Raw genomic sequence first — 115,343 nt, 5'->3', positions numbered from 1 at the left:
TGGCGGTGACCACCCCTTACTACGGCTTCGAACATGTGGAGCTGGCTACGTTCCACGGCGACCAGGTCGACGGTGACTATGCCCGCTGGCTGGCCCAACGCCACCCCGCAGCCGACAGTCTGCGCGGCCGTGCCAACGCCCTGCCTTCACCAGGCTACAGCGCGCCGCAGGCATGGCGCACGGCCATGCCCGAGGCACTGTACCCCTCGGCCTGGGTGGGGGAGCGCGGCTGCAACTGGCTCAGAAAACATGTGCAAGGCTCGTCCGGCAAGCCGTTCTTTCTCAACCTGTCCTTTCCCGATCCGCACCATCCGTTCACCCCTCCGGGACGGTTCTGGGATATGTACCAGCCTGAGGACATGCCATTGCCGCCCAGCTTCGGCAAGCCCGGCAACTCTCAACTGCTGGTCGACGTGCACCGCTACACCAGAGAGGGAGGCTCCCGCGAGGGTTACGGCGCCTACGCCGTAACCAGCCGTGAATGCCAGGAAACGCTGGCCCTGACCTACGGCATGGTCAGCATGATCGACGAGCAGGTCGGGCAGTTACTCCAGACTCTTCAGGAGTTGGGCATAGAGGACGACACGGTCATCATCTTCACCAGCGACCACGGCGACATGATGGGCGACCATGGCATCGTGCTCAAGGGCGCCATGCATTTCAGTGGGCTCACGCGCGTACCCTTCATCTGGAAGGACCCATGCAGCCGGGCCGCTCCTCCAGTCCTGGATCTGCCATCCGGAACCATCGACATTGCCAAGACCGTGCTGGCGCGCTGCGGGCTCGCCCCCTACAACGGGATCCAGGGACTCAATCTGCTGCCCTGGCTGGACGGGCAATCGCAAACAGTCCCATCGCGCCCTGGTGTCATTGTCGAAAGCGAGCCCGTGGTGCTGCCGCACGGAAGAACGCGCCGCTACCGCCTTCGCAGCCTCGTCAGCGAAGAATGGCGCCTGACCTTGAGCAACTTGCCCGAGCTGTGCGAGCTCTACGACCTGCACGCCGATCCGCTCGAGCAACACAACCTGTGGCATGAGCGCGCTGCCGAGCGCGGACAGTTGTGTATGCAGTTGCTGATGGAGCTCAGCGAACAGGCTGATTGCTCGCCACTGCCGACGGCTATCGCCTGAGGTACGTGCGGAAGTTGGACCGCAATGCTGGAGGAGACCCCGATGAACAAGCAATTTTTCTGTGCCGCTGCATTCCTGTGGTTGGGAGGCGCCTGTCATGCCCAACCAAGCATCACGATCTATGGGTTGCTCGACACCGCTGTCGAGCACATCAACCATGTGGGCGCCACTGGTTCTGGGCTCACGCGCATCCCCAGCAATGCGGGCAACATTCCATCCCGGCTGGGATTTCGTGGCCGTGAAGATTTGGGTGGCGGAATAAGTGCCCAGTTCGTTCTCGAAATGGGCATCGCACCTGATTCGGGCGTCTTGAACCAAGGTGGGCGCGGGTTTGGGCGACAGTCGTTTGTTGGCCTGAACGGCCCCTGGGGTCAGGTTGGCCTGGGCCGGCAGTACACGATGCTGTTTTGGTCGATGCATGACGCCGATGTCATCGGGCCGGGTATGCACAGCATTGCGAACTTCGACAGCTATTTTCCGAATGCACGCGCCGACAACGCCATCTCCTACAAGGGCACATTCTCAGGACTGACCGTGGGCATGACTTACAGCTTTGGGCGCGATACGGTCAATGCTGGCCCTAGCCCCGCCGGCACAAATTGTGCCGGCGAGAGTGGCACCGACAGGAACGCTTGCCGCGAATGGTCGATGTTGCTCAAGTACGACTCCGCCAGTTGGGGAACTGCGCTGGCTCATGACGTGCTCAAAGGAGGCTCAGGTGCATTTGGTGGTCTCAGCCAAAGCGGCATGAGTGACAAGCGCACCATGCTCAACGGCTATGTGAAATTCAACGGAGTCAAGATTGGAGCGGGATTTCTGCGCCGCGACAACGATGGCTACAAGGTCTCCCCCCGCAGCGACCTGTGGTTCGTCGGCCTTTCGTATCCCGCAGGAGCATGGACTTTCGACACCCAGTACTACCGGCTCCAGTACAAGTCCAATAGCGACAAAGGCCAGTTCATGGTGCTGCGTGGCACCTACCACTTCTCCAAACGAACCGCCGCCTACGCGTCACTGGGACACATGAAGAACAGCGGCAATGCCACATTCAGCGCTAGCAGCGGCCAGGCTGGCAGCCTGCCGGTCGCCGGAATCAACCAGACAGGCTTCGGCGTCGGTATACGTCATATGTTTTAGCCAATGGCACTCGCCCAAATACGAGCCTGACGGAGATGCCGAACCTGCCTTGTTGCTGTGACATGGCTCAACCACCTCGCTGATACAAGCCGTCAAGGCCCTGGAGCGTGTGCGTAGCCTGATCGCACTCTGGCTGTAACACCGGCACATGCACGTGATGCCACATGTGCGACGGCTCAAAGGCATGTTCATCACTCATAGGCTTGCGACTGCAACTTGGCCACCTTATTCCAAAACGCGCTCGCTCAGCGGGAACTATGTGGCTGATACGATAGAAGGAGCTGAAAGCACGACCATCTTTTGAACACCTTTTTTGGGTAGCTAGCTGGGTAGCTAGAGCTAGAAACCTAAAAATCAGATACGCAACCCATTGAATTCAAGTGGGCTTATATGACAATGAAAATTGCCACCTGGAATGTGAACTCCTTGTCCGTACGACTGCCGCAGGTGCTGGACTGGCTTGCCGCCAACCCCGTCGATGCGCTGGGACTGCAGGAGCTCAAGCTCACCGACGACAAGTTCCCGCACATGGCGTTCGAGGAAGCCGGCTACAAGGCAGTCAGCCACGGCCAGAAGACCTATAACGGCGTGGCCTGGATCACGCGCGACACGGGGCGCGATGTGGTGCGCAACATCCCTGGGCTTGACGACGAACAGGCCCGCATCATTGCCACGACCATAGACTCGCCGAACGGCGAAATTCGTCTGATCAACGGCTACTTCGTCAACGGCCAGGAACCTGGCTCGGAAAAATTTGCCTACAAGATGCGCTGGCTGCAGGCGTTGCACGATTGGATCCAGAACCAGATGACCCTGCATCCGCGCCTGGTGCTGGTGGGGGACTTCAACGTGGCTCCCGAAGATCGCGACTCCTACGACCCCGTCGGCCTCAAGGACACGATCCACCACACGGTGGAAGAGCGCGACCATTTCCAGCGCCTGCTGCAACTGGGCTTGAGCGATGCCTTCCGCATGTTCGAGCAACCGGAGAAAAGCTACTCCTGGTGGGATTACCGCATGCTGGGCTTTCAGAAGAATCGCGGCCTGCGCATCGACCATATTCTGGTCAGCGAGGCTCTCAAGAGCAAGGTCAGCGCCTGCAGCGTGGACCGTGCTCCGCGCAAGAACAAACAGCCCAGCGACCACGCCCCCGTGGTCGTTACACTGGACTGAGGCGGTACGGATCAGACGGCGCCATGGCTCAGCCACTGCAAGGCCTGCAGCTGGCCACGCAACAGCATCACATGGCGTTTGAGCAGCTTGGCGACTTTGACCGGCAAATCCAGCTGAACAGTGTGCTCGGTGCGCTCCAGCCAGGTCTGCAAGCGCCGCAGCACATCCAGCCAGGTTTCGGCCACCGTTTCTCCCAGATAGTCAAGCCAGGTCTTGCGCACCCGCTCCAGCAGACCGCCCTCATCCAAGGCCATGGATAGCGGGGCCGCCGGAACACCATCAAGCAGCTCCTCCAGCTCGGAAACCAGCTTGTGTGAATCCTGCGAGAAGCGGCGCAGGGCATCAACAGCCATGCTGGCGTCCGCAGTCGTCAAAAACAGTCTGGAGCTTTGCGCGAAACGCAGTCCTGCCTGCAACGCCAGAGCAAGACTGTTCTTCGCCATCTGGCCCAGTACGGCCTCCGCGCAAGGCTTGGACGCGGGTGGAACAATCGCACGGCGCCAGGCTGCCTTGACGGCTGCTCTGACCTGAGACCAGTCCAACAGGCTGCCCCCGCAATGCAGCGACCAATGCCGGCGCAGCTCGGCCTCCAGGGATTCGAAACTCCTGCTCCCCCCCGAAGCCGTCTGCCGAGCCCGATATCTGCCGGCCTGCCAGCCCAGCAGATAGGCGGGGTAATACTGATCAAAGCTACGCCCTGGGACAAAGTAAGGCTCGCACATATAGCGCTCGTGCCAGAAGGCCTCCTCGGCCTCCGGCATCTGCAGCAATGGCGACAAGGCGTTCGCATCCCGCGGAAAAGACTCCGGTGCAGGTGGGAAAGAGATGGATAAAGGCAAGGCAGACAACGCAAACAGTCCAATCAACAAAAGGCCTGTTGATTTTTACCCCTGCGCCATCTGCCTCATGTCGTCAACCGTGATTGCACCATGTAGGACGGATAAAACCCACCGCGAGAGCGAGTGGCCACTGCACTGCTTCAGTCGAAATTCTCGTTTTCCAATCCCAGCTCCTGCAGCTTCCGGGTTATGGTGTTGCGGCCAATCCCCAGCCGGCTGGCAGCTTCCACTCTGCGACCATGCGTGGCTGCCAGAGCCGTTCGCAGCAACTGTGCCTCGAACTGATGGGACAGCTGATCCCATACATCGTGGTGGCCTTGCGACAACAGTTCCTCGGCCTGCTTGCCCAACCCTTCCAGCCAGCCCTCGGTCAATGTCGGAGCTTCGGTCAAAGGAGCTGCCGCAGTGCCAGGCACGGACATGGACGCCGCCTCCGGCAGGTTTACCTTGGACTGGTCAAGGCCCACACCACTGCTCAATGCGCCGGCAAAGACTGCTGTGCTCACCGATGCAGAGCTGCCTAGCACTTCGGGCGGCAAGTCCTTGAGTGCAATCTGCTGGGCCGGAGCCATGACGGTCAACCAGTGGCAGATGTTTTCCAGCTGGCGCACATTGCCCGGGAAGTTGAAGGCCTGCAGGCGGCTCATGGCGGCCGTGCTCATGCGTTTGGGCTCAACCCCCAGCTGACGCGCGCTTTGCTGCAGGAAATGCTGAGTCAGCATGGGGACGTCTTCCTTGCGCTCGCGCAGCGCGGGCAGGCGCAGGCGGATCACATTCAGACGATGGAACAAGTCCTCGCGGAAAGCACCGTCCTTGACGCGCAGCTCCAGATCCTGGTGCGTCGCCGCAATCACACGCACATGGGCCTTGACGGCCTGATGTCCGCCAACCCGGTAGAAATGGCCGTCGGAGAGCACCCGCAGCAGACGCGTCTGCAGCTCGAACGGCATGTCGCCGATTTCATCGAGAAACAGCGTACCGCCTTCGGCCTGCTCGAAACGCCCCCTGCGCTGGGTCTGCGCGCCGGTAAAGGCGCCGCGCTCGTGGCCGAACAGCTCGGACTCCAGCAGATCTTTCGGAATGGCTGCGGTATTGATGGCCACAAACGGTCCGCCGGCAACCGGAGAATGCTTGTGCAGCGCCCGTGCCACCAGCTCCTTGCCGGCACCGGACTCCCCGGTGATCAGCACCGTGACATGACTCTGGCTCAATCTGCCGATGGCACGAAACACGTCCTGCATGGCGGGTGCCTGACCCAGCATTTCCGCCTGCACCGGAGCCTGCACATCGGCCACCTCCTCGCGCTGGCTTTCCTCGACGGCGCGCCGGATCAACTCCACGGCCTTGGGTACGTCAAATGGCTTGGGCAGATACTCGAAGGCCCCGCGCTGGAATGCCGAGACTGCACTGTCCAGATCGGAATAGGCCGTCATGATGATCATGGGCAGCCCAGGCTGCTGCGCCCTGACCTGCTCCAGCAGCTCAAGGCCCGAGCCGCCAGGCATGCGTATATCGCTGACCAGCACCTGTGGAGCCTGACGCTCGGGATCGCTGTTGTCCACATCAGCCAGGGCCTTGAGCACATCGCGCGGCTGGGTAAAGCTGCGAATGGGCCAGCCTTCACGCCCCAATGCCTTTTCAAGCACAAAGCGGATGGAAGGGTCGTCGTCCACAATCCAGATTGGCTTCATTCGTGCAACATCCTTCCCTTCTTCTGCATATTGATAATGTCAGGCTTTATGGCAGCGGTATCAGGATTCGGAAATCCGTCCTCCCCGGCTGGCTCTCGCATTCGATCAGGCCATGGTGACGCTGCACAAAGGTCTGAGCCAGTGTCAGCCCCAGGCCGGATCCGCCGTCTCTGCCTGAGACCAAAGGATAGAAAATCCGCTCCTTGATGGCATCTGGCACGCCTGACCCGTTGTCGATTACATGCAATTCCAGTGCCAATCTGTAGCGCTCACGCCCCAGAGTGACCTGTCTGGCCACACGCGTCCTCAGAATGATCTCGGCATCGCCCTCTGCAATGCGCCGCCCCAGCGCCTGGGCCGCGTTCTGAACGATATTGAGCAAGGCCTGTATCAGCTGTGCGCTGTCGCCTCTGAACTCGGGGATGGAGATGTCATAGTCGCGCGTGATCCTGAGCCCCTGGGGGTGCTCGACCAGCACCAGCGAACGCACGCGCTCGCAGACCTCGTGGATGTTGACGTCGCCCACCTCATGCGGGTGGCGATGCGGGGCCAGCAATCTGTCCACCAGCGCCTGCAGGCGATCGGCCTCGTGAATGATGACCGTGGTGTATTCCAGCAGCTCGGGCGTGACCAGATCCATCTGCAGCAACTGGGCCGCGCCGCGAATGCCGCCCAGCGGATTCTTGATCTCGTGCGCCAGATTGCGGATCAGTTCCTTGTTCGCCAGCGCCTGCTCTCGGATGCGCTCCTCGCGATCCTGACGGGCCTGCTGTTCCAGCGGCCACATCTCCACCATGACATGGCCGGCCTTCTCGGCCAGCGAAACCGCCGCATGAATCGGCAAGGGCTCCTGCCCCAGGCGCAGCAGGCTGGCCTCGAAGCGCAGCGCAGCAAAGTCGTTGGAACGGGCGCCGCTGAGCGCCTTGTCCAGCAAGGCAGGCTCGGCAAAGCAGGTAGCAAAGTCACTGCCCACCATGATGCGGCGCGACTGGCCCAGGGCGTTTTCCAGCGCCGCGTTGACGAAGCGCACCATGCCGTACTCGTCAAGCACGGCAATCAGGGTGCAAAGCCAGTCCAGCGACTGGTAGCCGTGAGCATTGGCCTGATCCGGATCAGGCCTGGGGATATCGGGGAGCGGGGCTGCAGTGGAACTCATTCGATAGACCAAAAATGACCAGCCCCAGGGGCCGGATTAATTGACCGCAGGCAGCCGGTCCAGCTCTCGCCTGATGCCTGCGATATCACTTTCCTGGCGTGTGATATCGGCTTTCAGCTTGGCCACCCGCTCCGGGTAGCCCTGAGGATTGCGCAGCTCCAGCGCCGTGCGCACGGGGTTGCCATCGTTGTACTCCGCCTTCAGCTCGGACAGTCTGGCCTGGGCCTTGTTCAGCTCGCCTTGCAAGATGGCTCGTGCATCGGAGTCACGCGCTTTCTGCGCGGCACTGTCGCTACGGGCCGTGGCCGGCGCGCTCGATGCAGAGCTACTTGCCGGCTTGGGCTTGGCCGAAGCCGCAGCGGCATTGCCACCCGAGGGCCTGGTGCCGTGAATCACCGTCACGCCACTTCCATCGACCGGCTTGCATCCCTTGGCCTTGGCCTGCGAAACATTGTTGGTGTACTCATTGCCGCAGCGGTAGATCACATCCTGGGCAGAAACCAGCCCGGATGCAAGACACAGCAACGACAACACATAAAACTTCTTCATTCGGTCCTCTCAGGCAGACGGCGGCCGCAAGTCCGCAATACCCTGAGTATCGCTCCAAGCCTGCGGCTTTTATTGACTACTTGACCGCCACCAACCCGTTTGGTTCCTTTGCTGCCACGCCCGCCGCAGCGGGCGCTCAATAAAAAAGGCGGCTTGCGCCGCCTTTTTTGACCTCTGCTTTACAGCGAGAAGTACATATCGTATTCGACAGGGTGCACCGACTGGCGATAGCGAGTCACTTCGCCCATCTTCAGCTCGATGTAGGCATCCAGCATGCTGTCGGAGAACACACCGCCCTTGGTCAGGAACGCACGGTCTGCGTCCAGGGCGTCCAGAGCCTGATCCAGGCTGTGGCAGACGGTAGGCACCAGCTTGTCTTCCTCGGGGGGCAGGTGGTAGAGATCCTTGGTCGCGGCTTCGCCGGGATGGATCTTGTTTTCCACGCCGTCCAGGCCGGCCATCAGCAGAGCTGCGAAACCCAGGTAGGGGTTCATCAGAGGATCGGGGAAGCGTGCTTCCACGCGACGAGCCTTGGGGTTGCTGACGTAAGGAATACGGATGGAGGCCGAGCGATTCTTGGCCGAGTAAGCCAGCTTCACGGGCGCTTCAAAGCCGGGAACCAGACGCTTGTAGCTGTTGGTGCCAGGGTTGGTGATGGCGTTCAGCGCACGAGCGTGCTTGATGATGCCGCCGATGTAGTACAGGGCGAAGTCGGACAGGCCGGCATAGCCGTCGCCGGCAAACAGGTTCTTGCCATCCTTCCACACGGACTGGTGCACGTGCATGCCGGAGCCGTTATCGCCAGCGTAGGGCTTGGGCATGAAGGTTGCCGTCTTGCCGTAGGTGTTGGCCACGTTCCAGATGATGTACTTCTGCAGCTGTGTCCAGTCGGCACGCTCGACCAGGGTCGAGAAGCGTGTGCCGATTTCGTTCTGACCGGCGCCGGCCACTTCATGGTGGAACACTTCGACAGGAATGCCGACCGCTTCCAGCAGCAGCGACATCTCTGCACGCATGTCCTGGGTGCTGTCGACAGGAGGAACGGGGAAGTAGCCACCCTTGACGCGAGGACGGTGACCACGGTTACCGGTCTCGAACTTGGTGCCGGTGTTCCAGGGAGCCTCATATTCTTCGATTTCGAAGAAGGGGTTGTGAGGCTCGGTACCCCAGCGCACGCCGTCGAAGATGAAGAATTCGGGTTCGGGACCAAAGTAAGCGGTATCGCCCAGGCCGGAAGCCTTCAGGTAGGCTTCAGCACGCTTGGCAATGGAACGGGGATCGCGGTCGTAGGCCTTGCCATCACCGGGTTCGATCACATCGCACTGCAGAATCAGTGTGGTCTCTTCGAAGAAGGGATCGATATTGGCAGTGTTGGGATCGGGAACCAGCTGCATGTCCGAGGCTTCGATACCCTTCCAGCCGGCAACGGAAGAACCGTCGAAAGCATGGCCCGAGGCGAACTTGTCCTCGTCGAAGTGCGACACGGGCACGGTCACGTGCTGTTCCTTGCCGCGGGTATCGGTAAAGCGCAGGTCCACGAACTTGACCTCGTTATCCTGCACCATCTGCATCACGTCTGCAACGGTCTTCGCCATTAGATCTCTCCTGCCAACTTTGGCTGATCAAATAAAGAATGAATAGTATCTAGCAGTTTGCGTGCCAACTCGACCTCGGCGCCTCACAACAACATCTGCGCACCGAAACCGAGCCTTGGTGTAAAGATATTCGGCACAAGACATAAGCACTTACCAGAGCTGCATCTGCAAACTGCACCAAACAGACGCGCATTGTCTCACTGCCAGAGCACGCCAAACAATTGCACCATCTTGGTGAATTAATTAGCACCAATTTGGTGCATTTCTGAAACAAGATTGTTTTTGGTGCATGGCACCTGATTCAACCTGCTGCAGACGCTTTTCAGCGAGCCACCGAAGCTGCACCATCCGAATCATCTGCACCAGGTGCAAACGGGACCTGCGGGTCGGCAGCACTCGGCATGGTCTGCGCCCTCATCTGCTCCAGCGCCGCCAGACAGAAGTGGGCAAACCACAGTGCAGAGAAGGCAAATACCAGCGCATAGATCCAGATGGCAATGGGCACAAGAATCCAGAAGGCGGCCAGGAACAGCAGCCCGGAAATCCAGACCACACCGGGCGCTGCGCCCAGATAGCCGCAGATCACGCCCATCAGAATGAGCGACATGCGATGACGGGCAAACAGGGCCCGGCGCTCGTCCTTGCTGGCATGCTCGGACAATGCGTCAAATGCCATGACCCTGTAGGTGAGCCATCCCCAGATCAAAGGCGCCACCACCAGCATCAGCGGCGGGAACACCCATAACGGCAGAGTGACAAACAAGGCCAGCAGCGCAATCAGCGTGGAGCCGCCCGACCAGACCAGGCTGGCCATGGTGGAGCCGCCATGCTTTTTCTCGAGACCGACAAAGCGTTTCTCGGCCACCAGCTGGGTGAGCACTGGTGCCATGAACAGGCCCACCAGCAGCAAAACCAGCACCACGAGTACAGGCATTGCTCCCAACACAACAAAAATGGAAGCCACCACCTCCGAGGCATACCCAAGGCCCAGCCCTTGCAGCCATAGCCACAAGGAATGCAGCCAGCCCACCCCGTCCAGCAGGCTTTGCACCTTGAGGACCGCATCGGCCCAGAAGAAGTAGCCCAGAAGCCAGGCCATCAAGGCCATGGCCAGCAGCGGCAAGAGTGACCAGACAATGACCCGCTTATGCAGGCAATACGCCATGGCACGCCAAAAAGAGTCAAGTAGCAAGCTCATGCTGGCAAGCATACTCAAGGATTGACTTATGCGCGACCCATCAATCGCAGGACAGCCAGCCACTGCTGCGCCCAGAAGCCACGGCCATAGTCGCGCAATTGACCTTTTGCATTCGCTTGCACCTGATCGCGAATACCCGTGGGGTCATAGCGCAGATCAAAGTTGGCCGTGCCAAACAATATGTCCCACCAGGGCAACAATACGCCGAAATTGTTGCCATGCACCTTCTTGTTGCGCACGGGCGCCATGGGTTCGTGACCAATACCGATGGCGTGGTGGCGACGGTGAAAGCGTGGACTGATCCACAAGCGCTCGCCCAATTGGCCAAACCAGATGCGCACGTTGGCATGCTGAAAGCTCTCGCTGAGCTGGGTCAGGGCCACGATGGCCACGAACTGCCCCGGAGCCACGCCAATCAGCTGTGCCACCAGCACGATGATGGCGTCATGGATCACGTCGTCGAGCAGGTGATTGCGATTGTCGCTCCACACCGTCATCTGGCGCTGCGAGTGGTGCACGGCATGCAGCTTCCACCACCAGGTAAAACCGTGCTGACCTCGATGAATCCAGTACTCGACCAGATCGAAGACGACCAGATACATCAACAGACTGACCCAGGCGTTGTCCGTCACGCCCGGCCAGATATCGTCAAGATGAAAGCCAGGCATGCCCAAGACATGAAGCCTGCCCATGAGGGCATCCCACAAGGGATCGATCGTGAAGAACAATGCCAGCCGGAAAAATCCCAGCCGGTGAATCAGCGTGTAGAGGATGTCCACGCGAATCGCCTGGCGGTCCACCACGGGCTCGACCGGCCTCCAGCGCTGCAGCGGCACGATCACCGCGACCATGACCGCTATCTGCAGCAGCCCCACCAGCAGCCAGCCCGTGGCTGTGTAGCCATCTTCGAGCAGGTTCGCCATGCCGAAATGGAACAGAAACGGCTGAACCACGCCTTCAAACAAGCGTTGCTGCGCCTCTCCAAACATCTGAACCAACCAATCCACAACTCACTCCTCTTGCCGCACTCAGCGGTGCTGCGCAATCCAGCCCTGGTACGCCGGATGCTCGGCCAGCGTACGAAAGCAAAAACCCTTATCCAGCAGACCGACGATCAGCGGCTCCAGCACCGCCGGGGCCCAGGGGTCCTGGCGCGACCAGATGCCGAGGTGGGCCAGCAAGATATCGCCGCCGCCTATGCTTTTGAGTGCCTGGGCCAGCAAGCGTTCATTGGGATACCTGTCGCTGGGCAACTCGTCGCCCAGAAAGCCTGCCGGCGCCCAGCCCACATGCTGAAAGCCGCCCTGCTGCGCTGCGGCAATCAGCGCTGGCGATGTCTTGCCGCCCGGCGCACGATACAGCGGCAAGGTCTTGCGACCCGTGATCTGCGCCAGCCTCTGAGCGGAGCGGGCAATCTCCTGGCGGTACTCATCGGCAGACACCACATAGCTCTGACCGGCTCTGGGCCCGGCCGATGGCTTGACCTTGAAGTGCGTGACCTGGCCCGTGGCCTTGTCGCGGATATCGGCCAGCCAGTACATATGGTCGAAGGTATGGGATGCGAACTGGTGACCTTCGTCGGCACGCGCCTTCCACCAGGGCGCCCAGAAGTCGCTCAGACTGCTGCCCCCCTCCTTCGTGGCCTCATTGGCCGCAAAAAATGTGACGGGCACCTTGTGCTTTTGCAGAACCTGGGCGACAAGCTGGGCTATGCCCATATGCCCGGTGTCGAAGGTCAGGTAGACCGCCTTGGAGCAAGCGCCTGAAGCCATCTTCCTTGCAGCTTCGGCAGCAAAGGCTGGGACGGCAGGCAGGCCGCCGACCAGCGAGCCGAGCATGAAACAACGTCTTTGCATCCACCCTCCTTGAGGTGGTCAACACGGAGACCAAGCCATCCCTGCCGTTTCGATACAGCAGGGACAAGCACCTTAGCGCGCAGCGTGGGACAGCGTCCAGACACCGTGAGGCGACTTGCCCACATTGACCTGATTGACCACCTTCTTCTCCACCGTGTCGATCACCGACAGCTTGCGGGCCCAGCGCGAGGCCACGAAGATGTAGCGGCCGTCGGCCGAGACATCCATGCAGTCGGGGCCGCCAGGCGCCGGGTAATTGGCAACGACCTGGCTGCTGAGCATATCGATCTTGCTGATGGTATTGGCCACGCGATTGCTCACGTACAGATGGCGGTCATCGCCGGCGGCGCGGAAGGCATGGGCGCCGGCTGCCGTCTTGATCTGACCCAGGCTGCGTGGTTCGGGACCGGTGATGTCGAACACTTCGACACCATCGCCGCCCGTCAGGCCGACAAACAGCTTTTTGCCATCAGGGCTGCCATAGACGTCCGCAGGCATGGGGCCGGTGGGCACTCGGGCCTTGATGGTCTGGGTGGCGATATCGATGGCCACCAGGGCGTCGCTGTCCTGCATAGTGGAGTACAGCGTCTTGCTCTGCGCGTCGATGAACAAATGGCTGGGCGTCTTGCCGGTGGAGACGCGCTTGACCAGCGTCGGCGTCTGCGTGGCCGCATCCCAGCGGTAGAAATCGATGTGGTTGAGGCGGTTGGCAGCCGTGACAAACCACTTCATGTCCGGCGAAAAGCGCAGGTGGTATGGGTCCACGATATCGCGGATCACGCGCTGCACGGCACCCGTGCGCGGATCCACCAGAGTCAGCGAATCGCCCAGCGCATTGGCCACCACCAGTGATTTCTCGTCTGGCGTCAGATACAGGTGGTGAGGCTCCTTGCCCGTGGGAATGCGCGACTGCTCCTTCCAGGTCTGCGGATCGATCACGCTGATGGATGCATCCAGGGAATTGAGCACAAAGATGGGCGTCGGGCCTTGCACGGCACGCGCTGCCTGTGCCGGCTTGACAGCAGCTGGCGGCAAAGGTGCACCGGTTGCAACCGCCGCCGCGGGCGCGACCACAGGAGCGGCAGGGACCGCCGGTGCGGCTGCCTTGGCAGACTTGAAACCGGGCAAGGCCGAAGCCCCCAACCATGCCGCAGCGCCCACGCCCACGACCAATGCCACAGCAGCGCCAGTGCGCCCAATAGAAAGACGTCCCACAACCACCACCTTCTCAGAATCCATGCAGTGTAGCTGCGTCAATGCAGCCGCTGCCAACACAAGCCTTCTGGTTTACAAAGCTTGTTGAAATGCCGCGCCAAGCTTGCCTGATCGGCGCAGGCCGCATCATGACAACAATTCAAAAACAGGAGCAGCTAGCTCCTGCTTTTATTACGGTACAGCCTTAAAAAAGCTTGAAACCGTTGGAATAAAGGCACATGACGCTCATCCATTGATGAACATCATTGCTCTATAAAAAAAGGAGCCCCAAAAGGGCTCCTTTGCCAACGTCGGTGACGGGTCCTCAGACCTTCCACTTCTCCGCCAGCTTTTCGGGATTCAGCGTGTCATAGCCTTCGAAAGGCTGGTGAATCCAGGGGTTGGTGGCCAGGAAGTCCACCGAATAGTCAGGCTCGAAGGTCGACACGCCCTTGGTCCAGATCACGGCGCTGCGCAGCTCCGTAATAGGTGCGTAGTTGGTCTTGAGCATGGCGATCACGGCCTTGAGCGTGGCGCCCGAGTCCGCCAGATCGTCCACCAGCAGCACGCGGCCGGAAATGTCGCCCTTGGGCGTGGCGATGAAACGGCCGATGTCCAGATGGCCCTGCACCGTGCCGGCTTCGGCGCGGTAGGAGCTGGTGGACATGATGGCCAGGGGCTTGTCGAAAATGCGGCTCAGGATGTCGCCGGGACGCAGACCACCGCGTGCCAGGCACAGGATGGTGTCGAATTCCCAGCCGGACTGGTGGATCTTGATGGCGAGCTTTTCGATGAGACCGTGGTACTCGTCGTAGCTCACATACAGGTGCTTACCGTCTTCTGTCAGCATGGGCACAGTTCCTTTGAAAGTTCAGTAAAACCCGGACCGATCAGGCGGCGCTGTACGGGTTGTGCATCAGGATGGTGTGGTCGCGGTCGGGACTGGTGGACACCATGGCAATGGGCACACCAGTCACTTCGGCGATACGGTCCAGATAGCGGCGAGCGTTCACGGGCAGCTTGTCGTACTCGGTCACGCCCACGGTGGAGTCTGTCCAGCCAGGGATAGATTCGTAGATGGGCTTGCAGCGCTCGATATCATCCGCGCCCAGAGGCAGCAGGTCGATCTTCTCGCCGTCGAGCTCGTAGCCCACGCACAGTTGCAGCTCTTCAATGCCGTCGAGCACGTCCAGCTTGGTGATGCACAGACCGGACAGACCGTTGATCTGGGCCGAACGCTTGAGCAGCGCAGCGTCGAACCAGCCGCAGCGGCGCGAGCGGCCGGTGGTCACACCCTTCTCAGCGCCCACGGTGGACATGACCCAGCCGGGAGTGCCTTCCTTTTCCCATTCCAGCTCGGTGGGGAAGGGACCGCCGCCCACGCGAGTGCAGTAAGCCTTGGTGATGCCCAGGATGTAGTGCAGCAGACCCGGGCCCACGCCAGCGCCTGCGGCGGCATTGCCAGCCACGCAGTTGGACGATGTGACATAGGGGTAGGTGCCGTGATCCACGTCCAGCAGCGTGCCTTGCGCGCCTTCGAACAGCAGGTTGCCACCCTCGGCGTGCACAGCATTGAGCTCGCGCGAAACATCGGCAATCATGGGCTTGATCAGCTCGGCATGACGCATGGCTTCTTCGTACACGGCGTCGAATTGCACTTCGCCGTCCTTCATGTAGGGAGCCAGGCCAGCGCCGAAGTCGAAGTTCTTGGAGCCCAGCACATTCACCAGAATGTGGTTGTGCAGGCTCAGCAGCTCGCGCAGCTTGGTGGCGAAGCGCTCGGGGTGCTTCAGGTCCTGCACGCGCAGGGCACGGCGGGCGATCTTGTCTTCGTAGGAGGGGCCGATGCCCTTGCCGGTGGTACCGATCTTCTGCACGCCACCCTTTTCACGGGCCGCTTCACGGGCCACGTCCAGAGCCTGGTGGAAAGGCAGGATCAGCGGGCAGGCTTCGGACACGCGCAGACGCTCACGCACCTGCACGCCGGCCTTTTCCAGGCCTTCGATTTCTTCAAACAGCTTGCCCACGGAGAGCACCACACCGTTGCCGATGTAGCACTTCACGCCGGGACGCATGATGCCGCTGGGAATCAGGTGCAGAGCCGTCTTCACGCCGTTGATGACCAATGTGTGACCGGCGTTGTGACCGCCCTGGAAACGCACGACGCCGTTGGCGCTTTCGGTCAGCCAGTCAACCAGCTTGCCCTTGCCCTCATCACCCCACTGGGTGCCGACGACGACCACATTGCGACCTTTGGATGTATTCATATTCCAATCCGATAAATCGAAGAATTAGTCAAATGCCTTAAATGGCTTGCACGACCCATTGCCCGCCGACATTGGCAAGCTCACGGTCGCAGTGGAACTCATCCACTTCGCTTTCATGCCCTGGCAGCACGCAGACCACCGTCTCGCCCTGCTGGCGCAATGCGGCAATGGCGGCAGCCACTTGCGCGTCATCACCCCAGGGGGCGCGAATGGCAGCCTTGAGCGGACGCTCGGGCACGACAGCCACCAGTTGTTTGATATCGAGACTGAAGCCGGCAGCGGGACGATTGCGCCCGAACACTGCACCGACTTCGTCGTAACGGCCACCGCGCACCAGGGCATCGCTGCCACCGGGCACATAGATCGCAAAGCGCGTGCCGCTGTAGTAGGAGTAGCCACGCAGGTCGGCCAGGTCGAAGCTGACCTTGACGCCATCCAGATGCTGCACCAGCCAGCGCAAATGTGACAGCACATTGCGCACGCCGGCAGTGCGCTCCAGCAGCTTTTCAGCTTGATCGAGCACTTCCATGCCGCCGTACAACTGCAGCAGCGCCATCAGGCCTTCACGCGAGGCTTCGGGGAAATCGCGGGTCAGCTGAGCCAGCTCGGTTGCATCCTTGGAGGCCAGGGCCGCATGCACGCCACGCAGCACCTGCTCGTCCACCATCACGCCAGCCAGCAGGCTGCGCACAATGCGCACATCGGCCAGATCCACGATGACGTCCTTGACGCCCGCTCCCTTGAGGCAGTCGAGAGCCAGATGCAGGGCTTCGAGGTCGGCTTCCAGGCCTTCATGGCCGTAGATTTCAGCACCGAACTGGAACGGCTCACGCGTGGCACGCGGACGATCGGGGCGCGCATGAACGACAGGACCGCAGTAGCACAGACGGGTTACGCCCTTGCGATTGAGCAAATGTGCATCAATGCGTGCCACCTGCTGCGTCATGTCTGCACGCAGGCCCATGGTGCGACCGGAGAGCTGGTCAATCAGTTTGGAGGTTTGAAGGGCAAGAGCTTCGCCTGTACCCGTCAGCAAGGACTCCAGATACTCCAGCATGGGTGGCATGACAAGCTCATAGCCATAGCTGCGCGCAGTATCGAGCAATCCTCGACGCAATTCTTCGATGTGCCGTGCCTCGGAGGGCAAAACATCGGCAATGTGATCCGGCAGGACCCAAGCAGACATGGAGAAATGGGGAGGCTGTTAAAAATGCGATTCTACCGGCTTTGCCAGCCCTGCCCAATTTGACCGCTAAGGCCTAGCCAGTATCGGCAGTATTTAAAGCAGCACCAGCATGATGGCGCCTGCTGCGATACAGAGCAATCCGCAAAAGCGCAGCTGCCCATCCCTGAGTTGCAGCAACTGGGAAAACAGCTGGCGCCACAGCCCGGGCGCGAACAGGGGCAGCAGCCCCTCCAGCACCAGCAACATGGCGATCGCCAGTCCCAGGATCTCCCACCAGTCCATTGCCATCTCCCAATAGAAAATGGCCCTCAAGGGGCCATTGCTTGTATCGTTGTCAGAGCTTTCCGAACTTGCGCAAACAAGGATGCACAACAGGCATTTCTATCGGCAAAACACCATGCCTGATCCGAATTTGCGCAAGCCAAGGCCTATTTGCCAGCGGAGCCGCCACTGCGATAAGCCTTGAAGAAGTCGCTTTGCGAAGGATCTAACACCAGCACATCGCTCTTCTTGGAGAAGCTCTCCTTGTAAGCATCCAGACTGCGATAGAACTGCGCAAACTGCGGATCCTTGCCAAAGGCTTCTGCGTAGACCCGTGCCGCTTCAGCATCGCCCTCACCCTTGATCTTCTGTGCATCGCGGTAGGCATTGGCAATGGTGATGTCACGTTGACGGTCGGCCTCGGCGCGAATCTTTTCCCCCTCCGCCGCGCCTGTGGAGCGCAGCTCGTTGGCCACGCGCTTGCGTTCGGCCTCCATACGGCGATAGACGGACTCGGTGATGGTCTCGGCATAGTCCACGCGAGTGATGCGCACATCGACGATGTCGACACCCCAGGGCTTGGAGCCGCGCACGGTTTCCAGCACTTCACGCTTGACGTCGGCCATCAGCGTTTCACGCTTGGAAGACAGCAGCTCACGCACGGTACGGCGGTTGATCTCTTCCTGAAAGGCATTGCGCACCACGCGGTTGAGCTGCATGGCACCGGCAGATTCATCCAGACCCACGTTACGGATGTATTCCGAAGGCTCGGAGATGCGCCAGCGCACATACCAGTCGATGACCACGCGCTGCTTTTCAGCCGTGAGCATGGGCTCGGTATCGGTGCTGTCGAGCGTCAGCAGACGCTTGTCGATGTAACGCACGTTCTGCAGCGGTGGCGGCAGCTTGAAGTTAAGCCCGGGCTCGGTGATCACTTCCTTGATCTGACCCAGCGCATAGACCACACCGAACTGACGCTGATCCACGACAAACAGGGTCGAGCTCAGCAAGGCCAGCACCACGAGAATGCTGGTGACAAAAAATCCGATTCGATTCACTGCATTCTCTCCTAGCGTGCGTCACGGTCACGGCTGCGCGCATCGCGGCTGCGGGCATCACCGGCGGGATTGGGTACTACACGTACGTTGGCTGGAGCCGAAGCTGCACCGCCGGCAGCTGCATCACCCGACGCAGCGGGAGCAGTGGCGCTGCCACCCACGTTCTGCATGATCTTGTCCAGAGGCAGATACAGCAGATTGGAGCCCTGGCGCGACTCCAGCAGAACCTTGGTCACGTTGGTGTAGACCTGCTGCATCGCATCGATGTAAAGACGGTCACGTGTGACCTGAGGAGCCTTCTGGTACTCGGAATACAGCGAACTGAAGCGTCCGGCATCACCCTGAGCCTGGGCCACGATCTTGGACTTGTAGGCAGCAGCCTCCTCACCCAGACGCGCCGCTGCACCCGCAGCACGGGGCACCACATCGTTGGCATAAGCCTGGGCCTCATTCTTGGCACGCTCACGCTCCTGACCAGCCTTGAGCACATCGTCAAACGAGGCCTGCACCTGCTCGGGCGGCCGCACGCCGCCTTGCTGCATATTGATGCCCACCACCTCAACGCCCACCTTGTAGCGATCCAGAATGGACTGCATCAGATCGCGCACTCGCGGCGCGATCTGGTCACGCTCCTCAGCCAGAGCCGCGTCCATCTTCATCTTGCCGACGACTTCGCGCACAGCGGACTCTGCCACCTGGATCACGGCCTCGGAAGGACTGCGGCTTTCGAACAGCCAGGCTCGCGCATCGCTCAGGCGGTACTGCACGGCAAACTTGATCTCGACGATGTTCTCGTCCTCGGTCAGCATTGCCGATTCACGCAACCCCGTGCTGCGCACGATGTTGTCGCTCCCCACCTCCGCAGAGCGAATCTGCGAAACATAGACCAGCTCATGCTTTTGAACGGGATAAGGCAGGCGCCAGTTGAAGCCCGCTCCCACGGTGCTCTTGTACTTGCCGAACTGCGTGATGACGGCCTGCTGGCCTTCCTGCACGATGAAAAAGCCCGTACCCAGCCAGATCAGCACAGCCACGCCGGCAATCAGGAAAATTCCTTTGCCGGGGTTGAAAGGCTCGCCAGGCTGACCGCCGCTGCGGCTGGGCGGCACACCACGGCCGTTGCCGGAGCCACCACCAAACAGGCCGGAAAGCTTGCGATTGAGATCACGCCACACCTCTTCCAGATCAGGCGGCTGGCCTTGCTGAGGAGAGGAAGGACGGGGTCGCTGCTCGGGTGCGGGCGGCATCGGAGGACGCTCCCCTTCGGGTGCCGAGCCGTCCGGCTTGGAGCCATCTTCGTTGTTGTTGTCGCCACGACCCCAGCGCGGATCGTTCAAATTGAACATCCCGCGAATGCGTTGCGGCAGCACCGCCAGGCGATGGACGCGTTGTGAAAAATTCATGCGAGACGTCTCTGTGTTTTCAAAAAGACATGGACCATGGCAAGCATTGTGCCCAATAGGAACGCAAGCCCCTAGTATTGCGCGTCGTCATCAGGGGACATCCAGTACGTATCGTCCTGCCCCTCGACTTCTTCGCGTGCCGCCTCTTCACGTACCTGCAAAACCCGGTCAGCCAACATCTGCCGCAGCTGCGCCAGCCCCTGCCCCGAGCGAGCACTGACAAACACACGCGGCACCGGCGTGCCATCGAGCTCATACATATCCTGCAGCAGGGCAGGCTGACGCTCGGGCTCAATGGCATCCAGCTTGTTGAAAACCAGAATCTGGGGCACATCATCGGCCCCGATTTCACCCAGAACTTTTTGGACTTGTTGTATTTGTTCGGGGAATCCGGGGTTCGATGCATCCACGACATGCAGCAGCAGATCGGCGTCAATCGCCTCCTGCAAGGTGGCCTGGAAAGCATCCACCAGACCGTGCGGCAAGTCACGAATAAAACCGACGGTATCCGACAGGGAAACCGACTCCTCGGCCTCCGCCAGATACATCTGCCGGGTGGTGGTATCCAGCGTGGCAAACAGCTGATCTGCGGCATAGGCGCGAGCCTTCACCATGGCATTGAACAGCGTGGATTTGCCGGCATTGGTATAGCCAACCAGGGAAATATTGAAAACTTCACGACGCGAGCGCTGACGCCTCTGCGTAGAACGCTGCTTCTTGACCTTTTTAAGGCGCTCCTTGGTGCGCTTGATGGCATCGTCAATCATGCGGCGGTCAAGCTCGATCTGCTTTTCACCGGGGCCGCCACGGCCACCGATACCGCCAGCCTGGCGCTCCAGGTGACTCCAGCGGCGCACCAGGCGCGTGCTGATGTATTGCAGGCGAGCCAGCTCCACCTGCAGTTTGCCTTCATGGCTGCGTGCACGCTGGGCGAAGATTTCCAGGATCAGCATGGTCCGGTCGTTGACCGGCATCTGGATATGGCGCTCCAGATTGCGCTGCTGCGCCGGGCTCAGAGCCTGGTCGAACCAGACTTCCTTGGCGCCGTGCATCTGGGCCAGCATGCGGATCTCATCCGCCTTGCCACTGCCCACGAACAACGCGGGATCGGGAGCTTTGCGCTTGCAGGTCAAGCGCGCCACGGGTTGCAAGCCAGCAGTCTGTGCCAGCAGGCCCAGCTCTTCCAGCTCGTCATCGAAATGGGGAACACCAAAATCCACGCCTACCAGCAGCACTGGCGCAGACGCGGAACGTTCAAAGGATTCAGAACTCAAATACCTGTCCCGTAGGGTAAGAGCCGCGCCGGACTAGCCGGCGGGCGTTGACGCAAGAAAGCTTAGGCAGCAGCGGCGTCGTTGTCAGCCGGAGTAGCGGCCGAGAAGTTCACGGCGCGACCGGGAACGATGGTGGAGATGGCGTGCTTGTATACCATCTGGGTCACAGTGTTGCGCAAAAGCACCACATATTGGTCGAACGACTCGATTTGGCCCTGCAGCTTGATGCCGTTGACCAGATAGATGGAGACCGGCACATGTTCACGACGCAGTGCGTTCAGGAACGGATCTTGGAGGAGTTGACCTTTATTGCTCACGATATTCTCCGTGTTCGAAGAGTGTTGTTGTAAACCGACACATTACCACAGGGCCCGGGAAAAACAGCGAAAAGGGTTTTCCCGTAGGCACCAGCAGACAGCTATTAATCCTTGTCGGCGTAAGGATTATGGGAGGTTTTCAAGTCGATGCGCAACGGGGTGCCGACAAGATTGAACTCCTTGCGGAAACGGCCTTCCAGAAAGCGCTTGTACGCATCGGTGACCAGTTCCAGCGAGTTGCCATGGATCACGATGATGGGCGGGTTCATGCCACCCTGGTGGGCATAGCGCATCTTGGGACGATAGGCCCCCACCTTCTTGGGCGTCTGGAACTGGATCGACTCCATAAGAATGCGCGTCAGCACAGGAGTAGGCATCTTGCAGGTGGCTGCACGATGAGCCTGGATGATGGATTTCCACAGCGGCTCGAGACCCTGGCGCTTTTGTGCCGAGATGAAGTGCAGCGGCGCAAACTTCAGGAAGGACAGGCGCGTCTCGATGGAGCGCTCCAGCATCTGACGCTGGTAGTCATCCACGGCATCCCATTTGTTGATGCCCAGCACGACCGAGCGGCCGCTTTCCAGGATATAGCCCGCAATATGGGCGTCCTGGTCGGTCACGCCTTGCGTGGCATCGATCAGCAGCAGCACGACGTTGGCGCCTTCGATGGCCTGCAGCGTCTTGACCACCGAGAATTTCTCGATGGCTTCGAACACCTTGCCCTTGCGGCGCAGACCTGCGGTGTCGATCAGCTCGAACTTCTGGCCATTGCGCTCGAAAGGCACCGTGATCGCATCGCGCGTGGTGCCTGGCATGTCAAAAGCCACCAGGCGCTCTTCACCCAGCCAGGTATTGATCAGCGTGGACTTGCCAGCATTGGGACGACCTGCCACCGCCAGACGCACGGGCTTCTGATCTTCCTCGCCAAAGACCTCGTCTTCAGGCTCAGGCAGATTCAGCAGACCCAGGGCCGCATCGACCAGGCTGCGCACACCCTGACCGTGGGCGGCAGACACGGGCACGACCTCACCGAGGCCCAGTTCATAGAACTCGGACAGCTGCACGCCATCCTTCATGCCTTCGGCCTTGTTGGCCACCAGAATGGTGGGCTTGCCCAGACGGCGCAGGTAGTTGCCGATCTCGTGATCCTGACCGGACAGACCGGCACGCGCATCCAGCACGAAGATCACGACATCGGCTTCCGCCACGGCTTGCTGCGTCTGCTTGGCCATCTCCTTGAAGATGCCGCGCGATGCGTCCGGCTCGAAGCCGCCCGTATCGATGACGATGTACTCATGCTTGCCCTGACGGCCCTGGCCGTAATGGCGGTCACGCGTCAGCCCTGCAAAGTCGGCGACGATGGCATCCCTCGACTTCGTGAGTCGATTGAACAGCGTCGACTTGCCCACATTGGGGCGCCCTACCAGGGCAATAACTGGCTTCATTCCAAAAACAACCTATCAATCCGGCTTGAAGCCATACACAGTTCCGCTTCGGCTGACGATCACCAGAGTATTGGCGGCGACAACCGGGGAAGTGGCAACTCCTGCCTTGTCAGTTTCCAAACGGGCCAGTGCAGAGCCGTCTTCACGCGAGAGCATATGCACTGTCCCCAAATCATCGGCCAGCACCACGGAGCGGCCCAGCACCAGAGGTGCCGTCAGCTTGCGGTACTGCAGCTTGTCGATGGACCACAGACGCTGACCGTCTGCACGATTCCAAGCCTGTACCGTGCCGTTGCTTTCGGCGCCAAACACGGCCTGCTCGTCGCCCGCCACGCCATCGCTACCCTTGGAGGTCTGCGCCCAGCGCACATTGGCAGTGCTCACATCCACGCACCCCACCGAGGCCTGGAACGCACGTGCGCAGACACTGCTGCCCACACGGCTGACGGGACCGACCAGATCCACCAGTCGCTCCACATCGTTGGTCCCGCGCGGTGCGGCCAGAGGAGCCATCCAGCGCACCGAGCCATTGTCAGGATCAACACCTGCCAGACGTCCGGACACGCCTACCACCAGATTATTACCAACGGCCTGCAAAACGCCTGGCTGGCGCAGAATAAGCGGTTCATTGCTGGGGCCTTCAACCGACCACAGCTCACGACCCGTATTGGCATCGAAGGCCGCCAGAGAACGGTCCGCCGCCATCACGAACACGCGGCCGCCAGCCACCAGAGGCGGCGTATAGACTGCGGCAGTCAGATTGTTCTTCCACAGCTGCTTGCCTTCGGCAAACACCATGAGCTGGTTGCTGCGTGTAACCACCGCCGTGCGCTGTCCGTCGCTGCCCACACCGGTGGTCAGCGGCTCGCCCGCACTGAACTTGCCCAGCTGGCTGCCGGTATTGCCATCAAGCGTCGTAACGCTGCCATCCTTGGTGACCACGGTGACGGTATTGCCCTGCACCAGCGCAGGCATGGCCAGAGGCACTTCGTTGCCGAGCTTGGCCGACCAAGCCTGATGCACCGCGATCTTGCCTGGATTGGCCCCCAGGTCCAGAGGCTTGGGCTTGTCCTTGCCGCCGAACATGGAGCAGGCAGCCAGCGACGCGGCCACAGCAGTCAGCACCAGCACACGGGCTGCGGATTGCGCTGCGGGGGCAGCGAACTTCACTTGATGGGCAAAAGTCTTCAAGATTATTTCTCCGACGGCGTTGTCTTGACCAGGGTTGCGGCTTCCGGAGCCACGCCCAGCGCGTTCAGCTTGAATTCCACCAGATGGCGGTAGTCCAGATCCTTGTCCAGTGCCTTGTAGGCAGCCTGGTACTGGGCAACCGCCTCAGCCTGCTTGCCCAGCGCCACATACAGATCGCCACGGCGATCAGCCTGCAGACCGGCATAGGACTCGGGCATGGCCGCCTCAAGTACCTTCAGGCCTTCGTCATAGCTTTTTTGCTGCTCCAGCACGGAAGACAGACGAATGCGAGCCAGGGCCTTGAAGCTTTCATCGCCCTTGTCGGCCACCCAGCTCAGCTGAGCCTTGGCGTCATCGAGCTTGCCGGCATCCACCGAGGCCTTGGCCATCAGCAAAGCCGTCTGGGCGGCCTGTGCCGTGCCCGCGTACTTGTCCCGCAACTCGCTGAAAGCCTGGTCTGCGCGCGCCGCATCCTTGGCCGTCAGCGCTTCGTCCACGGCGAACTCCAGGGCCGAGGCCTGGGTGGCCTGACGCTTTTGCCAGTACTGCCAGCCATTCCAGCCGGCCAGTCCGAGAAAGACCACAACCAGCACGCTGGTGATCAGAGTTCCCCAGGAATTCCAGAAATGCTTGAGCTGCTCAATTTGCTCTTGTTCTTCAAGATCGAGATGATTTGCCATGGCTACTTAGATTGAGTGGAACGCTGGTCGGAAAACGAGGTGCGGAAAATCAAACCGCCGATTTTAGGCTGCCGGCCCACAAGGCCACATCCGCCAGAGCTTGCTGCACCTGCTGGCCTTCGCCGTCGCGCAGCGACTTCACGGTCACCTTGCCCTGGGCCAGCTCGTCGGAGCCGAAGATCAGGGCAAAGCGTGCTCCCGAGCCATCGGCCTTCTTGAACTGGGACTTCATCGAGCCCATGCCCTCGGCCGAGCCGCCGGCCGCTGCATGCATCTGAACCGCCACACCGGCTGCACGCAGCTGCTGCACGGTCTTGAAGACCTGAGGCAGCACCGAGGCGTCGGGAATGATGGCGTAGACATCGGCTGCGGGCTGGGGAATCTCTACCCCCACCTCCTTGAGCACTTCGAGCACGCGCTCCACACCCATGCCCCAGCCCACGGCCGGAGCGGGTTTGCCGCCGATTTCCTCGATCAGATAGTCGTAACGACCGCCGCCGCAGATCGTGCTCTGCGAACCCAGCTTGTCGGTAATGAACTCGAACACCGTGAGGTTGTAGTAGTCCATGCCGCGCACCAGACGCGGGTTCAGGCTCCAGGCCACGTCGTTGGCATCCAGAATGTCCTGCACGGCCTTCAGATGCGCCTTGGATGCATCGCCCAAATAGTCCATCAGCCTGGGAGCTGCGTTGACCATTTCCTGCATGGCAGGATTCTTGGTGTCCAGCACGCGCAACGGATTGCTGTACATGCGGCGCTTGGCTTCCTCGTCCATCACCTCGGTGTGCTGCTCGAAGTAGGCAATCAACGCCTCGCGGTGGGTCTTGCGCTCCTCGGGCTGACCCAGGCTGTTGAGTTCCAGACGCACGCCTTCAATGCCCAGCTCTTTCCAAAGTTGAGCGGCCAGCAGAATCACTTCGGCATCCAGCTCGGGACCGGCAAAACCCAGGGCTTCCACACCGACCTGGTGGAACTGGCGATAGCGACCGCGCTGGGGTTTTTCGCGCCGAAACATCTGACCGATGTAGAACAGACGCTTGCCGCCTTCATACAGCAGATTGTTTTCCACTACCGAACGCACCACGCCGGCCGTACCTTCAGGACGCAGGGTCAGATGCTCGGCCTGGCCATGCTTATCCGCCCGGTCCTCAAAGGAGTACATCTCCTTTTCGACGATATCGGTCACCTCGCCCAGGCCACGCACGAACAGGGCCGTGGGCTCGACGATGGGGGTGCGCATATTGCGATAGGCAAAGCGGCCCATCAGATCGCGCACCTTGGCTTCAAACCACTCCCAACGCGCCGAATCGGGTGGGAGAATGTCGTTCATGCCTTTGACGGCGGTCAGTTTTTCGTTCTTGGCCACGTGAAGTCTCACACTTGGATTACTAGCAAAACAAGAGCATATTGCGCATGGCAATCATGCCCTTCAACTAGAAACCTAATTCAAATCCATACAGATAGTGCGCAAGCAGCTATCAATTCCAAAGTCTTGGCTCGCTGGCATTGTGCCAGCAAGCGTAATCACCACCCGCATGCCGGGCCGCTGCAAGCGTTCGAGTCGCTCAGGCCTTCAGGCCGTAGCGGCGCTGCACATATTCCAGCACCAGGGTCTGGAACTCCTCGGCGATATGCTCGCCGCGCAGCGTCAAGGCCTTCTCGCCGTCAATGAAAACGGGCGCCGCTGGCGCTTCGCCGTTGCCCGGCAGGCTGATGCCGATATCGGCATGCTTGCTCTCGCCGGGGCCGTTGACGATGCAACCCATCACGGCCACCTTCATGGCTTCCACGCCAGGAAACTGGGTGCGCCAGACCGGCATTTCGCCACGCAGGAAATCGTCGATCTTCTTGGCCAGTTCCTGGAAGGTGGTGCTGGTGGTGCGGCCGCAGCCCGGGCAGGCGGTGACGCTGGGCACGAACACGCGCAGGCCCAGAGCCTGCAGAATCTCGGAGGCTACCACGACCTCCTGCGTGCGCGCTTCACCGGGCTGGGGCGTGAGCGAGACGCGAATCGTGTCACCAATGCCCTCCTGCAGCAGCACCGACAGCGCAGCCGTCGATGCCACCGTGCCCTTAGTGCCCATGCCGGCCTCGGTCAGACCCAGATGCAGCGCATAGTCGCAGCGGCGCGCCAGCTCGCGATAAACCGAGATCAGATCCTGCACACCGCTGACCTTGCAGGACAGGATGATGTTGTCGGGGTTCAGGCCGATGTTCCTCGCCAGCTCGGCCGAGCTGATGGCCGAGGTGATCAGCGCCTCGTACATGACCTGGCGTGTCTCCCAGGGCCTCTCGCGACGGCTGTTCTGATCCATCAGATCGGCCATGATTTCCTGGTCCAGCGAGCCCCAGTTCACGCCGATGCGCACAGCCTTGTCGTACTTTGCAGCGATCTCGATCATCTGGCCGAACTGCTTGTCCTTTTTGTCGCCCTTGCCCACGTTGCCGGGGTTGATGCGGTACTTGGACAGCGCTTGGGCGCAGTCGGGGTAGTCGGTCAGCAGACGGTGGCCGTTGTAGTGAAAGTCCCCCACCAGCGGCACATATTCGCCCATGCGGTCGAGCTGCTCGCGGATATAGGGCACGGCCGCCGCCGCCTCGGGCGTGTTCACCGTGATGCGCACCATCTCCGAGCCGGCCTGGGCCAGCTGGCGCACCTGGATGGCGGTTTCCACCGCATCCACGGTGTCGGTATTGGTCATGGACTGCACGCGCACGGGTGCATCGCCCCCGACAGTGACCACGTTGTTGCGCCACACCACACGGGCCTGGCGTGATTTGCGCGGCAGCGGGCTGGCAATGGCTATCGCCTGGCTGAGCTGCTGCGAGCTTTGAGAATCTTGCACTCTTGTTTACCTCGAACGGTTACTTCACCTCGAAGCGAGCCACATTGTCGCGTGTGCTCGAGATATCGAAGGGTTCGCCACGTACCGTCACCTGCGTGCCCTTGGCATTGCCCACAATCACCGACAGGGGCAACTGGCCTTCGGCAGTCGCAGATTCGTCCTTGGACAGGGTCTTTTCCAGCACCACCTTACCGGTTGCGTCCTTGACCTTGACCCAGGACTGGCCGGTATTCACCTTCAGCACCAGCAGGCCGCCAGCGCCGGTCGCCGGCGTGGCCACCTCGGCTGCCGGGGCTGCGGTTTGGGCAGCGGTCGCAGATGCGGGAGCGCTTGCTGCAGCGCCGTCGCCCGGCATGCCGGCAGCAGCAGCAACCGGCACAGATTCTGTCACTGGCGCAGCAGGGGTAGCAGAGCTAGCCTGTGCACCACCCTCAACCTGGGCAAGCGGCTGTGCAGCCGGCGCGCTCACCGCTGCCGCCTGGCCGGACTGGGCCTGAGTCGGCACTGGCGCGCCTGCCCCATCGGGGCCGTCCACCATCTGCTGGAATGGCACAAAGTACACGGCAGCGGCAGCTGCCAGCAGAATCAGCACGCCTGCCGCAATCTTGCGAGAGCTGCTGTTGCCGGAGTCCAGCGGCGTACCCGTGACCTTGAAGCTGCTGCGCACCTTGACGGTCTCGTTGATGCCTGGACCCGCATTGGCAAGGCTTTTGATCTCGCTGCGTGGCAGCTTGGCCAGCACCGATTCGGCATCGATATGCAAGGTCCGGCACATTCCCATGGCCAGGGCACGCATGAACACATGATCGGGAAAGGCCGCATAGTCATCGGCCTCCAGCGCCTCCAGCTTGTGCTGTGGCACCTTCAATGTCGCAGCCATCACGGGCAACTGCATCCGGGCTGCTTCCCGTGCCTGACGCAACAAGACTCCGGCCGTGGCCTGACCCTGAGTTGGCACCTGCTCTTCGCTTTGCATAGTTTCCTCTTCCACCGCAGCCTCATTCATTGAAAGCTCCACGTTCATAGGCCAGCCACTGACGCGATTGAGGAAAACGCTCGCGCAATTGATCGGCCTGTTGACGCACTCCAATATCGTCGTGCAGTGCCCTGTCTATTTTGATCCCCAGCCAGAGGCTTTCCGCACTGGCCTGATTGCTATTGTTATTCAAGCGCCGGATGTAGAACTGCGCCTTCTTCAGATCACCTTTGAGCCAAAGCACATTTGCCAGGTTGTAGCCTGCAGCGGGGTTGCCCACATCCATCTCGTAGGCACGAAACATGTTCTGGTAGGCCTGCTCCAACTGTCCTGCCTGCTGGTAGCACATGCCCTTGGCCAGCAGGGTCCTGGGCTGTTCACGGTAGCCCGGAGCCTGCAAGGCTCTATCAAACCACTGCTGGGCTACGTCGAAATGCTTTTGCTGGCATTGCATCCAGCCGTAATTGTGAATCTGGTTGCCGTCGCGCGGATTGAGATCCACGGCCTTGCGCATGGCGATCTCGGCCTGCGTCCAGTCCTGGTTCTGCATGAGGATCAGGCCCAGCAGGCCGTATGCATCGGCGTAATCGGGCTTGGCAGCCAAGGCCTGCCCTACCTCGTCCATGGCCACATCCAGGCGCCCGGCCTGAAAGTAATTGGCAGCCAATTCCAGGCGAATCTGGGCACGGCGATTGGCATCGGCGATCTGGGCCCCGCCCGTGCCAACCACGGAAGCCTGGGGTACGGACGTAGAGGAAGTGGTGGTGGTCGTTGTCGAAGTACAACCCACAAGTGCCGCGACCGCAACCGGTACCCCCCACCGGGCCAACAAGCCCCAATGTTGCCAAACCGGTCGCTGTACCACTGCCCTCATTGATTGTCCTTTATTCAAAACTCCGTCAAGACACCTGCTTGAGCGGGATAGTACGCTGCTTGGCCATGCGCTCGGCAGCGCGAGTTCTGTCCTTCACGTCGCCCGCGAGCTGACCACAGGCCGCATCGATATCGTCACCGCGGGTCTTGCGCACCGTGGTCACGATGCCGGCATTGCTCAGCAACGTAGCGAACTCGGTCACACGGGCCGAAGGCGAGCGCAGCAGACCCGAAGCGGGGAAGGGATTGAACGGGATCAGATTGAACTTGCACCAGCTCTTGCCATCGCCGCGCGCGCGCACCAACTCTATCAGCTGGCGCGCATGCTCAGGCTGATCGTTAACGCCGTCGAGCATGCAATATTCAAAGGTGATGAAGTCACGCGGCGCGAACTCCAGATAGCGCTCGCAGGCGTCCAGCAGCTCGGCAATCGGGTACTTCCTGTTCAGCGGCACCAGGTTGTCACGCAGCGGATCATTGGGCGCGTGCAGCGACACAGCAAGCGCCACGGCGCAGTCCTGCGACAGTCGGTCCATCATGGGCACCACGCCCGAGGTGGACACCGTCACGCGACGACGCGACAGGCCGTAGCCATGGTCGTCCAACATCACGCGCAAGGCAGGCACCAGCGCACTGTAGTTCTGCAAAGGCTCGCCCATGCCCATCATCACCACGTTGGAGATGATGCGATCTTCGGTGCCGAAGCGCTTGCGCAGCGAATGCTCGGCATACCAGAGCTGGGCAAGGATTTCGCCAGTATTGAGGTTGCGACTGAAGCCCTGATGCCCCGTCGAGCAAAAGCGGCAGCCCACGGCGCAACCTGCCTGGGACGATACACACAGCGTGCCTCGGTCGTCCTCAGGAATGAAAACGGATTCAACGGCATTGCCGTCACCCACATCGAACAGCCACTTCACGGTGCCATCGGCAGAGACATGCTCGGTCACCACAGGCAAAGCGGTAATGTGGGCCCGGCTTTTGAGCTTTTCGCGCAAAGACTTGGCCAGATCTGTCATCTGGTCGAAATCGGATGCGCCACGCTGGTGAATCCAGCGGAACAGCTGCGTCGCACGGAAACGCTTCTCCCCGAGCTGCTCGCAATAAGCGGTCAGTCCTTCGAGGTCAAAATCAAGCAAATTAGTAGTCATATCGGCATGTGGCGAGGCGTCTTGCGAACGGTGTTTGCCACGCCGTGGCCAGCATCTTCAAGTGCTGACACCCGCCTTGCACGAATGCAAAGCGCTGGCGTCAGCGAGAGCATGCTGTAAAGCTAGCGTGGATTAACGCGAGTACACGTTCATGCCGGGGAAGAAGAAGGCAACTTCCACAGCAGCAGTTTCAGCAGCGTCGGAGCCGTGCACGGCGTTGGCATCGATGCTGTCGGCGAAGTCGGCGCGGATGGTGCCCTTTTCGGCCTTCTTGGGGTCGGTGGCGCCCATCAGTTCACGGTTCTTCAGGATGGCGTTCTCGCCTTCCAGAGCTTGAATCATCACGGGGCCGGAGACCATGAAGTCCACCAGATCCTTGAAGAAAGGACGGGCAGCGTGCACAGCGTAGAACTGCTCGGCTTCGCCGCGCGACAGGTGCACCAGCTTGGCAGCCACGATCTTCAGGCCAGCAGCTTCGAAGCGGGCGTAGATTTGGCCGATCACGTTCTTGGCAACTGCGTCGGGCTTGATGATGGAGAGGGTACGTTCGATAGCCATGATGATTATTTCCTAATCAGGGTTACTATGGGTTTTTGCCGAAAAAGCAAAACAGTTGATTTTAGCGGTGCCGCCATAGACCTTGAAGTCCGGGCAGCACTCAAATCCTTACGGACGCCTTTTTAGCGGCCGCCGCGGCGGCCACCACCACCGCCGCCACCAGGGCGACGCTTGGCGTTCTGACGGGCACGCGAGAGGCTGTCGCCGCCGATATAGCCCACCGAGGTGCGCATGGGATCGGGCTGACCGCCTCCCTGCGAGCGCCCCGAGCCACCGGAGCGACCGCCGGACTTGTTGCGCGGGTTGTCGCCCAGCATGCCGCTGGGTGCCGGACGATTGCCGTCCCACTCGCCACGGCGCTGGCCGCCGCCCTCGCGTCGCCCCTGAGGCGCGCGATCGGCATTCATGCCATTGCCGCTGCGGCTGTTGCGGCCGCCACGGTTGTTGGCGCCACGGGCGCCGCCGTTGTTGCGCTCGACGGGAGCGCGCTCCTTGACACCCGCTGCCGACATCAGCGCCTGGATATCGGCCTGATCAAGCTCCACCCAGGCGCCGCGCTTGAGGCCGCGCGGCAGCATCATGGCGCCGTAGCGGATACGGATCAGACGGCTGACGGCATGGCCCACGGCCTCGAACATGCGACGCACTTCACGGTTGCGGCCTTCGGAGATGGTCACGCGGTACCAGCAGTTGGCACCTTCGCCGCCGCCATCTTCCACGGCACCAAAGCTGGCTTCGCCGTCTTCGAGCTGCACGCCATCCAGCAGACGCTGCTTTTCTTCCTTGCTCAGCGCGCCCAGCACACGGGCCGCGTACTCACGCTCCAGGCCGAAGCGGGGGTGCATCAGCGAGTTCGCCAGCTCGCCCGAGCTGGTGAACAGCAGCAGACCCTCGGTATTCAGGTCCAGGCGACCCACCGACTGCCACTTGCCATGCTGCAACTTGGGCAGCTTGCGGAACACCGTGGGGCGGTTTTGCGGATCGTCATGCGTCACCACTTCGCCCACGGGCTTGTGATAGGCAATCACGCGTGCGGGCGGCGGGTCGATACGGAAGCGGATGGGCTGGCCGTTGACCTTGACGATATCGCCGAATTGAATGCGCTGGCCGACGTGGGCAGGCTCGTTGTTGACCGAGATGCGCCCTTCCAGGATCAGTTGCTCCATCTCCAGGCGCGAACCCATGCCGGCCTGGGCCAGCACCTTGTGCAGCTTGGGAGAATCGACCTGGGGCGCAAGCACGCGCTTGGCGGGCATGGCGCTGCCGTTCTCTTCCTCGTCATCGAAGTCGCCCGAGATCACATCGGCAAAGTCGATGTTCTGACCCTTGCGCCCCTTGGGCTCACGAGGAGCGGCAACGCTCTCCACGGCCACATCCGCGACGACGGCATCTGCTGCGTCATGGTCCTGATCCTGGTCCTGGGACTGCGCCTCCTGCTCGGCCACGGGCTGAGCAGGCTCCTCGACGGCCGCGGGTTCCTCGGCCCGGGGCTTGGTCACTCGCTTGCGCGCAGGCTTGGCCTCGCCAGCAGCGTCCTTCTTGACGCCGGCGCGCTTACGCGGTGCGGCAGGCTTCTTGGCCTCGGCGGCATCCTTGGCCCCATCGGCCTTGGCTGCGCGGGGCTTGCGAGTCTTCTTGACCGGCTCGGCTTCGAGCGAAGCGGCTGCAGACTCGGGCATCGGGTTCGATGTCTCGTTGTTCATTCCAGTTTTCCTTCGGGGATGACGCCATCGTCATCCTCCACAATTCGTTGTTCTGCCGACTCGACGGCATCGTCGGCCCGCGCTTTCGTCTTTGCGTCCTCGGCCTCGTCGTCGTCGCTGCCGTAGTCATCCTCGAGAAACGCTTTCAGGCCCACCCACTCGGTACGTCCAGCTTTCTTGGCCGCCGGTTTGGGCTCGGGCTCTGCCGCCTTGGCAGTCCTGGCGGGCCTGGCCGCTTTGGGCTTGCTCACGGATGGCGGCTCCTCAGTCGGCCCTGGCTCCGAATCCGGTAGCTCAATCACTATCTCTTCAGTAGCATCTTGCTCAATATCACTCTGCGCCTGATCCGGATATGACTCCAACTCTGGCGCATCCACCTCGGGCTGAAGCTCCGACACAAGCTCTGCAGGCTTTTGCGCTGCTGGGTCCGCATCGGTATCCGGCAGCACCTCGGCGCCATCTTCCTCGTCCGGGGCACCCAGGATTTCACTCTCAGCAGCATCGGACTCTGTAGCGACATCCGCACCCTCTGCGACCTCGACCGGCTCTGAGGCTTCCACACCCTCCTGGGGCTGGGCATCCTCCGCATCGGCCTGCGGCACGGCGGTCTGGTCGCCCTCCTCCCCATCCAGCGCCTTGAACAGACTTTGCTGAGCCTGGGTTTCCTCCAGCATGGGCAGTTGATCCAGCGACTGCAGACCCAGATCATCGAGAAACTGGCGCGTGGTGGCAAACAGCGCGGGCCGCCCCACGGTTTCACGATGGCCGATGACCTCGATCCAGCCTCGGTCTTCCAGCTGCTTGATGATCAGGCTGTTCACGGTCACGCCGCGAATATCCTCGATATCACCCCGCGTGACCGGCTGACGGTAGGCGATGATGGCCAGCGTCTCCAGCGTCGCCCGCGTGTACTTGGGCGGCTTCTCGGGGTGAAGCTTGTCCAGATAGACGCGCATCTCTGGCCGGCTCTGGAAACGCCAGCCCGAAGCCACCTGCACCAGTTCCACGCCCTTGAGGGCCCAGTCCTTTTGCAGGTCCAGCAGCAAATCCTTAACCGTGTCCGAGCCCAGCACATCATCAAAAAGTGAGCGCAATTCCCGCAGCGTCACAGGCTGCGGGGCACAAATCAATGCTGTTTCAAGAACCCGCTTGGCATCTACCGTATTCATGGGCGCAGCGTTTCGGGAGCGGCTGTCGCACCGACTGCGGTGGGACGCCTGATTCTAAGAAGAGAGGGAAGCGCCCCAAAGATGCCATGCGAGTGATGGTCAGAGGCTTTCCGGCAGATTGTAACGCAGACCCCATAAATCCAGTGCACCGGCCATGTCTTGTGGCAGCGGCGCATAGTGGACCAGCGGCTTTTTCGTCACAGGGTGCTCAAAGGCCAGCCTGAAGGCATGCAGTGCCTGGCGCTCCAGCCCGCCCTCGGGCTGGCCGCCATACAGCGTATCGGCTATCAGCGGATGACCAAGCGAAGCCATGTGCACCCGAATCTGGTGCGTGCGTCCGGTGTGCAGCGTGCAGCGCACCAGGCTGTGCGCGGCATCGCCATCGAGCAGATCGAAGTCGGTACGCGCCTGCTTGCCGGGATGCAGATTCAGGTCCACCACCGCCATGCGCAGACGGTTGCGCGGATCGCGGCCGATCGGCGCATCGACTTCGCGACGCTTGCGGCTGCCCCATTGCTTGTGGGCAAGCGCCAGATACTGGCGACTCACATCGCGCGCGGCAATCATCTTGATGAGCGCATCCATGGTGCTGCGATTGCGCGCCACCACCATCAAACCGCTGGTGTCCTTGTCCAGCCGGTGAACAATGCCGGCACGCGGCATCTGACGCGCCTTTTCGTCACGCGCCAGCAGGCCGTTGAGCAATGTGCCCGTCCAGTTGCCGGGCGCCGGATGCACCACCAGACCCGCAGGCTTGTTGATGACCAGCAGATCCTCGTCCTCATAGACTACCTGCAGATCCATGGTCTCGGGCTGGAAAGCCATGCTCTGCTGGGTGGGCCGCATTTCCACGCTCAGGCGGTCGCCCACGGCCACCTTGACCGAGGGCTTGAGCAGAACCTTGCCGTTGAGAGTGACCGCACCGTCGGCCAGCAACTGCTGCAGATAGCTGCGCGAGAACTCGGACACCCCCAGCGCCAGCACCTTGTCCACACGCTGACCATGATGCTCGGCGGCGACCGTGAATTCGCGGTTCTCGACCTCGGCCGAGGCAATGGCGTCTTCGGCTGCTTCGTCCCAGCTCTGCTCGACCGCGTCAGAAGGCACAAGCCCCTGCGAGGCAGGGGCTTGTGCGGCTTGCTTGCGTTGCGAGGCCATGCTCAACGCGAGGGCAGATAACGCGAAGGATCGACAGGCTTGCCCTGGCGACGCACCTCGAAGTGCAGCTTGACGCGATCGGCATCGGTGCTGCCCATCTCGGCAATCTTCTGTCCCTTCTTCACGGCCTGATCTTCCTTGACCAGCAGAGACTGGTTGTGGGCGTAGGCGGTCAGATAGGTGTTGTTGTGCTTGAGGATGATGAGATTGCCGTAGCCACGCAGGCCGGCACCGGCATACACCACACGGCCATCGGCAGCAGCCAGCACGGGATCGCCGGCCTTGCCGCTGATGTCGTAGCCCTTGTTGCGCTGCTCGTCGAAGCCGGCAATCAACGAGCCGCTGGCAGGCCAGATGAAGTTCACATCATCGGCACCCTTGGCAACAGGCGCCGGGCTTGTTGCAGGCGTGGATGGCACTGGCGTTGCGGTTGCAGCCGGGGGAGTCACGGGTGTGGTCGTCGTTGCGGCGCTGCCACCACCCACAACCACGGGCGCGACACCGCGGCCCGAACCGGACGATGCGACAGGCGCCTCGCGTCCGGGTGGTACCACACGCACCACCTGACCGACTTCAATCACGTTGGGATTGTCCAGATTGCTCCAGCGAGCAATGTCCTTCCAGCTCTGGCCGTGCTCCAGACCAATCCTGATCAGAGTGTCGCCAGGCTTGATCGTGTAGTAACCCGGCTTGCCGGCATTTTCAGCGCCGGGCAGCGACTTGACGTCCACAGTTGAAGACGAGGAGGCCGACTGTCCGCGATCCTCCACAGGAGCCCTGTTTGCCTGGGCAGCACAACCGGCCAGGATGACACCTGCCAGCACAGCCGTTCCCCATGCACCAAGACTTCGCGATACCAACATAAGCTATTCCCTTCTAGGCGATCCCCGATTTTAGAGGGACAAAGTTGACTGCTTCCAAAACTGTCTGCGTAAAACCGTGTGAACTCTTGTCAATCACCAGCAGTGCCTGCTTACCCGCGCCCACCACGACCGGAGCCACCAGACGCCCGCCCACCGCCAACTGATCGCACCACTCTTGCGGCACCACGTCACCGCCAGCAGCGGAGATGATGCCCGCATAGGGCGCGCCACTGGCAAAACCTACCATGCCATCTCCGAGAATCAGATGCACATTCGACAGGCGCATGGGGCGCAGATGGCTGCGTGCTTTCTCATGCAGGCCGCGCAGCCGCTCTATCGAATAGACCTCCTTGGTGAGCATGGACAGCACTGCAGCCTGATAGCCGCAGCCCGTACCGATCTCCAGCACGCGCCCTTGCCCGTTGCGGGCCGCATCGGAGTCGAGCAGCAGCTCGATCATGCGGGCCACGATGCTGGGCTTGGAGATGGTCTGGCCCATGCCGATAGGCAGACTGGTGTCTTCGTAGGCCTGGTTGACCAGAGCGCTGTCGACAAAGCGGTGACGCTCCACCGTGGCCATGGCCTGCAGCACGGCAGGGTTGCTGACCCCGGCCGCACCGATGCGCTGGGCCATGCGGGCACGCACCGTGGATGAGTCCAGCCCCACGCCCACCGGCGAGGCGGCCACACGCAAGGGATTGATGGGCTTGGGAGCAACAGGCGGCCGTGCCGCGCCGGTGCCCGTCTGCACCGAGCGTGCAATCCAGCCCGGGACCTGAGGCGGACGACGCTCGCTCACGATGCGGCCGCCGATGTGTTGGATGGACCTGCCAGCTTGCTGGCCGTCTGCGCCCAATAGCCGAGGTTTTCATGATCGGTCAAATCGACCTTGAGCGGAGTCATGGAGACATGGCCGTGGGCCGTGGCATGGAAGTCCGTGCCTTCGGAGTCGTCCTTTGCTGCGCCGGCACTGCCGATCCAGTACATAGTCTCGCCACGCGGGCTTTGCTGCTGAATGGCCTGCTCGGCCGCATGACGGCGCCCCAGGCGACACAGCTTGACGCTTTTGAGTGCATGCAGCGGCATATTGGGAATATTCACGTTCAGCAGCCAGGGAGCAGTACCGATCAGTTGCTGGGCCTGCATCTGTTGAACCATCTGACGGGCGGTGGCAGCTGCCGCTTCCAGCTCGGCCCAGCCCTTGTCCACCTGCGAGAAGGCAATCGAGGGAATGCCGAACAGATAGCCTTCCATGGCCGCGCCCACGGTGCCCGAGTAAATCGTGTCGTCGCCCATATTGGCGCCGTTGTTGATGCCCGAGACCACCAGATCGGGCCGGTAGCCAAGCAGGCCGGTCAACGCGATATGCACGCAGTCTGCTGGCGTGCCGTTCACATAGCGAAAGCCGTTATAGGCCTGATGCACATACAGCGGTGCATTCAGCGTCAAGGCATTGGACTTGGCGCTGTTGTTGTGCTCGGGCGCCACCACTTCGACGTCTGCCACGGTGCGCAGCGCATCGTGCAGGGCCACGATGCCTGGGGCCTGGAAGCCGTCGTCATTGCAAATAAGAATCTTCATGGATGAGGCGGATTGTAGGCGGCTCCAAGGTCACGACAGAGACACGCGGCATTCGCACCACACTTCTATCATCTGCGAGCCGATTCCCCCCAATCTCACCTCAAGAAGATCAGGAGACAAGATATGCACGCATGGCTTTGCACCACCCCCACCGGCGTCGAGACCCTGAAATGGACCGAGCAGCCCACGCCACAGCCCGGCCCCGGCCAGGTGCTGCTGGAAGTCAAGGCCGCCAGCCTGAACTTTCCCGATCTGCTGATCGTGCAGAACAAATACCAGATCAAGCCGCCCCTGCCCTTTGTGCCGGGCTCGGAATATGCCGGCGTAGTGCAGGCCGTGGGCGAAGGGGTCAAACATCTCAAGCCAGGCCAGCATGTGGCCTGTCTTTCGGGCACGGGCGGGTTCGCCACGCATACGCTGGCACCCGCTGCCATGTGCATGCCGCTGCCGGCCGACTTCCCCTTTGTCGATGCCGCCGCCTTCATCATGACCTATGCCACCTCCCACCATGCGCTGATCGATCGCGGTCAGCTCAAGGCCGGCGAGACCGTACTCGTGCTGGGCGCGGCGGGCGGCGTGGGCACGGCAGCCATACAGATTGCCAAGGCGGCCGGTGCCCGGGTGATTGCCGCTGCCTCCACCGACGAGAAATGTGCGCTGTGCAAGGCCCAGGGCGCCGACCTCACCATCAACTACAGCCAGGGCGATCTGCGTGAAGCCATCAAGGCAGCGACAGACGGCAAGGGACCCGACGTGATCTACGATCCCGTAGGCGGCGATTTTGCCGAACCTGCCTTCCGCTCCATTGCCTGGCGCGGCCGCTATCTGATCATCGGATTTGCCTCCGGCCCCATCCCCTCGCTACCGCTGAACCTGCCTCTGCTCAAGGGCGCTTCCCTGGTCGGCGTGTTCTGGGGCGACTTCGCCAAGCGCGAGCCGCAGAACAATGCCGCCATGATGCAGGAGCTGGCACAGTGGTGGGCGCAAGGCAGGATCAAGCCCGTAATCGACCGCACCATGCCCATGAGCGAGCTGTTCGCGGCCTATGAGCGCATGGGCTCGCGCCAGGTACAGGGCAAGCTGGTGCTGGTCAACGCGTAAAGCTGCGGTAAATCGCGGCGATGCCTGTGGGCTCGGGGAGATACTTCCAGCCACTGGCTACAAAACCCCGACACCGCAGCATCGCCATGTTTTCTCCTGCCCACACGCCCGCGCCGGATCGCCGGCGCTTTCTGATTGCCTCCAGCCTTGCCACGGCCGTGGGTGCCCTGCCCGCCTGGGCCCGCGCCACGGAATCACTGGCCCACAACCCGTTCACCCTGGGAGTGGCCAGCGGCGACCCGGAACCCGACAACATCCTGATCTGGACACGGCTCACAGCGCCTCTGGCCTATCTTGGTACGGCGGTCGCGCCCGACCTGGCAGCACGGACCGTGCATTGGGAGGTGGCGCACGATGCCCAGTTCCGCCAGCCCGTGGCTCATGGGCAGACTCAGGCCAGGGCCGAATGGGGCCATGCCGTCCATGTGCAGGTCAACGGCCTGAGTCCGGACCGCTGGTATTTCTACCGCTTCCGCTGTGGCGACGCCTTCAGCACCACCGCACGCTGCCGTACCGCCCCGGTGCCCGGGGCAGATGTACGCAAGCTGCGTCTGGCCGTGGCCTCCTGCCAGCGCTGGGAACATGGCTTCTACAGTGCCTGGGCCGATGCCGCGCAGGCCTCGCCCGATCTGGTGCTGTTTCTCGGCGACTACATCTATGAATATGCGCAACCGGCGAAGCCTGATGGACTGGCGCGTCCGCAGCCGCTGCGTACCGCCCAGACCTTGCAGGACTACCGCGACCGCTATGCGCTGCACAAAAGCGATGCCCATCTGCAGGCCGCCCATGCCGTGTGCAACTGGTCCGTCATCTGGGACGATCACGAGGTTGAAAACGACTATGTAGCCCAGTACGGGCGCGGGGACAGCGCTCACTTTTTAGCTAGGCGCATGGCGGCCTGGCAGGCTTTCTACGAAAACATGCCGCTGCGTAACAGCGCATTGCAGCGCAACTCTCAGGGACTGGCGCTGTACCGCAGCCTGCAGTGGGGCAAGCTCGCCAGGCTGCATCTGCTGGACGGCCGCCAGTACCGCGATCTGCAGGCCTGCCGCCCCGAGGGAAAGGCCAGCACCGGCACCGTGGACCCTGCCGAATGCCCTGCCCTGCAAGATCCGGCACGCAGTTTTCTGGGCTGGGACCAGGAGCGCTGGCTGGCCCGGCAGTTGCAGGATGATGCTCGCCAGAGGGCCGAGGCCACCCGCTGGAGCACCGTGGTGCAGACCACCTTGTTCGCGGCCCGCAGGCATCCCAATGGCAGGCAGTCGACCGACAGCTGGGACGGCTACCCCCAGGCACGCCAGCGCCTGGTGCGCCAGATTGCCGAGAGCCAGCCGCGCAACAGCGTGCTGCTCGGCGGAGACATTCACCAGAACTATGTCTGCGCCATTGCGGCCCAGGCCGATCAGACCCCGGACAGGGCCAACCCGGTGATTGCCAGCGAATTTTGCGGCACCTCCATCAGCTCGCACAGCGGCACCACACAAGCCAGGGTCGATGCCATCGTGGCCCACAACCCTCAGGTGCTTTTCGCACGCTGCGAGGAGCGTGGCTACAGCCTCGTGGATATCGCGCCGCAGTCCATGACCACGGAGCTACGCGCCGTGAGCAACCCGCTCCAGGCCGACAGCAGTCTCTATACGCTGGCACGCTTTGTGGTGGAAGATCGCCGCCCCGGCCCTGTGAAGATCGCCTGATGCGCTGCGGCATACTCGGGTCATGCAAAACACACAGGCCTCGAGACCCGAACTTCCCCTGTGGCGCGGTACGGCGGCCGCCCTTCTGATCGCGGGGCTGCTCACAGGCTGCGGCCTGCCTCCCCTGCCGGATCGCATGGCCAGCGAGGCCCTAAGCGCCGAGCAGGCCCTGCAAACCCGGCTCGGCCAGGCGCTGGCGCCGCTGCAGCAGGCACATCCTGGGCAGAGCGGCATCCATATGCTGGCCGATGCCCATGACGCCTATGCCGCCCGAGCGCTGCTGGCCCGAGCCGCGCAGCGCACGCTCGATGTGCAGTACTACATCTGGCGCAACGACACCACCGGCCATTTGCTGCTCGATGAGTTGCTGCTTGCGGCAGACCGCGGCGTGCGCGTGCGCCTGCTCTTGGACGATGGCGGCACCGGCGGCATGGACGCCACACTGGCCGCCCTGGACCAGCACCCTCTAATCGAGGTGCGGCTATTCAACCCCTTCGCCCTGCGCACGCCCAAGGCGATTGGCTATGTGACGGACTTCGCACGCACCCAGCGGCGCATGCACAACAAGAGCTACACGGCCGACTCCTCCGCCACCATCGTGGGCGGGCGCAATATCGGCGACGAGTACTTTGCCGCCTCCGACGGCGTGCTGTTCGCCGACCTCGATGTGGTGGCAACAGGCTCGGTGGTGGGCGAGGTGGCAGCGGAGTTCGACCGTTACTGGAACAGCCCCTCCGCCTACCCGGCAGCCAGCCTGCTGCCCGCCATGCCACAGCAGGCCGTGGACAAGGTCTATGCAAGCCTGCACGCCGATGTGAATCGCCCCGAATCACAGGCCTATGTGAAGGCCGTCAGCCGCAGCCGCTTCAGCACCGATTTGCTGGCAGGTCAACTGCCGCTGCAATGGGCCGAGACCACCCTGGTCAGCGACGACCCGGCCAAGGTCCTGCGCGAAGCCGCGCCCGAGGACTTGCTGCTGTCCCAGCTCCAGCCGGTGATTGGCCAGCCACAGCAGTTGCTGGAAGTGGTGTCGCCCTATTTCGTGCCCACCCAGGCCGGAGTCGGCGCCTTTGGCCATCTGCGCCAGCAAGGTGTGCGGGTGCGCATTCTGACCAATAGCCTGGAGGCAACCGATGTGGCCGTGGTGCATGCCGGCTACGAGAAATACCGCAAACCGCTGCTGAAGATGGGCGTGGAGCTCTACGAAATGCGCCGCCAGATCGATCTGCGCAACCAGCCCGCAGCCAACGAGCCGGACAAGACCCGGAAGAGCGAGCCTGCCGAAAAGACTCCCAAGCGAGAAGCTCCGTCACCTGCAGCGCTGAGCGGCAGCTCCGCCACAACGGGCAGCTCGGGCGCCAGCCTGCATGCCAAGACCTTCGCGGTCGACGGCAAGCAGCTCTTTGTCGGCTCCTTCAACTTCGATCCGCGCTCGGCCATGCTCAATACCGAAATGGGCTTGGTCATCAAAGACCCGGCCTTGAGCCAGCAGGTCAGCACCTCGCTGGATCAGCATCTGCCGTACATGGCCTACGAGGTGCAACTGGACGCGCAGGGCAAGCTGAGCTGGACAGGCCAGAGTCCGCAGCCGCCCCATGAAGCCCAGACCTTCAGTGCCGACCCCGGCACCAGCTGGTGGCAGCGCTTCATGGTGCGGGTGCTGAGCTGGCTGCCCATCGAAGGATTTTTGTAACTCAGTCCAGGCGGATGGAGGGCCGCAGCCGCGCGTTCATCAGGTCGATCAGCCACAGCAGGCCGCCGCGCCAGAAGCCGTAAAGCCGCGCCTGGTGCGAGCGGTACAGCATGATGTGGCTGAGCATGGCCATGCGGCCGCGGATCACGCCGCCGTTGAACAGGCCGAACTTGCCCAGCGAGCCATAGGCGTCGTAATGCGCAAGCGACACCAGGGCTCCAAAGTCACGATAGGCAAAGCCTACGGGTTTGGCACCGGGACGCTCCAGCACATGGGGCAGGGTCTCGATCAGATAGCGGGCCTGCTGGTGGGCAACCTGGGCCGTAGGAGGCAAAGCCTCCTGCTTGCCCGGCAGGGTATAGCTGGCGCAGTCGCCCAGGGCATAGATATCGGGGTCGCTGGTCTGCATCTCGTCATTGACCAGTAGCTGATTGCTGCGCGTGGTCTGCAAACCCAGCTGCATCAAGAATTCCGGGGCCTTTACCCCCGCTGCCCAGACACGCAGGCTGGCAGGAATCAGCTCGCCATTGGCCAGCTCGAAACCTTGCTCGGTCGCACGGCTGACGCGGCCGCCGACGATCACGGAAACGCCCAGGGCCTGCAGTCGCACACGCGTGGCTTCGGAGATCTCCTCGGGAAAGCTGGGCAGCAGGCGCGAGCCGGCCTCGATCAGCACGATGCGGAACTTGGCGGCCTCGCCCAAGGCGCCGTAGGCCGTGGCACTCTCTGCAAGCTGAACCAGCTCCGCCGCCAGCTCTACCCCGGTGGCACCGCCGCCCACGATGGCCACCTGCAGTTGCTCGCCGCTGGTCATGCAGCGCACCATGCGCAAACGAATTTCCTGGTTGAAGGCATCGGCCTTGCGGCGCGAATCGATCATGAAGCAATGCTCATGCACGCCGGGCGTGCCGAAGTCGTTGGCACCGCTGCCCACCGCAATCACCAGCTTGTCATAGGCAAGACGCCGACCCGCCACCAGCTCGCGGCCATCGGGTGCATAAATGGGGGCCAGCAGAATCTCGCGTGCCTCACGGTCCAGACCGCACATCTCGCCGGGCTGGTAGGCAAAGTCGGCATCGGTGGCCTGAGCAAGATAAGTGGTCTGCTGCTGGGCCAGATCGCGAGTGCCGGCTGCAATCGTGTGCAGCATGGGCTTCCAGACATGGGCGGAGTCGCTGTCCACCAGCGTCACCGTGTCAATGCTTTCACTCTTGAGCTTGCCGAGGGCCGTGGCCACCTCCAGCCCCGCCACACCACCGCCCACGACCACGATGCGGGCCGCATGCCCATTGCGTGGATGCTGTGGCTTTCGAGCTTGCGGCTCCTGGGATTCGGTGATGGGCTGCTCGCCCTGCTCTGCTTGATTGACTGCGTTTTCCATGAACGACCCTGACTCTGCGTCTGTTGTGACCGGACGCCAGAACATCTCAAGATATCTGGCACGCATTGATTGTTCTTCAATTTTTATAGCAGGAAACTCAATATGGACAAGGCAAATACTGATGATATATATCTTTTATAAGACTTGAGCTGCACGAATGCAAGGTCTGCCTTGAAAGCTTTCAATTTTCTGAATAACCCTGGCTGCAAGCAATGCCAATCAAGCGTGGCGCGCTATCAACTTCTTGAGCGCCATGTCGTACGACGTGGCCTTAAAACCCCATTCGACGAACAGCGCTTGTCAAGCAGCGGCAAAACCGCTGCTTCAACCATGCAATTTGCGTTTGTCAATATACGAAACGTATACAGACCTTATGATGCTCGGCCATGGGAATCGTCAAAATTTCAGACCAGTTGCACGACCAGATTCGTGTCTCCAGCGCGGCCCTCGGCCGCTCCATCAATGCCCAGGCCGAGCACTGGCTGCGTGTAGGCCAGCTGGCCGAGCATCACCCCCAGCTCAATTACGAAGGCATCTGCGCCCTGCTGCTGCAGCAAGCCGAGCGTGAGCTGCAGCCTGCCAGCGCTCATGAAGCCGACACAGTCGTGCGCCGCCCCCGTCCGGTGCGCCTGGTAGGAGGCATGCAATGAAGCGCGACAAACAGAAAGTCGTACCCATTCATGACGCCACCGACATCTACCTCTCGCGCAAGGCCGGCGGCCTGGCCGCCAAGGTGCTGGCCATGCTCACCCCTCATGTGCAGCCCGGCGTAAGCACAGAGGAACTGGACAAGATCTGCCACGACTACATCGTCAACGAGCTGAAATGCACGCCCACCAATGTGGGCTACTATGGTTTTCCCAAAACCGTGTGCACCTCGGTCAACCATGTGGTCTGCCACGGCATCCCAGATACCAAGCAGGTCCTCAAGGACGGCGACATCATCAATGTCGACGTCGCAGTAACCACGCCCGAAGGCTGGATCGGCGACACCAGCCGCATGTACTACGTGGGCCAGCCCAGCAATCTGGCCAAGCGCCTGGTCAACACCACCTATGAAGCGCTGGTGGCCGGCATCCGCTCCGTCAAGCCCGGGGCCACGCTAGGCGATGTGGGGCATGTCATCCAGACCGTGGCCCAACGCGAGCGCTTTTCCATCGTGCGCGAGTACTGCGGCCATGGCATCGGCAAGGTCTATCACGACGAGCCCCAGGTGCTGCACTACGGCACGCCCGGTCAGGGCCTGACGCTGCAGCCCGGCATGATCTTCACCATCGAGCCCATGCTCAACGCCGGCAAGGCCGCCACGCGCGAACTGGCGGACGGTTGGACCGTGATCACCAATGACAAGTCGCTCTCCGCCCAGTGGGAGCATATGGTGCTGGTGACGGAGACCGGATTTGAGGTGCTGACCCCCTGGCCCGAGGGTACAGGCGACTACCCCGCCATCTGATCAAGCGCGGCGAACCGCGCATATTGCCCTCGGCTATGTGCGCACAGCCGCTGGAGTTTGGCAATAACGGCCAGAAGCGGTCCGGGGTCTTGAAACCAGCCTGGAAACAGCCCGGCCCCAGCCGCACTACAGTGCCCGGCATGACAAATTACCTGTATCTGGGTCTGGCCATCATCTGCGAGGTGATTGCCACCTCCTTCCTCGCCAGATCGGAAGGCTTCTCCAGGCTCGGCCCTACCGCGGTTTCCCTGGTGGGCTATGCGATTTCTTTCTATCTGCTGTCGCTGACGCTGCGTACCGTGCCCACGGGCGTGGCCTATGCAATCTGGTCCGGCGTGGGCATCGTGCTGGTCTCGGCCGTTGCCTACTTCTGGCAGGGCCAGAAGCTCGATGCCCCCGCTCTGGCCGGCATGGCCATGATTGTGGGGGGCGTGCTGGTGATCAATCTGTTTTCAAAGACCGCCGGTCACTGATCGCCCTCGCCCCCGAAGTCCTCCACTGACTGCGTCAGATCCTGCAACCACTGCATGCTGGCGCGCAGCTCCTCGGGCCGGATCTCATGGGCGCCCGGGTACTCGTGATAGCTCAGTTGCAAGGGCAAGGAGGCCAGGCGGTCACGCACGGCATGGGCGCTGGTCAGCGGAATCACATTGTCATAAGTGCCGTGGCTGACCCAGGCCGACTTGCCCTCAAATGCGGCAGCGGGCGCGTGCAGCGACGCGATCTCGGGCAATAGACGACTGTGCCAGACCAGTGCGGCACGCAAGGTCTGGGGCTGGGTCAGCAACTGACTCAGACTCATGATGCCGCCCTGGCTGAAGCCCCCCAGCACCACCCGCTCGGGTGGAATGTCCAGCTGCTGCGCGGCCTGCTCCACCGTCTGCTGCAGCAAGATACGCGCCTGCTGCTCCTGCGGCACATTGATATGGCGCGTACCATCGGCATCCACAGTGAACTGAAACCAGGCATAAGCACCCATACCCATGGCAAAGGGCGCACGCAGACTGAGCACATGAAATTGCGGCGGCACATAGGGCACTAGGCCGAACAGGTCCTGCTCATTGCTGCCCACGCCATGCATGAGCACCAGCAGCCAGGCAGGCCGGCCGGCGTCAAGCTGCGCGGGCCGCTCCAGATAAGTCAAAGGCAATGTGCTCATGGACAACTCCCGAAGGCAGCACAGAATTTGATGGGAAACAGGCTGTAGCGCTTTTGCATTCTGCGACTGCAGCTATCAAAACAATATAGCGCAGACCCGCAGCCGGCTGACCGATCCGTACTCGGCCCGACAGGGTGCGCGCATGCCTTTTGATACAGTTGACCGACCTGAGCGTGGCTTTGCCGCTACACAAGCTCAGTCATGCACCCGCCCGCGCAATGCCTTGATGCCGGAGCGCAGGCTTTTGCCCTGCAGGCGTCTTTGCTGCGAGCCCCAGGTCGGCTTGGTGGGCTTGCGCGGGCGTGGCGGCCTTGCAACCGTGGCTACCAACGCATTGAGGCGCTGCAGCCCATCCCACAGATTGTGTTCCTGAGTGCGGTATTTTTGCGCCTTGATGACCACCACTCCATCGGTGGTGATGCGCGAATCGCCCAACGCCAGCAAGCGCTGCTGCACATCGACCGGCAGACGCGAGGCTCGAACGTCAAAGCGCAGATGCACAGCGCTGGCCACCTTGTTCACATTCTGGCCGCCCGGGCCTTGAGCGCGCACGGCGCTCCATTGCACATCGGCTTCGGTCAGCTCGAAGGCGGCCGCATTGCTCACGACAGAGCCTCCTGCAGCGCGGCGCAGAAGGTGGCCGGATCCTCGTGCTGTACCCAATGGCCGACGTTCCGCATCACCTGCCAGTCCAGCGCCCCCAGGCACTGACGCTGCATCAGCAGTTGCAGCTCGGCCAGGCAGCCCGCATACAGAGGGTCATGCTCGCCATAGATCGCCGCCACCGGCACCTTGATATGGGTCAGGGCCCGGGCCAGCACATCGGTGCGCGACAGCCGTCTGCGCGGCAGTCGGTCGCGAGCCACATTGAGCGCATGCAGTGCCAGCGTCTCTTCATCGATCAGCACCTCGTCATGCAGCATGAGGGCCGCGATATTGTGACGATGGGCCTGCATCTGTGCCTCCAGCCCCGGCAGGTGGCGCCAGCCCAGCAGGCGTACGCTGCGTCCCTCGGTCATTCCCATGCCGGGAGCGCCGACCAACACCAGCCTCCGGGCCAGCTCCGGATGCTCGGCAGCCAGCAGACCGGCTGTCATGCCGCCAAAGGAAAAGCCGACCAGATCGCAGACCGGACCCGTATCGGCATTGCCCAGCAACTGCCGAATGCCATAGGCCAGAGGCTCCAGCATGGTGTCCACATCCATGCCGCCGGGCACTCCATCGGATTCACCAAAACCCGGCAGATCGGCCAGCCACAGGCTGTAGCCCGCCTCGGTCAGCGGCTGAATCACACGCAACCAATGCGTCCAGCTGCCACTGCCGCCATGCAGCAGCACCAGGGGCAGACCGCGCTGCACCACCCCGGCCGGGGGCTGCCAGCCATGCCAGACCATCAAGCCGCTGTCGGCGGCTTCTCCAAGCCGGGTCTGCACGCGCTGCGCCGTGGCCTGCAGCCGGGCAATGGCTGCCGGCAGCTCGACCCCCAGTTCCTGCGAGACCTGCTCCAGCGAACAGGCTGCTTCAACCGCCGATGTCACCACTGCGCCACCGCATCGATGGCCAGACCGTAGCCTGCCACGCCGAAGCCGCACATCACGGCGCGCGCCGTGGCCGACAGATAGGAATGGTGGCGAAAGCTCTCACGCGCATGGACATTGCTGATGTGCAACTCCACCAGCGGCACGGCCGTGCCCTTGACGGCATCGAGAATTGCCACACTGGTATGGGTGTAGGCCGCTGCATTCATGATCAGCGCCTGCAACTCCCCCTTGGAGTGCAACCGGCCTGCCTCGTGAATCCAGTCCACCAGCTCGCCCTCATGGTTGCTCTGGCGGAACTCCAGCTTCAGGCCATGGCGTGCACAGGCCTCTTCGCAAAGCTGGCGCACATCGGCCAGCGTGGCCGATCCATAGATGGCGGGTTCGCGCATGCCCAGCAGATTGAGATTCGGGCCATTGAGGACATAGACGGTTTTCACGGAAGCACTCTCCTGATTTTTGAGGACTGCCCGGATTATGCGAGCGCTGCAACCGACCCGCAGGCATAAAAAACGGCTGCCTGGGCAGCCGTCTGTGGTGCAGAGTCTTTCAGGGCTCCGTCATCGATGTCATCAGCGATAGTGATGATGATGATGGCGATGACCACGCCAGCGCGGGCCGCCACCGTAATAGACCGGGCCGGGCACAACCATCACGGGTGCGGGACGATACACGGGAGGCGGCGGCGCATAGTAGACCGGTGCCGGAGGCGCATAGTAGACAGGGCGCGGCGGCATATAGACCGGGGCGGGCGCCATATAGGGTGTGGCGTAAACGGGAGCGCCGACGCCCACGGCCACGCCGGGCACGCCGATGCCGACCGACAGGCTGACGCCGCCATGCGCCTGGGCGCCTGCGGCAGCCATCAGGCCAGCAATAGCGATAGAGCCAGCGGCAAGCAGCCTGGCCATGCGGGGGGAAGTTGTTCTGGACATCACAATCTCTCCTCTGTTTATGTGTCACCGGGGCAAGCTTGCAAATCTGTGCTGCGCCTTCGGCCCTTGGGGATATAACGTTTCAGAGTCCCGTCAGGATGGCACGGTTCCTCCAAAACATTGTGTCCAAATGCACACGCGGCAAAGCTGCAGTGTCCGCAGATCGACATGAGGTCATGGCAGCCGGCCTAAAATGGTGCAATGAGCTCTGCTGACGCCTCCAAATCCAACAACACCGCCCCCGAAGCGGTCAAGCCCACAAACTTCCTGCGCCAGATCATCGAATCGGATCTGGACAAGGGCACTTATGCCGCCCGTCACTGGGGCGGCGCGCCCGGCGATGCCCAGCATCACCAGAGCGGCCAGGTAGACGAAGCCAAGATCCGCACCCGCTTTCCGCCAGAGCCCAACGGCTATCTGCACGTGGGTCATGCCAAGTCCATCTGCCTGAACTTCGGCCTGGCACGCGACTTCGGCGGCGTCTGCCATCTGCGCTTCGACGACACCAATCCGGAAAAGGAAGACCAGGAATATGTGGACGGCATCATCGATGCCGTGCGCTGGCTGGGCTTCGACTGGAAGGATGCCGACGGACACGAGAACCTCTACTTCGCCAGCAATTACTTCGACTTCATGTACCGCTGTGCGGTCTACCTGATCGAGCAAGGCCTGGCCTACGTGGACGAGCAGTCGGCCGACGAGATGAAGGCCAACCGCGGCGACTTCACCCGTCCCGGCGTGAACAGCCCCTTCCGCGACCGCTCCGTGGCCGAAAACCTGCAGCGCTTTGCCGACATGAAGGACGGCAAGCTGGCCGATGGCGCCGCCGTGCTGCGCGCCAAGATCGACATGGCTGCGCCCAATATCAATCTGCGCGACCCTGCCATCTACCGCGTGCGCCACGCCGAGCATCACAACACTGGCAATCAGTGGTGCATCTACCCGATGTATACCTTTGCGCACCCTATCGAGGATGCCTACGAGCACATCACCCACTCCATCTGCACACTGGAGTTCGAGGATCAGCGCCCCTTCTACGACTGGCTGCTGAACCACCTGCGCGAAGGCGGTCTGATCGACGCCCCCCAGCCCCGCCAGTACGAGTTCTCGCGCCTGAACCTGACCTATGTGATCACCAGCAAGCGCAAGCTCAAGCATCTGGTGGACAACCAGTTCGTCACCGGCTGGGACGACCCGCGCATGCCCACCGTGGTCGGCCTGCGCCGCCGCGGCTACACGCCGGAGTCCATCCGCAACTTCTGCGAACGCATCGGCGTGACCAAGGACTACGCCTGGATTGACTACGGCACGCTGGACGGCTGCCTGCGTGAAGATCTGGAAAACAAGGCACACCGCGCCATGGTCGTGCTGGACCCGGTCAAGCTCGAACTCAGCAACTGGGCCGAAGTGTTTGGCAGCGCCGAACATCTGGAGGACTGCCACCTGCCCGCCCTGCCCCACGCGGTGGAAGGTGAAACCGTGCCAGAGCGCCGTTTCACCCTTGGCCGCGAAGTCTGGATCGAGCGCGAAGACTTTGCCGAAGTGCCGCCCAAGGGCTACAAGCGCCTGTTCCCCGGCAACAAGGTCCGCCTCAAGGGCGGCTATGTGATCGAATGCACGGGCGCCGAAAAGGACGCCGATGGCAATGTGACCAAGGTGCTGGCCACCGTGGTGCCCGACACCAAGAGCGGCACACCGGGCGCCGACAGCGTCAAGGTCAAGGCCGCCATCACCTGGGTGGGCGCGGCCGATGGCCTGCAGGCCGAAGTGCGCATGTACGACCGTCTGTTCACCGACCCGCAGCCCGATGCCGGCGGCAAGGATTTCCTGACCCTGCTGAACCCCGACAGCCTGAAGGTCGTCACCGCCTATGTGGAGCCTTCGCTCAAGGCGGCTCTGGCTGACGACAAGTTCCAGTTCGAGCGTTTTGGCTACTTTGTGGCCGACCGCAAGGATCACCGCAGCGACAAGCCCGTGTTCAACAAGATCACGGGACTCAAGGACAGCTGGGGCAAGTAAACACTCCAGCCGGTTTCAACAAGGCTGCCAGGATTCACTGGCGGCCTTTTTTTATTGCGCAAACTGCCGCGGCATTTATCCCGAGAAAAGCTATTCGGTTCTCCGATCGGAAAATGGATAGCGCCCAATGAATTCTGGTTACATATTGAAATGAATACCGCCGGTATTGATTTTCAATACTCGATAAACATTTGCATAAAATGTTCTGAAATTCAGAGCATTTGATTATTTTCTTTCTAGAATCCTGCTCACCGCAACATTACCAATCCGCAATTCATTCGCGGATTTTTTATTTTCATCAAAGGTCAAGAATGAACAGAAAAGCAGGAGCAGGCATTGCAGCGGCCATCGCCGTGATCGTGGCAGGAACACTGGGCACCAGCTATTACATGGGCGGCAAACTGCAGCAAAGCTTTACCGAAGGCCTGGACAAGTGGAGCGAGCATGGCGTGAAGATTCAGGTCACCAGCTATGACCGCGGCGCTTTTTCCTCCACCGCCAAAACGGTATGGACCCTGGACAGCAGCGACGAGCCCGTCCAGTTCACCGCCGAGCACAAGATCAGCCACGGTCCGCTGCCCCTTGGCCATGCCGCCGAGATTCACACCAGCTTCGATCTGCCCGAAGACGCGGACCCGGCGCTGAAAACCGCGCTCAACGGCCGCTCTCCGCTGGAAGTCGACACCAAGGTCGGCTGGGGCCGCAGCAGCTCCAACGTCATGACGTCGCCGGCCGTGAGCAGCAAGATCAAGGACAGCGAAATGAACTGGGGCGGCATGAAGATCGTCTGGGACATGCCCGCCGACATGAAGGCCGCCAAGGGCACGGGCAGCTTCGCCGGCCTGCAGTTCAAGGACGAGGAAGGCAGCGTGACGCTGGACAAGGCCGATATGCGCTTCGACATGAAACAGCCCCCGGGCCAGCAGTTCTGGACCGGCCCTTTTGCCATGACGATTGCCAAGATTGCCGCCACCAAGCAGGAAGAGGAAGGCAAAAGCTCTGCCAGCCACTTCGAAGGCATCACCATGGATTCGGACACCATCCTCAAAGGCGAGGTCGTGGAAATGACGCTCAAGACCGGCATCAAGACCGCCAAACTCGAAGACAAACAGGCTGACGACCTGATGCTGGACATGGCCTTCAACAATGTCGATGCCAACTGGATCAACCAGGTCGTGGAAATGAGCAAGCGCAAGAACCCGCTGCTCGGCGAGGCCACTGACGACGAAGATGCCGAGGAGCAGGGCAGCGGCGATCTGCGCGAGAAAATGCTCAAGTCGCTGACACAGGCCCTGGCGCGCCAGCCCGTGATCGAGCTCAAACGCCTGTCCATGCGCACCCCCGACGGCGTGAGCGAGTTCGCGGCAGCCATTCAGTATCTGGGCGATGGCGAGAAGATGGGCACTCTGCTGCAGGATCTGAAGGTCAGCCTCAAGGCCGATATGCCCAAGCCCTTCATGGAAAACATGATGCTCTCGCGCAGACGTTCCAGCCTGCTGGCCGTGTTTGAAGACGAGAGCGAGTACAAACCCGAAGATATCGAGGAAGCCGCCAAAGCCCAGACTCAAGCCAGCCTGGACATGCTCAAGGAGCAAGGCATCTTTGAAGACAAGGACGGCAAGATGCGCACCGAGATCGTCTATGCCAAGGGGGAATTCCAGGTCAACGGCAAGCCGCTGGACGCCATGGGTACCAGCACACTCATGGGCACCATGACCGAATGATGTGACCCAGACCCGGGAGGCCTGTTGCTTCGCGGATAGCTCCAAGGCCTGCCTCGCGCAGGCCTTTTTCATGGGAAGAACGCCCCCCGAGTATGAAGATGCAGACGAGAAAGCACCGTCAGCAACTCCTGCCCGAAGTGTTCATTGTTTTCAGCCTTCAGCCCTTACCCACACTGCGAAAGAAGCTATCAAAATTCACGATATCTCTCGGAGCATGGCCTGCAACCACACGCTTTATTTGCTTACAACACTCTGTCAACAACGGCTCAAAACTGGCGTTAAAACAGCATCCGCCAAAGCACCGTGATTTGCACGGCGCGGCGCAAGGAGCGTCAGATGTCGCATTTCCCCAGGACCCGGCCCGAGCAGCCGGAACTGCAGCCAAAAACGGTCGCCCGCCTATGGCATCCAGGCATGATTGCCCTGGCCGCCGCCATGGCGCTGAGCGCCTGCAACGATAAGGATTCGCCGATCAAGGCGGACAGTGCGCCGCCAGCCTCGGTACCTTCCGCCACGCCCGATGCCGCCCAGCCTCAGCCCGCAGCCTATGTGCCACCCGGTGCTGACGCGCTCTACCGGATGGTGGCGCCGATTGCGCTTTACCCGGACAAGCTTGTGGCCCAGATCCTGGCCGGTGCCACCTATCCAGACCAGATCAGCGCCGCCGAAACCTGGCTGGGGCAGAACCCCGGACTGCAGAAGACGGCGCTGAGCAATGCCGTCAACGCCCAGAACTGGGACCCTTCCGTCAAATCACTAACCCAGTTTCCCAATGTGCTGGAACAGATGGCCTCCAACCTGCCCTGGACCACGGCGCTGGGCAAAGCCTATTACAACGATCCCTCGGATGTGATGAACGCCATACAGGTCATGCGCAACCGTGCCTACAAGGCCGGCACGCTCAAGACCTCCAGCCAGCTCAAGGTCAACCTGGCGTCCACGCCTGCCGCCGTGGCCTATACGCCAGGAGCCGTGGTCACACCGCTGCCCGACCCGGTCATAGAGCCGCCGGAGCAGTTCATTGAAATCAGCCCCACCCAAGTGGATACGGTCTACGTTCCTCAGTACGACCCGGCTGCAGTCTACGGTCAGCCGCTGCCCGTATATGGCGGCTACCGCTATGTGGAGGTGCCGCCTCCAGCTCCCGTGGCAGGCGTGCCCGTGATTGCCGGCCTGCTGGGCTTTGGCACCGCCATCGTGCTGGCCGGGTCCATGGACAGACATCCGTCCTGGGGCTGGAATGCCTGGAATATGCACTGGGGCGATCCCGAAAGGCCCTGGCGTCACGGCGAGCGCCCCCCGCCCCCGCAAGCCCGTCCGGCCGTGGTCTACAACAACACCACCTATATATCGCAGTCGCGAACCGTGGTGCAGAACATCCATCGCACGGACAACACCTATATCAACAGCACCCATGAAAATGCCGCAGGCGAGCGCCAGGTACAAACCGGACAGCCTCAGACTGCAGGCATCTTCGCTGCACAGCATGGACTGCAGCCGGACGCGATTGCTGGCGGCGCAACAGCAGCGGCCCTCGCTGCCGGTGGTCATGCCCTGAGCCAGCGCCAGCCAGCACAGAATCCTCTGGCTACACAGCTACAGGGCAGGCCGGGCTTTGCCCAGGGACCCAACCAGGTTCCAGGCGGGCCACGCGCGTCCAATGGCAATACTTTGATGCCGCCGCAAGACCCGCATGATCGCCATCCACCGCAGGCGCCGCAGATGCAGGCTGCCACGGCGGAGAAAGCCATGCAGCAACGCCCACAGGAGCCAACCCAGCGCCAGCAAGCAATGCAGCAGCAGACTCCTGTGCAGGTGCAACAGCAGCACACCCAGGAGCAGGCCCAGCGTCAGCAGCCCATGCAGCAAGTCCGCGAGCAGCAGGAGCTCCAGCGACAAGCCCAGATGCAGCAGCAACAGCAGCGTGCCCAGGAGAAGGCTCAACGCCAACAGCAAATGCAGCAAGCCCGTGATCAGCAAGAGCATCGGCAACAGGCACAGCTGCAGCAGATGCAACAGCAGCGCGCCCAGGAGCAGGCTCAGCGCCAGCAACAAATGCAGCAACAAGCCCTTGAACAGCAAGAGCGTCGGCAACAGGCACAGATGCAGCAGATGCAACAGCAGCGCGCCCAGGAACAGGCTCAGCGCCAGCAACAAATGCAGCAGCAACAAGCCCGTGAACAACAGCAGCGCCAGCAGCAGGCCCAGATGCAGCAGATGCAGCAGATGCAACAGCAGCACGCCCAGGAGCAAGCTCAGCGCCAGCAGCAAATGCAGCAGCAACAGGCTCGTGAACAACAACAGCGCCAGCAGCAGGCCCAGATGCAGCAACAACGGGCACAGGAACAGGCCCAACGCCAGCAGCAGGCACAGATGCAGGCTCAACAGCACCAAGCCGAGCAACAGGCTCGCATGCAAGCGACGCGGTCTGAGGGCCGCTCGCGCGGGGATCGCGAGCACCGCTGAAACGCCACTCGCCTTCGTACCATGCCGCCTGCCATGCAGGCGGCTTGTCAGTGCGCAGCCTGCATGACGGTATAAACAAGCTCATAGAAGCTCATTCGTTTTTGCGCCACTCATTGCAGCAGCCTTCATGTACAAACCCAGCCATTTCAAGGTCGACGACCCCACTGCCCTGCATGCTCTGATCCAGGCTCACCCGCTGGGTTGCCTGGTCACCCATTCCGACTCGGGGCTGGACGCCAATCACCTGCCTTTCGAGCTGTTGCAGGACGAGGACGGCGTTTTGCGCCTGATCGCCCACGTGGCGCGCGCCAACCCTGTGTGGCAGCAGATCCGGGACGACAGCTCCGTGCTGGTGATCTTCCGTGCCGAGCAGGCCTATATCTCCCCCAACTGGTATCCCAGCAAGCACGAGAACCATGAGCAGGTCCCGACCTGGAACTACCGTGTGGTCCATGCGCACGGCCGCATCGGTGTGCGCGATGATGAAAAGTTCGTGCGCGGCGTGGTGGGCCGGCTCACCCGCCGCCATGAGGCTCGGAACAATGCCCAGGCCCCATGGAAAATGAGCGATGCTCCGCCCGACTATCTGCAACGCATGCTCGGCGCCATCGTGGGCCTGGAAATTACCGTCGACCGCCTGGAAGCCAAGTTCAAGCTGAGCCAGAACAAGCAGCAGCGCGACCGGCTCGGTGCAGTGCAGGCCCTGGAGCAACTGGGACAGCTGGATCTGGCCCTGAGCATGCGCCTGCCCTGATCGCCGCTGCCGACCTGCAAGTCATAGACATGCGTAAAGCTCCCATCCCTGTATCGCCTTTAGCTCCGCTATCGATAGCAATACAGCACAATGCCTGCACAACCCGATAAGCACCATGCCAGCCGAAAAAATTTCCAACCCTTCTCTCCCTCCCGAGCGCCGTCGCCTGCTGCAATGGATGGCGCAATCGGCGCTGTTTGCCGCAGCACCAGCCTGGGCTGCGCGCAGCGCCAACTCGGACAGCGCGCTCTGGCCGCAGGACAGCAGGGTTCCCGGCGGCGTCGCACGCCTGTCGCTGGGCCCTGCTTCCGCACGTCCCCTGGTCACGGCAGCGGAGGCCGAGGTTCTGGTGGTGGGAGACATGATCGAATGGACTGCACTCGTGGGCATACCGCTTGCCACCACACTGGGTGAGCAAAGCGTTGGCGTGAGGGCCGACGGCCGTTTGCGCACCATGAGCTATACGGTGCGCGACAAACAGTATGTGGAGCAACGCCTCAAGGTCTCACCCAAGACGGTGGACCTGTCTGCCGAAGACAATGCCCGCTACGAACGCGAGGCCGCCCACCTGAAGACCGTGATGGCCACCTTCACAGAGCCGCTGCCTTCCGGCAGCCTGCACATGCGCGTGCCGGTGCCGGGTCGCCGCTCCAGCAGTTTCGGCCTGCGCCGTGTCTTCAACGGCCAGTCGCGCAATCCGCACAGCGGCATGGACATCGCCGCCCCTACGGGCACGCCGGTGCGTGCACCGCTACCCGGCAAGGTGATCGATGTGGGCGACTATTTCTTCAACGGCGGCACGGTCTGGCTGGACCATGGCGGCGGCCTGCTCACCATGTACTGCCACCTGAGCCAGGTGGACTGCAAGCCGGGCGACCAGTTGCAGACAGGCGATTCCTTTTGCAAGGTCGGAGCCACAGGCCGCGTGACCGGTCCCCACCTGCACTGGAGCGTGATGCTGAACCGCGCCATGGTGGACCCGGCGCTGTTCATCTGAACGGATCTCGCAGACGAAAAAGCGGCTCAGCGAGCCGCTTTTTAGTTCTTGCTACCAGATCAGAATCACAAGCGCCCGACCTACCAAACGCTGCAGATCGGTTTGCTCGAAACTATGGTGCATCCCGATCCTGCTTCAGATAGTTCTCCACCAACTCAAAGAAACTGTCGTAGAAGCTGCGTTTGGAAATGGTCTCGCTGCCCACCTTGACCAGCGAATCGTTGCTGGAGGAAAACGGCAGAGACAGCGAACCCAGAGCGCTCACCCCCACGCTGGCCGAGGTTGCACTCTTCTTTAGCGAATAGCGATCCTGCAACGCTGTCGCAAAACCCAGACTGACCAGGCCATCACTGGTCTGCGGCACGCAGACCACACGGAAATTGATTTCCAGATTGGTCTCCGTATTGGGCTGGAAGTTCTTGCGCCCTTCTATCAGCTCCTGCGTCCTGGCCGTTGCGATATAACCCTGGCTCAACAAGGCGCGACGTGCGGCCTCGCAAGTCTGTGCCGGTGTCGCATCAAAGCCGCGGGAAAACGTGGAACTGGAGTCAAAAGTCTCCTGTACCGGCATATGCTGAGGTGCGGTTGCCGAGCATGCCCCCAGCAAACCTGCCAATATGCCCACAGAACCCAGCCGCCCCCAATTCAGCCCAAACAAAGCAACACCACCTAAGCGCACAGAAACTCCTTGATGCCTGGGCCGTAGTTTCTTCATAGCCCGAACCTTTGAAGCGTAGCAGCTTGGCAAAGACTAATTTGACGAAGCGCTGTCTAGTCGTACGGATTTTTTCGATCTTTACAGGGGCTTCACGCCCGGGCGGCACATCTGATTTCTCCGCCCTTCCGCGTGCAGCATTTGTTGACACTCTGAGGTTGTCGAAGCGCAAAACAACCGCAACGTTGGGTTAAGGTCAGATAAAACCCGCAGGGAACTGATATGGTCAACAGAGACTCTGTTTCTGCTGACACGGTTTGCCGTATTCCTCTATTCGACCTTAAGGAAACCCTATGAAATTTCGCTGGACCTGGTGCCTTCCCCTTGTTGCTTCCATGACGCTTGCCGCCTGCGGTACGACAAGCGGTGGCGGTGCAAGCAAGCCCGGCCCTACAGGCTCCGCAGGCGATGCCGCGTCGCTGACCGCCTACCACTGGAAACTGCAGCAGGCCTACACACCGGCTGGCAATGAGGACCAGAGCTGGTTTCTGGGCTCCAGCCAGGCACCTATCGAGCTGGACTTCGTGGATCAGCGCGTCGTCGTCAAGAATCTGTGCAACGTCATCTCGTCGGCTTACACCGTTGAGGGCCAGCGCATCAATCTGCAGCGCGGCATGAGCACCCTGCGTGCCTGCAATGACAACCAGCTGATGATGCTGGAGCAGAAGGTAGCGCGCATTCTGCCTACGGCCAAGCAATGGAATGTGCAGCTCGGCGGCTCCTCCACTGAACAGCCTCGCCTGACGCTGCAATTCATTGATGGCACGCGCTGGCAGCTCAACGGCAAGCCCACTGCCCAGACCCAATACGGCGGCGCGCCCGAACGCATATTTCTCGAGGTCGGTCCCGAGCGCAAGGCCTGTAGTGCAGGTGCAGGCCGCCATCAGTGTCTGCAGGTACGCGAGATCCGCTATGGCGACAACGGCGTCAAGACCTATACCGGCCAATGGGAGAACTTCTACAGCGAGATTGAAGGCTACAAGCACGAAACCGGTGTGAGCAATGTGCTGCGCATCAACCGCTTCAAGCGCCAGAATGTACCCGCCGATGCTTCAAGCTATGTCTATGTGCTGGACATGGTGGTGTCCTCGGCCATCGCCGACAAGCGCAAGTAAGCCGGCGCTCAGGCATTGAAAAAGCCGGCCCTGGTGCCGGCTTTTCTATTTTCATGCGTACATTCAACGCCGATGTTTCACGCACCACGTTTCATCAAACATGGTTCGTTGCCAAAGGACGATTTTCTTTTGGCAATAACTACTTAGGGAATGTTTTCTGAACGCAGTAGTTCGGAAAACAGGATTACAGGTTATGCCCAACGTCTGTGGAGCCGCCTGTGGACAAGCCTCGGAAAAGCAGAGCGAGGCCGCACAGGCATTGACTTCGGGCCCTGCGATCAAAAAATACGCAGGGATGATTGAGCCTGCAATGTTTCACGGAGAAAAAAGCCGACACCTTTCGGATGTCGGCAAGAGAGGAAAGTCACTGACCTCACACACAAATCATTGAGCTGGCTCCTGCCCCGGCTCCATGCCCCAGGCAATAGCAGACAGATTCAACGCAGACGGAAACGACCTTCCACAAACATGGAAGAACGATGGCCGCTTTCGCACTGGTTGTCAGCGTAGGACCAGAAAGCCTGCACCGTGCCCTTGGCCGAGTCTATGACCTGGCTGACCGTGAAGCCGGTTTTCTCGATCCAGTTCAAAAAATGCAGGTGGTCGCTGAGTTGCAGATAGCTGAGGTTCTCGCAGCCCTCGGAAATATGCCCTTGCGAGTCCACCACGCGCCAGCGCATCTGACCGCTGGCGGTGTAGCGGACTTGGGCCTGGCTGTCCGGGAATTCAATGACTGCTTCGCGGCCCAGAAGAGTTCCTGCGTATTGCATCGAAAGCATGGACATGATGTGACTCCTTGAGAGAAAGCTTCGCTATTCATAACGCCAAACCATTTGTGTGAAGCTATGATGAATCGCCGCCGTTTCTTTGCGTGTGGGAAAGTGACTCATGCCTTCGTCGGTAAACATTTTTTGACAAACAAGGCTTCTCTCCTGCATGGCATGAAGGTTAATCCGCAGCCTGCTTGCCGGATATGAACCGCAGCAGAAGTGAATGCTCAGAACGGCCATAGGCACTGCAGAAAACAAGGCGATCGCGCATACTCGGCCCTCTGACATTTCAGGTCGCCAAGGCAGGACGTCGGCCCAGGCCAACTCCCGCCTCCTCAGCCGCACTCACGGATCTCACCTTGTCCACCCCCGTCACCTCTACAGCGCCTCAGGCCTCCTCCATCCCGCCATTGCGCGATCCCGCTTTTGTCAATTTCGTGCTGGCACGCATGCTTGCCATGTTTGCCCAGCAGATGCAGGCAGTGGTGGTGGCCTGGCAGGTGTACGACATCACCCGCGAGCCTCTGTCTCTGGCCTATGTCGGGCTGGCGCAGTTCCTGCCCATGGCGGGTCTGCTGATTCCCGCTGGCGATCTCAGCGACCGCATGAGCCGCAAGCGCCTGCTTGGCATCAGCTGGCTGGTGGCCGCAGTCTGCTCGGGCCTGCTCTGGCTGCTGGCCGAGAGCGGCGCGCACAATGTGCACTGGATTTATGCAGTGCTGGTGCTGTTTGGCTGCAGTCGCGCCTTCAGCGGTCCGGCGCTGCAAAGCCTGTTGCCGCAGATCGTTGCCCGCGAGCAACTGGCCCAGGCCCTGGCCACCAACAGCATGCTGATGCGTATCTCGGCGATTGCCGCTCCCGTGCTGGGCGGCCTGCTGTACGCGCTCGGCGGCGGCGTGCTGACCTATGCGGTCTGCGGCGTCGCTCTGCTTCTGGGTGCGGGCCTGCTGAGCCAGGTCCCCGTACACTTTGCCGGCCCCAGGATCGTCACTGACGTGCAAACCACCATGTGGCAACGCTTTGCCGAAGGTCTGCATTTCATGCGTACCCGCCCCATCATCCTTGGCACCATCTCGCTCGATCTGTTTGCCGTGCTGCTGGGTGGCGTTGTGGCCCTGCTGCCCGTTTATGCGCACGAGGTGCTTCAGGTAGGTCCGCAAGGCCTGGGCCTGCTGCGCTCCTCCATGGCTGCGGGAGAGGTCTGCATGGGCCTGTGGCTGGCATCGCGCCCCATCAACCGCCGCGTGGGCAAGGTGATGTTTGCCGCCGTAGCAGTGTTCGGACTGGCCAATCTGGTGTTTGCGCTCTCGCACTGGTTTGTACTGTCCATGCTTGCACTGGCCGTGGCCGGTGCAGCCGATATGGTCAGCGTCTATATTCGCGGCGCATTGGTGCAGTTTTCCACGCCCGACCATATGCGCGGCCGCGTGAATGCGGTGAACATGCTGTTCATCGGCTCCTCCAACGAGCTGGGCGAGTTCCGCGCAGGCAGCAGCGCGTCCTGGTTCGGCGCAGTTCCCGCCGCCATTCTGGGCAGCCTGTGCACGCTGGGCGTGGTGGGTGGTTGGATGGCACTGTTCAAGCCCCTGCGCGATGTGGACAGGCTCGAAGATGCGGCGCGCGTAAGCGGCCTCGAGCCCCCGCAAGCACTTGAAAATCAATAGCTGCCAATCATCGGGCAATTGACGCTGCAACCCGTTTCGACACAAAAAAGCCTCGCAGACCCTGCGAGGCTTTTTGCTGATCGCGGCGGCTGATTTACAGCAGCTCGGCACGCAGTTGTTCGGCGCTCTTGGGCGACAGCAGGCCAGGGGCCACGTCAAATACCGTCTTGCAGCCATGTTGGCCAGCCTGGGCCAGGCGATGCACGGCGCGTGCATAAGCCACAAGCACGCTGGAAGTGAACTCGGGGTTGCTGTCCAGCTGCAGGCGGTATTCGATGACCTGCTTGTTTTCGGCACTGGTATTGCCGCTGCGGATCACAAAGCCGCCATGGGGCATGGCAGAGTGATCGCGAGCCAGCTCTTCGGCACTGATGAAGTGGACCGTGGTGTCGTACTGGTCGAAGTAGTGAGGCATTTCCACAATGGTCTTGCGCACGGCTTCGGCGTCGGCGCCATCCTTGAGCACCACATGGCATTCACGCTGGTGCTTCTCGCGGGTGGACAGCTCGGGGCGCACGCCGGAGCGCACCTTGTTGGCCGCCTCTTCCACAGGGATGGTGTACTGCACGCCGCCGGCCACGCCTTCCACGCGGCGGATGGCGTCGGAATGGCCCTGACTCAGGCCCTTGCCCCAGAAGGTGTAGGTAGCGCCGTCAGGCAGCAGGGCTTCACCCAGCACGCGGTTGATGGAGAACATGCCGGGGTCCCAGCCGGCCGAGATCAGGGCCGTGCATTGACCCCCCTGAGCGGCCTTGTCCACATTGGCAAAGTGTTCGGGGATGCGGGCATGGGTGTCAAAGCTGTCGACCAGATTGAAATGAGCCGCCAGCTCGGGCGCCTGCCTGGGTAAATCGTCCTTGGAGCCGCCGCAGAGAATCAGCACATCGACCTGACCTTTGTGCGACAGCAAAACATCCATGGAATGCACAGGCGTACCTGCATTCAGGGGCTGGAGCTGGGAAGGGTCGCGACGGGTGTAAATCCCCTTGAGCTGCATATCGGGGTTCTTGGCGACAGCAGCTTCCACGCCGCGGCCCAGATTGCCGTAACCGACGATAGCAACGCGGATAGGGGATGAGGTCGATGCCATGACGAGCTATTCCTTCAAACAAAACAAAACTTCAATTATTGCCCTGCGATGCACCAACTTGGGGCTGGAACTGCAGCAATCTCAGTCCGATGTGTGTGAACGCCCACGCCATGAATGTCGCAAGCCATCGCCGATCAGCAGGCCCACGGCGGCAAAGATCAGCGCATAGCTCAGTTGCTGCTGCGGCTCCATGCTCTCACCCAGCAGCCAGGCCACCACGACCAGCAGGGCCGGTTCCACATAGGACAGCAGACCGAACAGGCCCAGCGGCAGCCAGCGACTGGCAATCATGTACAGCGCCAGCGCCACGGCGCTGACGATGCCCAGCAAGGGCAGCAGGCCCCATAACGTCGGATGACCCGCGACCAGCGGCCAACTGTCTGGCGTGCGCAGCGTGAAGGCAATGGCCACCGGAACCAGCAGCGCCATGTCTATCCAGTGACCGGCCAGGGTATCGGTCTGCAGCCAGCGGCGCAGCGAGAAATACACCGTATAGCCCAGCGCCACCACCCAGGTCTCCCAGGACATGCCGCCGGCCTGCCAGAACTCATGCGCCACGCCCGCAGCCGCCAGGAGCGTAGCCAGGCTCTGGCCCAGCGTCAGACGCTCGGCAAACAGCACACGCCCGGCCACGACCATCACCAGCGGCAGCAGAAAATAGCCCAGCGACACTGGCAACGCACGCCCGTTCATGGGTGCCCACATGAAAATCCATAGCTGCACGCCCAGCAGCGCCGAGCTCAGCACCAGCAGCATTCCAAACCGGGGCTGGGCCAGAGCTCTCGCCAGCAAGTCGCGTACCGCCGCCACCTCCTTGAGAGCGAACAGCAGGGCAGTGGTAAAGGGCAACGTCACCAGCACGCGCCAGCCAAAGATCTGCTCGCCATCGAGCGGGGCAAGAAAAGGCGAGAGGTAGTACAGCGAGGCGAACAGCACGGACGCCAGGGCCGAAACCACCACACCCTTGAACATCACAGACACAAGATCAAGCCTCCAAATGGCGGCCAGCATTGATCCGTCAAGCGCTGGCAGCTACTTCAAAAAATGAGCCGACGTCAAGCGGCCCGCACCGATTCTCGGCCACGAAGCGGCCTGTCGGCAGGCAGACCCTGGTCAGCAAAGCTTTGCACTGTGCGCTAGAGTGCGGCTCGCCCTCTTCTGTCTGCCTTCCACATGCCCGATACCGCCCTGCCCGACGGCTCTGCCAATCCGCCTTTGCACATACTCTGGCAGGACGAGCATATGGTCGTGGTCTACAAACCCGCCAGCTGGCTGGTGCATCGCACGGGCCTGGATGCGCACGAGACCCGCTTTGTCATGCAGACGCTGCGCGACCAACTGGGCCATCATGTCTGGCCCGTGCACCGGCTGGACAAGGGCACTTGCGGCGTGCTGCTCATGGCACTGCACAAGCAAGCGGCCCAGGCTCTGGCTGCCAGCTTTGCAGCCCATGAAACCCGCAAGGAATATCGGGCCCTGGTGCGCGGCTGGCTGCCCGAAACGTTGGAAGTCGATCATCCCCTCAAGCCCGACGATGCACCCGAGGATGCCCCGGTGCAGGACGCGCACACGCACTTGCGCTGTCTGGCGCGCCTGTCCTGGCCCGAAAGCTATGACGGCCGACACCCCGAAACCCGCATCAGCCTGGTCGAAGCCCTGCCGACCACGGGCCGCAGACACCAGATACGCCGCCATCTCAAGCATGTGGCCCACCCCATCATCGGCGACGCCACCCATGGCAAGGGGCCGCTGAATCGCTGGTGGGCCGAACGCCTGGGTCAACAGCGGCTATGGCTTCATGCCAGGGCACTGGAGATTGCCCACCCCGTGAGCGGGCAGCTCATGCGCTTCGAGGCCGACTGGTCCAGTCTGACTCAGCTGCAGGAAGCGCGGGACTGGCAAAAGCTGCTGGCGCTGCCGGGCTGGCAACCCATAGCATAAGAAACAGCTGTCAGCGCTTGTATCTCAAGCGTTGACAGCTATGATTTTCTGCAACTACGCAGACTTTGGCGTAGCGCGAATCCACTTGCCCTCTTCGTCGAACTGCAGGCCTGGTGCGGCCGCAAACTCGTATTGCGCTTCGGGTTCGGCCTTGAGCTCACCCTGCAGCAACTCCACCAGACGCTCGTTGCCCATCTTGAAGCCACAGGCCTGGGCATGGCCTCCGCCGCCAAAGCTCTCTGCCAGAGGAATGCAGTTGAACTCCGAGCGCGAGCGCAGGCCCACCTTGGTGCCCTTGTGATTGGCATGCCACATCAGGGCAAAGCTGCCGCTCTGGCGCGCCAGCAAATCACCCACCTGGCTGTGGAACATGCCCGGGCAGTTGACCATCAGGCCCTGCCTGCCGTTGAAGACCAGCACCTGGGCGCCGTCGGCAATATCGGCGCAAAGCTTCTGGAATTTCTCGTCCATGGCGCCGCCACGGGCCATATAGACGGTTTCCTGCTCGGGCGTGAAGGCCGCAATCTCGGCCCAGCGCTCAAAGCTGCGCACGGGCTCCATGTCCAGAGCCGCGAGAAACGCCGCGCTTTCGGGGAATTCCCATTTCCAGATATCGCGGTCCTCGATGTAGCGAATCAGACCGGGCACGGGCTTGTCGGCCTGGAAAAACTCCCAGGCCAGACGCGCGCCGGACTTGCTCATATCGAAATGCACCACGCCGCATTGGCATTGGTAGCCGCTGAGTTTCTCGGCCGCACTCTTGTGATGGTCCAGCACCACGAGCTTGGCCACGCGCGACTCGATCTCGGTCATCAACGTGGGCTCAAAGGCAAAGTCCAGCACATAGACGGCGCGACCGGCCAGATCGCCCAGGTCGTCGGCCACCTGAATCTCGCCGTGATCCAGACCGCGAAACTCGGCCTGACCTTCATAGAACAGCCAGGCCGCCAGCGCCGCGCCAAAGCCGTCGGGGCAGCGACGGCCATGGTAGAGGATGAGGGGCTTGGGATCGTTGCGATCGGGGCGTACCAGCAACTGCTGGAACAGGGAAATTTTGGCGTTCTGTGCGGTCATAACCGGGTATTTTCGCCGTTTGCGCCGGAGCGAGGCGACGCACGGGCATTGCGGGCTCACGGCTGACTGCTTCCGTGGCGGGTGTTTCGCCCTGCAAGACACTGCCTGCAGGGCTCATCCGGCTGCCCGCAAGAGGCTTCACGCCTTGTAAGTCATCGCTTGCTTTTTCCTTGGTTAGCACAAGCGCTGAAATCCCTGATTTCGGTATCTACCTAAGCCCCCACTCTTCGCATACGCCTATGATGGGGGTCTTGCTATTGAAATGCTGCGGTCACCGGCAGGCCCGCAACGCTTGCCTGCCACGACAGTTACAGCGCTGGGTGCTCCGCGGCCCCTGTATGCGATCTACACCCGATATCACTCCTCACCTCGGTACGCTGCTCAGTTTTCGCCGCGACCTGCACGCCAATCCTGAGCTCAAATACGAAGAGCACCGCACCGGCGACAAGGTCGCCGCATACCTCACGGCCCTGGGCCTGACCGTGCATCGCGGCCTGGGCCAGACTGGCGTTGTCGCCAGCATCTACGGCAAGGGCCGCAGCAAGGACAACCCCGGTCGCAGCATCGGCATCCGCGCCGACATGGACGCCCTGCCCGTCACGGAAATCAACACCTTCGGGCACATCAGCCAGAACAAGGGCCGCATGCATGCCTGCGGCCACGACGGCCACACCACCATGCTGCTGGGCGCTGCAACCACCCTGGCGCAGCAACCCGACTTTGACGGCACGGTGCACCTGATCTTCCAGCCAGCCGAAGAAGGCGGCGCTGGGGCCAAGGCCATGATGGATGACGGCCTGTTCGACAAATTCCCCTGCGAAGCCGTGTTTGCGCTGCACAACTGGCCATCGCTGCCGGCAGGTCAAATGGCGGTGCGCGTTGGCCCCATCATGGCCTCCACCCTGCGCTTTCAGATCAGGGTCCATGGCAAGGGTGGCCATGCGGCCATGCCCCACACCACGCTGGACCCGATTCCCGTGGCCTGCGCCATCGTCAGCCAGTTGCAGACCCTGGTCTCACGCAGCACCGATCCGCTGGACTCGGCCGTGCTCACCGTGGGCAAGATCACCAGCGGCACGGTGGAAAACATCATTCCCGATGACGCCATCATCGCCGGCACCGTGCGCACCCTGAAGAAGGAAACGCGCGAGATGTTTGTCGAAGGCCTCAAACGCATCAGCAGCCACGTGGCAGCCGCCCATCTGTGCACGGCCGAGTTGACGCTGCGCCCCGGCTCCTACCCCAACACAACCAACCACGCCCGCGAAGCCAAGTTCATGGCCGCCGTGATGCGTGAAGTGGTCGGTGACGACAACGCCTTTGACGACGTGCTGCCCGCCATGACCTCCGAAGACTTCGGCTTCATGCTGGAGGCCGTCCCCGGCGCCTATGGCTGGATTGGCAATGCCAAGGGCGACCAGCCCGGCGTGAGCCTGCACAATCCGGCCTACGACTTCAACGATGACAATATCGGTCGCGGCTCCAGATTCTGGGATCTGCTGGCACGTCGCTATTTTGAGCAGCCGGCCGCCTGACGACAGCCAAGAACTACGCTATTCATAGCTGAAAGCCCTCAACCAGCAATGGTTGTGGGCTTTTTTCATATCTTGGCAGCGGCATCGGGCTCGCCCAACACCTCGACCAGCCAACGCTGCTGCGGCATGGGCATGCCGAGCAGCATGCCCTGAAGCACGATGTCCGGGTTCCACTGCGTCAACTGCAGCGCCTGCTCGGACAGCTCCACACCTTCTGCCACCACGCGCAGTTGCAAGCGGCGCGCCACCAGCAACATGGCTTCGACCAGGGCAGCATCTTTTTCGGAGCGATGGCTGCCGCTGACAAAGCTTCTGTCGATCTTGAGCTCCTGAATCGGCAGGTGCTGCAGGCTGTACATACTGGAATAGCCGGTCCCGAAGTCATCGAGAGAAATCTCTATGCCCAGGCCACGCAGTGCCAGCATGCGCCGACGCGCCTGATCCAGATCCCGCAGCAAGGTGCCTTCGGTGATCTCCAGTGTCAGCTGGCGAGCATTGGCACCGGTTTCCCTCAAGACCTTGTCCAGCGTGGCCATGAAATCGTCATGCGCAAATTGCTGAGCGCTGACGTTGACCGACAGACGCAGTCCACGCTCTGCCATGGCCGGCCTGGCCAGCAGCATGCAGGCCTGACGCAGCACCCAGTCGCCCAGACGCACGATGAGCTCGGACTCCTCGGCCACCGGAATGAACTCTCCCGGGCTTACCAGCCCCCATTCGGGGTGCTGCCAGCGCACCAGCGCCTCGGCACCCACGCAGCGACCGCGCGCATCGGTCTGGCTCTGCAGATACAGACGCAACTCCCCGTCGGAGATGCCGTGGTACAAATCCCGGGCAATGCGCACGCGCCGATATACATCCTGGGCCATGCGCGGCTCGAACAGCACCACGCTGCCCGGACCGCCCAGCTTGGCCTCATGCAAGGCCACGCTGGCAAAGCGCAGCACGTCATGGCTGTTGCCGCCTTTGATGGCCGGCTCCAGCACGGCGCCGCCAATGCAGCAGCTGACAAACTCGGTTTCCACCCAGCTGTTGAGAGAAAACGGCTTTTGCAAGGCCTTCTTCAAGGTCAGCGCATACTGCTGCAGCTGCTCATCCACACCTTCGGCCTGCTTGTGCAGGCTATCAAAAACAATAGCAAACTCCGCAGCCGCAACACGCGCAATCCAGGCATCGTCAGGCAGAACCTCGACCAATCTGGCCCCCATGGCCTGCACCAGCTCGTCGCTGTGCTGCATGCCATGCACATCGTTGAAGACGGAAAAGCGATCTACGTCCAGCAGCAGCAATCCATGGCTGGCATCCTGCCGAACCAGGGCCAGTTCGCGCAGATGCAAGGTCAGCGAATGGCGGTTGGGCAGCCCCGTGAGCGAGTCCAGGTAGACCAGGTCGTGGATACGGCGCTCGGCCAGAACGCGCTCGGAGAGATCGCGCTTGAGCTCCACATAATTGACGACCTCTCCCTGAGGCGTGCGAATCGGCGTCACCAGCACCGACTCCCGCAAGGCCTCACCCTTGCTCGTGCGATTGGTCATCTCGCCACGCCATAGCGTGCCCTTGGCCAGTTGCTTGAGCGCGCGCTGGCGGTGACTGCGATCCATGCCCATGGTGGACACCAGCTCGGTAGACTGGCCGATCACCTGCTCGCGCGCATAGCCCGAGCGCAGCAAAAAGGCCTCGTTGACATAGATGACCTTCAGCTCGGGATCGGTGATGACGATGCTCTCGGGGTTCTGCTCGACCGCCCGATAGAACTTGCGCAGCTCGTTCTGGCTGGCCTCCAGTGCGGCCAGCATTTCCTGGCTTTTCTGCACGCGCCGCCCCAGGCTGGCTCTTGCCTGCAAGCAAATGATGAGCACCAGCATCATCATGCCCAGCAAATGAACCATCGCCAGCAGATGCTCGGCTGCCGATAGGGCTGCAAACGGCGTGCCGATATGAGGAGCCAGCCACCATAGAGCGGCAACGACGATGGAGGACAGCCCCAGCATCGTCAGGGCGGCACGCGTGCCCTGCACCCAGAGCGCAACAGCCAGCCAGGCAGGAAATGCCATCACGGCCGGCCCATAAAGCCCTCCCATGTGCCAAACCCAGAGCAAGCTCAACAGCCAGTTGCCCCAGACAAAGCAGGACACTGCCCAGACCCACTGCCTGGCCTTGGCCAGGCCCATGCACAGCAGCGACAGCAGCATGACGCCGCCGGACAGCGCCAGATCCATGTCGTCCATCGCCGGCATCAGCAACCAGACCAGACTCATTGCAGCGCCCAGAACCCACATCCAGAGACAGCCCAGCCACACCATGCGGCGCATGGGCAACCGGTATCTGGCCTCAACGAAGTGACGCTGCATGCAAGCCCTTTGGCATTCAGACTGAATGATGAATGCTAGGGGCAGTTGCCAATTAGTTCAATCGTCCGGCGAGCCAGGTCTTGAAAGCCCAGACGCACGGCCTGCCCGGCTTGAGTGCATGCAAGGCCTGGCCTGGCCGCATCAGGCTTGTCGCCTGCAGCCTAACGCTGCTGCTGCTGCCGCCGCGCGCTTCGGCGTGCCTTGGTCTGTGCATCTTTCCTGGCCTGGCGCTCCGCATCTTTTTGCTGGCCCTCGGCAAGCCAGACCTCGAATTCGGCCGGAGTCTCCAGCGTGATGCGGCCAATGCTCACATCACGGAAGTCGGTCAGCACCAGCTCGGCCGCCTTTTGCAGGTTCACGCGGCCGCCACTCATCACGGCGCCACGCTTTTTGCCGATCATTGTCAGCAGCTCGTCATCATGCAACGCCGCAATTTCATCGGCCGAAATGCCCAGCTTGTAGCGCGCCTCCAGCATGGAAGCGTAGTGCTTTTGCAGATACAAAAGCAGCTCCAGCGCCACCAGGTCTTCGTCGTAGGCATTGCGCCCCACGGCACCGCTGGCCGCCAGGTTGTAGCCGCTTTTCTCCACGATGATGCGCGGCCACAGCATGCCGGGCGTGTCCCAGAGGTAGAAGTCGTCGGCCAGCACGATGCGCTGCTCCAGCTTGGTCACACCGGCCTCATTACCGGTCTTGGCCTGGGTCTTGCCGCTCATGGAGTTGATCAGCGTGGACTTGCCCACATTGGGCACGCCGCAGATCAGCACCCGCATGGGCTTGGCCAGACCGCCACGCGAGGGCGTCAGCAGCTTGCACTGCTCGATCAGACGCTTGGTGGGAGCAGGTTCCGAGGCGTCCAGCGCAATGGCGCGCGTCTCGCTCTGGGCGTTGTACCAGTCCATCCAGGCCTTGGTCTGGACCGGATCGGCCATATCCTGCTTGTTGAGTATCTTCAGGCGCGGCTTGTGGCCCGTCATCTCCTGCAGCAAGGGGTTGGCGCTGGAGCCGGGCAAGCGCGCATCCAGAACCTCGATGACCACATCGATTTCCTTGACGCGCTCCGTGATGGCCTGACGCGTCAGATGCATGTGACCGGGAAACCATTGGATGGCCATAAGCGGAGATCTTTCTTTTTTGCAGGGTGCGAGCACGCAATGGGCGCAAACACCCTTTTATGTCAGTGAATTCAGGCGCGCAAGGATAATCTCCCTCTGCTTTTCTGACCTGCCAGCTCGCTTATGCCCTTGCCCTCCGCCCCCCAAAAGTCCAAAGCCCGCAACGAAATTCTGATCAAGGGCCTGACGATTGCACTGATCGGCATCATCATCTTGCTGGCCCCTGTGTTCAAGCCTGAAAGCGGTATTGCCCAGCTGTTTGCCCAGTCCCATATCGTGGGCTGGTTTGCTCTGGTGCTGGGTCTGGCCTTCATAGCCCAGTTTCTCTGGGTTCGCTTCAAGAAATGAGCGACACAGCCCTGCTGCAGCCGCTGACACAGGCGCGCAGCCAGATTGCGCTGTGGCAGCAGCGCGCAGCAGCAGCGGCGGTGACGCTGCGCCAGCCGCCGCCCGAGCCCACGAGTTGCTGCGGGCGCGGCTGCAACGGCTGCGTCTGGGAAGGCTATTACGGCGCGCTGACTTTCTGGCTGGAGGATGCGGCCCAAGCCATGACCGAGGCCTGAAACCCGCTACTCGGGACTCATGCCATTTCGGCTTCCAGCGCAGCCAGGCGAGGCACATGGACTTCTTTTTCCATGACGTCCACCTCGATATCGGCGATCTCGTTATCCAGCGCTTGATAGTCAATACGGAAGCGCCCCGCCCCTGCCTCCAGCCTTTGCGCCTGATGGAATAGCTCGCGCGCTGCTGCGCTGGATTCGGCCACCAGACCCGCGTTCTGGCTGGTCATATGGTCCAGTGCCTGCACCGCCTCGCTGATCTGGGCGATACCCTGGTTCTGCGCCTGTGCCGCCTCGGTGATCGAGGCGATCAGACCGCTGACCGTGCGCACATCGCGCACGATATGCTCCATGCGCTGGCCGGCCTGCAGCGCCAATGTCTGTCCCGACTTCATCTGTTTGGTGGAGTGCTCCATGAGCTGGCGGATCTGCTTGGCCGCTTCGGCACTGCGCTGGGCCAGCTCGCGTACCTCGGCCGCCACCACGGCAAAGCCACGGCCCTGAGTGCCTGCCCGCGCCGCTTCCACGGCGGCATTCAGCGCCAGGATATTGGTCTGGAAGGCAATGCCGTCAATCACCCCCACAATGGCAGCCACCTGCTGGCTGCTTTGCGCCATGTGCTCCATATTGCGAACCACCTCCTGCACCACGCTGCCTCCGCTGGCCGCCGCCTCGGCGGCACTGCGCGCACTCTGGTCGGCATGGCGCGCACTGTCGGCCGAATGGGTGACCAGGGTGACCATGTTTTCTATGCTGCTGACCGTGGCCTTGAGTTGCTCTGCAGCATGGGCTGTGCGATCGGAGAGATCGCTGTTGTCCTGCGCCATCTGGCTGGATGCGGCAGCCACGGCCTCCACACCCCCCTGCACCTCGCCTACCAGGCCGCGCAACTGCCTAGTCATCAGCGCCAGCGACTGCATGAGCCGACCCAGCTCGTCGCCGCGCTCCGCCGCCGGCGGTGCATAGCTGAGATCGCCCGCCGCAATGGTCTGCGCCAGCTGCACCGCCTCGCTCAAGGGCGTGGTGATGGAGCGAATCGTCGTCAACGACAGCAACGCCCCCACCAGGCCCATGAACAAGCCCACGCCCATGGCCATGCGCTTGGCGATGGCGGTTTGCTCGCGCCCATGCTGCTCGGCGTCCAGACGCTGCTGCTGCTGAGCCTCGATAAAGGCATCCTGCGCCTGGACATAGCGCCTGGAAGCGGGAATCAGTTGTTCGTCCACCAGCTTCTGCGCCTCCCAGGCCTTGCCCAGATCACGCGCCTGATAGGCCTGCTCGTAGATATCGAGCACTGCCTTGCGTTCCTGCTCCACCCTGGCCAAGCCGCTTCGATCGACTTCGCTCTGAGCATCGGCCTGCACCTGTTGCTGCAGACCACCAGCCTGTTGCATCAGCCCGCGAGCTTTCTGCGAGAGCTGAGCAATCAGATGCTCTTCCGAAGAGAGCACGCTGGCCAGCGCAGCCTCCACGCTCTGCAGCGTCAGCGCCTGCCAGCGCAGCGCAAGATTGATGCGCTTGTCCGTGGCCTGAACAGCGGCGCTGACCCGCTGCTCCACATTCTGCAGATAGCTGAACAGGCCGCCTGCCACCAGCACATTGCACAGCAACAGCCCCAGGAACAAGGCCCACATCTTGCGAGCCACCGAAAGGTTCTGGAATTTCTTCAACAACATGAGCACACCGCCGATCAAGCGCGGAGCGCAGTGCTCCGCTGGTCGTTACGATATGAAACACAGATGACAATGACGTGACAGCCGCAGCACCTAATGCAATAAAAAAGCGCCTGCAACCCAGAGATTGCAAGCGCTCCCAGCTATCAAATTCCAAGAATTACAGCAGGCTGGCTGGATCCATATAGCGCTGGCGCCACTCTTCGAACGTCATGGTGTCGGCAGCCTCGATGGCTTGCTGCGCGGTCACCGACTCCTGGCTCATCCGCTCGTAGCGCGCCTGCTGCTCAGCCGTCCAGGGCATGGCCAGCAAGGCATCGCGCGCCTTGGCGGACTGCGTGGTCATGAAGTCTATGAAACGATTGTCATAGGCGCCGGTGAGCTCCTTGAGCACATGGGCCGAAGGCGTGGACTGCGCGTCCTGCACGCGGGCCAGGGCCTGATCCAGCGCAGCGCTGTAGTCGCTTGTGCCATGAGCAGCATCCAGCGCCTGGGCATAGGGACGACATTGCTCGAGCACTTCCTGTGCCCAGTCGGTCAGCAGCACCTGCTGGCCGTTGCGCACCAGCTTCAGGCCCGGCTCGCGGCCCTGTTCCGCAGCCAGATGCTGGTTGTGCTTGAGGTCGGCAATTTCCTGGGGCGTGTCGTCGGGGCTGTCGCTGTGCAGGCAGTGCAGCAGGAAGACGTCGATCATGCGCATGGTGGCCGGCGCAATGCCCACGGTTTCATAGGGATCGATATCCATGAGCCGCACTTCCACATATTCCACACCGCGCTCGCGCAGCGCGTGCAGCGGGCGCTCGCCGCTCTTGACGGTGCGCTTGGGACGGATGGTGCCGTAGAACTCGTTCTCGATCTGCAGCAGGCCCGTGCCCAGCTGGTTGTAGTCGCCACCGGGGTTGCGCACGCCCAGTTGCTCGTAGGCCGGGTAAGGACGGGTCAGCGCCTCGTGCAGCGAGTCCGCATAGCCGTCGAGTCCGTTGTAGCTGACGTTGATGCTGGACTGCGCGTCGCTCTGATAGCCCAGGCGCCCCATGCGTAGCGATGTGGCATAGGGCAGGTACAGCGCATGCCTGCCGTCGCCCAGCGGCTGCAGGCGATGCTCGCGCCCTTCCACAAAGCAGGGACACAGCGCGGGAGAGGCGCCATACAGATACAGCAGCACAAAGGCGTTGCGGCGGAAGTTGCGGATCAGCGCAAAGTACTGGTCGCTGCTCACTCCGGGCAGCGACCAGTTGTAATGAATCCCCGAGATGGTCTGCATGCGACGGCCATAGCGGTGGCCCAGACCCATGCGGTACACACTCTTGGAACGGCCCGAGTGCGAGCTGCCATAGCGGCCCAGCGGAATCGTCTCGTCGGTGGGCAGGCGGCAGGGCATGCTGGAATTCCACATCAGCTCGCCGCTTTCGCTGAGGTTGCGCAGCACGAACTGATGGACTTCGGTCAGCTCGTCCAGGCATTCCTCGACACCCAGGCGTGCGCCGGTGATGAGTTCCAGCTGGGACTCGCTGTAATCGGTGGTGATGTGCGGGTGCGTGAGAGCCGAGCCCAGTTCCGCAGGGTGCGGCGTCAGGGCCAGCGAGCCCGTGGCCAGTGCCCGCAGTCCCTCTTTCTCGATGCCGCGACGAATGCCCAGCAGCCTTTCGGCGGTGGGCATATTCACGGCGGCCTGCGATGTCTTCATTGTTCTTACCTTCTTAGTGAAGACGCTGACGACAAACTTCGTCTGCCCAATCGCGCCCAGACGGCGAATGATAGAGAAACAAGACGCAACGCGATGGCGGCTGGCCGCTTAACCACGTTTTTCGGCCTGTTGAGCCGCCAAGAGCCAGGGCCTCTGCCAGAAATTTGTCAGGTTAACAGCAACCCAAACATGAGCACATGCTCACTCCAAAACAGAAAAAGCCCTCGCGAGAGGGCTTTTTTCAGCTGTGCTAATCGCAATCGCCAGCTGCTCTTGCCGCTCGTGCAGGGCAAAAAATGCTGCGACTTTGGCCTTGATCAATGTCCATGCGCTTTCATGGCCTTGCCCACTTCCACCTGTCCCTGGACGGCGCCACTGGCCGGCACCTGCTGGCCTTCGCTGGCCGTGACTTCAGCCAGACGCGCGGCCAACTCTTCGGGAACGGTCTCACCCATGCCCAGATAAACGCCTTCGGTCATGGTGATATGAGCAGCCTCGAAACCGCCTGCGCCGGCGCAGACAATGGTGCGCGTAGGCGCGCTCTCGTGCGCCAGCACCAGCATGGCAGGCACCACGGCCTCCGGCTTCAAGGCTTCCAGCACCGGCTCGGGCAGCAGTCCCGCCGTCATACGTGTGGCAGCCGTGGGGGCCAGTGCGTTGACCCGGATATTGTGTTTGGCCCCTTCGATGGCCAGCGTCTGCATCAGGCCCACCTGGGCCAGCTTTGCCGCGCCATAGTTGGCCTGGCCGAAATTGCCGTAGAGGCCCGTCGACGAAGTCGTCATCACGATGCGGCCATAGTTCTGCTCCTGCATATAGGGCCAGACCGCCTTGCAGCAATTGGCCGCTCCCATCAGGTGTACGTCGACGACAAGGCGGAAGTCCGCCATGTCCATCTTGGCAAAGCTCTTGTCGCGCAGAATGCCGGCGTTGTTGACCAGAATGTCCACGCGCCCCCAGGCCGTGATGGCCTGCTTGACCATGGCCTGCACGGCGTCGAAGTCGGTCACGGAGGCCGCGTTGGCAATCGCCTCGCCGCCCGCTGCGCGGATTTCATCCACTACCTGCTGCGCCGCCGTGGCCGAACCGCCCGAGCCGTCCACCGCGCCGCCCAGATCGTTGACCACCACCTTGGCACCGCGCCTGGCCAGAGCCAGCGCATGCAGACGCCCCAGACCGCCGCCCGCTCCCGTCACGATGGCCACACGACCTTGAAAATCCATTGCCATGATGTCCTGCTCCTTGCTTGTGCATTGATGCAGCCACTTTAAGCGCCCATGCTGCAGCGCAACGTAGCGTTTGCGACTGCCTGCGGGTAAGTCTGGAGAATGCTATCAATCCGGGAGCTGTTACCGCAAAAAATCAATTGGTTTCAATATTAAAACTATTCAAATTTCAATATCTGTATTCGCTACAAGCTCTTCTTTCAATAGCAAAAATCAGTCATCCACAAGCGACGGGCTTTTCCCCAATTTTTCTCAACAAGCCTGTGGACAAGCCTGAATAGCTTTTGCAGCAATGGATCAAGCATTTGATTTATATGGAATTTTTCAAACTGCCTATTTTTTGATCAGCTCCTATCCGACAACCAGCCACTTATCCCGTCCTACGCTGGACATCCTTGTGAACAACTGCAACCGTCCCATGAATAAGTCAGGCAAGTCATTGATTTCAAAAGGTTCATTTTTCAGCGCTGAAAAAACAGGCAATCCGCACCGGGCCCACGGCCTTGGCAAACCAGCTAAAACAACGGGTTTTGCAAAGAATCACTACAGCGCCTCATGTCCAACGACTCTGCTTTTGCCCCTCCCTTCTTCATCGCCAAGTGCGAGCCCAGCGGCCAGCAGGTCGACGCCTGGGCCGACCAGTCCTTGCTGGACTCGCTGGAGAGCGGCGGCGTGAACTGGCCCAGCTCCTGCCGCAACGGCACCTGCCGCACCTGCATGGGGCAGCTGGTATCGGGCAGCGTGCACTACGACATCGAGTGGCCGGGGGTGACGACCGAAGAGCAGGCCGAAGGCTATGTGCTGCCCTGCTGTGCCTATCCCGACAGCGATGTGGTGCTCAAGGATCATGAGTATTTGTAAGCCCCCTGAGCGGCGGGGCGGCTCTTGCCGGATGCCACGCCTTGGAACTGCATCCGGTTCTTGCACTGCATCATGGTTTCAGGGTCGGCTTGCGCGCTCAAAGCCCGCTCTGCAATAGAATGAGCGCTTTCCGCAAGGCCTTGTCCTGCAGAAAGCGGCTCCGCCCAGGCGGCCTCCCGCCTCACACGTTCTTTGGAAGTCCTGCCTGCGCCCATGGCGGCGTCGGCAATGCCTCACTGGTGCGTGTCATGCGCCAGCCGCCGACTGCAGTGCATCGCATCCAGTTCACGTCCAAGAAGGCATTCCATGAACAGCTCCCTCCAACCTGTGCCCATCTCGCCCGTCGAAGAAATCGTGGCGGAAATGCGTGCCGGCCGCATGGTCGTTCTCGTTGACGAAGAAGACCGTGAGAACGAAGGCGATCTGGTTCTGGCATCCGACCATGTCACAGCAGAAGCCATCAACTTCATGGCCCGCTTCGGCCGTGGCCTGATCTGCCTGACGCTGACCCGCGAGCGCTGCGAATTCCTCAAGCTGCCTCCCATGGCCGCGCGCAACGGCACCGTGTACAGCACGGCCTTCACCATTTCCATCGAAGCCGCCGAAGGCGTGACCACCGGCATCTCGGCCGCCGACCGTGCACGTACCATCCAGGTGGCCGTGAACAAGAACAGCCAGCCCAGCGATCTGGTGCAGCCCGGCCATATCTTCCCGCTGCAGGCCGTGGACGGCGGCGTGCTCATGCGCGCCGGCCATACCGAGGCTGGTTGCGATCTGGCCGCGCTGGCAGGCTGCACGCCCTCGGCCGTGATCTGCGAGATCATGAAGGACGACGGCACCATGGCCCGCCTGCCCGATCTGCAGCTGTTCTGTGCCGAGCACGGTATCAAGATCGGCACGATTGCCGACCTCATCGAATACCGCAGCCGCAACGAATCCCTGCTGCAGAAAGTGGGCAGCCGTCCCATGCAGACGGCCCATGGCGAATTCATCGCCCATGCCTTCCGCGACGTGCCCAGCGGCTCCGTGCATCTGGCACTGGTCAAGGGCGAATGGCAGCCCGACACCACCGTGCCCGTGCGTGTGCACGAGCCGCTGTCGGTGCTCGATGCGCTCGAAACCGGCCGCAACCAGCATTCCTGGTGCCTGGACGAGAGTCTCAAGTACATCAACGGCAATGGCCAGGGCGTGGCCGTGCTGCTCAACTGCAGCGAGTCCGGCGAGCAGTTGCTGACCCAGTTCGAAGGCAAGGCCCGTTCGGCCCAGGCGCCCGAGCGTGGCCGCATGGACCTGCGCACCTATGGCGTGGGCGCGCAAATCCTGCGCGAGTTGGGCGTGAGCAAGATGCACCTCATGGGCCAGCCCCGCCGCATGCCCAGCATGGCAGGCTACGGCCTGGAAATCACGGGTTACATCCCCAAAGAATAAGAGACGGAACACCAGATGCAAAACGCAGAAAAAGGCCAAGGCCAGAACCTCAACGGAGCCGAACTGAAGATCGGCATCGTGCAAGCACGCTTCAACGAAAGCATTACCAACACCCTGTTTGCCTCCTGCCGCGATGAGCTGCTGGCATTGGGTGTGAAGAGCGAGAACATCGACCATGTCACCGTCCCCGGCGCACTCGAAGTGCCCGTGGCGCTGCAGACACTGGCCGACACCGATCAGTACGACGCCCTGGTGGCGCTGGGCTGCATCATCCGTGGGGAGACATACCACTTCGAGCTGGTAGCCAACGAATCGGGCGCAGGCGTGACACGCCTGTCCCTGGACTACCGCCTGCCGATCGCCAACGCGATCATCACCACTGAAAACATGGAGCAAGCCATTGCCCGCCAGGTAGACAAGGGCCGCGACGCCGCCCAGGTCGCCGTGGAAATGGCCAATCTGCTCAACTCCTACGACGACCATGAGTGAAGAACAATCCAGCGAGTCCGGCTCGCGCCGCCCTCCCCAGAAGCGCACCGGCCTGACCAGCACCGGCGCACGCAAGGCGGGCTCCAAATCCAATCGCAGCCGCGCACGCGAGTTCGCACTGCAAGGCCTGTATCAGCACATCGTGGGCCGCAATGCGGTGCTCGACATCGACCGCTTCACGCGCGATCTGGCCGGCTTTCACAAGGCCGACGTGGTGCACTACGATGCACTGCTGCGCGGCTGCGTGGAAAACGAAGCTGCACTGGATGCACTGATCACGCCCAAGCTCGATCGCGGCCTGACCGAGATCTCGCCCATCGAACATGCCTGCATGTGGATTGGTGTGTACGAGTTCCAGAACTGCCCCGACGTGCCCTGGCGCGTGGTGCTCAACGAGTGCATCGAGCTGGCCAAGGAATTCGGCGGCACCGACGGTCACAAGTATGTCAACGCCGTGCTCAACGGACTGGCTCCCGAGCTGCGCGCCACCGAAGTGGCGCATGACCGCGCCAACAAGTCTGCGAGCTGAACCGCTTGATCTGCAGCGCCGTGCCTGCGCGGCCCTGCTGGCGCCACATGCATAGTCAATGCAAATACTGCAACAGGGCCGCAGGTGCTATCGTGCACCGGCTGGCTGGTTGCAGTTTTTTTATGGGTGCCAGGCTGCTGTACCGGCTGCATCCTCCGGCACCAGACTGCACCCGAACGCTGATTGATTGAAAGAATAACGTCGTCCATGTCCGTCATCGAGCTTTCCCGCCGCGCCCAACGTATCGAGCCTTTTTACGTCATGGAAATGGCCAAGCACGCGCAGGAAGTGGCCCGCCAGTCCAGCGCCAGCGGCACGCCCATGATCTATCTGAACATCGGCGAGCCGGACTTCAGCGCCCCGCCTCTGGTGCAGCAAGCGGCAGAGCGCGCCATCCGCGACGGCCGCACGCAATATACCCAGGCACCGGGCCTGCCCGAGCTGCGCGAGCGTATCAGCGCCTGGTATGCCAGCCGCTTCGGCGTGGATGTGCCGGCGCGCCGCATCATCATCACGGCCGGCGCCTCGGCTGCGCTGCAGCTGGCCTGTCTGGCTCTGATCGACGAGGGCGACGAGGTGCTGATGCCCGATCCCAGCTACCCCTGCAACCGCCACTTTGTCTCGGCGGCCGAGGGCAAGCCGGTGCTCATCCCCTCCTCGGCGGCGGAGCGCTTCCAGCTCAGCGCCGCCAAGGTCGAAGCAGCCTGGGGCGAGCGCACGCGCGGCGTGATGCTGGCCTCGCCGTCCAACCCCACGGGCACTTCGATTGCTCCCGATGAGCTGCGCCGCATCCACGACGTCGTGCGCGCCAAAGGCGGGTTGACCATCGTCGACGAAATCTACCTGGGCCTGTCCTACGACGAAGCCTTTGGCCAATCGGCCCTGAAGCTGGGCGATGACATCATCTCCATCAACAGCTTCAGCAAATATTTCAATATGACGGGCTGGCGCCTGGGCTGGATGGTCGTGCCCGAGTCGCTGGTCGCGCCCATAGAGATGCTGGCCCAGCATCTGTTCATCTGTGCCAGCACCGTATCGCAATATGCGGCCCTCGCCTGCTTCGAGCCCGAGAGCATTGTCGAATACGAGCGCCGCCGCGCCGAGTTCAAGGCCCGCCGCGACTACTTCATCCCGGCTCTCGAATCGATAGGCCTGCCCGTGCCCGTCAAGCCCGACGGCGCTTTCTACGCCTGGGCCGACTGCCGCGCTGCCGCCGAAAAGCTCGGCGTGAAAGGCAGCTGGGACTTTGCCTATGCGCTGATGAACCAGGCTCACCTGGCCATCACCCCCGGCCGCGACTTCGGTCAGGCCGAGACGGCGAACTATGTGCGCTTTTCCACCGCCAACTCCATGGAGCAGCTGCAGGAAGCCATTGCTCGCATGAAAAAGCTCTTCTGCTGAATCCGTGATGATGCAGAGCCAACCAGCGCCTTTGCCTGACGGGGCCGATGCCATGCAAGCCGCCGCAGCCGGGGTGTTCACATTCCCGATGCGCGTTTACTGGGAAGACACCGATGCCGGCGGCGCCGTGTTCTATGCCAACTACCTCAAGTTCTTCGAGCGTGCCCGCACCGAGTGGTTGCGCTCGCTGGGCATCGCCCAGCAAAAGTTGCGGGAACAAACCGGCGGCATCTTTGTCGTAACGTCTGCGCAGCTTGAATATCTGCACCCGGCGCGACTCGATGACCAACTCTTTGTTACCGCTAGCTTGAAAAGTGCCGGCCGCGCTTCGCTCACAATCGAGCAGCAGGCGCTGCTGGTCCATTCCGACAGTCAAGCCCAAGAGCCCACGCCGCTGTGCACGGGCTCCATCCGAATTGGGTGGGTGGATGGCAAGACCATGCGCCCCGCGAGAATTCCGAACCATATCCTGGAGCAACTTTCATGAACTCCCAAGACATGTCCATCCTCAGCCTCATCATGCAGGCCAGCTGGGTGGTACAACTGGTCATGCTGATCCTGGTGATCGCATCCATAGCGAGCTGGGCCACCATTTTTCGCAAGGCCCAGACCTTGAAGCGAGTGCGCTCGCTCAACGACAACTTCGAGCAGGACTTCTGGTCGGGCACCAGCCTCAACGACCTCTATGCCTCTGCCGCGCAGAACGCCAAGACCGGCGGCCCCATGGAGCGCATCTTTGCCAGCGGCATGCGTGAGTACCAGAAGCTGCGCGAGCGCCGCATCGGCGATGTCGCCACGCTGATGGACGGCACGCGCCGAGCCATGCGCGCAAGCTTTCAGCGCGAACTCGACGAGATCGAATCCGGCCTGTCCTTCCTGGGCACCGTAGCCTCGGTCTCGCCCTACGTCGGCCTGTTCGGCACCGTATGGGGCGTGATGCACGCCTTCACCGGCTTTGCCAACATGGAGCAGATCACTCTGGCCACCGTGGCCCCCGGCATTGCCGAGGCCCTGGTCGCCACCGCCATGGGCCTGTTTGCAGCCATCCCCGCCGTGACGGCCTACAACCGCTACGCCCACCACATCGACCGCATCGCCAGCCAGGAAGAAACCTTCATCGAAGAGTTCTCCAATATCCTGCAGCGCAATGTCGGTGCCACTGCCAGCGGCTCCGCCTCCGGCCATTGAGATGAAACTGTTCCCGAGTCGCTTCAGGCCTCTGGCCTTGACAGGACACAAGGCCCGCGGGCCTTTGCACTGCGCCTCTGGATTGAGCCTCGCGCAAGCAGGACGGCTGCGCGCCAAGCAGCCTATTTGTAAGGAGTGTGATCCATGCCAGCCATGAGTTCACGCGGTCGCAATCGCCGCACCGTCAACGAAATCAATATGGTGCCCTTCATCGACGTGATGCTGGTGCTGCTCATCATCTTCATGGTGACGGCGCCCATGCTCACGCCGGGCTCCATCAACGTACCTAGCGCAGGCAAGTCCTCGCGCCCGCCGACCAAGAACATTGCCTATGTGCTGCTCGACAAGGATGGCAGCATCCAGTTCAAGAACGGCAGCAACACCCAGACCATCAAGCTCGACGACCTCAAGGGTCTGGCCCAGTCCTGGCAGCAAGGCCAGGGCGAGGACAGCGCCATCCAGATCATCGCCGACAAGGGTCTGCCTTTTGACGACGTCATGAAGGCGCACACCACGCTGTCCAAGGCCGGCGTCAAGCGCATTGCCTTCGGCGTCGTTTCCTCTTCCAGCAATTGATCCCCTACAGGAAGCTCTGCCGCCGGCCGCGACTTTGATGCCTTGAAGCCGCAGCCCGCGCAGACCACCAATTCACCATGCCTAACCAGCAAGATCGCGATCAGTTTGCCCCGCCCCGCCCCAAAGGCCGGGCGCGCTCATGGTCGCTCGCCCTGGCCGCGCACGGGTTGCTGATCGCGGCCCTGCTGTGGACGGTGCGCCCCCCCAAAGAAGCCGACGAGGCCATGGTCGAAGCCGAGGTCTGGAGCAGTTCCGCCCCGGCTTCCGCAGCCGCCGTGACACCGCCGCCTCCTGCTCCGGAGCCCACGCCGGAGCCGGCTCCGGCTCCCGAGCCGCCACCACCTCCGCCGGAACCCGTGGTGGCACCGCTGCCTCCTCCTGCGCCTGCCCCCAAGGCTCAGGCCCATGACGACGATCATGAGGCCGAGATTGCCCTGGCCAAAAAGAAAAAGCAGGAGCAGCTGAAGAAGGAAAAGGCCGAGCAGGAAGCCCGCGAGCAGCGGGAAAAAGAGCGCAAGGAAAAAGCCGAAAAGGACAAGGCCGAGAAGGACAAGGCCGAAAAGGCTCAGCTGGAAAAACAGAAGGCTGAAAAGGCGGAGAAGGAACGCAAGGAAAAGCTCGAGCACGAGAAAAAGGAAAAGGCCGAAAAGGCGGCCAAGGACAAGGCCGAGAAGGAAAAAGCGGAAAAGGCTGAGAAAGAGAAAGCCGAGAAAGCTGCCAAGGACAAGGCTGCCAGGGAAAAAGCCGAGAAGGACAAGGCCGACAAGGAAAAAGCCGCCAAGGAAGCCAAGGAGAAGGCGGCCAGGGACGCCAGGGATGCCAAGGCAGCCGATGACCGTCGCAAGGCCGAGCTGGCACGCCTGCAAGGGCTGGCCGGCGGGTCCGGCGGCAGCGATCAGGCCGGCAGCGGCGGCAGCCGCACGGGCGGCGCGGGCAGCAGTGCCAGCGGCGGACCATCGGCCGGCTATGCCGCCAAGGTGGCCGCGCGCGTCAAGCCCAACATCGTCTACCCCGATGCGGTCAGCGGCAATCCGCGTGCCGAGGTCCGCGTGCGCACGGCACCGGACGGCACCATCACCAGTGCCACGATCTCCAAGTCCAGTGGCAACGCGGCCTGGGATGAGGCCGTGGTGCGCGCCCTGCACAAGACCGACAAGCTGCCGCGCGATATCGACGGCAAGGTGCCCTCGGATCTGGTCATAGGCTTCAGACCCCAGGACTGACGCGGGACTGCTCCCCGCGCTTTCCCCCAAGCCCCGCTGGCATGGCCCGCGGGGCTTTTTTATCTGTGGCCATTCCACAACGCACCGAGCTGCACGGCTTGCGCCGCCGCCCGCCAGTCCATAGCATGCCTTTCTTTGCCGCAATCCACGACGGATTGCGCGCTTTCCCACTCACGCAAAGGAGAGAGCCATGTCCCAGACGACAAATCCCTTTGCAGTCGTGCCCGCCTAAAGCCTTCTAGCGCTTCCCGCCACGCTGCAGACCTCGCCCGGCCCATCGACGCCATGGAGCCAGGCCTTGTGCTGCGCGTGAATTCCCGGATGCCTGCCGGCCGAGCATGTCGCGACTGCCCCATCGCTGATTTCATGCATTCGACCAAGGGCCATTCATGGGCAATTCTTTTTCGGACACCTACGTCAAGGTGTTCGCCAACAGCAGCGTCTGGATCGAGGACGCTGCCATCCAGCAACTTCACACCACAGCCGCCAATCTGGACGGCATCCGCGCCGCCGTCGGCCTGCCCGACCTGCATCCGGGCCGGGCTATCCCGTGGGCGCGGCATTCTTCTCGACAGGACGCTTCTACCCGGCCCTGGTCGGCGGCGACATAGGCTGCGGTATGTCCCTGTACGCGACCGACCTGGCCGTGCACAGGACTTCAGGCGCCAAGCTCGAAAAAGCCATAGGCAATATCGACGGCCCTCTGCCTCAGGAGCTGCTGGAGACCGTGGACATGGAGCAGCTGCAGCAGATCGCGCAGACCAGCGGTGTCGCCGATCCGGCCTATCTGCTGCAGAGCCTGGGCACCATAGGCGGCGGCAACCACTTTGCCGAACTGCAGCAGGTCGAGACCCTCTACGAGGAAGGCGCGCTCGACAAAAAGCGCGTGCACCTCATGGTACACAGCGGCTCGCGGGGCCTGGGCGGAGCCATACTGCGCGAGCATGTGCAGCGCTTCAGCCACGACGGCCTAGCCACCGGCACCGACGCCGCAAGGCAATACCTGCTGCAGCACGATGCCGCAATCGACTATGCGCGGCTCAACCGCAGCAGCATCGCCCAGCGCCTGCTGCGCGCGATCCGCAGCCAGGGCGAGGCCGTGCTCGACATCACGCACAACCATGTGCTTGCCCACCACTGGCAGGGCTAGGACGGCTTTCTGCATCGCAAGGGCGCCACGCCGGCAGACCGGGGTCTGGTCGTCATTCCAGGCTCGCGCGGCGACTACAGCTATCTGGTGCGGCCCGTCGCCGGCCGGCACGAGGCCCTGGATTCGCTGGCCCACGGCGCCGGCCGCAAATGGGCTCGCACGGACTGCATGGGCCGGCTGCGACCCCGATTCACGCTGGACGAGCTGCTGCGCACGCGCTTCGGCAACGCCGTGGTCTGCGCCGACCGCGAGCTGGTCTACGAGGAGGCCCCCCAGGCCTACAAGGATGTGGACTCCGTGGTCGCCAGCCTGCAGCAAGCCGGCCTGGTAGAGCTGGTTGCACGCCTCAAGCCCCTGCTGACCTACAAGAAGGGAGCCATGCAATGCTGCTGATGCAACTGAGCTCCGCCCATGGCCCCGCCGAGTGCGAATACGCGCTGCAGCTGACGCTGCGCAAGCTGCTGCAGGCCTGCGCCGCCGAGGACCTGGCCGCCGAGGTGCTGGAGGAATTCCGCACCCCGGCCGGCTACAGGTCGGTGCTGCTGCGCTGCGAGCGCGAGACGCCCGCCCTGCGCGAATGGCTGGGCACCATCCAGTGGATCTTCGCCAGCCCCTTCCGGCCCCGGCATCCGCGCAAGAACTGGTTCGTCGCCGTGCAGCGCTGCGAGCCGCCGCGTCAGCTGGCCATGGACGGCGAGATCCAGTTCCAGTCCTGCAAGGCTTCGGGCAAGGGCGGCCAGCATGTCAACACCACGGACTCGGCCGTCCATGCCCTGCATGTGCCCAGCGGGATGGCCGTCAAGGTCATGAGCGAACGCAGCCAGCATGCCAACAAGCGGCTGGCGCGCGAGCTGCTGGCCATCAAGCTGGCGCAGCACAATGCGCGCAGCGAGGGGCAGGCGCAGCGCCTGCGCAGCCAGCAGCACTGGGAAGTGGAGCGCGGCCAGGCCATCAAGGTCTTCCGCCTTTAACCGCCCCGAGATGACATTGCCGTCCTCCTCCCGAACGCAGGGGCGGCGGCAATGTCGCTGCGACCCCGGCCACTCAGAAGCACAGGTAGACCCCCAGGGCCAGAAGACTGAGCATCAGCAGCTTCCGGAAAAGCTCGGGCGAGAGTTTCTCGCGCAGCAACTCGCCCCAGTGCATGCCGGCCAGTGCTGGAATCAGCATCAGGGCCGAAGCCAGCAGTCCCAGTCCCATCTCCTGCGCCTGAGCACCCAGGCCTTGCCCCTTCCAGAGCAAACCGGTCCCCAGGGCCAGCGTGGAAGTGGTAAAGCACAGGCCCATGGCCTGCATCAGTGCGGGACGGGCCAGGCCCAGCGACTGCAAAAAGGCCACGGCGGGCACGACAAAGACCCCTGTCACCGCCGTGATGGCGCCCGTCAACAGGCCGCATGCCGCCCCCAGCCAGGCCTGGTGCGGCGCCGGCGTCTGCCAGCGCAAGCCCGACAGCCCCCACAGGGCGTACATCACCAGCGCCAGGCCCAGAGCCGGCCTGGCTGCTGACAGGCTGCCGACTCCACCCCAGAGGGCCACACCTCCCAGCGTGCCCAGCACGATGCCCAGTTGCATCCAGCCCAGACGCTGCAACAAGGCCCGCAAACCCGCCACAGGCCGCATCTGCACCAGATTCGTCACCAGCGAAGGCAAAAGCAGCAAGGCCGCCGCCTGCGCGGGCGACATGAACACCGCCAGCAAGGCCATGGAAACCGTGGGCAGGCCCAGACCCACCACGCCTTTGACACAACCCGCCAGTCCAAACACGGCAATGGCTGCCGCAGCCATCCAGCCTTCATTCCACATCATCAATCCTTCGTATCATCCGAATCTTTAAACACCGACAAGATCCATCTTTCTCTTCCACAGCGCTGATAATCCTTCGACACAGAACTCTTTACCAACGGGATTATTCAAACCCAGACTTCGTATAAACCTTAGGCTTGAATCCCATGCGCTTTGACCTGACCGACCTCCAGCTGTTTGTGCACATCCTCGACAGCGGCACGCTGACGGCAGCGGCACAGCGCAGCCATCTCACGCTGGCCTCGGCCAGCGAGCGCGTGCGCGGCATGGAACAGCTTCTGGGCACGGCGCTGCTCATTCGCCAGGCACGCGGCGTGCAGCCCACGGCTGCTGGTCACACCCTGGGCCAGCATGCACGCCAGGTGCTCAGCCAGATGCAGCTACTGCGTGGGGCCATGGGTGAATTCGGCGCCGGCCTGGCCGGGCAGATACGTTTGCGCGGCAATACCTCGGCCGTGCGCGAGCATCTGCCGCTGGCCGTCAGCGGCTTTCTGCGCCAGCACCCGCAGATTGCCCTGGAGCTGCAGGAATGCCCGAGCAGCGAAGTGCTGGCCGGACTGCGCCAGGGCTTGTGCGATATCGGCGTGGCGGCCTGGGATGCCGAAGACGCGGCGGCGCTGGCAGGACTGTACTGCCAGCCCTGGAGGCCGGACCCGCTGGCCGCCGCCTTGCCGCTGGGCCATGCGCTGGCCGGGCGCGCGCACCTTCCGCTGGCCGAGCTGCTGAACGAGAACTGGGTCGGCCTGCCACGCGACTCCGCCCTGCAGCAGTTGCTGCAGAAACAGGCCTTGCGGATCAACGACAGGCTGCTGCGCATTCAGGTCCAGCTGCAGCATTTCGAGGGACTGTGCCAGCTCGTGGGCCAGGGCGTGGGCATTGCCGTGCTGCCGCTGGCCGCCGTGCAGCGCCACGCCGCCGCCACCGGCGTGGTGGCCGTGCCGCTGTCCGACGCCTGGGCGCAGCGCCAGCTGCTGCTGTGCACGCCCGCCGCGACGGCCTCCCTGTCATTGCCTGCGCGGCAGTTGCACGCGCAGCTGCTACAGACCGCGTAGCCTTAGCAAGCCACGGTGAAAAGCGCTATGCGGGACAATAGCGCCATCATGACCCTCAAAGCCCCCGAACTGCTGCTGCCTGCCGGCTCGCTCGACAAGATGCGCGCCGCCTACGACTTTGGTGCCGACGCCGTCTACGCCGGCCAGCCGCGCTACAGCTTGCGCGCGCGCAACAACGAATTCCGCCTGGAGCAGATCGGCCAGGGCATTGCCGAGGCGCATGCACGCGGCAAGAAGTTCTTCCTGACCAGCAATCTGATTGCACACAACGACAAGGTCCGCACCTATCTGCGCGACATCGAACCCATCATCGCCATGAAGCCCGACGCCATGATCATGGCCGACCCCGGGCTCATCATGATGGTCAAGGAAAAGTGGCCCGAGCAGGAAATTCATCTGTCCGTGCAGGCCAACACCACCAACCACGCCACCGTGAAGTTCTGGCAGAAGATGGGCGTCTCGCGCATCATCCTGTCGCGCGAGCTGAGCCTCGACGAGATCGAGAAGATCCGCCAGGAATGCCCCGACATGGAGCTGGAAGTGTTTGTGCACGGCGCGCTGTGCATTGCCTACTCGGGCCGCTGCCTGCTGTCGGGCTACTTCAACCGCCGCGACCCCAACCAGGGCACCTGCACCAACGCCTGCCGCTGGGACTACAAGACGCATGACGCGGCCGTGGACCCCAACACCGGCGAGGCGCTGGGCCAGACCATGGAAAACGGCTTCAACTTCGAAGAAGCCAAGAACGATCTGGACAACCAGTTCACCAGCACCTGCGGCGACCAGCAGCGCCATCCCAAGGCCGATGCCATCTATCTGCTCGAGGAAAAAGGCCGCCCCGGCGAGATGATGCCCATCATGGAAGATGAGCATGGCACCTACATCATGAACTCCAAGGACCTGCGCGCCGTGGAGCATGTGGAGCGCCTGACCAAGATCGGCGTGGACTCGCTCAAGATCGAAGGCCGCACCAAGAGCCTGTACTATGTGGCCCGCACGGCCCAGACCTACCGCCGCGCCATCGACGACGCCGTGGCCGGCCGTCCGTTCAACCCGCATCTGATCACCGAACTCGAAGGCCTGGCCAACCGCGGCTATACCGGCGGCCTGCTGGAGCGCCGCCCTGCCAACGACTACCAGAACTACGAAACCGGCCACAGCGTGCTGCAGCGCAGCCACTTCGTGGGCGCGGTGCGCGGCTATGCCGACGGCATGGCAGAGATTGAAACCATGAACCGTTTCGCCGTGGGCGACACCATCGAAGTGATTCATCCCCAGGGCAACCGCCAAGTCAAGCTGGAGAAGATGTTCAACCTCGAAGGCCAGCCCGTGGAAGTCGCACAAGGCAACCCCGTGCGCGTGCGCATTCCGCTGGAAGGCCCTGTGGAAGGTGCGCTGATTTCGCGTCTGCTGTAAGCTCGACCGGCTTTGCTTTTCCAACGCCCCATACGCTGGGGCGTTGCTCTTTTCTCTATAGCTGCTTTCGCTCGTTTTCTCTTGAATTCAAATTGAATTCATGTTGAAAATCAACGATAACAAGCGCAGGCAGCTCCTCAATTTGAAGAACACACATGGAACTGAAGATTGACGAAGGCCTGAAGGCCTATATCGACCCTCTGACCCCGGACGAGCACGAATCGCTGGAGCGCAGCATCCTTTCCGAAGGCTGCCGCGACTCCCTGGTGGTCTGGGGCGATCTGCTCATCGACGGCCACAACCGCTACGGCATCTGCCAGAAACACGGCCTGCCCTTCAACACCGTGCAGGCCACGCAGTTCAAGAACATGGACGACGTGCATCTGTGGATGATCGACCAGCATCTGGGCCGCCGCTCGGTCTCGGACTTCCAGCGCGGCGTGCTGGCGCTGCGCAAGCGCGAGATCATTGCCGAGCGACGCGCTGCAGCAGCCGCTGCCGTGAACGCCGCCAAGGCCGCCCAGCCGGCCAGCGAGGAAGCCCCATGGGAAGGCGAGACCGACCCCGTGGTGGCCCAGGCTCTGGCCAGCGTGGCCAAGGTGCCCGACGAAGCGCTGGACACACGTGAAGCCCTGGCACGCGCCGCCCGCCTGTCGGCCGGTCAGGTCAAGATGATCGAGACCATCCAGGAAAAGGCCGCGCCCGAAGTCGTGGCCGCGGTCAAGGCCGGCGAACTCTCGCTCAATGCCGCAGCCGTGGTCGCCACCCTGCCCGAGGAAGAGCAGCAAGCCGTGGCCGCCGAAGGCGCCGATGCCCTCAAGCAGGCAGCCAAGCGCGTGCGCGATGCCAAGAAAAAGCCCAAGGCCGCCAAGCCCGAAGCCGAAGAATCGGCAGAAGCCGCGCCAGCCGCCAGCCCCGAAGAGCTGCAGGCCCGCGTCACCGAGCTGGAAGCCGAGAACGAGCGCCTGCGCCTGCAGGTCAAGACCTTGCAGGACCTGCTGGCCGAACAGGGTTAAGCCGCAGCAGCTGCGATGGCCCCTGCCTGCCGCTCAGAATGCGTCGAAACCATGGGCGCGCAGGCTTTTGCGCATGAGCTGCACGATCCGGCGCTGGCGCTCGCGCGGCATGCGGTTTTCGGTGGCGGCCACGCTGATCCCTGCCAGCACATCGCCGCTGGCATCGCACACCGGCAGGCCCACCGCCAGCACATTCTGGGTCGCATGGTTGCCCACCAGTGACCAGCCCCGCTCCCGCGTGGCCAGCACCAGCAGTCTGAGGCGCTGCTGGGTCATGCCGCCGTACAAGGCAAGAGCCGGCGCGTTGACGTCGAGCACCGCTTCCACTTCGCGGTCTGCCAGCGCCGAGAGCAGCGCCAGCCCGGCGGCACCGACCCCCAGGGGCTGGCGCGTACCCACCTGTATCACCAGAATCTGGATGGGATAGCTGCCCACATGCCGCGCAATACAGTGGGACAGACCACCGTCGCGCACCACGGCAAATGCGGCATCCCCACACCCTTCGCTGATGGCGGCCAGAACCGGCGCAAGCCGCTGCGCCAGATCCTCGCGTTGCTTGCTGCAGGGCACCAGCGCCCTCCAGCGCTCGCCGGGCCCGTAGCGATAACGTGAGACCAGCGTCACATAGCGAGCCTCCTGCAATGCCGCCAGCAGGCGATAGATGGTGGCGCGCTCAAGACCGGTCTGACGACACAGCTCGGCCACACGCATCCCCTCCTGCGGCCCGGCAAGCACGGCATCCATCACCGCCAAGCCACGGCTCAAGGTCTTGCTCTCCTCTCCTGCAGAGGGTTTTCGCCTAGTGATTTCGTCCGGCAGGCAGACGTTTTCATTCATTCATTTCCCCGCTTCATTGAAACAATCGCCGACAAGCCATGGCTCTCGGCATATGGGGTTCGACAGCGCTGAAGAACCCCCATAACCCTTTCAAGGAGACAATGATGAAGCAGGAAAGGCATCGCAGAAACATCTGCATCGCCATCGCCGCAACGCTGGGCTCATGCCTGGCATCAGCGGCACCGGCCGTGGAAACCAGTTGGCCCACCAAGCCTCTCAAGCTAGTCGTCGGCTATGCGGCCGGCGGCGCCACCGACGTCGTTGCGCGCCTAGTCGCCAACCGGATGGGCGTGGAGCTGGGGCAGTCCATCATCGTGGACAACCGTACCGGCGCCAACAGCAATGTGGGCGCAGAAATTGTCGCCCGCGCTCCTGCCGACGGGTACAGCCTGTACGTCTACACGATCGCCAACACCATCAATGCATCGCTGTACAACAAGCTCGGCTACGACCCCGTCAAGGACTTCGAGCCCGTAGGCCTGATCGCCAAGATTCCCAATCTGCTGGTGGTCAATCCGGGCCTGCCGATCCACTCGGTGCAGGACTACGTCAGATTCGCGAAAAATTCCAGCGACGGCCTGACATTCGCCTCCTCGGGCAGCGGCTCCTCCATCCATCTCTCCGGCGAGATGTTCAAGATGAAGACCGGGCTGAACATGCTGCATGTTCCCTACCGGGGCAGTGCGCCAGCCGTCTCCGACCTGCTTGGCGGGCAGGTGCAGTCCATGTTCGACAACTCGCCCTCGTCCATGCCGCATGTGAAGGCAGGCAAGCTGCGCGCACTGGCCATCACCAGCAAGGAGCGCTCCCCCCTGCTGCCCGATGTGCCGACCTTGGCCGAATCGGGCTTCCCCGGCTTCGAAGTGCAATCCTGGTTCGGCATTTCCGCTCCGGCCGGCACGCCGGAAGTCGTCATCAAGCGTCTGAACACCGCACTCAACCAGGCACTGAAAGACCCCGGCATCAAGCAAAGACTGGCTGAACTGGTTGCGACCACGGCACCAGGAACGCCCGACGACATGCGCAAATTCGTCGCCAGCGAACTCAAGAGCTGGAGCGAGGTCGTGAAGGCATCGGGCGCCAAGGCGAACTAACTCACCAGGACAAGGCTTATGTATCCCATCGATTTCTTCTGGCGCGCGGTGCAGCGCTGGCCGCAGCGCATCGCCATCGACACGCCGCGTGAGCAGTTGAGCTTCGAACAACTGGCACAGCAGGTCTGCGCCACGGCCAGCGGATTGCTGGCGCTGGACCCCAGACCGCAATCGCGCGTGGCCATCTGCGCCACCAACAGCGCCGAGCATATCGTTGCACTTCTGGCCGTGCTGGCCTGCGGCAAGGTGTGGGTGCCCCTGAACCCCAAGAGCACGCAATCCGAGATCCGCCGCATCACCGACATCGTCGACGCCAGCATCCTGATTGTCGAGGCGGGCTACGGGGATCTGGTCAGCGATGCACGGGCTCGGCGCATCCTGATCGGCACGGCCGAGGCAGAGCAGCCCACTCTGGCACAGCTGATATCCCGGCACGCAGGCGCACCGATTCCAAGCTTCGATCTACACGAAGACGCAACGCAAGCCATCAAGTTCACGGGAGGCACTACCGGAGCGCCCAAGGGGGTGATGCAGCCCTACCGCGCGTGGATGGCGAACATCGTCAATCAGATCCATGCTTGGTCATTCGATGAACAGGACCGCTATGTCATGGCCGCCCCCATCACCCACGGCACCTCGACCTATGTGCTTCCGATTCTTGCGCAGGGGGGCTGCCACGTGATCATGGACGGTGCCGGCGCGCAGGCGGTGCGCGACACGTTCAAGCATCGCGGCGGCACGGTGTGCTTCATGCCGCCAACCCTGGTGTACATGCTGATGGGCTTGCAAGACACGACGCGCGCCGACTTCCCTCACCTCAAGCGTCTGATCTACGGCGGTGCACCTATGCCCCCGGAGAAGATCCGCGAGGTCAGGAATTTCTTCGGCCCCGTGCTCGGCACCACCTACGGACAGACCGAGGCCCCCCAGATTCTGACCGTCATGCGCCCCGAGGACTTCGAGCAAGAAGCCAACTGGGCAGCGGTCGGACGACGCACCTGGTACAGCGACGTGGCCATCATGTCTCCCGATGGACTCTTGCTTGAAACCGGCGAGGTGGGCGAGGTCGTCGCGCGCGGGCCGCTGGTGATGACCGGGTACTGGAACTTGCCCGAGAAGACGGCAGAGACGCTGGGCGACGGCTGGTTGCACACCGGCGACCGCGGCATGTTCGACGAACGCGGCTACCTCTATCTGAAGGATCGCCTGAAGGACATGGTGATCACGGGTGGCTTCAACGTCTACCCGATCGAGGTCGAGAACGCCCTCGCCCAGCACCCGGCCGTGCATGAATGCGCAGTCTTCGGCATTCCTGACGACAAATGGGGCGAAAGCGTCCAGGCCGCAGTGCAGCTGCGGCCGGACCAACAGGCCACCGAGGCCGATCTCGCGGCCTTTCTGCGCGAACGGCTCGGCCCCGTCCAGACCCCGAAACGCATCCACTTCATGAGCGAACTGCCACGCTCTCCCGTGGGCAAGGTTCTCAAGAATGCCGTGCGCGACCTGGCCATTGCCAGCGGCAGCAACACCTGAAGAAAGCAAGCCATGAAGCAAATGAAACAGCCTCCTACCACTAGCCTGTGCACGCATACGCTCACCAGCCTGACTTACGGCGATGCCGATCTCGTGCAGGATCTCATGGGCAAGAAGACGTTCACGGAGGTGATGCTCATGCAGATCCTCGGACGCAGCCCACGCCCCGTGGACCTGCGCATCACCGATGTGGTGCTGATTGTGCTGATGGAGCATGGCCTCACTCCCAGCGCCATTGCCACCCGCGTCGTCTACATGAGCGCACCGGAGAATCTGCAGGGAGCCGTCTCTGCGGGCCTGCTGGCCGTGGGCAGCTCGTTTGTCGGCACCATGGAGAACTGCTCGGGACTGCTCGACCGCATCATCGCGGCCTCCAGCCCCATGGAGGAAGCCCGCAGCATCGCCAGTCACTACCAGTCGCAAAAGTCGCCCGTCCCCGGATTCGGACACCACCTTCACAAGCCGGTCGACCCCCGCGCCTACAAGCTGCTGGAGATGGGACGCGAGGAGGCGGATCTGAAAGGTGACAGGATTCGTGCCCTGGAGATGCTGTCCCAGGCCGTGGACGAAAGTGCCGGCCGCGCGATCACCATCAATGCCACGGGCGCCGTGGCTGCCCTGCTGGGGGAGATCGGTGTGCCCACCAGAATCATGCGCGGGTTTGCCGTGATCTCGCGCGCGGCAGGACTGGTTGCGCATATCGCCGAAGAGCAGCAGAACCCTTCGGGCCGATTCATCTGGGAAACCGTCGAACATGCAATTGCGTACGTAAGCCCAGGTGCGGCAGAGGAGCAGTGAAATGTCCGGCACAACTCCCGATACGGCACCACCTTTGCGCGCACTGCTTGACCTGAATGGCCGCACGGTCGCCGTCGCCGGTGGCGGCTCCATCGCTCCTGGCTGGAGCATCGGCCGAGCCTCGTGCATCACCTATGCACGACAGGGAGCGACGGTATGCGTGATCGACCGCGATCTTGCCTCCGCCAAGGAGACCGTGCACCTGATCGAAACCGAAGGTGGCAGCGCCTTTGCCTATCAGGCCGACATGGCGCGCGAAGAGGACATCTTCTCGGCCTTCAGAGACATAACTGCCAGGCACCAGGCCATCGACGTGCTCCATCACAACGTAGGCATAGGCAAGACGGGTGGACCGCTGGAAACAAGCGCAGATGACCTGGACCGTATTCACAGCGTGAACGTGAAAAGTCTGATGCTGAGCTGCCAGGCGGTTCTGCCGGCGATGGTGCAGCGTGGCTCCGGCACCATCATCTCGATCGCTTCGGTCGCGGGACTGCGCTATCTCGGCTATCCGCATCTCGCCTATTGCACGACCAAGGCTGCCGTCATCCAGATGACGCGCATGATTGCACAGCAGTACGCGCCGCACGGAATTCGAGCCAACACGGTTGTGCCCGGTCTGATCGATACGCCACGCGTGACCGCCAATGTGGCACATATGTTCTCCGACAGCCTGGGCGAGGCCAAGGCTGCGCGGGCACAGCAGGTGCCACTGCAACGTATGGGGACTGCGTGGGAGGTGGCGAACGTCTGCGCCTTCCTGGCTTCGGATGCCGCCAGCTACATCACGGGCACGGAAATCGTGGCCGACGGCGGCTTGACAGGGAAATACGTCTGAGCCCTCGCAGGGCCGTGCCAGCGTCCAGCTCCCGCACGCAGCCTCCCCGGACGGCCAGGTTGCCGAACAGGGAGGCTGTTTTTTTGTGTCTCAACATAACCACATACAGCCAAATGACAGCCATTCTCATTAATATCTGCGCCTGCCAATAAACGCCACATAGTCCCCTCCGGCCCCGACTGAAGACAAGAGATGCCGCCAGCGCAAGGCTGGGGCAGCGCGCTGTTCATGCCAGCCAGGTGCTGTGTGCACTCCCCTACAACACCCATGGCTAACCTCCATCTTTCCGACTCCCCCGCTTTTCGCCTGAGCAGCGCCGCCGCTGCCGTTGCCGCAGCCCTTGGCGTGCTCGCCAGCCCCGTTCATGCACAGACGGCCAACGCCGCCACTGCCGAAGCCGCCCTGGACTCGGTCACCGTCACCGGCAACTGGCTGGATGGCGATATGTCCAGCGCCGAGAAGGTGCTGGAGCATCCAGGCGCCCGCACCATCGTCGAGCGCGAGCGCATCCAGGAAAGCGGCGCGGCCACCTTGCGCGAAGCGCTGCGCCTGGTGCCCGGTGTGCAGGTTCAGGACAGCAACGGCACGGGCGGCAGCGATATCTCTCTGAACCTGAGCGTGCGCGGTCTGACCGCACGCCTGTCGCCACGCTCCTATGTGCTGCAGGACGGCGTGCCCGTCTCCTACGCTCCTTACGGTCAGCCCCAGCTGTCGCTGGCGCCCGTGGCGCTGGGCAATCTGGACTCCATCGACGTGGTGCGCGGTGCAGGCTCGGTGCGCTACGGCCCGCAGAACGTGGGCGGCATCATCAACTTCACGACACGCGCCATTCCCAAGACTTTTGCGGCCGAAGCCTCCATCGGCACCGAGATCTACAGCCACGGCGGCAACGTGAAGACCACGCCCAGCTTCTTTGTGGGCGGCACCAACGAGTCGGGCCTGGGCCTGGCCGTGCTGTATTCGGGCACGCACGGCAAGGGCTGGCGCAGCAGCAACGACAAGACCGACATCGACGATCTGCTGGTCAAGGGCAGCTACAAGCTCAGCAACAACAGCAGCATTTCCGCTTCGCTGCACCATTTCGAGGGCAAGGGCCAGATGCCCGGCGGCCTGACCACGGCCCAGTACGCCGCCGACCCGTTCCAGAGCACGCGCAACTATGACCAGTTCACGGGCCGCCGCACCGACGGCTCGCTCAAGTACAGCTACAAGGACGGTCGCAACAACTTCGAAGTGCTCAGCTACTACGTGGACTCCTTCCGCGGCAGCTATATCGAACGCGACGCCACCGGCGCCAATGCAGGCAAGCGCAGCCTCACGGCCGCACCGCGCGACTACAGCTACTACGGCGTGGAGCCGCGCTACTCGCGCATTTTCGAGACCGGCTCCGTGGTGCAGGAAGTCAGCATGGGCTATCGCTACCTGAAGGAAAAGAGCTCAGAAACGGCGCTGGCCACTTCCGGCTTCTATGTGCCCGGCCAGGTCGATGCCATGGCCCTGCCGCTGAACACCACCCAGACCAGCCAGGGCGGCACCACGGCCAATGCCTTCTATATCGACAACCGCATCGATGTGGGCAACTGGACCATCACGCCCGGCGTGCGCTACGAGCGCATCCGCTCCTTCAACAATGTGGTGGACTACAAGGGCGCGACCGCAGCGGCCATCTACCCGACGGCGGCCGCCAACGAATGGCTGCCCACGCTGTCGGTGCTCTACCGCGTCGACAGCCACTGGTCGGTGTTCGCCAATGCCGGCAAGTCCTTCGGGCCTCAGCAGTACGCACAGCTGGCTCAGTCATCCAACAACCAGCTCTATCCCGAATCGGCCAAGACCTACGAGCTAGGCACGCACTACAAGAGCGACACCTGGAATGGCGAGCTGACGCTGTTCAATATCGACTTCAACAAGGAGCTGTTCCTGGACCGCCCGGGCGACGGCACCGGCAACGGCATCTGGACCGATCTGGGTGCCACGCGCCACCGTGGTCTGGAATCGGCGCTGCGCTATGACTTCGGCAAGAACTACCCGGCACTCAAGGGCCTGTCGCTGGGCATGAGCTATACCTTCACCCAGGCCACCAGCCAGGCCGGTCCTTTCGCAGGCCGCGACCTGCCGCTTTATTCGCGCCACACGGCCGGCCTGTCGGCACGTTATGCGATGGAGCGCTGGACCTTCAATGCCGATCTGAACGCCCAGTCCAAGCAACGCTCGCCCGGCACGCCCGGCACCAGCGCCAAGCCCAATCCCTACATCACGCAGGAAGACGCCAATGGCAATCTGGGCGATATCCCGGGCTTTGCCATCCTGGGCCTGCGCACCAGCTACCAGGCCGGCAAGGAGCTGAACAATCTGCGCCTGACCGTTGGCATGAAGAACGTGTTTGACCGCCGCTACTTCACCCGCTCCACCGACAACAACGGCGGTGGCAAATACGTGGGCATGCCACGCACCCTGTACGTTCAGGCCACCCTGCCGTTCTAAGCGGCGGCCCCGCGAGCCCACCTCGCGGGGCATCACACCATCACGCGCAATGACTTCGCTCCGTTCTCTGTGGCTGCGGCTGCATCGCTGGTTTGCCCTGGGCCTGGGCTGGATTCTGATTCTGGCCGGGCTCACCGGCACCCTGCTCATCATCGGCCAGCCGCTGGACCGCATGGCGCACCCCGAGCTGTTCCAGGCCCGCACGACGCATGCGCAGCAGGCCGCAGCACTGACGCCGATACTGGCAAGAGCCCATGAGGAGTTCGGCAGCAAAGCGACTCTGCGCTTCCGGCTGCCTCAGGAGACACAGGACAGCCTGTGGCTGCGCGTTCAGGCTGCGGACTGGCGCGGCACCATTTACCTGGACCCCGTCACCGGAGCGGAGCAGGGCCGCCGCGGCGAGACCGAGGGCTTTGTCAACACGCTGTTCAAGCTGCACAGCACCTTGCTGCTGGACGCCAACGGCAAGGCCATACTGGCCTGGACCACCCTGGCCTACCTGCTGCTGCTGCTGACGGGCGTCATTCTCTGGTGGCCCAAGCGCTGGCCGGGCAACTGGCGCATAGAACTCAATAAAAGCCTGGTGCGCGCCCTGTTCGACATGCACCGCATCGGCGGCGTGATCATGGGCCTGCTGATAGCGGTGTCGGTCGTCACCGGTGCCTATATGGCATGGCGGCCGCTGGGCGACTGGCTCAATGTGCTCAGCAGCAGCACGGCAGTCAAGCCACCCAAGCTGCCCGCACTGACTACGGAAACATCTGCCAAACCGCTGCCAGCCGATGTGGATGCCATGCTGGCCTCGGCCCGCGCGGCCATGCCCGATGCCCAGGCCAGCTTCGTGCAGCTGCCGCCCAATGCCAAGCAGGCAGTACGCATCCGCTTTCGCGCCCCCGGTGAACCGCACCCCAACGGCATCAGCTCGGTATGGCTGGACCCGCGCAATGGTGCCGTGCTGGACGTCAGACGCTGGAATGAACTCGACCCCGGCGCTGCGGCGGTGGCCGTGGCCTATCCGCTGCACACGGGCGAGCTGGGTGGCGTACTGATGGAAATCCTGGCCGGCCTCAACGGCCTGGTGCTGGGCGGCTTGGGCATCAGCGGAATCTGGCTCTGGTGGCACCGCCGCAAGGCCAGAAAGCTTGCCGCCCAGAGAAAGCCCTGAGAGTGCGGGCCGGCGCCCGGCAACCCGCGCCCGGCCCTTGCCCCATGTTCCAGGCTCGAAGCCCCTGTTAAGGGCCGGGTCTGCTTGCATCACAGCCTCTGCTGCCTCAGCATCTGGACTTCCACCGATGAGCAGACAAGGAGCTGAAGATGGCTATGAATCCCGTTGGCTGGTTCGAGATCTACGTGCAGGACATGTCGCGCGCCAGGAGCTTCTACGAAGCCATGCTGGGCTGTCAGCTGCAAGCGCTGGCCATGCCGGAAGGCGGCGAGCACCCCGACATGGAGATGTGGGCCTTTCCAGGACAGCCGGATAACGCTGGTGCCACCGGAGCGCTGGTCCGCATGCCGGAATGCCCCTCTGGCGGCGGCGGCACGCTGGTCTATTTCGTCTGTGAAGACTGCGCCGAGCAAGCCGCCCGCGTCGCACGCAACGGCGGCAGCCTGCACCGCGACAAAGTCTCCATAGGCCCCTATGGATTTATTGCCCTGGCCATCGATACCGAAGGCAATATGTTTGGCCTGCACTCGATGAAATAGGGCTCGCGCCAGCCCACGAAAAAGGCCTGCCTCCGAGGAGGACAGGCCTTTTTACCTGGCAAGCTGGCGCAATCAGGCCAGCAACTGCCTCAGCACATAGGGCAGGATGCCGCCATGGCGGTAGTAGTCCACCTCGATGGGGGTATCGATGCGCAGCTTCACGGTCACGGTTTTCTTGCTGCCATCGGGCCTGGTGATCACCAACTGGGCATCGCTTTGCGGCGCCAGGTCGGCGGCCGGGATCACATCGATGAACTCCTCGCCCGTCAGACCCAGGGTTTGCCAGCTGTCATTGCCCTTGAACTGCAGCGGCAACACGCCCATGCCCACCAGATTGGAGCGGTGAATGCGCTCGAAGCTGCGCGCCACCACGGCCTTGATGCCCAGCAGTTGCGTGCCCTTGGCCGCCCAGTCGCGGCTGGAGCCCGTGCCGTATTCCTCGCCTGCCAGCACCACCGTGGCACGGCCCGCGGCCTGGTATTTCATGGCCGCGTCGTAAATGGCCATCTTCTCGGCCCGGCCATGGTCGTCGCGGAACAGGGTGACACCGCCCTCCTCGCGCGAGCCGTCGCCTGCGGCGGGGATCATCAGATTCTTGATACGCACATTGGCAAAAGTGCCGCGCATCATCACCTCGTGGTTGCCCCGGCGCGAGCCATAGCTGTTGAAGTCGGCCTTATGCACGCCATGCTCGAGCAACCACTTGCCTGCCGGCGAAGACTCCTTGATGGAGCCTGCGGGCGAGATATGGTCGGTGGTGATGGAGTCACCGAACAAGGCCATGATGCGAGCACCGTGCACCGCGCTGGAGTTAGAGCCTTTCTGACCTGCAGCGCTACCCCCGTCTTCGGGTGGTGCTTTCAAATCCAGAGCGAAGTCGGCAAAGAACGGCGGCTCGGCGATATAGGTGCTCTCGGGCCAGGTATAGGTGGCGCCCGTCACACCCCGAATCTTTTCCCAGAGCTTGCCCGGCTCGCTGGCCACCTGCTCGTAATTGCTGCGGAAGGCCTTGCCGTTCATGGCGAACTTGAGCAGCTCCTGAATTTCCTCGCTGCTGGGCCAGATATCGCCCAGATACACATCCTTGCCGCCCTTGCCCTTGCCCACGGGCTCGGTCATCAGGTCCTTGCGCACCGTGCCGGCAATCGCGTAAGCCACCACCAGCGGAGGGCTGGCCAGGAAGTTGGCCTTGATATTGGGGTGAATGCGGGCCTCGAAATTCCGGTTGCCCGAGAGCACGGCCGAGCAGACCAGATTGTTCTGCGTGATGACGGCATTGATCTCGGGGGTGAGATCACCGGCATTGCCGATGCAGGTGGTGCAGCCGTAGCCTGCCAGCGCAAAGCCCAGTTTTTCCAGATAAGGCAGCAAGCCCGCCTCGGTCAGATAGCGGGTGACCAGGCGAGAGCCCGGGGCCAGCGAGGTCTTGATATGCGGCTTGACCTTGAGGCCTGCCTGCACCGCCTTCTTGGCCAGCAGGCCCGCCGCCAGCATGACGCTGGGATTGGAGGTATTGGTGCAGCTGGTGATGGCTGCAATCAGCACATCGCCGCTGCCGATATCGAAGCTCTTTTCCGGCGCTGCAACCGCATGGCTGGCATCAACAGCAATCGCACTGGCCTCGACCTTGCCGGTCTCGGGCGTGTTGCTCACCATCTCGGCCTTGTTGCGCTCCGCACCGGCCGACAGGGGTTTGCTCTCGGGCTGCAAGGCCTCGGGACCATCGGGGCTCACCACGTGGCGACGCGCCAGCTGATCGGCAGGGAGATTGAAGCCATTCTGGGCCACGGGAGCGCTGAACAGCTCGTCGAACTGCCCGGCCACATGGCCGATCTCGATGCGGTCCTGCGGGCGCTTGGGCCCGGCCAGACTCGGTGCCACCTTGCCCAGATCCAGCTTGACCACATGCGAGTAGTCGATTTCGCCGGCCTTGGGCACGCCAAACAGCTGCTGGGCCTTGAAGTAGGCTTCGAAGGCCTGAATCTCGCTCTTGGTACGTCCCGTTCCCTTGAAGTACTCGATGGTCTTTTCATCGACTGGGAAGAAACCCATGGTCGCCCCATACTCAGGAGCCATATTGCCGATGGTGGCGCGATCCGGCAGCGACAGGCTGCGCGTTCCTTCGCCAAAGAACTCGACGAACTTCCCGACCACTTTTTCCTTGCGCAGCAGCTCCGTGACGGTGAGCACCAGATCGGTGGCCGTCACGCCTTCGCGCAACTGGCCGGTCAACTCGAAGCCCACCACATCAGGCGTGAGGAAGTACACAGGCTGGCCCAGCATGGCCGCCTCGGCCTCGATGCCGCCCACACCCCAGGCCACCACGCCTATGCCGTTGATCATGGTGGTATGGCTGTCGGTGCCGACCAGGGTGTCGGGGTAGTACACCGCATCACCCTTGCCGCTCCTGGCCTTGTGCACGCCGCGCGCCAGGTATTCCAGATTGACCTGGTGCACGATGCCGAAACCCGGCGGCACGACACCAAAGGTGTCGAAGGCCTGCATGCCCCATTTCATGAACTGGTAGCGCTCCTGGTTGCGCTGGAACTCCAGCTTCATGTTCAGGTCCAGCGCCTTCTTGGTGCCGAAGTAGTCCACCATGATGGAGTGGTCCACAACCAGGTCCACGGGCACCAGCGGCTCGATGGACTTGGGCTTCTTGCCCAGCTTGGCAGCGGTGCTGCGCATCGCGGCCAGATCGGCCAGCAAGGGCACGCCGGTGAAGTCCTGCAGCACCACGCGCGCGACGACAAACGGAATCTCGTCGACCCGCTCGGCCTTGGGTTGCCAGCGCGCCAGCTGCGCCACATGCTCCTCGGTGATCTTGTTGCCGTCACAGTTGCGCAGCACCGATTCGAGCACGATACGAATCGAGACAGGCAGGCGCTTGATCTCCGGGAACTGCTTGGCCAGGGCCGGCAAGGAATAGAACTTGCCCTTCTTGCCCTCGGCCAGTTCAAAGGACTTCAGGGTTTTGGCAAAAGCATGCGACATCGTGAGACTCTCCATGGACAGAACACAGGGAAAACGCTTTTGCATTCCATTGTGCACACAATGCCCGTGAAAAGGGTGGGACAGGGCGCCGGCAACGCAAACCGGCTCACATGGGCGCAAGAAAAGAAAGCCCGCACGGGGCGGGCTGGAGTCGCGCCGAAGCAAGCTCAGGCGCCGGCGTCCGGCAGAAAATCCTCTCCTTCGCTCAAGGGCGCAAAGCGGTAGCTGGCCGGCGTGCGGCTGAGCTTGACCGGAGCGCCCAGCCCCTGGTATTGGCCCATCGTCACCACCATCTCGCGGTGTACGGTGTGCGGGTGCTCAAGCGCCTGAGCTACATCGAGCACCGGCGCGGCAGGCACGCCGATGGCCATCAGCTCGTCGGCAAGCTTCACGCCATCTAAGGGCGCAAACGCCTGCTCGAGCAAGGGCTTGAGTTCGGCACGATGGACGGAGCGCTGGCCTGCGGTGGCAAAGCGCTCGTCCTGCGCCAGTCCCTCCTGCCCGACATGCTGGCACAGCAACCGGAACTGCCTGTCGTTGCCCACGGCCAGAAAGATGGGAGCACCGCCCGTGCTGAGCACGTCATAGGGATAGATATTGGGATGTGCATTGCCCGAACGCTGCGGCACCTTGCGCCCCATGAACCAGTTGGCCGCATGGGGGTGGAGCAGCGACAGCCCGGAGTCGTAGAGCGAAGCATCCACCAGTTGCCCCTGTCCGCTGCGCCCCCGCTCGTGCAGTGCCAGCAGCACGCCTATGGTGGCATTCAGCCCCGTCACCATGTCCACCACCGGCAGTCCCACGCGCAGCGGCTCGCCGTCGGCTTCGCCGTTGATGCTCATGATGCCGGCCATGGCCTGGATGGCGGCGTCGTAGCCGGGCAGGCTTCCCAGAGGGCCGTCGGCGCCGAAGCCCGTGACGCGGCACCAGATCAGATGCGGCAGCTCTTCGCGCATCTGCTCATAGCCTATGCCCCATTTCTCCATGGTGCCGACCTTGAAGTTCTCCACCACCACATCAGCCTCGGCCATCAAGGCGCGCACGCGCTGCTGGCCTTCGGGCGCGGACAGGTCGAGAAACTGGAGGCGCTTGTTGCGGTTCAAGCCGAAGTAGTAGGAGGCCACGCCGTCGCGAAACGGAGGCCCCCAGGTGCGGGTGTCATCGCCCTGCGGCGGCTCCACCTTGAGCACATCGGCGCCATGGTCGCCCAGTATCTGGCCGCAGAACGGCCCGCCGAGAATGCGTGACAGATCAAGCACCTTGACGCCCTGCAGGGCTCCGGCGCCAATCGTGGCTGGATTGTGCATGTTTCACTTTCCGACAAAATGCGGGCCCATGGCCTGCGTGTTGATCAAAGATTGCTCGTGGGCTTGCACCGCCAGTCTCGGCAGCCCATGTCTCAGGCCAGAGGCTTTCGGCCCACGCTGCGCACCAGCGCGCTCAGGCGCTGATGGATGGCATGGAAGCTCTGGTCCGCCTCTAGCTGCGAGGCAACAGGCTGGCGCAGGTGCTTGCCCTCCAGTTCCAGCTTGGCGCGGATTTCCGGATTCACCAGCGCCTGCCCTATGGCGCTGCGCAGCGCGGCAACCCGGTCCGCGGAGGTGCCCCTCTTCACAAAATAGCCCGCACTGACGGTGTATTCAAAATCCGGGCTGAGGCGGCTTTGCGATATCAGCGGAACATGGGTCAGCTCCTTGGGCAATACCTTGGAAAAGCTGGTCAGAATCTTCAGCCGTCCCTGCTTGGCCATGCCTTCAAAGCTTGCCTGATAAGGCAGGATGGCGAAGTCCACCTGCCCTCCTGCCAGGTCCTGCAGGGCCGGCGCGCCGCCCTTGTAGGGCACATGCAAAAACGGCAGCCTCAGTCTGGCTGCGAGAGCATCGCCCATGAGGTTGTACATGGAGTCCACTCCCACCGTGCCATAGGTCAGCGGGCCGTTCTTGCTGGCGCGTGCATATTCAAAGAACTCGTCATAGCTGTTGACCGGCAGCCCGCTCTTGACCATGAGCACTATGGGCGATTCCGTCGTGGGAGCGGCCAGCGTGAAGTCCCCCGGCTTGTAGCGCGCTGCCGTATTGAGCATGGGCGCCAGGAAGATCTCGTTGGCCGAACCATGGAAGAACATATAGCCGTCTGCAGGCGCGTTGAGCACCTTGGCTGCGGCAATCAGGCCCGTTCCGCCGCCCAGGTTCTCCACCACCACCTGCTGCCTGATGCTGCGGCCTATGGATTCGGCAAAGATGCGCGCCGCCACATCGCTGGCCCCGCCTGCGGGAAAAGGCACCATAAGGACCAGAGGCTTGGCCGGAAAGCTTTCTGCAGCCCGGACCCAGCTCGAACCTGCCGCCAGGGCAGCCGTCTGCCACAGCGTGTGCCGCATAAAGCCGCGGCGGTTCCATGTGTTCATCTCTTCTCTCCCGTTCAAGGTGCGACCGCTCAGGCCAGATAGCTTTGCACCAAGTGCGCCCAGAAGGCCGCACCTATGGGCAGGGCCTTGTCGTTGAAGTCGTACAGCGGGTTGTGCACCATGCAGCCTCCGTCCTCCCCCACGCCATTGCCCAGCCGGATATAGGCGCCGGGGCGCTTTTGCAGCATGTAGGCAAAGTCTTCGCTACCCATGGTCGGCGTGCGCTCGCTCACCTTGTCCTCGCCCAGCAGGCGTATGGCCACCTGCCGCGCGTATTCGGTCTGGGCTGCGCAATTCACGAGCACCGGGTACTTGTGCACGTAGTCGATGTCGCAGCTGAGCTGATAGCTCTCGGCCTGGGCCTGCACAAAGGCCTTGATGCGCTTTTCCACCCAACTGCGCACGTCCGGGTGCAGGGCGCGCACGCCGATCTTGAGCACGGCGCTTTCAGGCACGATGTTGAAGACCTCGCCGGCCTGGATGGAGCCCACCGTGATCACGGCCGCCTGCTGGGCATCGATCTCGCGCGTGATGATGGACTGCAGCCCCAGCACGATGCTGGCCGCGCACTGCATGCTGTCTATGCCGTGATGCGGCATGGCGCCATGGGCACTGCGCCCGCGCAGCGTAACGGTCACGCGGTCGAACGATGCCATGGCCGGTCCCTGGCTGATGGCCATCCGGCCCACGGGCAAACCCGGTGCGTTGTGAAGCGCATAGATCTCGTCGCAGGGAAACAGCTCGAACAGCCCCTCGTCCACCATGCGCATGGCACCGCCTTCGTTCTCCTCGGCCGGCTGGAAGATCAGGTTCAGCGTGCCGTTGAAATCGAGCTTCTCGGCGACGTACTTTGCCGCGCACAGCAGGATGGCTGTATGTCCGTCATGGCCGCAGGCATGCATTTTCCCGGGCAGGCGGCTGGCGTAGTCCAGGCCTGTTCTTTCATGGATAGGCAAGGCATCCATGTCCGCGCGTATGCCCAGCGACTTGCTCCCCGAGCCCTTTTTGAGCACGCCGACCACACCGGTGACACCCAGGCCGCGGTGCACCGCATAACCCCAACGGGCCAGGGAATCGGCCACCATGTCGCTGGTGCGCGTCTCTTCGAAAGCCAGTTCGGGATGGGCATGGATGCTGCGGCGGATCTCCACGAACTCGGCAGCAACGGACTGCAGTTGGGCGAGCAGAAGGGAAGTTGAAGATGTCATGGCTATGGATAGTTGAAATACCCCGACTCATGCCTTGCATGGGCTCTCGGGCAGTGGCAGGCAGTGCGAAACAGTGTCCTCCTCTCGGCCAAGGCGAGACGTTTCGAAAAGTTCTAACACGTCCACCCTTCGATGGCATGCCTGCGCTTGCGCCCAAGCGACAGCGCCATCAGTCAAGCTTCACGCCGGCCTTTTTCACCACCTCGCTCCATTTGTCGAGCTCGCTCTTCACGAAGCCGGCCAGATAGGCGGGCTGGGCATCCGCGCCGCGCTCCAGGCCCTGGGCCGCAAAGGCTTTCTTCACATTCTCGGAATCCAGCGCCTTGGCATAGGCCTGATTGAGCAGCTCCACCCGCTCCACCGGCATGCTCTTGGGGCCGACCACGCCGAAGAACACGCTCACGTCATAGCCTGCCAGACCCTGCTCGGCGATCGTGGGGATCTGGGGCATGGCACTGGAGCGTTTGGCCGTGGCCACGCCAAGGGCCTTGACCTTGCCGGCCTTGATATAGGGCATGGCCGTGAGGATGTCGGTGAAAGTCATGTCCACCTGACCGGCCAGCAGGTCGTTAAGCGCCGGCCCCGTGCCCCTGTAGGGCACATGCTGCAGCTGGGTGCCGGCCAGGCCGTTGAACAGCACACCCGCCAGATGGGATGAAGCGCCATTGCCCGAAGACGCGAAATTGAGCTTGCCGGGCTTGCTCTTTTCCAGCGCGATCAGTTCCTTGACGTTGCTGACACCCAAGTCCGGCCGAACCACCAGCACATTGGGCAGATAGCCCACGTAGATGATGGGCGTGAAGCTGGTGCGCGGGTCGTAGCTGATGGACTTGTACAGCGGCTTGTTGATGGCCAGCGGACCCGAAGTACCGAACATCAGCGTATAGCCGTCAGGCTTGGCACGTGCCACGAAGTCCGCTCCGATATTGCCGCCGGCGCCAGCCTTGTTCTCCACGATCACGCTCTGGCCCAGCTCCTTGGTCAGCTCGGTCGCCAGAATGCGTGCCATGGCATCGGTAGGGCCGCCGGGCGGAAACGGCACGATGAACGTGATGGGGCGTGTCGGATATTTCTCCTGGGCAAGCGCGGGCAGTGCCGCCGACAGGGCGGCGGATGCCATCAGGCCCAGCGCTGCGCGTCTGGCTTTATGCATGTCTGTCTCCTTGGAAGGGTGTTGCCGATGAACCGGCAAAATCACTGCGGGGTGCCGCCGGCAACGGCCTTGAAGCGCTCCATGCGCGTCTTCTCGCGTGCGTAGGCGCTCCTCGCGTACTGCTCGAACTCTTGCGGGCTGCGGTAGTTCAGCGGCTGATTGAGTTGTTCGAGGATCTTGCGCCCCTGTGTCGACTCCAGCGCCGCCTTGAAGGCGTCATGAATGATGCGCAGCCGCGCCGGCGCCAGGCCGGCAGGGGCGGCAATGCCATAGGGCGACTCGATCACCGCATCCACGCCCAGCTCTCTCAAAGTGGGCACTTGGGGGAACTGCGGAACACGGCTGGACGTGAACATTGCCAGGTAGCGCAATCGGCCCGACTGGATATGCTGGGAGGCTACGCCGGAGAGCACGCCCGCATCGATGTGGCCGCCCAGCAGGTCGCTGGCCTGCTCCGAGTCTCCCTTGTAGGGCACGCGATTGAGCTGCAGGCCCGTGAACTGCACCAGCTCGCTCAGTACGATGCTGGGCGTTTGCACCGGACCGGCCGCACCGACGGAGATCTGGCCGGGACGCCTGCTCGCATCTTCGGTAAACTCCTTCCAGCTCTTCCACGGTGCATCCCGACGCACAGCCAGCCCGAAGGTGTAGTCGGTCATGCCGATCACGTAGCTCAGCTTCAAGGGGTCGAAGCTCACCCGGTTCAGATACGGTTCGCGATAGACACTGGCAGGCAGCACCGCCAGGGTGTAGCCATCCGGCTGAGCCCGCGCCAGCTCCACCGCACCAAACGTGCCGTTGGCGCCTGGCTTGTTCTCTATGACCACCAGTTGCCCCAGCAGCTGCGAGGCTTGCTGTGCCACCACCCGCAAATGCGCGTCCGTCGGTCCGCCGGCACCATAGGGAACCACCAGGCGAATCGGCCGAACCGGATAGGATTCGCTCTGAGCCTGCGTGGCAGAATGGGCTGCCGCCAACAGGACTGCACCCGAGGCTGCGGCCAGCAGCCGTCGGCGCTCTCTTGCGTGATTGCGCATACTTGTCTCCTTGCAGAAATAATCCGAGAGCCGATAACACCTTTTTCATGAAGCGTTTCAGCCGTTTCTTCTACTTATTTCAAGGCCGCCGGCAATCGCTCCTGCCACTGCGCCGGCACGGCAGCCGCATCGACCAGCGGATCGCGCGGCAGCACACGGTGCAGCAGCACCAGTTGCGACAGGCGCAGGCGCTCGGCCGAGCCGGTCTGTGCGGCTTCCCAAGCCATGGCGATGGCCGTGGTGCAGTTGTAGAGAGCTGTGGCGGCCTGGCGGGCCAGCACTTCGCCACCGTCCTGAGCGGCCCTGTCGGCCAGGGTGCCGGCGCGGGCCAATGCATCTTCCAGCGCCTGGCGGTAACCGGGCACCAGACTGGCATGATCGAGCAAGCCATGCAGATACTGCTGCAGCACAGGCAACGAACCTTCGCGCTTGATGGCGCGGATCACGTCCAGCGCCACGATATTGCTCGTACCTTCCCAGATGGAGCCCAGGTGGGCATCGCGCACCAGACGCGGATCGCTCCACTCCTCGATATAGCCACAACCGCCGCGCACTTCCATCGCATCACCAGTGACCTTGCGTGCATCGCGGCAGGCGCGGAACTTGATCAGCGGCGTCAGAATGCGCAGCAGCGCATAGGCATCCGGCTGGCCCGCGTCGGAGCGCATCAGCGTCTGCGCGGTCTGGAACACCATGGTGCGCGCCTGCTCGGCGGGCACGCGCAGCTTGTCGAGCTGGCGCTGCATCAGCGGCATCTGCTCCAGGCGCTTGCCAAAGGCAATGCGTTCATGGGCGATGAATTCGGCCTCGGCCACAGCACGGCGCATCATGCCGGCGGAACGCACACCGTTGGACAAGCGCGAGTTGTTGACCATGTCGGCCATCTGCACAAAGCCCCGGCCTTGCTGGCCCACGAGATAGGCCACGGCGCCGTCCATGCGGATCTCGCCGCTGGCCATGGACTTGGTGCCCAGCTTGTCCTTGAGACGGATGATGCGGTAACGGTTGGTGCTGCCATCGTCCAGGGAACGCGGCAGCAGAAACAGCGAGATGCCCTTCATGCCCGGCGCCCCGCCCTCCACACGAGCCAGCACCATGGCGAACTCGGCATCGGGGTTGGAACAGAACCACTTGTCGCCGGTGAGAAGCCATGAGCCGTCGGCCTGCGGGGCGGCCAGAGTCAGCGTGCTGGCGATGTCCGAGCCTGCGGCCTGCTCGGTCATGAACATCGCGCCCTGGGCCTGGTTCTCCCAATCCAGTGAGAGCAGCTGAGGCAAATACTTGTCCACCAGCTCGGGGGTACCGTACTTCTTGAGCGTGCGCGTCAGCGAATCGGTCATGGACAACGGGCAGCACAGACCGAACTCGGACTGCACGAACAGAAAGGTCAGTGCGTACTTGACGATGGGCGGCATCTTGCCGCTCCAGCCCAGCATGTCTTCCCGGTGCGAAATGGCTTGCAGGCCGAACTCTCCGTAAGCGATGCGCTCAAGCTCTTCATAGGCTGGATGCTTGATGATGCGCTGGCTGTCCTGGCCGGCGCGGCTGCGGTGCTCGAGCGTGGGCGGATTCCTGTCGGCCATGCCGGCCAGCTCGTCGATGCGCCCACCGGCCAACTCGCCCATGCGCTGCAGATAGGGCTGCAGATGGGCCAGCAGATCGGCTGGCAGATAAAGCGCCAGCAGCGACTGCAACTCAGGATCGGTGGCATAGAAATTGGCACCGTGGCGATCAGGCACGGGATGGGCAGCCTGGGCCACGGCATGCATCTGGCTCTTATCGTTGGCGGACATGAACGTCTCCTGCTGAATTCGAATATCCCCTGAGGAGCTGAGCACCCTCTCATTGGAAAGAGGACGACAACCTCGCTACAGGGCTTACCTTGCTTGCCATCTCTGGGTTCGGCCATGACGAATTCAGGCGATATGTACCGCACACAAAGCCGGCAATTGAGGCAAGGACTGCCACGAATTTCAGCACCCTCATATATTCACGTCAAATATTATTAAAATCTTTCTCAATACTTTTTAAATATCAATAAATCATGGAACTGAGGTTGCTGCACTACTTCGTCACCCTCGCCGAAGAGCTTCATTTCAGCCGTGCGGCGCAGCGGCTGTCGATCTCCCAGCCCCCGCTGTCCGTGGCCATCAAGCAGCTGGAGCAGGAACTGCAGGCCCAGTTGTTCGAGCGCAGCAGCAAGGGCGTACGGCTGACTGCGGCCGGTGAACATTTGCTGGACAAGGCACGCCAGCTATTGGCCCTGAGTCAGCAGGCCGCACAGGAAACGCGCGACGTGGCCCAGGGCACGCGCGGCCATCTGCGCCTGGGCTTCGTGGGGTCGAGCCTGTACCGCGGCTTGCCACAGGCGCTGGAACGGTTCCAGCACGACCACCCCCTGGTGCGCGTGGACATGCTTGAGGCCAACAGCGCAGAGCAAATCCTGGACCTGCAGCAAATGCGGCTGGACATGGCCCTGGTCCACTCCATACAGCCGCCCGAAGGAATTGCCAGCCGGCTGCTGATGGAAGAGCCTTTCGTGGTCTGCCTGCCCGACCGCCACCCGCTGCAGACCAGCGCCGCCATCGATCTGGCCGAACTCAAAAACGACCGTCTGATTCTGTTCTCCAGCCTGGTCTCGCCTACCTATCACCAGCGCATCTACGAGATGTGCCTGGCCCATGGCTTTGCACCCGAAGTACGCCACGAGGTACGACACTGGCTGTCGGTGATCTCGCTGGTTTCGCTGGGTCAGGGCGTGGCACTGGTACCCCAGGCGCTGACACGCGTGGGCATGCCGCGCCTGGTATTCCGCCCGCTCAAAGGCTCGCACCCATCATCAGAGATGCTGGCCATGTGGCGGCGTACACCGGCCAATCCGCTGGTGCAGGCATTGCTGGCCTGCCTGCAGCAGGCCGTGACGGAACTATGAGGCCAAGTCAGGACTGATCATCGCTGACCGGCAGGCCTGCCCGGATCTGTTTCAACGCTTCACCGTCGAATTCTTCGAAATAGCATTGGCTGCTCAAAGGAACGCTTATTGGCATGGAAATAAGAGGCCAGGACGATTTACACAACTCCGGGCAATTCATCCTGCCACTTGGCTAGTGAATGGGAAGCCGGTCACGCGCTTGGCTCGGGGGGGAGCGTAGGTACGGACCTTGGAGGTGCTCAGGCCCAGGCGCACGAGCGACTCGGCAATGGTCACGGCCGCGGCTACTCCATCGACCACTGGTACACCGGTCAGTTCACGGATCCTGGCATCCAGTTCAGCCATACCTCCACAGCCGAGGCAAATGACTTCCGCATGGTCTTCGCTGACGGCAAGGCTGGCTTGACGAACAATCGCTTCGACCGCGCGCTCGGGTTGAGTTTCCAACTCCAGCACAGCCATGCCGCTGGCGCGAACCGATGCACAGCGCTCGTCCAGGCCGGCAAGCTTGAGTCGATCCTCGATCAATGGGACAGCTCGATCCAGCGTCGTGACCACCGAGTATTTGTGGCCCAGGAACATGGCCGCGGTGGCCGCTGCCTCGGTGATGTCCACAACGGGAACGTCCAGCAACTCCTGCAGGCCCTCGCGGCCATGTTCACCGTAGCCGGCTTGAATGACTGCATCAAAGGGTTGTCCATAGCTCATCACGGCGTCCATGACGCCGACCGCGGCAAGATAGCTCTCAAAATTCCCCTCGACCGATTCGGCACCAAAGCGCGGGGTCAGCGCGACTATCTCTGTTCCAGGCGCAGCAACCTTCCGAGCTTGCATGCCAATGGCATGGGTCATCGACTCAGTGGTGTTCACGTTCACGATCAAAATGCGCATGATTTTCAACTTTCCTTCTCAGTGTTTGGCGGAGGCTACGGAAATGGCTTCGCCATCCTGGTCTTCGTAGGCGAGACCTTTCGGTGCAACCATCCAATAGAACAAGGCACCCAGTCCGGCTGCGATGAACCAGGAGAACTGGGACAGCGATTGCAGCGTCGGCAGGAATGCAAAGAGCAGCGAGATCAGGGATGAAGGAATCAGGGCCTGAATTGCCTTCGGATTGATGCCATTGCGGTAGTGATAGGGGCCTGCAGGGTCGTGTGTATAGAGCGCCGGAACGTTCACGCGCTGTTTGCGGATCAGCCAGTAGTCAGCCATCACGATGCCGAACAGCGGTCCCAGAAATGAACCCAGCCCTCCCAGGAAGTAGACGATGACCAGCGGAGAGTTGTAGAGATTCCAGGGCAGGATCACGAAGCCGAGAACCGCACTGACAAGAGCTGCCCGGCGGAAGTTCAGATGCCTGGGCATGAGGTTGGCCAGCGCCAGGGCAGGAGCCACGAAATTGGCCATCAGGTTCACGGCGATGGTCAAAATCAGCAGCGAAAGACTGGCCAACATCAACAGCGGCTTATTGGGAATGTTCTGGACGATGTCGGTCGGGCTTTGAATCAGCGTGCCGTCGATGGCAAGCTGGCCGCCTGTCAGGATGACCACGATCAAGCCGAAGATCAGCATATTGATCGGAATGCCCCAGAAATTGCCTTTCACCACGGCGCTGCTTGAGGTGGCTGCACGTGTGAAATCACAGAAGTTCAGCACGAAGGTGCCGTAGATCGCCACCCATAGCGAAGCAGCGCCCAGGATCTGCAGCCACATGGCTCCGCCACTGCTTTCAAAAGGAGCGGACCAGTGCAGAGTCCACTTGGCGCTGTAGAAGATCCATCCTGCCAGGGCAATGAAAGTCAACAGAATTACAGGCCCGGCAAAGGCCTCGTACTTTCGGATGCTCTCCATGCCCCAGCAGGCAATGAGAACCTGCACAACCCACAGGATGGAAAAGCTGATCCAGCCCAGCAATGGCAGGCCCAGCACGACTTGCTCTTTCAGCGACTGCAAGCCGGGAAACAGCGTGATCAGCATCACGTCGAGGACCATCGATGCCAGGTAGGTTTGAATGCCGAACCAGGCAATGGCGACTCCGCCGCGGATCAATGCTGGGATCTGCGCACCGCGTGTACCAAAGCTGATGCGGCTCATCACCGGAAAGGGAATCCCTGTACGGGTCCCCATAAAGCCCGAGAGGGACAGCAGCACGAACAGAAATGCCGCCCCCAGCAGAAGCGCCATCAGAATCTGATGTCCTCCCAGCCCAAGCGTGAAAAGACCGATGGCAAACGCGTAGTTGCCGAGGCTGTGTACATCGTTGGCCCAAAGAGTGAACAGGCTGTAGCTCCCCCAGGTACGCCCCTCTTTCGAGGTAGGTGCCAGATCGTGGTTGTACAGCGCCGGAGAAACTCCGGTCGGCAAGCCTTTATCTCGCTTTGGGCTGGTGGTGTTGGCCCCCGAGGTTAGTGACTCACCATGGGTGTCCAGTACTAGGTTGTTCATATGCCGCCTTCCATCAGGGTGCTCCATGGAGCCCCTTTGCCATGACCTCATTTCGGCTGAGCGGGTCATGCTTGTCTACCGTTATTAGCGGCTACGGGCGACGCAGGCCTGCAGCCATGTTTTCGCTGCTGAAGAGCTGTGATGCTTATGAAGCGAATCAAATCTGCCTCATGTCCACTGCTTCAGCAAGCTTGTCCAGAAATGCTTTGAACACATCGCTGACATGCATGCAATGTATACAAGACATGAATTCAAGATGCTAGTAGGAACCCTGGTTCTATCGGCCAGAGATATTGGTTCGATGGAGTCCTCAGATGGGAGGACAAACGGTCAGTAGCAGGCGCAGCAAGCCCTGGCGTGCATTTCTGCCCTGGGCGAGGTGCTGAAACCTACACTTTGATCATGGCTGTTTTGCGTAGATACCCATCTATGAACCTCTCCACGATCCGCGCTGAGCAAAGCCAGGTTGCTGTGCGTATCAAGGGGCTATAGAAAGTACTCTCGAAGTCACACACCGGAATGAGTACCAGTAGTCACTGCTCAGTTGTTGCAAAGCCGGCATTCAGCCCGCGTCCATCGCTGCAATATTGCTCGCCAACGAGCAATCGGCGCTGATGCTCCCATGGCTTTGAGATCAGTTGCGATGCCGGGCAGGACAGTGACAGCTGCATTCACCAAGGGCGGCAGCAGTTGAAATAGATGGATAGTCCATTCGGTGGGCAATGCGGAGACCAGCGCTTTGTTGCGATCGGTGGCATTGGCAATTCTTGCTGGAAGACCATTCCACGATGCGATGGCTATCCATGTGGTTTCATGGCCCTGATTGAAACCGTTCCGGCGTCTATCCGCAACGCGAGCCATTCCAAGTCCTGGTCGAGGAACCGGCATAGCGCCGGTGCCATGATCACCATGGACCGAGGCGGCTCCTTGATGAATGCTGCCGGGCACGATCAGCGAACGCGTAAGTCATCACCGGCACAGATGGCGAGCTCAATCGCCCCCTGGTAGGGACAAGCGCTTCAAGCCTCATTATTGGCTCGCCGCAAAGTGTTGGGAGCTCGAGATCGGCAAAGCGGCCGAGCGGCTCAACCAGGCTGGATCCCGCCAAGGACTCCTATCGACTTTGAAACGCCTATTTGGCTGAAGACGAATCTTCAGGAGCCAGAATGGAGCGGAGTCGGTTGCGTGCTCCGCGACGACCGATCAGGCTTTCATCAAGGCGCGATGCCAATGCATCGATGTGAGCAATCATTAATTGTTCAGCCCGCAGATTGTCTCCAGCCGCCAGCGCCTCAACAATGGCGGCGTGATCGTCATTGAAGACTCTGGCCTCGGTCTTCGATTGGTATAGATCTGAAATCAGAGTTGTTCGTGCCGAGAGATCGACCATCATAGAAGTCAGGAACCGATTGCCGAGACACTCTGCCAGGCAAATATGAAAGTCGGCCAGCAGCCAGCTGCGAGCTTCTGCGTCCCCACAGGCAATGGCTTTGCGCTCTTCGGCGATGTGCTTGCGCAGGCGTTTCAGTGTTGCCTGCAAGGGTTGACCAGCATCACGCAGCATGCCCGGCTCAACGACGCGCCTCGCTGCATAGGTTTCCTGAGCTTCCTCAAACGAAGGCTCTGCAACATACCAGCCAACCCTGGAGCGGACTTCCACAAATCCCCGGGTCTGAAGGTGCATCAAGGCCTCGCGGACCAGGGTGCGGCTGACCTGAAACAAGTCCGCAATGTCTTGTTCACCCAGTTTCTCTCCCGGACGAAGCTTGGCTGTCAGGATCGACTCTATGAGACGCTCGGCGATCTTGGTTTTGGTGATGACTGGAGTACTCATTAAATTGATTTTATGCGACCGAGCTGTTACGAAGTTGAGGATAGGAAGAGTCAATAAATTCGACCATGCCCGCAATGGCAGGTGATAAATATTGCGCTCCAGAGAACATATGACGGAGCTGACTGAAGGAGGAGCGTAAGTTAAATATGCCTAGTGGGCTATTCGTCTTTCTTCTCCTGCGGTTGTCTCAAGAAACGTCCGGCACACCTTAAGGGAGAACACCTAGTTTTTCCTCAATCAATGTTGTATACAAGTGTTGAGTTCAAGATTTATGATGAAGCAATGGAAACCTCACTCACCTGGTCCATTGCAGAAAGTCTGACCAAAGCAATTGTTGAACATCGACTGATGCCCGGCACCAAGTTGTCGGAACAGAAGCTGGCCAATCATTTTGGTGTTTCCCGCACTCTGGTTCGCCAGGCTTTGTTTCATGCATCACAGAACCGGCTGATCAAGCTCGAGCCCACGCGCGGTGCCTTTGTGGCCACGCCCTCGGTTGAAGAAGCGCGCCAGGTCTTTGCCGTGCGTCGCATGCTCGAAGCCGAAATGGTGCGCAATTTTGCCGCGCAGCAGACACCCTCCCGCTTGTTGGAGCTCAAAGCGCATGTGGCTGCCGAAAGGAAGGCCATGGAAGCCAATGACGTGGGCCAGCGCACCGAGCTGCTGGGCGACTTCCACGTGCGCATGGCCGAGCTCATGGGCAATGAGGTGCTGGCTCAGCTGCTGGGCGAGCTGATTTCCCGCTGCGCATTGATCACCCTGATGTACCAGTCTGCATCAGCGGCCGAGCATTCGCACGAAGAACATGCCGACATCGTGACCGCACTGGCTGCGGGCAATGCCGAACATGCGGTGCAGCTGATGCAGTTGCACCTCAATCACATGGAAGAAGGTCTGTCCTTTAACCGTACTTTGCCAACGCACGATTTGTCGATGGCACTTTCATCCGTATCCCTATGACTTACGATTCCACCGCCTCCTACCCACGCGACCTGATTGGCTACGGTC

At 62.0% G+C, this 115,343-nt stretch carries 103 protein-coding genes and 1 pseudogene (1 of these 104 running past the window's edge); 43 read left to right on the top strand and 61 right to left on the bottom strand.

From position 1 onward, the window contains the following. The 3 genes from Cth01_RS18450 to xth all read left to right on the top strand — a co-directional run. On the top strand, nt 1-1,130 hold the 3' portion of the coding sequence (locus tag Cth01_RS18450) for a sulfatase family protein (protein WP_034359321.1). 472 nt of this gene lie to the left of the window's left edge; 1,130 of the gene's 1,602 nt are visible here — the last part of the coding sequence; its start codon lies beyond the left edge, outside the window; the stop codon is at nt 1,128-1,130. A 42-nt stretch (nt 1,131-1,172) separates the two neighbouring features. Beyond that, nucleotides 1,173-2,267 carry a porin gene (locus Cth01_RS18445; RefSeq protein ID WP_045840053.1) on the top strand — a complete coding sequence of 365 codons (1,095 nt, stop codon included), beginning with the start codon at nt 1,173-1,175 and terminating at the stop codon, nt 2,265-2,267. Between the two features lie 396 nt (nt 2,268-2,663). After that, the gene (gene xth, locus Cth01_RS18440) at nt 2,664-3,440 is read left to right on the top strand and encodes an exodeoxyribonuclease III (RefSeq protein WP_041744257.1); all 777 of its coding nucleotides are present in this window, start codon (nt 2,664-2,666) and stop codon (nt 3,438-3,440) included. An 11-nt stretch (nt 3,441-3,451) separates the two neighbouring features. Here xth and Cth01_RS18435 read toward each other — a convergent pair whose 3' ends face one another. The 32 genes from Cth01_RS18435 to surE all read right to left on the bottom strand — a co-directional run bounded on the left by Cth01_RS18435 (nt 3,452) and on the right by surE (nt 37,475). Next, complete coding sequence (locus tag Cth01_RS18435) at nt 3,452-4,219, bottom strand: hypothetical protein (RefSeq protein WP_224648524.1); 768 nt, start codon at nt 4,217-4,219, stop codon at nt 3,452-3,454. A gap of 200 nt (nt 4,220-4,419) precedes the next feature. Next, entirely contained in the window at nt 4,420-5,970 is a 1,551-nt protein-coding gene (gene ntrC / locus Cth01_RS18430) for a nitrogen regulation protein NR(I) (RefSeq protein WP_034359327.1), read from the bottom strand. 46 nt (nt 5,971-6,016) lie between these two features. Then, complete coding sequence (glnL, locus tag Cth01_RS18425; RefSeq protein ID WP_034359329.1) at nt 6,017-7,126, bottom strand: nitrogen regulation protein NR(II); 1,110 nt, start codon at nt 7,124-7,126, stop codon at nt 6,017-6,019. A gap of 36 nt (nt 7,127-7,162) precedes the next feature. Further along, the gene (locus Cth01_RS18420) at nt 7,163-7,675 is read right to left on the bottom strand and encodes a hypothetical protein (RefSeq protein ID WP_034378378.1); all 513 of its coding nucleotides are present in this window, start codon (nt 7,673-7,675) and stop codon (nt 7,163-7,165) included. Between the two features lie 179 nt (nt 7,676-7,854). Then, on the bottom strand, nt 7,855-9,270 hold the full coding sequence (glnA, locus tag Cth01_RS18415; RefSeq protein WP_045840033.1) for a type I glutamate--ammonia ligase: 1,416 nt from the start codon (nt 9,268-9,270) through the stop codon (nt 7,855-7,857). A 322-nt stretch (nt 9,271-9,592) separates the two neighbouring features. After that, nucleotides 9,593-10,480, bottom strand: coding sequence for an EI24 domain-containing protein (locus Cth01_RS18410; RefSeq protein ID WP_034359334.1), 888 nt, complete (start codon nt 10,478-10,480; stop codon nt 9,593-9,595). 14 nt (nt 10,481-10,494) lie between these two features. Then, entirely contained in the window at nt 10,495-11,475 is a 981-nt protein-coding gene (locus Cth01_RS18405) for a sterol desaturase family protein (protein ID WP_034359337.1), read from the bottom strand. Between the two features lie 21 nt (nt 11,476-11,496). Next, nucleotides 11,497-12,324, bottom strand: a complete 828-nt coding sequence (locus Cth01_RS18400) for a polysaccharide deacetylase family protein (RefSeq protein WP_034378381.1) — start codon at nt 12,322-12,324, stop codon at nt 11,497-11,499. Nucleotides 12,325-12,396: 72 nt separating this feature from the next. Further along, entirely contained in the window at nt 12,397-13,563 is a 1,167-nt protein-coding gene (locus Cth01_RS18395) for a YncE family protein (protein ID WP_034405759.1), read from the bottom strand. A 280-nt stretch (nt 13,564-13,843) separates the two neighbouring features. Continuing rightward, nucleotides 13,844-14,368 (bottom strand): phosphoribosyltransferase, encoded by a 525-nt coding sequence (locus tag Cth01_RS18390; protein ID WP_003063794.1) that lies wholly within the window; start codon nt 14,366-14,368, stop codon nt 13,844-13,846. A gap of 40 nt (nt 14,369-14,408) precedes the next feature. After that, nucleotides 14,409-15,785, bottom strand: coding sequence for an adenylosuccinate synthase (locus Cth01_RS18385; RefSeq protein WP_003063796.1), 1,377 nt, complete (start codon nt 15,783-15,785; stop codon nt 14,409-14,411). Nucleotides 15,786-15,822: 37 nt separating this feature from the next. Then, nucleotides 15,823-16,971 (bottom strand): ATP phosphoribosyltransferase regulatory subunit, encoded by a 1,149-nt coding sequence (locus Cth01_RS18380; protein ID WP_003063798.1) that lies wholly within the window; start codon nt 16,969-16,971, stop codon nt 15,823-15,825. A gap of 93 nt (nt 16,972-17,064) precedes the next feature. Further along, nucleotides 17,065-17,253 (bottom strand): DUF2065 family protein, encoded by a 189-nt coding sequence (locus Cth01_RS18375; protein ID WP_012839168.1) that lies wholly within the window; start codon nt 17,251-17,253, stop codon nt 17,065-17,067. Nucleotides 17,254-17,399: 146 nt separating this feature from the next. Beyond that, nucleotides 17,400-18,290: a protease modulator HflC gene (gene hflC / locus Cth01_RS18370; protein WP_003063801.1), complete on the bottom strand. Its 891-nt coding sequence runs from the start codon at nt 18,288-18,290 to the stop codon at nt 17,400-17,402. An 11-nt stretch (nt 18,291-18,301) separates the two neighbouring features. Further along, nucleotides 18,302-19,693 carry an FtsH protease activity modulator HflK gene (gene hflK, locus Cth01_RS18365; RefSeq protein ID WP_045840032.1) on the bottom strand — a complete coding sequence of 464 codons (1,392 nt, stop codon included), beginning with the start codon at nt 19,691-19,693 and terminating at the stop codon, nt 18,302-18,304. A 71-nt stretch (nt 19,694-19,764) separates the two neighbouring features. After that, the gene (hflX, locus tag Cth01_RS18360) at nt 19,765-20,928 is read right to left on the bottom strand and encodes a GTPase HflX (protein WP_003063804.1); all 1,164 of its coding nucleotides are present in this window, start codon (nt 20,926-20,928) and stop codon (nt 19,765-19,767) included. 101 nt (nt 20,929-21,029) lie between these two features. Next, the gene (hfq, locus tag Cth01_RS18355; RefSeq protein ID WP_012839170.1) at nt 21,030-21,284 is read right to left on the bottom strand and encodes an RNA chaperone Hfq; all 255 of its coding nucleotides are present in this window, start codon (nt 21,282-21,284) and stop codon (nt 21,030-21,032) included. Nucleotides 21,285-21,388: 104 nt separating this feature from the next. Further along, nucleotides 21,389-22,729: a ribosome biogenesis GTPase Der gene (der, locus tag Cth01_RS18350; RefSeq protein WP_012839171.1), complete on the bottom strand. Its 1,341-nt coding sequence runs from the start codon at nt 22,727-22,729 to the stop codon at nt 21,389-21,391. Between the two features lie 15 nt (nt 22,730-22,744). Next, nucleotides 22,745-23,920, bottom strand: a complete 1,176-nt coding sequence (gene bamB / locus Cth01_RS18345; RefSeq protein ID WP_045840031.1) for an outer membrane protein assembly factor BamB — start codon at nt 23,918-23,920, stop codon at nt 22,745-22,747. 2 nt (nt 23,921-23,922) lie between these two features. Beyond that, on the bottom strand, nt 23,923-24,600 hold the full coding sequence (locus tag Cth01_RS18340) for a YfgM family protein (protein WP_034359353.1): 678 nt from the start codon (nt 24,598-24,600) through the stop codon (nt 23,923-23,925). Between the two features lie 49 nt (nt 24,601-24,649). Next, entirely contained in the window at nt 24,650-25,966 is a 1,317-nt protein-coding gene (gene hisS, locus Cth01_RS18335; RefSeq protein ID WP_012839174.1) for a histidine--tRNA ligase, read from the bottom strand. A gap of 199 nt (nt 25,967-26,165) precedes the next feature. Beyond that, a complete protein-coding gene (gene ispG / locus Cth01_RS18330) occupies nt 26,166-27,446 on the bottom strand; it encodes a flavodoxin-dependent (E)-4-hydroxy-3-methylbut-2-enyl-diphosphate synthase (RefSeq protein ID WP_034378387.1) in 1,281 nt (426 codons plus the stop codon). 19 nt (nt 27,447-27,465) lie between these two features. After that, nucleotides 27,466-28,452 carry a helix-turn-helix domain-containing protein gene (locus Cth01_RS18325; RefSeq protein WP_045840030.1) on the bottom strand — a complete coding sequence of 329 codons (987 nt, stop codon included), beginning with the start codon at nt 28,450-28,452 and terminating at the stop codon, nt 27,466-27,468. Further along, the gene (gene pilW / locus Cth01_RS18320) at nt 28,445-29,296 is read right to left on the bottom strand and encodes a type IV pilus biogenesis/stability protein PilW (RefSeq protein WP_223305607.1); all 852 of its coding nucleotides are present in this window, start codon (nt 29,294-29,296) and stop codon (nt 28,445-28,447) included. The genes Cth01_RS18325 and pilW overlap by 8 nt, the downstream gene beginning before the upstream one ends. 25 nt (nt 29,297-29,321) lie before the next feature. Then, complete coding sequence (gene rlmN, locus Cth01_RS18315; RefSeq protein ID WP_034359357.1) at nt 29,322-30,443, bottom strand: dual-specificity RNA methyltransferase RlmN; 1,122 nt, start codon at nt 30,441-30,443, stop codon at nt 29,322-29,324. A 132-nt stretch (nt 30,444-30,575) separates the two neighbouring features. Beyond that, complete coding sequence (gene ndk, locus Cth01_RS18310) at nt 30,576-31,001, bottom strand: nucleoside-diphosphate kinase (RefSeq protein ID WP_003053316.1); 426 nt, start codon at nt 30,999-31,001, stop codon at nt 30,576-30,578. 122 nt (nt 31,002-31,123) lie between these two features. Then, nucleotides 31,124-32,704, bottom strand: a complete 1,581-nt coding sequence (locus tag Cth01_RS18305; protein ID WP_045840029.1) for a pseudouridine synthase — start codon at nt 32,702-32,704, stop codon at nt 31,124-31,126. Then, nucleotides 32,701-33,873 (bottom strand): SMC-Scp complex subunit ScpB, encoded by a 1,173-nt coding sequence (gene scpB, locus Cth01_RS18300; protein WP_045840028.1) that lies wholly within the window; start codon nt 33,871-33,873, stop codon nt 32,701-32,703. The genes Cth01_RS18305 and scpB overlap by 4 nt, the downstream gene beginning before the upstream one ends. A 99-nt stretch (nt 33,874-33,972) precedes the next feature. Continuing rightward, entirely contained in the window at nt 33,973-35,031 is a 1,059-nt protein-coding gene (locus tag Cth01_RS18295) for an RluA family pseudouridine synthase (protein ID WP_045840027.1), read from the bottom strand. A gap of 2 nt (nt 35,032-35,033) precedes the next feature. Then, complete coding sequence (locus tag Cth01_RS18290; protein WP_034359366.1) at nt 35,034-35,894, bottom strand: peptidoglycan DD-metalloendopeptidase family protein; 861 nt, start codon at nt 35,892-35,894, stop codon at nt 35,034-35,036. A 13-nt stretch (nt 35,895-35,907) separates the two neighbouring features. Beyond that, nucleotides 35,908-36,693, bottom strand: coding sequence for a protein-L-isoaspartate(D-aspartate) O-methyltransferase (locus tag Cth01_RS18285; RefSeq protein WP_034378447.1), 786 nt, complete (start codon nt 36,691-36,693; stop codon nt 35,908-35,910). After that, nucleotides 36,690-37,475, bottom strand: coding sequence for a 5'/3'-nucleotidase SurE (gene surE, locus Cth01_RS18280; protein WP_034359368.1), 786 nt, complete (start codon nt 37,473-37,475; stop codon nt 36,690-36,692). Before surE ends, Cth01_RS18285 begins: the two co-directional genes overlap by 4 nt. Before the next feature lie 123 nt (nt 37,476-37,598). Between surE and Cth01_RS18275 the strand changes: the two genes are divergently transcribed. From Cth01_RS18275 to Cth01_RS18265, 3 genes are all read left to right on the top strand, one after another. After that, nucleotides 37,599-38,576 carry an NADPH:quinone oxidoreductase family protein gene (locus Cth01_RS18275; RefSeq protein ID WP_034359370.1) on the top strand — a complete coding sequence of 326 codons (978 nt, stop codon included), beginning with the start codon at nt 37,599-37,601 and terminating at the stop codon, nt 38,574-38,576. Between the two features lie 86 nt (nt 38,577-38,662). Further along, nucleotides 38,663-40,270, top strand: coding sequence for an alkaline phosphatase D family protein (locus tag Cth01_RS18270; protein WP_045840026.1), 1,608 nt, complete (start codon nt 38,663-38,665; stop codon nt 40,268-40,270). A 22-nt stretch (nt 40,271-40,292) separates the two neighbouring features. Then, on the top strand, nt 40,293-41,963 hold the full coding sequence (locus tag Cth01_RS18265) for a phospholipase D family protein (RefSeq protein WP_045840025.1): 1,671 nt from the start codon (nt 40,293-40,295) through the stop codon (nt 41,961-41,963). Nucleotide 41,964: 1 nt separating this feature from the next. On the opposite strand, the gene Cth01_RS18260 is transcribed toward Cth01_RS18265, so the two are convergent. Further along, a complete protein-coding gene (locus Cth01_RS18260; RefSeq protein WP_012839185.1) occupies nt 41,965-43,344 on the bottom strand; it encodes an NAD(P)/FAD-dependent oxidoreductase in 1,380 nt (459 codons plus the stop codon). A 386-nt stretch (nt 43,345-43,730) separates the two neighbouring features. Here Cth01_RS18260 and Cth01_RS18255 point away from each other — a divergent pair, with 386 nt between their 5' ends. From Cth01_RS18255 to Cth01_RS18245, 3 genes are all read left to right on the top strand, one after another. Next, a complete protein-coding gene (locus Cth01_RS18255) occupies nt 43,731-43,994 on the top strand; it encodes a ParD-like family protein (RefSeq protein WP_003063854.1) in 264 nt (87 codons plus the stop codon). Then, the gene (gene map / locus Cth01_RS18250) at nt 43,991-44,797 is read left to right on the top strand and encodes a type I methionyl aminopeptidase (protein WP_045840024.1); all 807 of its coding nucleotides are present in this window, start codon (nt 43,991-43,993) and stop codon (nt 44,795-44,797) included. Before Cth01_RS18255 ends, map begins: the two co-directional genes overlap by 4 nt. 140 nt (nt 44,798-44,937) lie before the next feature. Then, entirely contained in the window at nt 44,938-45,270 is a 333-nt protein-coding gene (locus Cth01_RS18245) for an SMR family transporter (protein WP_034359382.1), read from the top strand. On the opposite strand, the gene Cth01_RS18240 is transcribed toward Cth01_RS18245, so the two are convergent. The 5 genes from Cth01_RS18240 to Cth01_RS18220 form a co-directional block, all read right to left on the bottom strand. After that, nucleotides 45,264-45,956, bottom strand: a complete 693-nt coding sequence (locus Cth01_RS18240; protein ID WP_045840023.1) for an alpha/beta hydrolase — start codon at nt 45,954-45,956, stop codon at nt 45,264-45,266. The genes Cth01_RS18245 and Cth01_RS18240 overlap by 7 nt on opposite strands. Before the next feature lie 195 nt (nt 45,957-46,151). Then, a complete protein-coding gene (gene arfB, locus Cth01_RS18235) occupies nt 46,152-46,562 on the bottom strand; it encodes an alternative ribosome rescue aminoacyl-tRNA hydrolase ArfB (RefSeq protein ID WP_003063861.1) in 411 nt (136 codons plus the stop codon). Further along, complete coding sequence (locus Cth01_RS18230; protein ID WP_045840022.1) at nt 46,559-47,497, bottom strand: alpha/beta fold hydrolase; 939 nt, start codon at nt 47,495-47,497, stop codon at nt 46,559-46,561. Before Cth01_RS18230 ends, arfB begins: the two co-directional genes overlap by 4 nt. After that, entirely contained in the window at nt 47,491-47,934 is a 444-nt protein-coding gene (gene aroQ, locus Cth01_RS18225) for a type II 3-dehydroquinate dehydratase (protein WP_034359392.1), read from the bottom strand. Before aroQ ends, Cth01_RS18230 begins: the two co-directional genes overlap by 7 nt. A gap of 132 nt (nt 47,935-48,066) precedes the next feature. Next, the gene (locus Cth01_RS18220) at nt 48,067-48,405 is read right to left on the bottom strand and encodes a hypothetical protein (protein WP_034378402.1); all 339 of its coding nucleotides are present in this window, start codon (nt 48,403-48,405) and stop codon (nt 48,067-48,069) included. Nucleotides 48,406-48,630: 225 nt separating this feature from the next. Here Cth01_RS18220 and Cth01_RS18215 point away from each other — a divergent pair, with 225 nt between their 5' ends. From Cth01_RS18215 to Cth01_RS18195, 5 genes are all read left to right on the top strand, one after another. After that, a complete protein-coding gene (locus Cth01_RS18215) occupies nt 48,631-50,448 on the top strand; it encodes a glutamine--tRNA ligase/YqeY domain fusion protein (protein ID WP_045840021.1) in 1,818 nt (605 codons plus the stop codon). Nucleotides 50,449-50,759: 311 nt separating this feature from the next. Then, nucleotides 50,760-52,172 (top strand): YdgA family protein, encoded by a 1,413-nt coding sequence (locus tag Cth01_RS18210; RefSeq protein ID WP_045840020.1) that lies wholly within the window; start codon nt 50,760-50,762, stop codon nt 52,170-52,172. 336 nt (nt 52,173-52,508) lie between these two features. After that, nucleotides 52,509-54,638 carry a DUF3300 domain-containing protein gene (locus Cth01_RS18205; RefSeq protein WP_045840019.1) on the top strand — a complete coding sequence of 710 codons (2,130 nt, stop codon included), beginning with the start codon at nt 52,509-52,511 and terminating at the stop codon, nt 54,636-54,638. 127 nt (nt 54,639-54,765) lie between these two features. Continuing rightward, nucleotides 54,766-55,392, top strand: coding sequence for an FMN-binding negative transcriptional regulator (locus Cth01_RS18200; RefSeq protein WP_045840018.1), 627 nt, complete (start codon nt 54,766-54,768; stop codon nt 55,390-55,392). 115 nt (nt 55,393-55,507) lie between these two features. Then, the gene (locus tag Cth01_RS18195) at nt 55,508-56,389 is read left to right on the top strand and encodes a M23 family metallopeptidase (protein ID WP_045840017.1); all 882 of its coding nucleotides are present in this window, start codon (nt 55,508-55,510) and stop codon (nt 56,387-56,389) included. Between the two features lie 112 nt (nt 56,390-56,501). On the opposite strand, the gene Cth01_RS18190 is transcribed toward Cth01_RS18195, so the two are convergent. Then, a complete protein-coding gene (locus Cth01_RS18190; protein WP_224648528.1) occupies nt 56,502-56,960 on the bottom strand; it encodes a DUF2242 domain-containing protein in 459 nt (152 codons plus the stop codon). Between the two features lie 437 nt (nt 56,961-57,397). Here Cth01_RS18190 and Cth01_RS18185 point away from each other — a divergent pair, with 437 nt between their 5' ends. Beyond that, nucleotides 57,398-58,219 (top strand): META and DUF4377 domain-containing protein, encoded by an 822-nt coding sequence (locus Cth01_RS18185; RefSeq protein WP_045840015.1) that lies wholly within the window; start codon nt 57,398-57,400, stop codon nt 58,217-58,219. 437 nt (nt 58,220-58,656) lie between these two features. Here the strand turns inward: Cth01_RS18185 and Cth01_RS18180 are convergent, their stop codons facing one another. Then, nucleotides 58,657-59,004 carry a MoaF-related domain-containing protein gene (locus tag Cth01_RS18180; RefSeq protein ID WP_003053278.1) on the bottom strand — a complete coding sequence of 116 codons (348 nt, stop codon included), beginning with the start codon at nt 59,002-59,004 and terminating at the stop codon, nt 58,657-58,659. A gap of 344 nt (nt 59,005-59,348) precedes the next feature. On the opposite strand from Cth01_RS18180, the gene Cth01_RS18175 reads away from it, so the two are divergent. Continuing rightward, nucleotides 59,349-60,653, top strand: coding sequence for an MFS transporter (locus Cth01_RS18175; protein ID WP_045840014.1), 1,305 nt, complete (start codon nt 59,349-59,351; stop codon nt 60,651-60,653). 94 nt (nt 60,654-60,747) lie between these two features. Here the strand turns inward: Cth01_RS18175 and Cth01_RS18170 are convergent, their stop codons facing one another. Next, nucleotides 60,748-61,743 carry a diaminopimelate dehydrogenase gene (locus Cth01_RS18170; protein WP_045840013.1) on the bottom strand — a complete coding sequence of 332 codons (996 nt, stop codon included), beginning with the start codon at nt 61,741-61,743 and terminating at the stop codon, nt 60,748-60,750. Between the two features lie 81 nt (nt 61,744-61,824). Further along, entirely contained in the window at nt 61,825-62,715 is an 891-nt protein-coding gene (rarD, locus tag Cth01_RS18165; RefSeq protein WP_045840050.1) for an EamA family transporter RarD, read from the bottom strand. Between the two features lie 201 nt (nt 62,716-62,916). On the opposite strand from rarD, the gene Cth01_RS18160 reads away from it, so the two are divergent. Further along, the gene (locus Cth01_RS18160; RefSeq protein WP_034359415.1) at nt 62,917-63,684 is read left to right on the top strand and encodes a pseudouridine synthase; all 768 of its coding nucleotides are present in this window, start codon (nt 62,917-62,919) and stop codon (nt 63,682-63,684) included. Nucleotides 63,685-63,738: 54 nt separating this feature from the next. Here the strand turns inward: Cth01_RS18160 and Cth01_RS18155 are convergent, their stop codons facing one another. Beyond that, nucleotides 63,739-64,758 carry a DHH family phosphoesterase gene (locus Cth01_RS18155; RefSeq protein WP_045840012.1) on the bottom strand — a complete coding sequence of 340 codons (1,020 nt, stop codon included), beginning with the start codon at nt 64,756-64,758 and terminating at the stop codon, nt 63,739-63,741. A 338-nt stretch (nt 64,759-65,096) separates the two neighbouring features. Between Cth01_RS18155 and Cth01_RS18150 the strand changes: the two genes are divergently transcribed. Then, complete coding sequence (locus Cth01_RS18150) at nt 65,097-66,293, top strand: M20 aminoacylase family protein (RefSeq protein ID WP_045840011.1); 1,197 nt, start codon at nt 65,097-65,099, stop codon at nt 66,291-66,293. 65 nt (nt 66,294-66,358) lie between these two features. Here the strand turns inward: Cth01_RS18150 and Cth01_RS18145 are convergent, their stop codons facing one another. Together Cth01_RS18145 and ylqF are read right to left on the bottom strand one after the other, a co-directional pair. Further along, nucleotides 66,359-68,644 (bottom strand): putative bifunctional diguanylate cyclase/phosphodiesterase, encoded by a 2,286-nt coding sequence (locus Cth01_RS18145; RefSeq protein WP_045840010.1) that lies wholly within the window; start codon nt 68,642-68,644, stop codon nt 66,359-66,361. Between the two features lie 161 nt (nt 68,645-68,805). Continuing rightward, a complete protein-coding gene (gene ylqF / locus Cth01_RS18140) occupies nt 68,806-69,759 on the bottom strand; it encodes a ribosome biogenesis GTPase YlqF (protein WP_045840009.1) in 954 nt (317 codons plus the stop codon). 123 nt (nt 69,760-69,882) lie between these two features. Between ylqF and Cth01_RS18135 the strand changes: the two genes are divergently transcribed. Next, on the top strand, nt 69,883-70,107 hold the full coding sequence (locus Cth01_RS18135) for a hypothetical protein (RefSeq protein WP_003063898.1): 225 nt from the start codon (nt 69,883-69,885) through the stop codon (nt 70,105-70,107). After that, a complete protein-coding gene (locus Cth01_RS18130; RefSeq protein WP_080746229.1) occupies nt 70,104-70,322 on the top strand; it encodes an oxidoreductase-like domain-containing protein in 219 nt (72 codons plus the stop codon). Before Cth01_RS18135 ends, Cth01_RS18130 begins: the two co-directional genes overlap by 4 nt. Nucleotides 70,323-70,339: 17 nt before the next feature. On the opposite strand, the gene Cth01_RS18125 is transcribed toward Cth01_RS18130, so the two are convergent. The 3 genes from Cth01_RS18125 to Cth01_RS18115 form a co-directional block, all read right to left on the bottom strand. Beyond that, nucleotides 70,340-71,995: a methyl-accepting chemotaxis protein gene (locus Cth01_RS18125; RefSeq protein WP_034359491.1), complete on the bottom strand. Its 1,656-nt coding sequence runs from the start codon at nt 71,993-71,995 to the stop codon at nt 70,340-70,342. 157 nt (nt 71,996-72,152) lie between these two features. Next, nucleotides 72,153-73,679 carry a glutamate--cysteine ligase gene (gene gshA, locus Cth01_RS18120; protein WP_045840008.1) on the bottom strand — a complete coding sequence of 509 codons (1,527 nt, stop codon included), beginning with the start codon at nt 73,677-73,679 and terminating at the stop codon, nt 72,153-72,155. 317 nt (nt 73,680-73,996) lie between these two features. Then, the gene (locus tag Cth01_RS18115; RefSeq protein ID WP_003063906.1) at nt 73,997-74,908 is read right to left on the bottom strand and encodes an SDR family NAD(P)-dependent oxidoreductase; all 912 of its coding nucleotides are present in this window, start codon (nt 74,906-74,908) and stop codon (nt 73,997-73,999) included. Nucleotides 74,909-75,460: 552 nt separating this feature from the next. Here Cth01_RS18115 and Cth01_RS18110 point away from each other — a divergent pair. From Cth01_RS18110 to prfH, 11 genes and pseudogenes are all read left to right on the top strand, one after another. Next, the gene (locus Cth01_RS18110) at nt 75,461-75,766 is read left to right on the top strand and encodes a 2Fe-2S iron-sulfur cluster-binding protein (protein ID WP_012839207.1); all 306 of its coding nucleotides are present in this window, start codon (nt 75,461-75,463) and stop codon (nt 75,764-75,766) included. A gap of 306 nt (nt 75,767-76,072) precedes the next feature. Next, on the top strand, nt 76,073-77,194 hold the full coding sequence (ribBA, locus tag Cth01_RS18105; RefSeq protein ID WP_003063911.1) for a bifunctional 3,4-dihydroxy-2-butanone-4-phosphate synthase/GTP cyclohydrolase II: 1,122 nt from the start codon (nt 76,073-76,075) through the stop codon (nt 77,192-77,194). Nucleotides 77,195-77,209: 15 nt separating this feature from the next. Next, on the top strand, nt 77,210-77,683 hold the full coding sequence (ribH, locus tag Cth01_RS18100) for a 6,7-dimethyl-8-ribityllumazine synthase (protein WP_003063913.1): 474 nt from the start codon (nt 77,210-77,212) through the stop codon (nt 77,681-77,683). After that, nucleotides 77,676-78,212: a transcription antitermination factor NusB gene (nusB, locus tag Cth01_RS18095; RefSeq protein ID WP_003063915.1), complete on the top strand. Its 537-nt coding sequence runs from the start codon at nt 77,676-77,678 to the stop codon at nt 78,210-78,212. The genes ribH and nusB overlap by 8 nt, the downstream gene beginning before the upstream one ends. A gap of 207 nt (nt 78,213-78,419) precedes the next feature. Continuing rightward, on the top strand, nt 78,420-79,613 hold the full coding sequence (locus Cth01_RS18090) for a pyridoxal phosphate-dependent aminotransferase (RefSeq protein WP_174447112.1): 1,194 nt from the start codon (nt 78,420-78,422) through the stop codon (nt 79,611-79,613). A gap of 52 nt (nt 79,614-79,665) precedes the next feature. Continuing rightward, nucleotides 79,666-80,100: a tol-pal system-associated acyl-CoA thioesterase gene (gene ybgC, locus Cth01_RS18085; RefSeq protein WP_034407487.1), complete on the top strand. Its 435-nt coding sequence runs from the start codon at nt 79,666-79,668 to the stop codon at nt 80,098-80,100. Then, nucleotides 80,097-80,801, top strand: a complete 705-nt coding sequence (tolQ, locus tag Cth01_RS18080; RefSeq protein WP_003063920.1) for a protein TolQ — start codon at nt 80,097-80,099, stop codon at nt 80,799-80,801. Before ybgC ends, tolQ begins: the two co-directional genes overlap by 4 nt. 144 nt (nt 80,802-80,945) lie before the next feature. Beyond that, nucleotides 80,946-81,377: a biopolymer transporter ExbD gene (locus Cth01_RS18075; protein ID WP_012839211.1), complete on the top strand. Its 432-nt coding sequence runs from the start codon at nt 80,946-80,948 to the stop codon at nt 81,375-81,377. A 77-nt stretch (nt 81,378-81,454) separates the two neighbouring features. Then, nucleotides 81,455-82,600, top strand: coding sequence for a cell envelope integrity protein TolA (gene tolA / locus Cth01_RS18070; RefSeq protein WP_045840007.1), 1,146 nt, complete (start codon nt 81,455-81,457; stop codon nt 82,598-82,600). Between the two features lie 389 nt (nt 82,601-82,989). Further along, nucleotides 82,990-84,143: pseudogene (locus Cth01_RS18065) on the top strand (RNA ligase RtcB family protein). Beyond that, a complete protein-coding gene (gene prfH, locus Cth01_RS18060) occupies nt 84,134-84,721 on the top strand; it encodes a peptide chain release factor H (RefSeq protein WP_034407462.1) in 588 nt (195 codons plus the stop codon). The pseudogene Cth01_RS18065 and the gene prfH overlap by 10 nt, the downstream one beginning before the upstream one ends. A 73-nt stretch (nt 84,722-84,794) precedes the next feature. On the opposite strand, the gene Cth01_RS18055 is transcribed toward prfH, so the two are convergent. Then, complete coding sequence (locus tag Cth01_RS18055; protein ID WP_045840006.1) at nt 84,795-85,553, bottom strand: sulfite exporter TauE/SafE family protein; 759 nt, start codon at nt 85,551-85,553, stop codon at nt 84,795-84,797. Nucleotides 85,554-85,699: 146 nt separating this feature from the next. On the opposite strand from Cth01_RS18055, the gene Cth01_RS18050 reads away from it, so the two are divergent. The 3 genes from Cth01_RS18050 (at nt 85,700) to Cth01_RS18040 (ending at nt 89,037) form a co-directional block, all read left to right on the top strand. Then, nucleotides 85,700-86,605: a LysR substrate-binding domain-containing protein gene (locus Cth01_RS18050; protein WP_045840048.1), complete on the top strand. Its 906-nt coding sequence runs from the start codon at nt 85,700-85,702 to the stop codon at nt 86,603-86,605. 27 nt (nt 86,606-86,632) lie between these two features. Then, nucleotides 86,633-88,021: a prephenate-dependent tRNA uridine(34) hydroxylase TrhP gene (gene trhP, locus Cth01_RS18045; RefSeq protein WP_034407466.1), complete on the top strand. Its 1,389-nt coding sequence runs from the start codon at nt 86,633-86,635 to the stop codon at nt 88,019-88,021. 155 nt (nt 88,022-88,176) lie between these two features. After that, the gene (locus tag Cth01_RS18040) at nt 88,177-89,037 is read left to right on the top strand and encodes a ParB N-terminal domain-containing protein (protein WP_034359442.1); all 861 of its coding nucleotides are present in this window, start codon (nt 88,177-88,179) and stop codon (nt 89,035-89,037) included. Nucleotides 89,038-89,070: 33 nt separating this feature from the next. Here Cth01_RS18040 and Cth01_RS18035 read toward each other — a convergent pair whose 3' ends face one another. Next, a complete protein-coding gene (locus Cth01_RS18035; protein WP_045840005.1) occupies nt 89,071-89,874 on the bottom strand; it encodes an IclR family transcriptional regulator in 804 nt (267 codons plus the stop codon). A 104-nt stretch (nt 89,875-89,978) separates the two neighbouring features. On the opposite strand from Cth01_RS18035, the gene Cth01_RS18030 reads away from it, so the two are divergent. The 7 genes from Cth01_RS18030 (at nt 89,979) to Cth01_RS18000 (ending at nt 98,325) form a co-directional block, all read left to right on the top strand. Next, nucleotides 89,979-90,968, top strand: a complete 990-nt coding sequence (locus Cth01_RS18030; RefSeq protein WP_045840047.1) for a Bug family tripartite tricarboxylate transporter substrate binding protein — start codon at nt 89,979-89,981, stop codon at nt 90,966-90,968. Nucleotides 90,969-90,986: 18 nt separating this feature from the next. After that, entirely contained in the window at nt 90,987-92,501 is a 1,515-nt protein-coding gene (locus Cth01_RS18025) for a class I adenylate-forming enzyme family protein (RefSeq protein ID WP_045840004.1), read from the top strand. A gap of 12 nt (nt 92,502-92,513) precedes the next feature. Then, on the top strand, nt 92,514-93,299 hold the full coding sequence (locus Cth01_RS18020; protein ID WP_045840003.1) for a citryl-CoA lyase: 786 nt from the start codon (nt 92,514-92,516) through the stop codon (nt 93,297-93,299). 1 nt (nt 93,300) lies between these two features. Beyond that, entirely contained in the window at nt 93,301-94,137 is an 837-nt protein-coding gene (locus tag Cth01_RS18015; RefSeq protein WP_034391922.1) for an SDR family NAD(P)-dependent oxidoreductase, read from the top strand. A gap of 267 nt (nt 94,138-94,404) precedes the next feature. Continuing rightward, nucleotides 94,405-96,621 (top strand): TonB-dependent receptor family protein, encoded by a 2,217-nt coding sequence (locus Cth01_RS18010; RefSeq protein ID WP_045840002.1) that lies wholly within the window; start codon nt 94,405-94,407, stop codon nt 96,619-96,621. A gap of 49 nt (nt 96,622-96,670) precedes the next feature. Further along, a complete protein-coding gene (locus Cth01_RS18005; protein WP_045840001.1) occupies nt 96,671-97,786 on the top strand; it encodes a PepSY-associated TM helix domain-containing protein in 1,116 nt (371 codons plus the stop codon). Nucleotides 97,787-97,935: 149 nt separating this feature from the next. After that, nucleotides 97,936-98,325 (top strand): VOC family protein, encoded by a 390-nt coding sequence (locus Cth01_RS18000; RefSeq protein WP_045840000.1) that lies wholly within the window; start codon nt 97,936-97,938, stop codon nt 98,323-98,325. Between the two features lie 72 nt (nt 98,326-98,397). Here Cth01_RS18000 and Cth01_RS17995 read toward each other — a convergent pair whose 3' ends face one another. The 7 genes from Cth01_RS17995 to Cth01_RS17965 form a co-directional block, all read right to left on the bottom strand. Next, on the bottom strand, nt 98,398-101,319 hold the full coding sequence (locus Cth01_RS17995; RefSeq protein WP_045840046.1) for an aconitate hydratase: 2,922 nt from the start codon (nt 101,317-101,319) through the stop codon (nt 98,398-98,400). A 167-nt stretch (nt 101,320-101,486) separates the two neighbouring features. Continuing rightward, complete coding sequence (locus Cth01_RS17990) at nt 101,487-102,626, bottom strand: CaiB/BaiF CoA transferase family protein (RefSeq protein WP_045839999.1); 1,140 nt, start codon at nt 102,624-102,626, stop codon at nt 101,487-101,489. Between the two features lie 92 nt (nt 102,627-102,718). Further along, nucleotides 102,719-103,726, bottom strand: a complete 1,008-nt coding sequence (locus Cth01_RS17985; protein WP_045839998.1) for a tripartite tricarboxylate transporter substrate binding protein — start codon at nt 103,724-103,726, stop codon at nt 102,719-102,721. A 29-nt stretch (nt 103,727-103,755) separates the two neighbouring features. Next, entirely contained in the window at nt 103,756-104,934 is a 1,179-nt protein-coding gene (locus Cth01_RS17980; RefSeq protein WP_045839997.1) for a M20 aminoacylase family protein, read from the bottom strand. Nucleotides 104,935-105,103: 169 nt separating this feature from the next. Further along, nucleotides 105,104-106,087 carry a Bug family tripartite tricarboxylate transporter substrate binding protein gene (locus tag Cth01_RS17975; RefSeq protein ID WP_045839996.1) on the bottom strand — a complete coding sequence of 328 codons (984 nt, stop codon included), beginning with the start codon at nt 106,085-106,087 and terminating at the stop codon, nt 105,104-105,106. Nucleotides 106,088-106,128: 41 nt separating this feature from the next. After that, nucleotides 106,129-107,124, bottom strand: a complete 996-nt coding sequence (locus Cth01_RS17970) for a tripartite tricarboxylate transporter substrate binding protein (RefSeq protein WP_045839995.1) — start codon at nt 107,122-107,124, stop codon at nt 106,129-106,131. A 74-nt stretch (nt 107,125-107,198) separates the two neighbouring features. After that, nucleotides 107,199-108,917, bottom strand: a complete 1,719-nt coding sequence (locus tag Cth01_RS17965; RefSeq protein ID WP_045839994.1) for an acyl-CoA dehydrogenase family protein — start codon at nt 108,915-108,917, stop codon at nt 107,199-107,201. A gap of 251 nt (nt 108,918-109,168) precedes the next feature. Between Cth01_RS17965 and Cth01_RS17960 the strand changes: the two genes are divergently transcribed. Beyond that, nucleotides 109,169-110,056 (top strand): LysR family transcriptional regulator, encoded by an 888-nt coding sequence (locus Cth01_RS17960; protein ID WP_034407481.1) that lies wholly within the window; start codon nt 109,169-109,171, stop codon nt 110,054-110,056. A gap of 156 nt (nt 110,057-110,212) precedes the next feature. On the opposite strand, the gene Cth01_RS17955 is transcribed toward Cth01_RS17960, so the two are convergent. From Cth01_RS17955 to Cth01_RS17940, 4 genes are all read right to left on the bottom strand, one after another. Continuing rightward, nucleotides 110,213-110,947, bottom strand: a complete 735-nt coding sequence (locus Cth01_RS17955) for an aspartate/glutamate racemase family protein (RefSeq protein WP_003063973.1) — start codon at nt 110,945-110,947, stop codon at nt 110,213-110,215. 18 nt (nt 110,948-110,965) lie between these two features. Then, complete coding sequence (locus Cth01_RS17950) at nt 110,966-112,501, bottom strand: NCS1 family nucleobase:cation symporter-1 (RefSeq protein ID WP_045839993.1); 1,536 nt, start codon at nt 112,499-112,501, stop codon at nt 110,966-110,968. A 540-nt stretch (nt 112,502-113,041) separates the two neighbouring features. After that, nucleotides 113,042-113,362, bottom strand: coding sequence for a hypothetical protein (locus Cth01_RS17945; protein WP_156160282.1), 321 nt, complete (start codon nt 113,360-113,362; stop codon nt 113,042-113,044). 271 nt (nt 113,363-113,633) lie between these two features. Further along, a complete protein-coding gene (locus tag Cth01_RS17940; RefSeq protein ID WP_003063980.1) occupies nt 113,634-114,335 on the bottom strand; it encodes a GntR family transcriptional regulator in 702 nt (233 codons plus the stop codon). Between the two features lie 282 nt (nt 114,336-114,617). Here Cth01_RS17940 and Cth01_RS17935 point away from each other — a divergent pair, with 282 nt between their 5' ends. Further along, complete coding sequence (locus Cth01_RS17935) at nt 114,618-115,295, top strand: GntR family transcriptional regulator (RefSeq protein WP_045840045.1); 678 nt, start codon at nt 114,618-114,620, stop codon at nt 115,293-115,295. Nucleotides 115,296-115,343 lie beyond the last annotated feature (48 nt).

The sequence above is a fragment of the Comamonas thiooxydans genome (genome assembly GCF_000964545.1).
Lineage (GTDB): Bacteria > Pseudomonadota > Gammaproteobacteria > Burkholderiales > Burkholderiaceae_C > Comamonas > Comamonas thiooxydans.
The sequence above is the reverse complement of the archived record's forward strand: the minus strand, read 5'-3'. Positions and strand labels throughout refer to the sequence as shown.

Bases quoted from the DNA above. Each gene is read 5' to 3' on its own strand.
- Cth01_RS18445 (WP_045840053.1), top strand. From the start codon at position 1,173: ATGAACAAGCAATTTTTCTGTGCCGCTGCATTCCTGTGGTTGGGAGGC.
- xth (WP_041744257.1), top strand. From the start codon at position 2,664: ATGAAAATTGCCACCTGGAATGTGAACTCCTTGTCCGTACGACTGCCG.
- ntrC (WP_034359327.1), bottom strand. From the start codon at position 5,970: ATGAAGCCAATCTGGATTGTGGACGACGACCCTTCCATCCGCTTTGTG.
- glnL (WP_034359329.1), bottom strand. From the start codon at position 7,126: ATGAGTTCCACTGCAGCCCCGCTCCCCGATATCCCCAGGCCTGATCCG.
- Cth01_RS18420 (WP_034378378.1), bottom strand. From the start codon at position 7,675: ATGAAGAAGTTTTATGTGTTGTCGTTGCTGTGTCTTGCATCCGGGCTG.
- glnA (WP_045840033.1), bottom strand. From the start codon at position 9,270: ATGGCGAAGACCGTTGCAGACGTGATGCAGATGGTGCAGGATAACGAG.
- Cth01_RS18410 (WP_034359334.1), bottom strand. From the start codon at position 10,480: ATGCTTGCCAGCATGAGCTTGCTACTTGACTCTTTTTGGCGTGCCATG.
- Cth01_RS18400 (WP_034378381.1), bottom strand. From the start codon at position 12,324: ATGCAAAGACGTTGTTTCATGCTCGGCTCGCTGGTCGGCGGCCTGCCT.
- Cth01_RS18395 (WP_034405759.1), bottom strand. From the start codon at position 13,563: ATGGATTCTGAGAAGGTGGTGGTTGTGGGACGTCTTTCTATTGGGCGC.
- Cth01_RS18390 (WP_003063794.1), bottom strand. From the start codon at position 14,368: ATGCTGACAGAAGACGGTAAGCACCTGTATGTGAGCTACGACGAGTAC.
- Cth01_RS18385 (WP_003063796.1), bottom strand. From the start codon at position 15,785: ATGAATACATCCAAAGGTCGCAATGTGGTCGTCGTCGGCACCCAGTGG.
- Cth01_RS18380 (WP_003063798.1), bottom strand. From the start codon at position 16,971: ATGTCTGCTTGGGTCCTGCCGGATCACATTGCCGATGTTTTGCCCTCC.
- Cth01_RS18375 (WP_012839168.1), bottom strand. From the start codon at position 17,253: ATGGACTGGTGGGAGATCCTGGGACTGGCGATCGCCATGTTGCTGGTG.
- hflK (WP_045840032.1), bottom strand. From the start codon at position 19,693: ATGAATTTTTCACAACGCGTCCATCGCCTGGCGGTGCTGCCGCAACGC.
- der (WP_012839171.1), bottom strand. From the start codon at position 22,729: ATGAAGCCAGTTATTGCCCTGGTAGGGCGCCCCAATGTGGGCAAGTCG.
- Cth01_RS18340 (WP_034359353.1), bottom strand. From the start codon at position 24,600: ATGGCAAATCATCTCGATCTTGAAGAACAAGAGCAAATTGAGCAGCTC.
- Cth01_RS18325 (WP_045840030.1), bottom strand. From the start codon at position 28,452: ATGAATGAGGCTGCGGTGGAAGAGGAAACTATGCAAAGCGAAGAGCAG.
- pilW (WP_223305607.1), bottom strand. From the start codon at position 29,296: ATGAGGGCAGTGGTACAGCGACCGGTTTGGCAACATTGGGGCTTGTTG.
- rlmN (WP_034359357.1), bottom strand. From the start codon at position 30,443: ATGACTACTAATTTGCTTGATTTTGACCTCGAAGGACTGACCGCTTAT.
- ndk (WP_003053316.1), bottom strand. From the start codon at position 31,001: ATGGCTATCGAACGTACCCTCTCCATCATCAAGCCCGACGCAGTTGCC.
- Cth01_RS18305 (WP_045840029.1), bottom strand. From the start codon at position 32,704: ATGAACAACGAGACATCGAACCCGATGCCCGAGTCTGCAGCCGCTTCG.
- scpB (WP_045840028.1), bottom strand. From the start codon at position 33,873: ATGAATACGGTAGATGCCAAGCGGGTTCTTGAAACAGCATTGATTTGT.
- Cth01_RS18295 (WP_045840027.1), bottom strand. From the start codon at position 35,031: ATGGCCTCGCAACGCAAGCAAGCCGCACAAGCCCCTGCCTCGCAGGGG.
- Cth01_RS18290 (WP_034359366.1), bottom strand. From the start codon at position 35,894: ATGTTGGTATCGCGAAGTCTTGGTGCATGGGGAACGGCTGTGCTGGCA.
- surE (WP_034359368.1), bottom strand. From the start codon at position 37,475: ATGAAGATTCTTATTTGCAATGACGACGGCTTCCAGGCCCCAGGCATC.
- Cth01_RS18275 (WP_034359370.1), top strand. From the start codon at position 37,599: ATGCACGCATGGCTTTGCACCACCCCCACCGGCGTCGAGACCCTGAAA.
- Cth01_RS18270 (WP_045840026.1), top strand. From the start codon at position 38,663: ATGTTTTCTCCTGCCCACACGCCCGCGCCGGATCGCCGGCGCTTTCTG.
- Cth01_RS18265 (WP_045840025.1), top strand. From the start codon at position 40,293: ATGCAAAACACACAGGCCTCGAGACCCGAACTTCCCCTGTGGCGCGGT.
- Cth01_RS18260 (WP_012839185.1), bottom strand. From the start codon at position 43,344: ATGGAAAACGCAGTCAATCAAGCAGAGCAGGGCGAGCAGCCCATCACC.
- Cth01_RS18255 (WP_003063854.1), top strand. From the start codon at position 43,731: ATGGGAATCGTCAAAATTTCAGACCAGTTGCACGACCAGATTCGTGTC.
- map (WP_045840024.1), top strand. From the start codon at position 43,991: ATGAAGCGCGACAAACAGAAAGTCGTACCCATTCATGACGCCACCGAC.
- Cth01_RS18245 (WP_034359382.1), top strand. From the start codon at position 44,938: ATGACAAATTACCTGTATCTGGGTCTGGCCATCATCTGCGAGGTGATT.
- Cth01_RS18240 (WP_045840023.1), bottom strand. From the start codon at position 45,956: ATGAGCACATTGCCTTTGACTTATCTGGAGCGGCCCGCGCAGCTTGAC.
- Cth01_RS18220 (WP_034378402.1), bottom strand. From the start codon at position 48,405: ATGGCCAGGCTGCTTGCCGCTGGCTCTATCGCTATTGCTGGCCTGATG.
- Cth01_RS18215 (WP_045840021.1), top strand. From the start codon at position 48,631: ATGAGCTCTGCTGACGCCTCCAAATCCAACAACACCGCCCCCGAAGCG.
- Cth01_RS18210 (WP_045840020.1), top strand. From the start codon at position 50,760: ATGAACAGAAAAGCAGGAGCAGGCATTGCAGCGGCCATCGCCGTGATC.
- Cth01_RS18205 (WP_045840019.1), top strand. From the start codon at position 52,509: ATGTCGCATTTCCCCAGGACCCGGCCCGAGCAGCCGGAACTGCAGCCA.
- Cth01_RS18200 (WP_045840018.1), top strand. From the start codon at position 54,766: ATGTACAAACCCAGCCATTTCAAGGTCGACGACCCCACTGCCCTGCAT.
- Cth01_RS18195 (WP_045840017.1), top strand. From the start codon at position 55,508: ATGCCAGCCGAAAAAATTTCCAACCCTTCTCTCCCTCCCGAGCGCCGT.
- Cth01_RS18190 (WP_224648528.1), bottom strand. From the start codon at position 56,960: ATGCCGGTACAGGAGACTTTTGACTCCAGTTCCACGTTTTCCCGCGGC.
- Cth01_RS18185 (WP_045840015.1), top strand. From the start codon at position 57,398: ATGAAATTTCGCTGGACCTGGTGCCTTCCCCTTGTTGCTTCCATGACG.
- Cth01_RS18180 (WP_003053278.1), bottom strand. From the start codon at position 59,004: ATGTCCATGCTTTCGATGCAATACGCAGGAACTCTTCTGGGCCGCGAA.
- Cth01_RS18170 (WP_045840013.1), bottom strand. From the start codon at position 61,743: ATGGCATCGACCTCATCCCCTATCCGCGTTGCTATCGTCGGTTACGGC.
- rarD (WP_045840050.1), bottom strand. From the start codon at position 62,715: ATGTTCAAGGGTGTGGTGGTTTCGGCCCTGGCGTCCGTGCTGTTCGCC.
- Cth01_RS18160 (WP_034359415.1), top strand. From the start codon at position 62,917: ATGCCCGATACCGCCCTGCCCGACGGCTCTGCCAATCCGCCTTTGCAC.
- Cth01_RS18155 (WP_045840012.1), bottom strand. From the start codon at position 64,758: ATGACCGCACAGAACGCCAAAATTTCCCTGTTCCAGCAGTTGCTGGTA.
- Cth01_RS18150 (WP_045840011.1), top strand. From the start codon at position 65,097: ATGCGATCTACACCCGATATCACTCCTCACCTCGGTACGCTGCTCAGT.
- Cth01_RS18145 (WP_045840010.1), bottom strand. From the start codon at position 68,644: ATGCAGCGTCACTTCGTTGAGGCCAGATACCGGTTGCCCATGCGCCGC.
- ylqF (WP_045840009.1), bottom strand. From the start codon at position 69,759: ATGGCCATCCAATGGTTTCCCGGTCACATGCATCTGACGCGTCAGGCC.
- Cth01_RS18135 (WP_003063898.1), top strand. From the start codon at position 69,883: ATGCCCTTGCCCTCCGCCCCCCAAAAGTCCAAAGCCCGCAACGAAATT.
- Cth01_RS18130 (WP_080746229.1), top strand. From the start codon at position 70,104: ATGAGCGACACAGCCCTGCTGCAGCCGCTGACACAGGCGCGCAGCCAG.
- Cth01_RS18125 (WP_034359491.1), bottom strand. From the start codon at position 71,995: ATGTTGTTGAAGAAATTCCAGAACCTTTCGGTGGCTCGCAAGATGTGG.
- gshA (WP_045840008.1), bottom strand. From the start codon at position 73,679: ATGAAGACATCGCAGGCCGCCGTGAATATGCCCACCGCCGAAAGGCTG.
- Cth01_RS18115 (WP_003063906.1), bottom strand. From the start codon at position 74,908: ATGGCAATGGATTTTCAAGGTCGTGTGGCCATCGTGACGGGAGCGGGC.
- Cth01_RS18110 (WP_012839207.1), top strand. From the start codon at position 75,461: ATGTCCAACGACTCTGCTTTTGCCCCTCCCTTCTTCATCGCCAAGTGC.
- ribBA (WP_003063911.1), top strand. From the start codon at position 76,073: ATGAACAGCTCCCTCCAACCTGTGCCCATCTCGCCCGTCGAAGAAATC.
- ribH (WP_003063913.1), top strand. From the start codon at position 77,210: ATGCAAAACGCAGAAAAAGGCCAAGGCCAGAACCTCAACGGAGCCGAA.
- nusB (WP_003063915.1), top strand. From the start codon at position 77,676: ATGAGTGAAGAACAATCCAGCGAGTCCGGCTCGCGCCGCCCTCCCCAG.
- Cth01_RS18090 (WP_174447112.1), top strand. From the start codon at position 78,420: ATGTCCGTCATCGAGCTTTCCCGCCGCGCCCAACGTATCGAGCCTTTT.
- ybgC (WP_034407487.1), top strand. From the start codon at position 79,666: ATGCAAGCCGCCGCAGCCGGGGTGTTCACATTCCCGATGCGCGTTTAC.
- tolQ (WP_003063920.1), top strand. From the start codon at position 80,097: ATGAACTCCCAAGACATGTCCATCCTCAGCCTCATCATGCAGGCCAGC.
- Cth01_RS18075 (WP_012839211.1), top strand. From the start codon at position 80,946: ATGCCAGCCATGAGTTCACGCGGTCGCAATCGCCGCACCGTCAACGAA.
- tolA (WP_045840007.1), top strand. From the start codon at position 81,455: ATGCCTAACCAGCAAGATCGCGATCAGTTTGCCCCGCCCCGCCCCAAA.
- prfH (WP_034407462.1), top strand. From the start codon at position 84,134: ATGCTGCTGATGCAACTGAGCTCCGCCCATGGCCCCGCCGAGTGCGAA.
- Cth01_RS18055 (WP_045840006.1), bottom strand. From the start codon at position 85,553: ATGTGGAATGAAGGCTGGATGGCTGCGGCAGCCATTGCCGTGTTTGGA.
- Cth01_RS18050 (WP_045840048.1), top strand. From the start codon at position 85,700: ATGCGCTTTGACCTGACCGACCTCCAGCTGTTTGTGCACATCCTCGAC.
- trhP (WP_034407466.1), top strand. From the start codon at position 86,633: ATGCGGGACAATAGCGCCATCATGACCCTCAAAGCCCCCGAACTGCTG.
- Cth01_RS18040 (WP_034359442.1), top strand. From the start codon at position 88,177: ATGGAACTGAAGATTGACGAAGGCCTGAAGGCCTATATCGACCCTCTG.
- Cth01_RS18035 (WP_045840005.1), bottom strand. From the start codon at position 89,874: ATGAATGAAAACGTCTGCCTGCCGGACGAAATCACTAGGCGAAAACCC.
- Cth01_RS18030 (WP_045840047.1), top strand. From the start codon at position 89,979: ATGAAGCAGGAAAGGCATCGCAGAAACATCTGCATCGCCATCGCCGCA.
- Cth01_RS18025 (WP_045840004.1), top strand. From the start codon at position 90,987: ATGTATCCCATCGATTTCTTCTGGCGCGCGGTGCAGCGCTGGCCGCAG.
- Cth01_RS18020 (WP_045840003.1), top strand. From the start codon at position 92,514: ATGAAGCAAATGAAACAGCCTCCTACCACTAGCCTGTGCACGCATACG.
- Cth01_RS18015 (WP_034391922.1), top strand. From the start codon at position 93,301: ATGTCCGGCACAACTCCCGATACGGCACCACCTTTGCGCGCACTGCTT.
- Cth01_RS18010 (WP_045840002.1), top strand. From the start codon at position 94,405: ATGGCTAACCTCCATCTTTCCGACTCCCCCGCTTTTCGCCTGAGCAGC.
- Cth01_RS18005 (WP_045840001.1), top strand. From the start codon at position 96,671: ATGACTTCGCTCCGTTCTCTGTGGCTGCGGCTGCATCGCTGGTTTGCC.
- Cth01_RS18000 (WP_045840000.1), top strand. From the start codon at position 97,936: ATGGCTATGAATCCCGTTGGCTGGTTCGAGATCTACGTGCAGGACATG.
- Cth01_RS17995 (WP_045840046.1), bottom strand. From the start codon at position 101,319: ATGTCGCATGCTTTTGCCAAAACCCTGAAGTCCTTTGAACTGGCCGAG.
- Cth01_RS17990 (WP_045839999.1), bottom strand. From the start codon at position 102,626: ATGCACAATCCAGCCACGATTGGCGCCGGAGCCCTGCAGGGCGTCAAG.
- Cth01_RS17985 (WP_045839998.1), bottom strand. From the start codon at position 103,726: ATGAACACATGGAACCGCCGCGGCTTTATGCGGCACACGCTGTGGCAG.
- Cth01_RS17980 (WP_045839997.1), bottom strand. From the start codon at position 104,934: ATGACATCTTCAACTTCCCTTCTGCTCGCCCAACTGCAGTCCGTTGCT.
- Cth01_RS17975 (WP_045839996.1), bottom strand. From the start codon at position 106,087: ATGCATAAAGCCAGACGCGCAGCGCTGGGCCTGATGGCATCCGCCGCC.
- Cth01_RS17970 (WP_045839995.1), bottom strand. From the start codon at position 107,124: ATGCGCAATCACGCAAGAGAGCGCCGACGGCTGCTGGCCGCAGCCTCG.
- Cth01_RS17965 (WP_045839994.1), bottom strand. From the start codon at position 108,917: ATGTCCGCCAACGATAAGAGCCAGATGCATGCCGTGGCCCAGGCTGCC.
- Cth01_RS17960 (WP_034407481.1), top strand. From the start codon at position 109,169: ATGGAACTGAGGTTGCTGCACTACTTCGTCACCCTCGCCGAAGAGCTT.
- Cth01_RS17955 (WP_003063973.1), bottom strand. From the start codon at position 110,947: ATGCGCATTTTGATCGTGAACGTGAACACCACTGAGTCGATGACCCAT.
- Cth01_RS17950 (WP_045839993.1), bottom strand. From the start codon at position 112,501: ATGAACAACCTAGTACTGGACACCCATGGTGAGTCACTAACCTCGGGG.
- Cth01_RS17945 (WP_156160282.1), bottom strand. From the start codon at position 113,362: ATGGCTCGCGTTGCGGATAGACGCCGGAACGGTTTCAATCAGGGCCAT.
- Cth01_RS17940 (WP_003063980.1), bottom strand. From the start codon at position 114,335: ATGAGTACTCCAGTCATCACCAAAACCAAGATCGCCGAGCGTCTCATA.
- Cth01_RS17935 (WP_045840045.1), top strand. From the start codon at position 114,618: ATGGAAACCTCACTCACCTGGTCCATTGCAGAAAGTCTGACCAAAGCA.